Annotated in this window: 71 protein-coding genes, 1 tRNA gene and 1 riboswitch (1 of these 73 only partly in view); of the genes, 46 read left to right on the forward strand and 26 right to left on the reverse strand. The window is 60.5% G+C overall.

Features of this window, described 5'->3' with window-relative positions:
- From FFS45_RS17500 to FFS45_RS17550, 11 genes are all read left to right on the forward strand, one after another.
- Positions 1-561: the 3' portion of a hypothetical protein gene (locus FFS45_RS17500; RefSeq protein ID WP_137955887.1), read on the forward strand. The gene continues 147 nt to the left of window position 1, outside the view; only the last 561 of its 708 coding nucleotides appear in the window; its start codon lies beyond the left edge, outside the window; it ends in the stop codon at positions 559-561.
- A 31-nt stretch (positions 562-592) separates the two neighbouring features.
- Positions 593-1,171, forward strand: a complete 579-nt coding sequence (locus FFS45_RS17505) for a YbjN domain-containing protein (protein ID WP_137955888.1) — start codon at positions 593-595, stop codon at positions 1,169-1,171.
- Entirely contained in the window at positions 1,168-1,689 is a 522-nt protein-coding gene (locus FFS45_RS17510; protein WP_137955889.1) for a hypothetical protein, read from the forward strand. Before FFS45_RS17505 ends, FFS45_RS17510 begins: the two co-directional genes overlap by 4 nt.
- A gap of 79 nt (positions 1,690-1,768) precedes the next feature.
- Complete coding sequence (locus FFS45_RS17515) at positions 1,769-2,650, forward strand: peptidylprolyl isomerase (protein ID WP_249362825.1); 882 nt, start codon at positions 1,769-1,771, stop codon at positions 2,648-2,650.
- An 11-nt stretch (positions 2,651-2,661) separates the two neighbouring features.
- On the forward strand, positions 2,662-3,480 hold the full coding sequence (locus FFS45_RS17520) for a hypothetical protein (RefSeq protein WP_137955890.1): 819 nt from the start codon (positions 2,662-2,664) through the stop codon (positions 3,478-3,480).
- A 31-nt stretch (positions 3,481-3,511) separates the two neighbouring features.
- Positions 3,512-3,874 carry a hypothetical protein gene (locus FFS45_RS17525; protein ID WP_249362826.1) on the forward strand — a complete coding sequence of 121 codons (363 nt, stop codon included), beginning with the start codon at positions 3,512-3,514 and terminating at the stop codon, positions 3,872-3,874.
- Positions 3,875-4,105: 231 nt separating this feature from the next.
- Positions 4,106-5,428: a Do family serine endopeptidase gene (locus tag FFS45_RS17530; RefSeq protein ID WP_249362833.1), complete on the forward strand. Its 1,323-nt coding sequence runs from the start codon at positions 4,106-4,108 to the stop codon at positions 5,426-5,428.
- A 53-nt stretch (positions 5,429-5,481) separates the two neighbouring features.
- On the forward strand, positions 5,482-5,958 hold the full coding sequence (locus FFS45_RS17535; RefSeq protein ID WP_137955892.1) for a YbaB/EbfC family DNA-binding protein: 477 nt from the start codon (positions 5,482-5,484) through the stop codon (positions 5,956-5,958).
- Positions 5,959-6,186: 228 nt separating this feature from the next.
- Positions 6,187-6,918 carry a serine protease gene (locus FFS45_RS17540; RefSeq protein WP_137955893.1) on the forward strand — a complete coding sequence of 244 codons (732 nt, stop codon included), beginning with the start codon at positions 6,187-6,189 and terminating at the stop codon, positions 6,916-6,918.
- Positions 6,919-7,290: 372 nt separating this feature from the next.
- The gene (locus FFS45_RS17545) at positions 7,291-8,646 is read left to right on the forward strand and encodes an integrase family protein (protein WP_137955894.1); all 1,356 of its coding nucleotides are present in this window, start codon (positions 7,291-7,293) and stop codon (positions 8,644-8,646) included.
- Between the two features lie 56 nt (positions 8,647-8,702).
- Positions 8,703-9,410: a hypothetical protein gene (locus FFS45_RS17550; RefSeq protein ID WP_249362827.1), complete on the forward strand. Its 708-nt coding sequence runs from the start codon at positions 8,703-8,705 to the stop codon at positions 9,408-9,410.
- Positions 9,411-9,449: 39 nt separating this feature from the next.
- Here FFS45_RS17550 and FFS45_RS17555 read toward each other — a convergent pair whose 3' ends face one another.
- On the reverse strand, positions 9,450-10,793 hold the full coding sequence (locus tag FFS45_RS17555; RefSeq protein WP_137955896.1) for a hypothetical protein: 1,344 nt from the start codon (positions 10,791-10,793) through the stop codon (positions 9,450-9,452).
- Between the two features lie 379 nt (positions 10,794-11,172).
- Between FFS45_RS17555 and FFS45_RS17560 the strand changes: the two genes are divergently transcribed.
- The gene (locus FFS45_RS17560) at positions 11,173-11,496 is read left to right on the forward strand and encodes a hypothetical protein (RefSeq protein WP_137955897.1); all 324 of its coding nucleotides are present in this window, start codon (positions 11,173-11,175) and stop codon (positions 11,494-11,496) included.
- A gap of 828 nt (positions 11,497-12,324) precedes the next feature.
- On the opposite strand, the gene FFS45_RS17565 is transcribed toward FFS45_RS17560, so the two are convergent.
- From FFS45_RS17565 to FFS45_RS17585, 5 genes are all read right to left on the reverse strand, one after another.
- Positions 12,325-12,855, reverse strand: a complete 531-nt coding sequence (locus tag FFS45_RS17565) for a YqaJ viral recombinase family protein (RefSeq protein ID WP_249362828.1) — start codon at positions 12,853-12,855, stop codon at positions 12,325-12,327.
- Between the two features lie 149 nt (positions 12,856-13,004).
- Positions 13,005-13,202, reverse strand: a complete 198-nt coding sequence (locus FFS45_RS17570; protein ID WP_137955898.1) for a hypothetical protein — start codon at positions 13,200-13,202, stop codon at positions 13,005-13,007.
- Positions 13,202-14,170: a DUF932 domain-containing protein gene (locus FFS45_RS17575; RefSeq protein ID WP_137955899.1), complete on the reverse strand. Its 969-nt coding sequence runs from the start codon at positions 14,168-14,170 to the stop codon at positions 13,202-13,204. The genes FFS45_RS17570 and FFS45_RS17575 overlap by 1 nt, the downstream gene beginning before the upstream one ends.
- A gap of 148 nt (positions 14,171-14,318) precedes the next feature.
- A complete protein-coding gene (locus FFS45_RS17580) occupies positions 14,319-14,687 on the reverse strand; it encodes a hypothetical protein (protein ID WP_137955900.1) in 369 nt (122 codons plus the stop codon).
- Positions 14,688-14,879: 192 nt separating this feature from the next.
- Positions 14,880-15,098: a hypothetical protein gene (locus FFS45_RS17585; protein ID WP_137955901.1), complete on the reverse strand. Its 219-nt coding sequence runs from the start codon at positions 15,096-15,098 to the stop codon at positions 14,880-14,882.
- 1,198 nt (positions 15,099-16,296) lie between these two features.
- On the opposite strand from FFS45_RS17585, the gene FFS45_RS17590 reads away from it, so the two are divergent.
- From FFS45_RS17590 to FFS45_RS17665, 16 genes are all read left to right on the forward strand, one after another.
- Complete coding sequence (locus FFS45_RS17590; RefSeq protein WP_137955902.1) at positions 16,297-16,608, forward strand: hypothetical protein; 312 nt, start codon at positions 16,297-16,299, stop codon at positions 16,606-16,608.
- 509 nt (positions 16,609-17,117) lie between these two features.
- A complete protein-coding gene (locus FFS45_RS42130; protein WP_212745741.1) occupies positions 17,118-18,608 on the forward strand; it encodes a hypothetical protein in 1,491 nt (496 codons plus the stop codon).
- A gap of 13 nt (positions 18,609-18,621) precedes the next feature.
- A complete protein-coding gene (locus FFS45_RS17600) occupies positions 18,622-19,473 on the forward strand; it encodes a hypothetical protein (RefSeq protein ID WP_137955903.1) in 852 nt (283 codons plus the stop codon).
- 29 nt (positions 19,474-19,502) lie between these two features.
- A complete protein-coding gene (locus FFS45_RS17605) occupies positions 19,503-21,158 on the forward strand; it encodes a hypothetical protein (RefSeq protein ID WP_137955904.1) in 1,656 nt (551 codons plus the stop codon).
- 424 nt (positions 21,159-21,582) lie between these two features.
- Positions 21,583-22,326 (forward strand): DUF4261 domain-containing protein, encoded by a 744-nt coding sequence (locus tag FFS45_RS17610; RefSeq protein ID WP_137955905.1) that lies wholly within the window; start codon positions 21,583-21,585, stop codon positions 22,324-22,326.
- A gap of 14 nt (positions 22,327-22,340) precedes the next feature.
- Positions 22,341-23,000 (forward strand): DUF1629 domain-containing protein, encoded by a 660-nt coding sequence (locus FFS45_RS17615; protein ID WP_171029676.1) that lies wholly within the window; start codon positions 22,341-22,343, stop codon positions 22,998-23,000.
- Positions 23,001-23,030: 30 nt separating this feature from the next.
- Positions 23,031-36,059, forward strand: coding sequence for a calcium-binding protein (locus FFS45_RS17620; protein WP_137955907.1), 13,029 nt, complete (start codon positions 23,031-23,033; stop codon positions 36,057-36,059).
- Positions 36,060-36,070: 11 nt separating this feature from the next.
- Positions 36,071-37,468 carry a tetratricopeptide repeat protein gene (locus tag FFS45_RS17625; protein WP_212745742.1) on the forward strand — a complete coding sequence of 466 codons (1,398 nt, stop codon included), beginning with the start codon at positions 36,071-36,073 and terminating at the stop codon, positions 37,466-37,468.
- Between the two features lie 140 nt (positions 37,469-37,608).
- Positions 37,609-38,637, forward strand: a complete 1,029-nt coding sequence (locus FFS45_RS17630; RefSeq protein WP_249362829.1) for a UDP-glucuronic acid decarboxylase family protein — start codon at positions 37,609-37,611, stop codon at positions 38,635-38,637.
- A gap of 2 nt (positions 38,638-38,639) precedes the next feature.
- Positions 38,640-39,524, forward strand: a complete 885-nt coding sequence (locus FFS45_RS17635; protein WP_137955908.1) for a calcium-binding protein — start codon at positions 38,640-38,642, stop codon at positions 39,522-39,524.
- A gap of 42 nt (positions 39,525-39,566) precedes the next feature.
- The gene (locus FFS45_RS17640) at positions 39,567-41,702 is read left to right on the forward strand and encodes a type I secretion system permease/ATPase (RefSeq protein WP_137955909.1); all 2,136 of its coding nucleotides are present in this window, start codon (positions 39,567-39,569) and stop codon (positions 41,700-41,702) included.
- 5 nt (positions 41,703-41,707) lie between these two features.
- Complete coding sequence (locus FFS45_RS17645) at positions 41,708-43,129, forward strand: HlyD family type I secretion periplasmic adaptor subunit (protein ID WP_137955910.1); 1,422 nt, start codon at positions 41,708-41,710, stop codon at positions 43,127-43,129.
- Positions 43,119-44,603: a TolC family protein gene (locus FFS45_RS17650; protein WP_249362830.1), complete on the forward strand. Its 1,485-nt coding sequence runs from the start codon at positions 43,119-43,121 to the stop codon at positions 44,601-44,603. Before FFS45_RS17645 ends, FFS45_RS17650 begins: the two co-directional genes overlap by 11 nt.
- 168 nt (positions 44,604-44,771) lie before the next feature.
- Positions 44,772-46,991 carry a hypothetical protein gene (locus FFS45_RS17655; protein WP_137955911.1) on the forward strand — a complete coding sequence of 740 codons (2,220 nt, stop codon included), beginning with the start codon at positions 44,772-44,774 and terminating at the stop codon, positions 46,989-46,991.
- Positions 46,992-47,413: 422 nt separating this feature from the next.
- Complete coding sequence (locus tag FFS45_RS41755; protein WP_171029677.1) at positions 47,414-47,998, forward strand: hypothetical protein; 585 nt, start codon at positions 47,414-47,416, stop codon at positions 47,996-47,998.
- A 673-nt stretch (positions 47,999-48,671) separates the two neighbouring features.
- A complete protein-coding gene (locus FFS45_RS17665) occupies positions 48,672-48,908 on the forward strand; it encodes a hypothetical protein (RefSeq protein ID WP_249362831.1) in 237 nt (78 codons plus the stop codon).
- Between the two features lie 312 nt (positions 48,909-49,220).
- On the opposite strand, the gene FFS45_RS17670 is transcribed toward FFS45_RS17665, so the two are convergent.
- The 9 genes from FFS45_RS17670 to ydfG form a co-directional block, all read right to left on the reverse strand.
- A tRNA-Lys gene (locus FFS45_RS17670) sits at positions 49,221-49,296 on the reverse strand.
- A gap of 163 nt (positions 49,297-49,459) precedes the next feature.
- A complete protein-coding gene (ybgF, locus tag FFS45_RS17675) occupies positions 49,460-50,209 on the reverse strand; it encodes a tol-pal system protein YbgF (RefSeq protein WP_137955912.1) in 750 nt (249 codons plus the stop codon).
- A 15-nt stretch (positions 50,210-50,224) separates the two neighbouring features.
- Entirely contained in the window at positions 50,225-50,734 is a 510-nt protein-coding gene (gene pal / locus FFS45_RS17680; RefSeq protein WP_137955913.1) for a peptidoglycan-associated lipoprotein Pal, read from the reverse strand.
- A gap of 18 nt (positions 50,735-50,752) precedes the next feature.
- The gene (gene tolB / locus FFS45_RS17685; RefSeq protein ID WP_137955914.1) at positions 50,753-52,045 is read right to left on the reverse strand and encodes a Tol-Pal system beta propeller repeat protein TolB; all 1,293 of its coding nucleotides are present in this window, start codon (positions 52,043-52,045) and stop codon (positions 50,753-50,755) included.
- Between the two features lie 114 nt (positions 52,046-52,159).
- Complete coding sequence (gene tolA / locus FFS45_RS17690) at positions 52,160-53,164, reverse strand: cell envelope integrity protein TolA (protein WP_137955915.1); 1,005 nt, start codon at positions 53,162-53,164, stop codon at positions 52,160-52,162.
- Positions 53,161-53,613 carry a protein TolR gene (tolR, locus tag FFS45_RS17695; protein ID WP_137955916.1) on the reverse strand — a complete coding sequence of 151 codons (453 nt, stop codon included), beginning with the start codon at positions 53,611-53,613 and terminating at the stop codon, positions 53,161-53,163. The genes tolA and tolR overlap by 4 nt, the downstream gene beginning before the upstream one ends.
- Before the next feature lie 10 nt (positions 53,614-53,623).
- Entirely contained in the window at positions 53,624-54,301 is a 678-nt protein-coding gene (tolQ, locus tag FFS45_RS17700; protein ID WP_074265790.1) for a protein TolQ, read from the reverse strand.
- 154 nt (positions 54,302-54,455) lie between these two features.
- A complete protein-coding gene (gene ybgC, locus FFS45_RS17705; protein WP_137955917.1) occupies positions 54,456-54,935 on the reverse strand; it encodes a tol-pal system-associated acyl-CoA thioesterase in 480 nt (159 codons plus the stop codon).
- A gap of 57 nt (positions 54,936-54,992) precedes the next feature.
- A complete protein-coding gene (gene ydfG, locus FFS45_RS17710; RefSeq protein WP_137955918.1) occupies positions 54,993-55,739 on the reverse strand; it encodes a bifunctional NADP-dependent 3-hydroxy acid dehydrogenase/3-hydroxypropionate dehydrogenase YdfG in 747 nt (248 codons plus the stop codon).
- Between the two features lie 415 nt (positions 55,740-56,154).
- Positions 56,155-56,254: riboswitch (ZMP/ZTP riboswitch) on the forward strand.
- 175 nt (positions 56,255-56,429) lie between these two features.
- On the opposite strand from ydfG, the gene glyA reads away from it, so the two are divergent.
- From glyA to FFS45_RS17745, 7 genes are all read left to right on the forward strand, one after another.
- Positions 56,430-57,677: a serine hydroxymethyltransferase gene (gene glyA / locus FFS45_RS17715; RefSeq protein ID WP_137955919.1), complete on the forward strand. Its 1,248-nt coding sequence runs from the start codon at positions 56,430-56,432 to the stop codon at positions 57,675-57,677.
- A 3-nt stretch (positions 57,678-57,680) separates the two neighbouring features.
- Complete coding sequence (gene nrdR / locus FFS45_RS17720; RefSeq protein ID WP_137955920.1) at positions 57,681-58,163, forward strand: transcriptional regulator NrdR; 483 nt, start codon at positions 57,681-57,683, stop codon at positions 58,161-58,163.
- Between the two features lie 156 nt (positions 58,164-58,319).
- On the forward strand, positions 58,320-58,880 hold the full coding sequence (locus FFS45_RS17725; RefSeq protein ID WP_137955921.1) for a GspH/FimT family pseudopilin: 561 nt from the start codon (positions 58,320-58,322) through the stop codon (positions 58,878-58,880).
- Positions 58,877-59,299 carry a hypothetical protein gene (locus tag FFS45_RS17730; RefSeq protein WP_137955922.1) on the forward strand — a complete coding sequence of 141 codons (423 nt, stop codon included), beginning with the start codon at positions 58,877-58,879 and terminating at the stop codon, positions 59,297-59,299. The genes FFS45_RS17725 and FFS45_RS17730 overlap by 4 nt, the downstream gene beginning before the upstream one ends.
- Complete coding sequence (locus FFS45_RS17735) at positions 59,296-60,105, forward strand: PilW family protein (protein ID WP_137955923.1); 810 nt, start codon at positions 59,296-59,298, stop codon at positions 60,103-60,105. The genes FFS45_RS17730 and FFS45_RS17735 overlap by 4 nt, the downstream gene beginning before the upstream one ends.
- Before the next feature lie 125 nt (positions 60,106-60,230).
- Complete coding sequence (locus FFS45_RS17740) at positions 60,231-60,665, forward strand: pilus assembly protein (RefSeq protein ID WP_137955924.1); 435 nt, start codon at positions 60,231-60,233, stop codon at positions 60,663-60,665.
- Positions 60,666-60,677: 12 nt separating this feature from the next.
- Positions 60,678-61,121, forward strand: coding sequence for a type IV pilin protein (locus FFS45_RS17745; protein WP_137955925.1), 444 nt, complete (start codon positions 60,678-60,680; stop codon positions 61,119-61,121).
- A 44-nt stretch (positions 61,122-61,165) separates the two neighbouring features.
- Here the strand turns inward: FFS45_RS17745 and FFS45_RS17750 are convergent, their stop codons facing one another.
- The 3 genes from FFS45_RS17750 to FFS45_RS17760 all read right to left on the reverse strand — a co-directional run bounded on the left by FFS45_RS17750 (position 61,166) and on the right by FFS45_RS17760 (position 62,515).
- Positions 61,166-61,630 carry a DUF3318 domain-containing protein gene (locus FFS45_RS17750; protein WP_137955926.1) on the reverse strand — a complete coding sequence of 155 codons (465 nt, stop codon included), beginning with the start codon at positions 61,628-61,630 and terminating at the stop codon, positions 61,166-61,168.
- An 81-nt stretch (positions 61,631-61,711) separates the two neighbouring features.
- The gene (locus tag FFS45_RS17755; protein ID WP_137955927.1) at positions 61,712-62,098 is read right to left on the reverse strand and encodes a phage holin family protein; all 387 of its coding nucleotides are present in this window, start codon (positions 62,096-62,098) and stop codon (positions 61,712-61,714) included.
- Between the two features lie 114 nt (positions 62,099-62,212).
- Positions 62,213-62,515, reverse strand: a complete 303-nt coding sequence (locus FFS45_RS17760; protein ID WP_008919742.1) for a DUF883 family protein — start codon at positions 62,513-62,515, stop codon at positions 62,213-62,215.
- 338 nt (positions 62,516-62,853) lie between these two features.
- Here FFS45_RS17760 and FFS45_RS17765 point away from each other — a divergent pair, with 338 nt between their 5' ends.
- The gene (locus FFS45_RS17765) at positions 62,854-63,492 is read left to right on the forward strand and encodes a peroxiredoxin (RefSeq protein WP_137955928.1); all 639 of its coding nucleotides are present in this window, start codon (positions 62,854-62,856) and stop codon (positions 63,490-63,492) included.
- A gap of 174 nt (positions 63,493-63,666) precedes the next feature.
- On the opposite strand, the gene FFS45_RS17770 is transcribed toward FFS45_RS17765, so the two are convergent.
- A complete protein-coding gene (locus FFS45_RS17770) occupies positions 63,667-64,857 on the reverse strand; it encodes an acyl-CoA dehydrogenase (RefSeq protein ID WP_137955929.1) in 1,191 nt (396 codons plus the stop codon).
- A 103-nt stretch (positions 64,858-64,960) separates the two neighbouring features.
- Here FFS45_RS17770 and FFS45_RS17775 point away from each other — a divergent pair, with 103 nt between their 5' ends.
- A complete protein-coding gene (locus FFS45_RS17775) occupies positions 64,961-65,746 on the forward strand; it encodes an IclR family transcriptional regulator (RefSeq protein WP_137955957.1) in 786 nt (261 codons plus the stop codon).
- Positions 65,747-65,846: 100 nt separating this feature from the next.
- Here FFS45_RS17775 and FFS45_RS17780 read toward each other — a convergent pair whose 3' ends face one another.
- Positions 65,847-66,671 carry an EAL domain-containing protein gene (locus FFS45_RS17780; protein ID WP_137955930.1) on the reverse strand — a complete coding sequence of 275 codons (825 nt, stop codon included), beginning with the start codon at positions 66,669-66,671 and terminating at the stop codon, positions 65,847-65,849.
- Positions 66,672-66,911: 240 nt separating this feature from the next.
- Here FFS45_RS17780 and FFS45_RS17785 point away from each other — a divergent pair, with 240 nt between their 5' ends.
- The 3 genes from FFS45_RS17785 (at position 66,912) to fahA (ending at position 71,097) form a co-directional block, all read left to right on the forward strand.
- Positions 66,912-68,267, forward strand: coding sequence for an MFS transporter (locus FFS45_RS17785; protein WP_137955931.1), 1,356 nt, complete (start codon positions 66,912-66,914; stop codon positions 68,265-68,267).
- A 140-nt stretch (positions 68,268-68,407) separates the two neighbouring features.
- Positions 68,408-69,790, forward strand: a complete 1,383-nt coding sequence (hmgA, locus tag FFS45_RS17790; protein ID WP_137955932.1) for a homogentisate 1,2-dioxygenase — start codon at positions 68,408-68,410, stop codon at positions 69,788-69,790.
- Positions 69,787-71,097 carry a fumarylacetoacetase gene (gene fahA / locus FFS45_RS17795; RefSeq protein WP_137955933.1) on the forward strand — a complete coding sequence of 437 codons (1,311 nt, stop codon included), beginning with the start codon at positions 69,787-69,789 and terminating at the stop codon, positions 71,095-71,097. Before hmgA ends, fahA begins: the two co-directional genes overlap by 4 nt.
- 64 nt (positions 71,098-71,161) lie before the next feature.
- On the opposite strand, the gene FFS45_RS17800 is transcribed toward fahA, so the two are convergent.
- From FFS45_RS17800 to FFS45_RS17810, 3 genes are all read right to left on the reverse strand, one after another.
- Positions 71,162-72,319: an MFS transporter gene (locus FFS45_RS17800; protein WP_137955934.1), complete on the reverse strand. Its 1,158-nt coding sequence runs from the start codon at positions 72,317-72,319 to the stop codon at positions 71,162-71,164.
- A 95-nt stretch (positions 72,320-72,414) separates the two neighbouring features.
- The gene (locus FFS45_RS17805; protein ID WP_137955935.1) at positions 72,415-73,581 is read right to left on the reverse strand and encodes an MFS transporter; all 1,167 of its coding nucleotides are present in this window, start codon (positions 73,579-73,581) and stop codon (positions 72,415-72,417) included.
- Between the two features lie 208 nt (positions 73,582-73,789).
- Complete coding sequence (locus tag FFS45_RS17810) at positions 73,790-74,614, reverse strand: crotonase/enoyl-CoA hydratase family protein (protein WP_137955936.1); 825 nt, start codon at positions 74,612-74,614, stop codon at positions 73,790-73,792.
- Between the two features lie 174 nt (positions 74,615-74,788).
- Here FFS45_RS17810 and FFS45_RS17815 point away from each other — a divergent pair, with 174 nt between their 5' ends.
- Positions 74,789-75,313, forward strand: coding sequence for a hypothetical protein (locus FFS45_RS17815; RefSeq protein WP_137955937.1), 525 nt, complete (start codon positions 74,789-74,791; stop codon positions 75,311-75,313).
- A 13-nt stretch (positions 75,314-75,326) separates the two neighbouring features.
- Here the strand turns inward: FFS45_RS17815 and FFS45_RS17820 are convergent, their stop codons facing one another.
- A complete protein-coding gene (locus tag FFS45_RS17820; RefSeq protein WP_137955938.1) occupies positions 75,327-76,325 on the reverse strand; it encodes a 2-hydroxyacid dehydrogenase in 999 nt (332 codons plus the stop codon).
- Positions 76,326-76,355: 30 nt separating this feature from the next.
- Positions 76,356-77,351 (reverse strand): LysR family transcriptional regulator, encoded by a 996-nt coding sequence (locus FFS45_RS17825; protein WP_137955939.1) that lies wholly within the window; start codon positions 77,349-77,351, stop codon positions 76,356-76,358.
- A 545-nt stretch (positions 77,352-77,896) separates the two neighbouring features.
- On the opposite strand from FFS45_RS17825, the gene aspT (FFS45_RS17830) reads away from it, so the two are divergent.
- The 5 genes from aspT (FFS45_RS17830) to FFS45_RS17850 all read left to right on the forward strand — a co-directional run bounded on the left by aspT (FFS45_RS17830) (position 77,897) and on the right by FFS45_RS17850 (position 85,263).
- Complete coding sequence (gene aspT, locus FFS45_RS17830; protein ID WP_137955940.1) at positions 77,897-79,579, forward strand: aspartate-alanine antiporter; 1,683 nt, start codon at positions 77,897-77,899, stop codon at positions 79,577-79,579.
- Between the two features lie 88 nt (positions 79,580-79,667).
- Complete coding sequence (gene aspT, locus FFS45_RS17835) at positions 79,668-81,350, forward strand: aspartate-alanine antiporter (RefSeq protein WP_137955941.1); 1,683 nt, start codon at positions 79,668-79,670, stop codon at positions 81,348-81,350.
- A gap of 202 nt (positions 81,351-81,552) precedes the next feature.
- Complete coding sequence (locus FFS45_RS17840) at positions 81,553-83,196, forward strand: bifunctional aspartate transaminase/aspartate 4-decarboxylase (protein ID WP_137955942.1); 1,644 nt, start codon at positions 81,553-81,555, stop codon at positions 83,194-83,196.
- Positions 83,197-83,438: 242 nt separating this feature from the next.
- Positions 83,439-84,671, forward strand: a complete 1,233-nt coding sequence (locus FFS45_RS17845) for an alanine--glyoxylate aminotransferase family protein (protein ID WP_137955958.1) — start codon at positions 83,439-83,441, stop codon at positions 84,669-84,671.
- Between the two features lie 352 nt (positions 84,672-85,023).
- Complete coding sequence (locus FFS45_RS17850; protein ID WP_137955943.1) at positions 85,024-85,263, forward strand: hypothetical protein; 240 nt, start codon at positions 85,024-85,026, stop codon at positions 85,261-85,263.
- 15 nt (positions 85,264-85,278) lie between these two features.
- Here FFS45_RS17850 and FFS45_RS17855 read toward each other — a convergent pair.
- Positions 85,279-86,075: MFS transporter (locus FFS45_RS17855; RefSeq protein ID WP_137955944.1), on the reverse strand; the 797-nt coding region annotated here is incomplete at its 5' end.

Genomic DNA, 86,075 nt, shown 5'->3' on the forward strand with positions numbered 1-86,075 from the left:
AACCAGTCCCAGCTGGAGGCGGACAAAGCCGTGGCTGAGCAGCAGCGCGACAAGGCACTCGCCGACCTGAAGCAGGCGCAGGCGGATCTGGCGGCGACGAAAGGCAAGTCCAGTGCCGAGGTCGAAGCCGAACGCTCGCTGGCGACCGAAAAGGCCAGCCGCGCGCAGGACGACCAGCAGCTTGCGAAATATAAGTCCTCCTACGAAGACCTGCTGACGGTCTCACGTTCGCGTGATACCGAACGCACGCAATTGCAGACGCAGCTTAAAGGGCAGCAGACGCAGCTGCAGACGTGCGAGGCGAAGAACGCGCAGCTCTATCAGGTCGGCCATGAGATTCTCGACGCCTATGAGCACGTCGGAATCGGAACGGTGCTGAAGACACGCGAGCCGTTCGCGCAGAGCGAGCGCGTGAAGTACGACATGATCGCGCAGGAGTATGGCGACAAGCTCTATGCGGGGAAGTACGACCCGAATGCGGTGCCGCCCATGGTTGCGCCGGCGGCGCCGGCCGCAGCCTCTTCCACCGTCGGCTCGTCTGCGCCCGCGGCCTCGAAGTAACCAATACTGAATCTTGCAAAAGGATGGCCTCATGACGACAGCAAAGGGTAGTGAAACGAAGACGGCCGGCGCGCCGGTGAGCGGCCTGGGCATCGCCCCGGTGGACGCGGTGAGCGTGGAACAGCTGGCCGATATATTCAGGTCGGCGGGCTATCGGGTGACGCCCGCCGAGCAGAACGGCCGTGTGCAACTGATGAGCGCAAGCCAGGGCGTAGGCTTCGTGGTGCGCTTCGGCAACCCCGGAGCAGCGGCGGACACGCACATCGACTACACGCTCAGCTGTGCGATCCAGGTGCAGGGCGAGTTGCCGGCCGATCTCGTGCCCAGCTGGAACCGCACGAAGCGCTTTGCACGCCTTGCCGCACACCAGCAGTTCCTGCTGCTGGAGATGGACGTGATGGTGGCGGGCGGCGTCACCGAGCGCTACCTTCGCTCGACGATCGAGCTGTGGGACCGGCTCGTGCAGGAGTTCCTGCTGCACCTGCGCAACCGGCCGGCGATGGCGGTGGAGCAGGCCGCAACGCAGGCGGCAGCGCATACCCCTGTGGACGCCGGCGCCCAGGCGGGTGGGCCGGACGATGCAGACGGCTCAAAGGCCACGCTGCAATGAACCCGGGGAAGTCTGGCCGGTCCGGATCGGCATGGTCGCTCGGCGCGGCGCTGCTGGCGCTGACCGGTAGCGTCTGGGCCGGCGTGCAACCCCAGCCGGTGTCCGCAGATGCCGCCCCGCAGGCGTGGGTGGCCTATGCGCAGCGTGTCTCGGAGCGTCTCCAGTCGGCGCTGTCGGGGGACGCTGAAACGGCACAGCGTTTTGGTGCGTTCTTCGATGAATGGGTTGCCACCGATGCGCACACGGTACCGCCGTCCGCAGTGGTATCAAACGGCGGCCCGGCGTCCGATAGCGATGCCCTGCCTGCCGACGGCGCACTGCCGACGCTGAAGGTCCGGGTCTGGCTCGACCGGACAGGATCGGTCACACGTGTGGAATTCGATGAGGCGGCAATCGGCGACGAGCGCGCGGCGGCAGATTTGCGGGCGTTGCTGCTGCAGCAGTCCGTGGGTGCGCCGCCGCCGCTGGCCATGAAACAGCCAGTGGTGATCCGGCTCGTGCCCGGAGCTCAGCTATAGCACACAACGTCGTACCGGGGCGCTGCCACCGGTGAATCAACCTGTAGTGGGAGTGAAAGTGAGGAAATCCGCAATTGTAGTGAGCAGTATCGTGTTGGGCCTGCCGCTGGCAGGCCATGCGCAGACGGAGCCGGTGGCGCATGTGGCGGTCGGTGCGAGCCAGGTGTCGGTCACCCAGGCGGAGGTGACTGCGCTGCTCAAACCACTGGATTCAAGAGTCCGAAAGACACTGGTTGCGGACCCGGCAAAGCTGGACCAGGTGGTGCGCTCGCGTCTGGCGGCCCAGGCGGTGCTGGCCGAGGCCGGCGCTAAAGGCTGGGACAAGCAGCCGCAGGTGCAGGCCATGATCGACGAGGCGAAGCGCGAGGTGATCCTGCGCAGCTATCTGGCTTCGGTGTCGGCGCCGCCGGCGGACTATCCGTCGGACGCCGAAATCCAGGCCGCGTATGACCACAACCAGGCTGCGTTTGCCGTGCCGCGTGCATGGCGGATTTCCCAGATCTATGTCGCGGTGGCGCCCGGCGCCGATGTTGCGACGCTAGACAAGGCCCGCCAGCGGGCCACGGACCTGTCGCGCCAGGTGCATGCCAAGGGCGTCGATTTCGCGGCGCTCGCGCAGGCGAACTCCGACGACAAGGCGAGTGCGGCGCGCGGCGGAGACATGGGTCTCTTGCCGGATGCCGTGCTGATGCCGGAGATTCGCAAGATCGTCGATACGATGAAGACGGGCGATGTCGCAGGACCGATCCAGACGGCTGCGGGGTTCCATGTCATCAGGCTGACCGACACGCGCGCTGCGGGCGTGGCGCCGCTCGCCGCGGTCAAGGAGCGCATCCGTGCGGAACTGCGGCAGCAGCGCGAGCAGCAGAACGAACAGGCGTATATGGCCAGGCTCGTTGGTCCGGGCGCGGTCAGCATCGACGAAGCCGCGCTGCAGAAAGCGGTGACGGCGGCACAGTAGGATCCGGCGCCATGGCTTACCCATCTACGCATCCGGAGCCGCGTGCGCTGCGCAGCGAGACCGGGAATCGCGACGGGCTCGGCACGGGGCCGGCCGGATGGCCCGAGGCGCTGCCCGCCCAGTACGAAGGCGTGGGGGGATGGGCAAGCTACCGCACGCACTGTCCGGTGTGTCTGGGCAGGCTCGCGCCGGTACCGGACAACGAAACCGTGGCACACCGCTTTCGCCACGCGCTATGGGATGACGAGGCGCGCTGCCCGCTCACGACGCAGTCGTACCAGCCAGACGGGATGACCGTACGCCACATGCGCGACGTTGCGCTCGAGGGGCCGCAGCGCGGTACGTTCATCGGAAACTGGCTGCGTCATTACCGCGTGATGAGACAGCTTGCACCGTCGTTGACGGTGCGGCGCCTGACACTGCTGGTCGACTGCGCGGATGCGGCGAACCTGTGGTCGTATCCGTCGATCGTGCAGCACGACCTGCCGTATGTGCTGCTGGTACTGGCCGGTTTCATCCGTCATCAGGGGCCGGAGGGCGAGACGTTGTGGATGCGCTTCTGCTTCGACGGCAGCGTGTACGATGTTGGGGACATGTGGCGCGATGCCGGCCTCGCGCCGCACCTGTTCCGGATGGTGTACCGCCAACCGGTGGACACGCCGTTTCCGACCTCGCGCGAGCTGATGCACTTCAGGACGGTAGAGCGGGACCGGGGTTTTCTGGATGGGCCGGCCCCGCGGCCATCGTATTCGGATGCCAAGGTGTTCGAGCGCTTGCTGGGCGGGGATGATGCGCCTGAGGCCGCGCAGTCCAATGCGGGAGCGCCATGAGATGAACGGGATATGCAGGGGCCACCGGGTGATGCGTGCAGCAGTACTGATCGCAGCGGCGGTATTTGCCTTCGTACCGGCAGGCCAAGTGCGGGCACAGCCGGTGTCCATCCCTGCTCCTGCGGCCAAGCCATCGAAGCAGGTCTGCGTGAACGCCGAGCTAAATGGCGAAGTGGCGTTGTCGTACGATTGCCTGAGCCAGCAACTGGCCCCCACGCGCACTGCGTCAGCGGCGGGCGGCGCGAGCAATGCGGCCGAAGGACTCGCGACGGCACCGTCAAACCAGGTGGGGACGTTCAATTATTCGGCCGAGAGCATCCGCTTCGGCTCGAACTGGGGCAAGTCGGTCGAGCCGCAGCGGCCGCCTCCGGTGCCGGTGGTGCCGCTGCGGTGAGGGCAAAGCGCGCGATGATTCGCGCTGGATAGCGCTGGTCGTGGCATGGCATGACGTGGCAGAGCGTGCCGGCCTCGCGCGCAGGACCCGCCACGAACAGACAGGATTGCAGGAGAACGGAACCGGTGAAGCGTCGATATGAAGCAGCGTAGCGAAGTGAAGGGAAGGGCGCGCGCGCTCGCGCTGTGCCTCGCGGTATGCGCCGGCATAGGCACACCGGTGTCCGTGGTCATGGCGCAGGAGAGCGCGGCGCCGCAGATGGTGGTGCCGAACTTTGCCGCGCTGGTGAAGCGCTACGGTCCGGCGGTGGTGAACATCAGCGTGACGCACGAGGTCGCCCAGATGGGTATCCAGCTGCCACCGGGCGTGGAGCCGGGCAACCCGCTCGCGCCGTTTCTCGCGCGGCGCGTGATCGGCAACCGCGAGGAGGTGAGCCTCGGCTCCGGCTTCATCGTAAGCGCCGACGGCTACATCCTGACGAACCGGCATGTCGTGGGCGACGCCGCCACGGTCGTCGTGAAGCTCACCGACAAACGCGAATTCACGGGTAAGGTCGTCGGCGCCGATGCGCTCTCCGATGTCGCGCTGGTCAAGATCGACGCGAGCGACCTGCCGGTGGTCGTGACGGGTAATCCGGAGCGCACCGACGTGGGCGACTGGGTGATGGCAATCGGTTCGCCTTACGGGTTTGCCAATACTGTGACCTCGGGCATCGTAAGCGCCAAATCGCGCTCGTTGCCGGGGGAGGCGTACATCCCGTTTATCCAGACCGACGTGCCGATCAATCCGGGTAATTCGGGGGGACCGCTCTTTGACCTGAGCGGCCACGTGATTGCGATCAACTCGATGATCTACTCGAAGACGGGCGGTTATCAGGGGCTCTCGTTTGCGATTCCGATTGACGTGGCGCTGGACGTGAAGGATCAGTTGCTCAGGACCGGCCATGTGAGCCGGGGACGGCTCGGTGTCGCGCTGCAGGAGGTGAGCCAGGCGCTTGCGCGCTCGTTCGGCTTGCCGAAGCCGGACGGGGCGCTCATCAGTGTGGTCGAGCCCGATGGCCCCGGCGCGCAGGCGGGATTACAGCCCGGCGACGTGGTGCTGGCGGTGAATGGCCGCGAGGTGGGGGACACCGCCGATCTGCTGACGACGGTGGCGAAGATCAAGCCGGGTCAGACGGCGGACCTGCTGGTGTGGCGCTCGGGCACGGCTACCCACGTGAGTGTGACGGTCGGCGAACTGGAGAGTAACAGCGGCTCGGCCACCGCAACGCAGACGCCGCCGCGGCTGGGCGTGACGGTGCGCCCGCTCACGCCGCTGGAGCAGCAGAAGGTGGGTGTTGATCACGGCCTGTTGATCCAGCAGGTGACGGGGCGCGCGGCCAGCGTTGGTCTGAAGGCGGGCGATATCGTGCTGTCGGTCAACGGCACGCCTGTTACTACGATCACGCAACTGGCGGACCAGTTGCGGCAGGCACGCGGCAATGCGGCCCTGCTGATCCAGCGCGGCACGACGCGGCAGTACCTGCCGATCGACCTGGGTCCCTCACAGGGGTAAGGGCAGCGGCGCGATCGTCAATGAAAAGCATCGTATAACGTGAGGGTGAGTTCGTGACGAACAACGGGAAGTGGACCGGTCTGCTGGCAGTCCTGATCGGACTGGTGTTGTCTTGCACCACCCTCGCGTGGGGACAGGCGCCCGCCGTACCGCAGCCGTGGATTGCCTATGCGCAACTCACCGGTCGCCAGTTCCAGGCATGGCTGGAAGCCGATGATGATGCTGCGAACCAGCTGCATCAATATCTGGAGGACCGGATTCTGAATGCAAAAGGGGATGCGCCTCCCGCTGCTATCGTGATACGCGCATGGATCGGCGCGGACGGCACGGTCACCAAGGTTGCCTTCGATTCGCTCGGTGATCTGAAGGCCGATGCGATCCTGCGCGGGTTGCTAACCCGGCGCGCGATGAGCGAACCGCCACCCCCCGATATGTTGCAACCGTTGCGCGTGCGGCTGCACCTTGAAGCCAATCCGCAGGCGGATTCTGCATCCGGCACACCGCCGGCTAGTCCGGCAAGTGCGCCATGAACGTGGCGTCCGTGAAAGCCGCTCAACGGTGGGCGATGGCGATGCTGGTGGCGGCCGGGTGTGCGGGTAACGTTGCTGCCGCTCGGGACTTTTGAACTGGATGCCACTAACGCGGTTCGCCGCCGGTGACGTGCATACCGACGGGCCGGTACTGGAGAGTGTCACACCGTGATTCGGGAGAACAGCGCGCTTTTGCTTGTACGTGCCCTCGCGTGCCGGCTGGGCGTCATGACCCTGGCAGCAATACTGGCGCTGAGCAGTGCAGGTGCGCAGACGACTCGCGACCCGGTGATGATCCCACCGTCGAAAGCGCTTGATGCGTTTGCGCTTGAGCCGAACGCGACGGGCTTTTTTGTGAATTACAATGGTGATGTGTTGACCGCGCGCCATGTCGTCAGGACTTGCCAGTCGCTCTTTCTCATCAAGGACGGCGTGGTTGCACGGGCTAGTGTCAAGGCGGTGAGCCCGGATACGGATCTTGCAGTGATCACCAGCAGGATCAGACCGTTTCTCGTGGCGAGCTTTGCAAAGACGTCTGGTGTGGTCAGTGCACAGCCTGTCTTCACGGAGGGCTATGAGGCCCTTCAACACATGCCGGATCGCGCGACCACCATGTACAACGCATTCGCGCGCGACAGGCCGGCCGCATCAGGGGGAGAGTTCACGCTGATATCCTCGGCGAAGAACGGGGCAAGCGGCAGTCCGGTGCTGGATCAGGCAGGACTCGTTGTGGGCGTGGTTACCGACCGGGCAGAGGCGTCCAACGATGACCCACGCGCGTATGTGACCCGCTCCGGCGCCGCCGACTATGTGATTGCGGTCGCGGACGACACGGTGAAGGCTTTTCTGAGCGCGAGCAATATTCCTTTTAACGAAACCGATGCTGCGCAGCTTGAGCCGATGCAGGCACGTGCGCCACGTGCGGCGACTCTTGAGGTGGGGGTGTTGTGTGGGGAGTAGTGGGTGCGGTGTGGGAGGGCGGAGCAGTTCAGTCTTTCGAAGCCGCTGTGTCGGCGGGGTTGATCGGCATGGGTTAGCTTGGCCCCAAAATGCCTGTGCAGCGCCTGCACGAGATCGTAAACGGACAAAGGGTTACAGGCGTAAGGCCTGTAACCCTTCGATTTTCTTGGTAGGCCGTACGGGATTCGAACCTGTGACCAACGGATTAAAAGTCCGAGAAAGTCCAGATTCATTTACGTTGATCGATTTCCATGTACATGCCGAAACACCTGTGTTGAAAGGGCTAGCGCGATGGCGCAAGGAATTCGAGATTGACCGAAATGGATCGAATAGCCTAGGATTTGCCTACATGGTGCCTACACAGATCGATTAATGAAAAAGCAAAGCTTCACGGCGGCACGGGTCGATAGCTTCGAGTGCGAGTCCGGAAAACAGCAAAGCATCTATTGGGATGCTAAGACGGCGGGCTTCGGGTTAAGAGTCACAGCGGCGGGTTCGCGCGCGTACATCTTCGAATCGCGTCTTTTCGGCAAGACGATCCGCGTGACCATCGGGGATGCCAGGGCGTGGGACCTTGGCAAGGCGCGCACTGAGGCGAGCAGGCTCAGAACACTGGTTGACGACGGTAAGGACCCGCGAGAAGTCCGGGCCGAACAGCAGGTCGCTCATGAAGCTCGTCGAGCAGAATCGCGCCGGCAGGACGTGACGTTTGGGGAGGTGTGGGACGAGTATGTGCAAGCGCGCCAACCTTTTTGGAGCGAGCGGCACCATCGCGATCATCTTCAGCATGCAGACCAGGGAGGCATGCCGAAAAAGAGAGCCGAAGGCTTGACCCGACCTGGTCCGCTTGCCGTATTGCGGCCACTCAGATTGCCTGAACTTACCGGTGAGCGCGTCGCTGAATGGCTCACGTCGCAAGCGGCGGATCGTCCTACCATGTCTGCGCTTTCGTTCCGGCTGCTGCGCAGCTTTATTCGCTGGGCAGCCGAAACCCCTGCCTATCGCGGCATTATTCCACCTGACGCATATAAGTCGCGCGACGTGAAGGACGCGACCCCACGCGTGAAAGCAAAGGACGGGGATTCCTTGCAACGCGAACAGTTGGCGGTGTGGTTCGGCGGCGTGCGCCAGATCGGCAATCCTGTCATCAGTGCGTACCTCCAAGGTTTGCTGATCACGGGCGCGCGTCGCGAAGAGCTCGCGGCAGTGCGCTGGGACGACGTTGATTTTCGCTGGCGCAGCCTTGTGCTGGATGACAAGGTAGAAGGTTCCGGGGGACGCACGGTTCCCCTGACGCCCTATCTGGCGAGTCTGCTACTCAATTTGAAGCGGATCAATGAGACGCCGCCGAACAGGCGGCAGGCGGCGCGTCTTGCTCAGCGGGGTGAGCAATGGGCGCCGTCGCCCTGGGTGTTCGCCAGCAAAACTGCCGCTGATGGCAAGATTGCAGAGCCGCGTCTAGCGCATAATCAGGCATTAGCTGCCGGGGACTTGCCTCATGTCACCCTGCACGGTTTGCGCCGTTCATTCGGCACGCTATCGGAATGGGTCGAATGTCCGGTGGGGGTCGTGGCGCAGATTCAGGGTCACAAGCCATCGGCTATCGCCGAAAAGCACTACCGCCGCCGGCCGCTTGATCTCCTTCGCATGTGGCACGATAAGATCGAGGTCTGGATGTTGGAGCAGGCCGGCATCGAATTTACCGACAAGAAAACGGGTGAAGCGTGACGCAATCGAAGACACCGCAGGAGATTATCGATTTCAGCGTGAGGCTACACGAGACTTTGAACCGTTATCTGAACATGGCGACATGGACGCCCGTTCAGGGCGCGATGTTGCTGGCCGGCATTCAGCCTGCGCCAGATTGCAGGGAACTGCCGCCCGGTAACGGCATGGGTCTCGATGGCGTCGAAATTCGCGGAGGCGCAAACCCGCAATTCTACGAGGCGCGCGCGATTCTTCGGCAGTGGAACGACTGGTGCGACGATCAGGGCCATCATCCTACGGAAGTGAAGCCAATCGAATTCATTGATTGGTGCGTCGAGGATGAAATCAAGGAGCGCTTTGCCGTGCACAGTCCTTTTCGCTGGGTGGACATTTTCAAGGATATGGTTGGCTATCCGGGCAGTCATGTGCCGTTCGAAGTAGCGCTCTATGCAGCCAAAACGGCTCAGCCTCTGGAAGTGATACTCGACAAGCTCGACGAAATCGACCGCCGCACGCTCAAGGCGACTCGTCGTGGTGCGGTCACGGTGGTTTCCGTTTCGTCCGAGGGCGACAATCCGCAGTTTGCGACCAATCCCCATCGGCCGTATTTGACGACAGAAGAACTGGCCGCTGCGCTTAACGTCGACCCGCAAACCATTCTGAAAGGACGCTCGAAGAACGGACACTATTGCGGAGTGAGGGCAATTAAACTGCCAAACAGGCTGCTTGCGTGGCCGGTGGATGCGCTCGAGCGCATCATGAGTGGATCTGGGAGCGATGACTGACGGCCGGATATTCCGCTAACGTGACCCTTAATTATTCGTTTATGCGGTGCCCCGTTTTTTTGCTGCTGCGGTTCTCTTTGGTGACTTGGCCCATTTATGTTTTTCAACCTGCCGTTCCCACTGATTCAGCCGGAGTGCGGCGGTCTCAGGAGCGGAATTTTCCTGCAACACCTCCAGAAGGGGATCGCAATTCTTGGCCGCCTTTGCGGCGCTTTTTTTCCTGATCGTGGTCCGTTTCGCAAGTTTTCCTATCGGTGACTGGCTATTCCAGAAACCATGATGTCCGGTCGGTGGGATGACGCGACAGTAAAAATCAAATTCGGTTGCCATCGTCGCCTCTTCAAGCGTTTTTTCATATGCTTCTGAAGCTGGCCACTCGTAGCTGACACACACGGCATGGTCATCGCTAACACGTGTCTGCCAGTAGTGACGAACATGATCCACACTCGCACTTGCCCAGCGCAGCATGTCATCGTCTCTCAGGAAAACGAAGGCGTCTAGCCAAAAACCGATCCGGGCATTATGGCGGAGCCGAATTGAGTACCCAAGATAATTATCCCTCGGTATCTGGGTTTTTATCATGCTGACGAATCTCTTTCGTAGATCGCAGATTTCGTTATGCGACATCACTGGGCGAGGAAAGTAGGAAGGTCGATAAACGGCAAAGTGTGCGATATAGGGTTTGGGCGCCCGACTGATCAGATGCTCCGCATATTGCATGAGACTATACCTCGTCCCCTGTGCAGTACGCTGAAACGATTTGATGACGTCGCGTGATTTTATCGCGTGTTCGTAAATCTCCTTGCAGTGGGCATTTAAACGATCGCGGCAGTCCAGCATTTCTGCATGACTGGAAAATACGTACCTTGGCCGTCTCGGATAGGAAAAGACGTAGCTCGCAGCCAATTCGAAATAACTACGCCCGTCATCAGCCCGGTTTTCACGTGCAGCAATTTCATAAATCCTGAATAACGGATGGAACTGGTGTTGCGGAAAATGCCGGGTTATGGCGGAGAGTTTACTCTGCGGGTCGTCCAGGAATAACTCCAGAAACTTTTTACACTTGGGCAACGCAGAAAGGGCCGGCCTGTCTCGATCGTCCCCAATCACAAAAATCGGATCTGGACGGCGTCGATATTCATCTATGAATTCCGCCGCTACGCTCGCGATGTGACGAATCAGCCCGATCATCTCCGAATCCGGCCAGTACGGCTCCAGCGTCTTCGGGTCCTGGAACGAGGACTGCCAGATCTGATCTATGAGCGCAGCGGAAGGGCGACCAATCCGTAGCTGATCGGCCGGATCGGGCGGCGGTGCCCGCCTGGGTTTCCTGGGCATGGTGGAGGGCATCGGGCGGGCATCGTCGTGGGGAAGGTAACGCATTCTGGCGCTAGGTTTTCTAGCCGTCAACTACCATCCCCAGATAAATGAAGTTAGTACCCTTAGGTTGTTTTAAAAAGGAATACGACACACCATATTCCAGTTCACTGGCGCGTATCCTGATAGTCGGAGGCCTGAAGCGCGGCACGCAGTTTTACCGTCGCTGCGGTGTGGGTCTTCTGGAGCGGAAATGCGGTGCAGAAGTGGTTCGGGCGGGGTAGATGTCTTGCGGGGAACGCGGTCCCGGACGCAGTAGAGTGAGAGGCAGATCCAGTGATCGCAAAACAAATGACAATCGTGGCACAATGCAAGCATCATCAGTGCACTTGTCGTGCACATTGCAGGCATTGTCTGGTCGCATCCAGTGCAAACAGGAGGCAGATTGAATGTGGATTTGAGTGAAAAATTTGGTGTGGCGCCAGCGCTGAAGGACGGCGTTGACTACGCCACGCTGACGAATTCCAGGCTTATGGAACTGCTGAGGGAGCGCGCGCTAGATTGCGGACAGAAATCGATGACGGCCAGGCTCGCCGCAGTAATCGATCTTGTCGAGGTCATGCTGGCCCGTAGTTATGACCGTTCCCAGGTGCGGGATCTGTTGATTGAGATGGGGTGGCGCTTCACGCCGGATAGTTTTGACTCGGCACTATCCCGTGTGCGTCGATGGCGGATGTTGAATCCCAACGGCAGCCCTGGAAAATCGTAGAGGTCAGTATTACTGGAGCGTGCCGATTCTGCTGCCACAATGGCAAATGTGTTTGCCAACCAATCTCATGCGGGAAAGAGATCTTCCTGATCGACGACGCTGGAATGCAAGAATCGCTTCGATCACGATATTTAGGCGATTAAGTAAGCTCGTCGGCACGTCACCGCCGCCATTCAAACAGTTTCCATGATCCATATCGCTCTACGCGGATTCCTCCGCATGAAATGATTCATGCAAAAGAGCGAAAATAATCCCCGAACAATATCCCTACCCACGCCTACTTGTCTCTCGGACCGATCTTCACTCCAGGTCAAAATTCAATCGGCGTGTACAGATGATTTAACGTGCATTGCCGGAAGCCTATATTGCTTGATGGATTTGAACGGCGTTGCCTGGCACATCAGCCCAGGCCGATGCTTATGTACTTTTTTATTGCGTGCGTATGTATGTATATGAGAAGCATGAATGAAACACTGACTTCTCTCGGGTGTCGCTGATTGAATCGATGTAATTATCGTGTTAATCGAATGTGTCCTACTTCTGCTTTATATGGAATAGGAGTATTGAACTATTGGGTGAGGGATATTTAACTACGAATGCAAGTGTGAATTGGAATACTTTCTTGGTTACTTCAGCAGGAAGGAACAATTCATCCGTCATTGAATTAGTAACTCTTCATCTGTTAATTGAGCACGTTACATCGACGGTGAAAATATTTCCTCAATGACATCGAGCATAAATCAATCAGCGACAAGAAAGATCTCCGGTTCATTGGTAGCTGAGTATCGCATGTAGATGGTTCAGCGACACGAAGAACAAGAGACTGAATTAACCACCGTCGCAATACATGCGACGATACATCATTGCACAACCATGTACACACTCACTGAAGACCAGGAAGCGCTGGAGGTAATTGCTCGTCTCGACGATCGACTGAATCTGGAGCAACCCGAAGTAGACGGCAAGAGACCAACCATCGTCACCCACGATCTCGCGATCAAGGTTGGCGAGCATGAAGGAGATCGTCGGATGCCGCAGCACGGCGTTGACCTTGCGCACACGGTTGCCAGTCTGCTGGGTATAGGCTGCGGCGACGATGGGTTCGAGCAGCGTGCCCCAGTAGGTGGGGGACGTTGTGTCGGCGGGGTCCGGCCGGGGCAGTCCGTCACCCCGTCCGGTCTTGTCGAGCCATAGTTCAAGAGCACTCATGTACGGATTCAGGCCGACCGCCGCTGCGGCGTCCGACCCACCAATGCCGGTGCGGCGCACGGCGAGCCAGTCCTCGCGGCTCAGATCCTGGGTGCTGACCAGCCTGAGCGCGGGCGCTCGCGAGCCCGCCGCCGCTTCGAGTGTTTTCATAGGACCTCCAGAAAAAATAAAAGCCCGGCAGGCGAACCTGACCGGGCATGGTGGTGAATTGAGTGGTTGGTTGATGGGGGGATTGGCGAGTGAAGGGTGAGTCAATACGGGAGCAAGAGAAGCCGGGAGCACAGTCAAGGTCAGACCGGCTATGCACGCGTCATCGCGTCCTGCAGCGCATCGAAGGCATAGGTCACGAGCTTGCCGTTTCCAAGGTGCACGGTTGTGCCTTGCGCGCTGATCTGCAGGACGGTGGCGTAACGGCCCCCGAACCGTAACCCTGTCCCACGCGGAATCTGGATCCTTGTGCCGACCATCAGGACCGGCGCGTCGTCGGGGCCGTTCATCACACGACGAGCCGCAGCGCTTCATCCCAGGCTTTCTGCTTGATGGCGGCGCCGGTGCCGAACCACGCGGCATCGCGCCGATGATCGTTGCTGCGCGCGCGGCGCTGATGATCGACAAACTCGGTGATGCTGTTGAGCAGCCCCCACGCCGTGCCCGCAGCAGACGCCATCTCGGCGCCCCTGCCGCGACCGGCAAACAGATCCTGCACGGCCCGGACGGCACTGTCGTTGGTGGCCGGTACAGGGGTGTTGCCTCCCGTCGCCTGATAGGTCAGCACACGACGGAAGAAGGCTTCAGCGGCGGTGTCGTTGACCTTGCATTCGGACAGCGCTTTCATGCGCGCCATAAATCCGTCCCAGCTGGAGATCGCGATGCCGAGCTGGCGTTTCACGGCCTGCGCATCGAACTGGCTACGGTGCGGGACCTTGACCGCGCCGGTGCTGTCACCCAGCGCGATGGCGAGCGTGTTGTTGCAGACCACGCGAACCGACGTGAACTGCGCGGTGGTCGCGAGTGTGCCGTCGCATGCGGTTGCGAGCAGCAGATAGCCGTTGACCCTGTCACGCCCCTTAAGCGTCGCGCTCTGGCCGGTTTTTGCGAGTGCCCACAGTTTCTTGCCATCCTTGAGGACGCCGGCCGTTTCAAGTTCATAGCCGCCCGCTTCGGTGAGGTCCCGATAAAACTCGATGATTTCAGTGGGCTGTACCACCTGGAACCGGCGCGAGACGACGGACAGCGGGGCTTTCGTATCCGAGCGATAAAGTACCTTCTGTTCGGGGAAGGCGTGGATCGAGCCCAGATTGGGGCCGTCACTGCCGGAGACAAAGCGCACTTCGGTTTCTTCGATGCGCCAGTTCATGCCGGCCTGCTGTGCCCAGACTTCGAGCGGTTGATGAGGGGCGAGCTGATTGCCCAGACCGTGCCAGGGCGTTTCGTTGGCGTAGGCCATGGTTTGTACGAGATGCATGAATCACTCCTTTGTGAAAAGACGAGCGCATAAAGCCCGGCCGGGACCGGGCACATGCGCGAGCGGTGAAATCAGGATGAGAGAATACGGAAGAGCCGGAGGGGGCGGACGGAGCCGCCAGGCGAAACGCTTGACGTGGAGTTCGAGTTCAGGCCTTAGCTGGGTGGCGGCTAAACGTGTGGCCGCATGCGAGGCAACGGTAGTTGTCGAGGACGTTGTTGTCGATAACTTCGCCGACGCTGGTGCCTGCCGCGCAGCCTGCGGCTCCGCCGAGGAGTCCGCCAATAACGGCGCCTGCGATCAGCCCGAAGACGGAGCCGACCGGGCCGCCGATCATGCCGGCGGTCGCGCCAATTTCTGCACCCGACATCGCGGCGGTTGCCGTGCCTGCCGCACCGGCGACCGCGCCGATTGCGCCGCCTGTTTTGCGGGCGGTGTTGCGGGTTTCAATGCGCGACGACCGGCACCGGGGACATTCACCCGGGGTGCGATCGGCAAGAGACGTATCCGAGAACATGTGGTTTCCTGGAAGTTAAGATCGTAAATGGATAGAGATCAATCGAGCGATGACCGTTTGTCTGGCTCGTTGTAGTGATATATGTCCGACCGGATTTGGAATCCGGGATCATGTAGCGCAGACGTGGAAAACTCCCCGCCGTCCTGTAGGTAATCCGGATCGGATCAGGTCCTTCGGTCGAACGGAATCAAGTCAGCTGTGCTGCGCGCCGAAGGTGTGACCACATGAGATGCACCAGTTGCTAGCGAGCATGTTCTCGTTAATCACGGCACCGAGCGCGGAGCCAGCCGCATTGCCGGCGGCGCTGCCGGGCAGACCGGCAATCACTGCACTTTTGATACGGCCAAACAACGCGCCGAGCGGCCCACCGATCGCGCCAACTGCTGCGGCTTCGGCACCGGATAGCGCCATGGCGAACCGCCGGTCGCACCCGCGACACTGTCGATCGTGCTGCCGGCCGAACGGGCTACGTTGAAGGTGTCGATGCGGTTGAGCAAATCTTCAATCCGGAGTTTCGCTAGTCGCTTGGGACGAGGCTGTTGCAATGGCCGGGTGTTATTGAAGCGTCTTGTCTTGATGCCGTCGCGAAAAAAGCACGGTTCGCTCCCGTAACTCCCCTCGCATTGACTCTGCGTGCAGTGAGATGGTGTCGATGAACTGGCTGACGACATCGCCTTCGTGGATTCTCCGCTTCCGGGACGACCTGTAGCTCTCGCTGGCAAGACCATCAGGGCGTGAACGCTTCGTAAACCGGTGTCGAGGCCAAGAATCCGTTACGGAAGATGGACTGGCTCACGATGTGTTTCCCGCGTACCCGGGATGGCGACCATCCCGGATGGGGATGAGCCATACGTACAAATTGAATCTGGATTGCGATCACAGGCCATAGACAGAGGAGCAGCGTCGCTCTGGCCTACGGATTGGCGCTTGGCGCGGTGCGCATTGGCGTAGATGGAGGCGTGAGAATCCAAAGAGCATATGTGCGGGTTTCCGTGTTTGGATCCGTCCTGTTTATAGAGGTCCGGTTTTTTACTGGCAGTCGCTCATCCTGCGCTTAATCCCGGTCGTTGTAAGTGAGGAGAATGGTTGCCGGATGGCAGGTCAAAAGCCATGCGGGCGACGTGGTTCCTCATGGCAACAGAGCGGTGTTGGTGACTTTGTCGGCGTGGGGTGCCTGTAGGTCAGGGCTGAAAGCGGGGATTATTGTGCATGTCATTCGGTCTGGGCGAATGTGCCGGCATCGTGGAGTCGAGTTCGCGCCATGCCGGGCTGTGTAAAAAGCTATTGGGTGATATGTGCAGAGTTCATGCACGAATGGTGCGCACAACTGACGCGGGCAGAATGGTCCGTAACATCCGTCAGAAAACGTTCACTGGATGTCATTTTTGGATTCGTCTAACGTCCAAAGTTCGATCTTCAACTGTGTAGTTTCATGTCAAAATTGTAAGTTATCCGAAATTAATTCGTATGTATAAGACTCAGCTTGAGTATGAACTTGGGCATAACTTGATACAGACATCGGGCGAGGTTTGAACGTACATAAACATGCTGCGACGGAAGGTGTGCTGCAGCAAACGAGAGCTGCTCACCCGCAGAACGGGGATCAAGAATGTGGACTTTCAGAGGGCAGAAGTGTTTGCCGCTAACCGACGTTACGCCGCACGGCCAGAGTTGGCAGGCCAGTACCAACAGTTTGCTATGCAGTGCTGCGTTCGCGGATTTCGCGCCGGCCTCGCAGACCGACACGACGTCGACTCCACTGGCCGTGGCGAGCGTCTTCATGAACGATGAGAGGCTGGACCAGTCTGCGCTGACGATGGGAGATGGGTCAGTGCTGTCGACCAATATTGGTAGCCTGTTGACGTCCGTTTCGTCACCTCACGGTGGCGCGGCAGCCGGTAGCAGTCTCGCTGTATCGTGACAGTGAATAGATAGAGGTTGATGATTCAAATGGATAACCTCTTTCCTACTATGCCTTTCGGAATTTCTTATGCGCGTATCTATTGTTGCGTTGGTAGTCTGTTTTACTCTTGCGTCCTGCTACACGCCAGAGCAAGCACAGCTTAGCTCTCTGATCAATGAGAAGGTGACGCTAGGAATGCCGATGTCGTCAGCAATAAAGGCACTTACGAATGAAGGGTTTGCTTGCGTCGGTAACACATCGACTGATTGCTCTCGTGTAAGGCAGCGCTTATTGCCATCCAGTTGTATCGAGCGAGTCCGATTGTACTCCGATAATAATTCTAATTTGGTTGATAGGGTCGATGTTCCACCTATAGACTGCGCGGGGCTTTGACCATTGCAACGTTACTGAAGCTGGCGGATGTGGGTGGGAATATGCCTAAATTCTAATATAAATATTTGTGCCTCTATCTTAAAATTTTCGTTAATTGTGTTTTTTGGGTTAATTTAAAATTATGGGGTCGTGATATGGCGAGCGGTAATTATTCTATATTGGAGGCGCAATTACCTCTCGTTGGCGGTGTTGCTGGACACGATCTATTGGTTTTGGTTGATCCGGATGGTAATGTCATCGGGGAGATCGATGGATTGGCTACTGGATCAAATGGCCAGATCAAGCCAATCGGATATTTGCCTTCCGACAGGTTAATGACATACACTTATTCTCAGGCGATGTATTACTCTCCGAATGAGGCTCAGGTTGTGTTGTCAAGTGGGTCCGAAGATGAAATTATGTCGCAGTGGAATGCCGCTGTGGCTGCGGCGAACGAAATCAATCAGTTAAATTTGCCATATCCGTTTATGGGTCTGGGATCAAATAGTAACTCTGTAGCATCCACACTCATAAATGCGATGGGATTGAGTGAGCCTTCGATGCCCGGAGGAGCGTCTATCTTACCGGGTGCGGGAACAATCCTCCTTTCACAGGCAGTAATACAGAATATCCAGCAAACATACGGCATAAGCAGTATCGTCGGGAGCGCCGGAAGTTTTTTAGAAGGAGTCGAAACGGATAACGGAGTTACGACAGCCACAGTAAAAAATGCTGATGGAAGCTATAGCGTATCTACGTTTTCCATTTCTCCTTCGGGGGACGGTTTGTCGACCCTAACGGGGTACAATGCCCAAAATGTCGTTCAGTTTGTCGAGATAAACGATGTAAGCGCAAGCGGACAGACTAGTGTAAGTGTTAGTGGGCAAGGTGCAGTAGTGGAGCAGAATGGCGCGGCGATCACTATTGCGCCGGGTAGTCAGGCTACCTTGGGCGGGGCGAATGACCTTATCAATCCTGGCGGTACCGATACGTTGACACTGGGTGCTAATAGCGCTTCAACAACTATAAGCATCGACAACTCGGGCAACGTTACAGTCCAAGATACGAGCAGCACAGACGGCGTATCAACTACGATTTCGCTCAACTCCACGGATGGAAGCGGCTCGCTCGCGGTAGGCGGTCAGTCAGTCCTGAATTTCGGTGCGGGTTCGAGCATCAATGTGGACGCGGGCAGTATCACGGTCGGGTCCACGCCGGCGACGGGCTGGACCGAAACCGCACAGTTGAGCCAGAGTGGTGCGCTCACACAGACTTTCGATTCGACTTCGTCTGGCGGCTCGATTGCGCTGACGTTCAGCGACACCCCAGGCAGTATTTCTGATACCGGCCCACAACTAACCGGCGCAACACTTGGCGGTCAGTCGATTGACGTAAGTGGCATTTACTCGGACATCCAGTCGGCGGCGCAAACGGATGCACAAGGCGCTGCAGCGCAAACGGGTTCGTTGCTGACTGCCGATCAAAGCGCAATCCAGACAGCGCTTGCTACCGGTAACGTCTCATCGCTGCCCAGTGATCCGGAAGGCTGGCTGACCGGGCTGTCGTCTTTCCTGCGAAGGTTTCCGTCGCTCAAATTTATCTTGGGCTTCCTGCCCTCGTTAGTTCGAGATCATGGCGCAATTTAAGAAGAAAAGTAAGATGAACGCGATAATTTACCGCATATGGTTTAGGTTGGGCTTCGGTTTGACCTTCGTGCTGTGTTTGGTTTCGTTTGCCTCAGCCACCACAAGTGATTGCTCTCCTGATGCGCCGCGTTACGCACCGCACGCGATAACTGGTGAGACTTGCCCGGACATAGGCAGAATGGGATCGACTAAACTCGCCATTCCCCGGCACTACATATTGGGTCCAGATTTCGCATATGACGGAGTCGACATATGGAATGCGGAGTCTTATAGGAATCGGCCGAAAAAACAGTCATTCGATTTGCAGATAAGGTATTTTTCGATTCGAATTCGTCTGAATAATTTCAAACCCGTTGAGAATGAACGAGATTTGGCAGATTTCGATCAATCGGAAAGGTCTGTAGTGGCTTTGCCACGCAAAGATAATCAGTGGATTTTTGTTCAGTTTAACTATCCATCACTATTCAAAAAAGAGGGCAAGCCGGTTGACATGCGAAGCGCCCTGCGGAGATTCACGCAAAACGAATTCAGCATGGGCAAAGTGACTTTTATTAGGAAGTCGGATGTTGACGGCCTGGCGCATTATATTTCGCCTATTCAGTCGTCCGCCGAAACGATTCAAGGAGAAGTGAACGAGGTATTTTATGATGAGCAATCTAATCGCACGCTAATTACGTGTGAAAATTCGCTCAGACACATCCCTCCCCACGATCCCTTGTCATTTTGTCATCATTACTTCTATACGCCAACCGGTGATGTCTCAATAGAGGTTGGAAATATCCGTGACAAGCAATATTACCTTTCTCGCTGGAAGGAAATTGAGAAGGGAGTTCTATCGGAATTTTATTCATTTATTGTTCAGTGAGAGATAAATATCTATAACTGGGGCTAGATATGCCAAATGCTTTAACTGCAGCGCAACTGCAAGGTTACCTTAGTCAGCTTGCGGAGACGTCGCCTGGGAGCTCGAACTTTGAATCAGTTGTAAACGGGGTTTATTCTCAGCTTTCCCAGCAGGGCTATGGTTATGCCAACCTTGCTGCCGGGTTGGTTACCTGTTCCACCTTGTCCGGCAACGTGGCCCAGAATTTCATGGCCAATTATGCAAGTTCGCAAGGTGTCGCTTTGTCGAGTAGTCAGATTCAGAAGATTGAACTGGATATGGCGAATGCCTATGTGAACACGTTATTGCAAATGGCAAGCGCCCCCAACGGTGATGGTACCGTCAGCACGGATATTACTTATCAACAGGCAGCGCAGTTTCATAGTGCTGTATTTACCAGTGACGGACTGTCCGCAAACGCATGGACACTTTATGCGCCCGGGCAGGTGCTGGATTCGCAAAGCATGCAGGCGTTGTGGGTACAGATCATCAGCCCGGACCCAGCAACTAGCAACCTCGGTTCTGCCGAGCTGTATTCAGCCATGAGTTTCATCGGTGGTGTTGGAACTCCGGATGCGCCGGCAAATCTCTCGGACGATTCCATTACCGCAGCAAACTGGACAAACAACGTTACGGTGGCTGGCCTGACGAGTGTTTTCTCTGGGAGTAATGCTTGCTCCATTGGCTCGATCACCGTAGACGACCAGTATGGAGAAGGGATCACAACGCAGGTTGGTGACGACTCGGGAACAAACGGTAGCTACGCCATTTCAAGCATGGGGAGCAGTGACTATCTCCAAGGTACAGACGCATCGCTAACGCTTTCCAACGCTAGCTTGACGTTGGGAAGCGATACCGGCACTGCCCTGACGGTGAGCAACGTCAGTGGCAGTATCAACGTCGACAACTCGGGTAATGTCACGGTCCAGGATACGGGCAGCACAGACGGCGTATCAACTACGATTTCGCTCAACTCCACGGATGGAAGCGGCTCGCTCGCGGTAGGCGGTCAGTCAGTCCTGAATTTCGGTGCGGGTTCGAGCATCAATGTGGACGCGGGCAGTATCACGGTCAGCTCCGCGCCAGCGACAGGCTGGACCGAAAGCGCACAGTTGAGCCAGAGTGGTGCACTCACGCAGACTTTTGATTCGACTACATCTGGCGGCTCGATTGCGCTGACGTTCAGCGACGACCCAGGCAGTATTTCTGGCGCCGCACCTCAACTGACCAGCGCAACACTTGACGGTCAGGCAATTGATTTAAGCGGCATTTATTCGGACATCCAGTCAAACGCGCAAACCAGTGCGCAGGACGCTGCAACGCAAACGGGTTTGTTGCTCACAAATGATCAGAGCGCGATCCAGACGGCGCTGGCTACGGGTGACTTGTCGTCATTACCTGGTGATCCGGAAGGCTGGCTGACAGGACTTTCGTCGCTTCTGGACAGCGCATCGACGGACATGAGCCAGTCTGGCTCGATCTTCTCAGATCTGGAGATAGACTCGAATACTGGCAATGTCGTCGCATTCGTGCCACCGGCCGGCCAGGATGCCGATCCTCCTCCCGGCTATGACTACGATCCAGGCTTGCTGACTGTTCCCGGCGACTGGAAGATTTCCTCAACAAGTACCTATCTCAAGCGTGGAAAAGACTACACAGTCCTTTAGGGACTAGCGATTGAGAAAACCGCTTAGCGACTACTGAAATTTTCTTGACTCGAAATTCAAGGTATGTCTTCGGCGTATCGATGAAACGTAAGCGATTTGTGGCCATCTCCATGCGTTCGATAAAGGCTCCGGACTGCGTTGTACGTTGGGTACTCTAAGCTTTTGTTTCCGAGCAATTGAGACGAGTCGGCTGCTTCCGAATGTATGGGTGAGGAAACAATGATCGCAACGCGCTTTGGGCAATTTTTTCGATGAAATACCTACCGCACAGGGCCGAGGAGAGGCGACTCCCAAGAGAGATAGTCGTCATCGCGTAGTATGGTTGGGAAATTCGGGTGTACTAGACCGATACCCAAAGTCCGTTACAAAGCTGAGCCGGTTCAAGGTCCAGTTTTGCGGAGGAACGCAGCTTAATGAGGATCTGATGATGAGTAACCCTGTCGTGTCCGTATTGCTCGATAAGCAGACCACTATAGACACGGATCGTGTGGCGGAGCACCTGCACGCAGTGTTTCCAGACGTTTTGAGTACGGCGTCAGCATCAATCATGACAGTTGCAGGCATCATGATCGCGATCTTAAACATGCCGACCCGGCTGCCTGATGGCTGGCAGATACCTACTCGTAGGGCCGAGGCACATTGGCGCGAGGCAAGCGCAGTTTGTGACAGGCATTGCGCGCACCTTACGATATCGGCGATTGGTGAACAGGCGGATCGTCTTAAGGTCGCACAAGTTATCACGGCTGTGGTCGGTGCAGTCGCCGCGATCTATCCATCGGTCAGCGCTGTTTTCTGGGATTCGTCAGTCGTCAATTCGGGTGCCGTATTTGCTCAGCGCAGCCGTTCGGCGTTTGCTGCGTTCCCAAATTATCCCGTAATGCTCTGGATCAGCTTTCATCCATTTAAAGATGCAGATGCCATCGGCGTTATGACGATGGGACTTACGCCGTTCGTCGGACGCGAGATCGAATTCGAAACTCGCAAGGCAGAAATCGTGCCCCTGGTGAATAAAGTTCAAGGATTCATCGTTTATCTGCTTCAGCGGGGCAAAACAATAAATGATGGTGAGATGATCGGCATATCGAAAGATGAACATATTACGGTTCAACATTTCACATCCAGGCGTTTCGGCGGATTGCCAGTTTTTTATGCATACATCGCTGAATGACATCGGAGCATAAAGTGCTACTTGATCAAATGACGCAAAATCATCGTGGGGAGAGTAAGCTAATGATTAAGAATAAGGAGCGGAAATTTTTCAGGGTAAGCCCCAATATTCGTAGCACCAGTGTGCCAGGCATGAAGCTTCTAAATAAAGCAGAGCTTCTGCAAGGGAAAGGCAAGGTTTTGGTGCCGGAAATCGGCCAGCGCGGCTTCCCTGTCTATCCTGAAATGCCACGCTTCCTATTCGGTAAAAATCTGACACAAGCTACCCGAGAAAGGGTGGTGCACGATATCGAAAAATATGGCGCTTATTGGTTGGTTTCTGATCGGCTGAAAGAAATTTTTGAACGTCTTGATCCTTCTGCATTCATCTTTGTGAGATGTGAAATAGAAATGCAGGATAAGAGCGAGCCGCCGGTATACTGGTTGTGTGATGTCGTTCGCGTACTTGATGCGATAGACGAGGTAACCTCAAAAGTGCAGATCAAGCATTATGAAGATGGTCGAAAGTATTATAGTTTTCTCGGTGAAACTTCTCTTAATTTTCGTGAAGACATTGATCTCTCGAATCATATATTTCGCCTGAAATATGCTATGTCAGCCGTTTTCTGCGATGGCGAATTCAAGTCCGATTTTAAGAATTTCGGAATCACGGGAATGGATTTCCTGGCTGTATAAAAATGTGCGCGAAAATTTTCGGGGATTTTTATGGCAACTGCGTTCCAGGATCATCATATCATTCCGCAGAATTTCGCGGAAAATCCGGTTATCGAATTTTTGACCGAAGAAGGTCTTTATAATGTTCAATCGGTCGATAACCGGATTTTTCTGCCTGCCTCCACGGCATTGGGCGGCACATTAGACTTGAGTCCCCATAACGGTGGCCCCCTGTCTTCATATCAGCAGTCTATTGAAACTTTTCTGGACAATCTGGAAAACTCTCCTGTTTTCGCAGAGGCACAAGCCGGCGACGCTACGGCGGCGGCAAGTATCGCTGCGCAGGTGACTACGCTTCAGGACGCGATGAAGGTGGCGTTAATTAATGGCGATTTATTCACAAACACGCCAGCGAATCTTACAACGGCACAAGTCAATCAGATTAACGACGCTTTTTTTAATGATCCAGCGGCCTATGCTGCGGCTAATGCCGACCAGATCACGGCGGTGAATGCCTTACAGGCACAACTAGGTGGAGATGCAGCCAAGTTTGTTTCGTTGAGTACTCCTGCACAGATAGAACAGGCTCTGCAATACACAAAAGAAAACGGTCTGAATCTGTCAGGTGGTACGCCGCTCGCGCCATCCGCAGACGGCGATATTTCGGCCACGGCACCGGCCGAACTGATGCGCTACATGGATGCCACATCAATAACCGTCAACGCCACAGAAGACAGTGCGGATGTTGGAAACATAATCAACAAATTCATCGCGGACGAAACTGGTTCGGTTGTTATTGATGGCAAGGCAGTCCTTGGCGCTGCGGGTATCGTGCTAACAGCAGCCAATGCAGTCGGTACCTACGCCCGCGCTCGCTCGCAAGGTGAATCGGTTCTGTCGGCGGACCTTGAGGCAGGCCAAACGGTCGTTGTTGCTGCCGCAATTGGCGGTCTGATGCTTGCAGCGGGAGAACTGGCGTTACCGGTTCTCGCAACGGTCGGTGCCGCAGTGCTAGTCAAATCTGTCGCTGAAAGCGCATGGACGTATCTGGCAGAACCCGTTGGTAAGCTTGGAAATCTATTGAGTGCAGGCGACCTGTCTGACTCGATCGACGCAGCTTCCGAAGTCTCATCGGCGCTTGTCGAGTGGGCCGAAAATTCTGTCACCCCGTTTCTACAGACGCTTCAGGTCAACGCAGCTTCTTTTGCCGCCAATCCTGCTGGATACCTGCAATCACTTGGGCAGGAAATCTGGAACGGAACCCAAGGTGCGCTCGCCAAGCTGATCGGGAATACATCTCAATTCCTGGGCGAAAACACCAATGCATTGATGAATGTCATCGATCAAGGCATGCAAAATCTGATCCAAGGTGAGTCGCAGCTTGCAACGCAGACACTTGGGTCAACAACTGCGGCGCTTTCTTCAAATATCGATAATTTTACGGCTGGACTTACGCACAATCCGCTACCGACGGTTAGTGGCATCCAGGTCAATCCGGATGGCACGTTGACCGTGAGTTCTCACATAGGTAGCAGTGGATCTGAAAGTCAGGTTAGTTCAGACTCGAGCGGCAACGTAACCGTGTCTACTCAGTCGCAATCGTATTCAATTCCGCAGGCGGCTGTGGACGGATTGAACACTGCACAACAATATATTGCCGGCGCACTTGCCAACCTCAACACATATGCCCAAAACGCGGATCAGACCGGTATTGAAACAGCCGTCAATGATCAGATCAATGACATGTTCAATTCTGGAGTTCGCGTACAGTTCGATGAATCGGATTGGGCAACAATCCAGGCTGGCGGAATAGTCACACTCAACGTCGGTCCCTATCCGATTAGCGTTCAAATGTCGGGGATCGAATCCGATGGGAGCGGCGGAATCACTGGTGAAATGACCGTGACCGGTCCAGGCGGGGGAGCAGCATGGAGTGATTCGATCCATTTGACTCCAGCGGATGTGGCACCGGGTCAATCGAGTCTTTGGCTCAGTACCTCAATCGAAGACACCGGTCAGTCGCTTGGCGTCTCCGTGACCGGCAATGATGCGACGAGTTACTTGACTGGCGTTGGCGATAATCCAATCCCCATCGCTTCGACCGCAGTAAATACCGCGACAAACGATTACACTGTAAGTGGAAATACCAGTGCTGGTCTTAGTTATACGCTTACGATAGGTCCTGGGGGAACTGTTGATGTTCAGGCAGTGACCTCTACTGGTTCGACCGTCAATCTGACCGGCAATACCGATGATATTGCCGCTATCGACACTCAGTCAGGCATTACCATTCAGGATACCAATAGCACAGATGGCATTTCATCGTCTGTCTCAGTCAACGAAAATGGAGGCGGTTCACTTGCCATAGATGGTCAAGTGGTTGTAAATTTCGCAGCGGGTTCGAGCGTCAATGGGGACACGGCTGGCATTATTACGGTCAGCTCCGCGCCAGCGACAGGCTGGACCGAAAGCGCACAGTTGAGCCAGAGTGGTGCACTCACGCAGACTTTTGATTCGACTACATCTGGCGGCTCGATTACGCTGACGTTCAGCGACGACCCAGGCAGTATTTCTGGCGCCGCACCTCAACTGACCAGCGCAACACTTGACGGTCAGGCAATTGATTTAAGCGGCATTTATTCGGACATCCAGTCAAACGCGCAAACCAGTGCGCAGGACGCTGCAACGCAAACGGGTTCGTTGCTCACAAATGATCAGAGCGCGATCCAGACGGCGCTGGCTACGGGTGACTTGTCGTCATTACCTGGTGATCCGGAAGGCTGGCTGACAGGACTTTCGTCGCTTCTGCAAAGCGCCTCAACGGATGCGAGCGTATCCGGTTCGATCATCTCGGATATAAATTCGAATTCAGGTGATGTCGCACTCGTGCCACCGGCCAGCCAGGATGCCGATCCTCCTTCCGGCTACGATTATGATCCTGGGTTGCCTACTGTTCCCGGCAACTGGAGCGGTACGGTAATTATCGATGACGGCGGCAACACAGAGACTATCGCTGGCGGAGATCTGACATCGGTTACGGTCGATGGAGCAACCTGGGATAGCAATACGTTGGACGCCTCAGGCGGCGGAGGAGGAGACGACGGCGGGGATTCGGGCGCTGACGAATACGCTGATCTGATGCAGGCACTGTTCGGCGGCGATTCCGCCAGCGCAATGGCGGATGTCGAATTTCTCGAAGATCAGGGTGTTTTCATTGGTGCGGGTGTAGCTGGTAACCCATACACTTTTGCTTCGTACAGCGACTACACGCCCGCTGATGGTGTACCTGCCGCAGGGAATATCCCAGGCATTGGTGATCCGGCTGATACGAGTGGCCATGATGGTTTTGGTGACGGCGGCGGTACCGATGACGGCGGCACTTTCGTGGCATTCAATGATGATGGTGGGGGCGATGGTGATGGCGATACTTCGCCCATTGTCATCGTTGTCGATCCGCTTGTTCTGAGTACAGATGGCGGATCCATCAACCTGCTTTCAGAGCAGGAATCACAGCAGACCTATGGAACGCAGGGGTTTGGCAGACCAACGGATACCGGCTGGGTCGGCGCGAATACGGGATTCCTGGCGACCGATGTAAGCGGCACCATAACGGTCATCCAGAATTTCACCGATCTGGCCTCTCTCGATGCGAATCATGATGGCGTCATTAACGCGTCCGATCCAGCATGGGCAACCCTGGGCGTCTATGTCTACGCGAGCCAGGATGGTGTCGCCAACGGTGAATATGGATTTGTTTCGCTTTCCGCGCTCGGGATACAGTCCATCAATGTGGTTTCAACCGCTACGAATCAGACAGTTAACGGCAACGTCATTTCTGCGACCGCAACCGTCACCTTCACGAATGGCACGACTGAAGCGATTGATGATGTCAGTTTCGAGGGCACGACAACGCCCCAGATAGCTTCTCAAGGTTTGTCTGGAAATTCAGGGACCGCACTCGGATTCTATTCACGGGTGCTTGAATATCTGCCAGCGAAGGCTGAAGGCACCGCGCAGCAGGTTGCACAGACAACAGGAAGCCTGGCAAGCTGGGCCTCGGCACTCCCAGGTCAGGATAGTGACTACACCAGCACGCTTTCGAGAGGTTCGCTCGAAGATGTCAACGATATAAGCGTTGTCGGTGGCGACACACTTGTCTATAACCAGGCAGACCCGACCTATGGCACCGTCCTCAACCTGGACGATGCCCATATCTACATGCTGACGGCGAACGGCAGCGTCGAATACAACAGTGCGCCGATCTACGCGGATTTTAATGCGGCGGCGAATTCGGTTGCCCAGGAACTGACGGGCATTGGTGCAACGGCGACAGCAGTTCAGGCCGCAGCAACGGCGCAGAGCAACAGTGAGTCTGCCGCGATGGCGGCTGATACCAGCAATGCAGCCATTGGATCAGATCAGGATCAGGGAGCGGCTGCGGACGCTGCTTCCACAGAACAGTCGTGGTTGACCGCGTTTACCTATCTTGCATCGACGCTGAATTCGATTCCGGATGCGACGCAGGTGCTCAGTACTTCGGCTACGGACCTTGAACAGATCGTGCTTCCGTCAGGTGCGCATTATCTGACCGAGGCCGATGCACAGAGCGCGGCGTTTTTGTTGGGAAATCAGAGTAATCTGACAACCGCGCTCGCACAGGGAACTGCAGCGTTCGAAACACTGCTTGCCGCAGTTGCGCAGGCGTGGGACGTAACGAAAATCACGTTTGCAGCGGCTGGATCGAACGTTCAGGCTGCGGGTGGTGACCTTGTGCTGGCAGCAACGGGGGCGGAAACGCTCAGCGATGGAGCAACGCCAAGTACTTATGTGATCCTGCCTGGGGCGCAGGTCCAGATTACGAACTTCCATGCAGGCTACAACGGCAGCCGGCTCGATTTCCTGAGTCCGGGTGAGACAGTGACCATCAGCGAAGTCGCGAACGGCACGCAGATCCAGATGGGCAGCACGTCGGTACTGCTTGTGGGCGTGAATGTGTCCGCACTTTCGTATTTCGATAATTTCGCGGGCGTGTCGGCTGCATCATTTTCGAACCTGAACGGTGCTGAAATCAATCTCGCGTCGAGCGGCAGCGTGATCGAGGACGGCACGACACATATCGACACGCTGACGGTCACAGGCTCCAGCGACACACTGATCGCAAATGACGGCATCGATGTGCTGAGTGCCAATGGTGCATCGGATACGCTGGTCGGCGGCAGTGGTGCAGACATGCTGAACGCAACCGGCTCAACAAATACGCTTGTTGCGGGCGCAGGAACGAATGAACTCGTGGTAAGCGGGGCAGGGTCGGGCAACGTACTCATTGGTGGTACGGGCGTCGACGACATGCTTGCCAATTCGGGCCAGCAGACAAATGACACGTTCACCGGTAGCACCGGTAACGATGTCATGCGTGTAACCGGAAATTCGAACACGCTGATAGCAGGCAGTGGCGTCGATGCCTTGTTTGCAAATGGTAATTCGAACACGCTTGTCAGTGGCAGCGACAATGACCTGCTCGAAGTGGGTACCGGTACTGGCAATCTCCTGGTTGGCGGTTCCGGATCGTCCGAACTGGTTAGCGACGCCAGCGGAAACACGCTGGTCGGAGGAACCGGGCTGACGCAGGCGTTTTACACTGCAGATTCAATGACCGTGAACCTCGCCGCAGGAACCGCTTCGGTGAACGGTAGCGGAGTGGGTGACACACTAATTAATGTTGCGAATGTGGATGTTGTTGGAACTGACGATACGCTGGTTGCCGGAAATTCTGCTGGCATCCTGTGGGGCAGTGGTCAGGACGACACCCTGATTGGCGGCAGCGGAGCTACGACGCTGATCAGCAACATGGCCGGAAATACGCTGGAGGCCGGAGCAGGCGGTGCACAGGTCCGCTATTCATACGATGGCATCGTCATAGACCTTGCCACGGGAGCGGTAACCAATGTCATTGGTGGCGGTACCAGCGATACGCTTATCGGCGTCACACAGGCTGTGGCAACAGGCAACAGCGATACGTTGATCGGGACGGCGAGTGGAAAGGATTTTCTTGCCGGCGAAGGTACTGGCAACACGTTAATTGCAACTGGGACGTCAAACACCCTTACAGGTGGAACGGCCTCGATGCTGGTCTCGAATAACGTGGGAAGTAACACGCTGATTGCCGGCACCGGTGCTGCGTCGGTCGGGTACGATGCCAGCGGCGTTGCAATTGACCTTGCTACAGGCATCGTCGCTGAAGGCGCGGCGAGCGATACGCTTATCGGCACGTTTTCGGTCGCGCAGGCAAATGGAAGTGATGACGCGCTGATTGGCGATAGCGGAGCTACGACCCTGGTAAGCGACGCAGCCGGAAATACGTTAATCGCGGGAACCGGGCAAACGCAGGTGTGGTACGCGAGTTCCAGCGTCACGGTGAATCTCGATGCCGGGACCGCGGGCGTGAACGGCGCGAGCGTTGGCGATACGCTCACTGGCATTGCCGTGGCGACTGTCGCAGGGAACAACGACACGCTGGTCGCGCTGGGTGCAGGCAAGACGCTCGAAAGCGATGGCGGTACAAATACGCTGGTCAGTGACGCAGCCGGAAATACGCTGATATCGCTTGCCGGTCCGACTGTCGCGTCTTTCGGTAACGGCGTGAGTGTGAATCTGGGTACAGGAACCGCCGCGCTGAATGGTACGCACGATACGCTGGTTGGTATCACCCTCGCGCAGGCGACCGGCAGCGATGAAACGCTTGTTGGTGGTAGCGCTGCTTCGACCCTGATCAGCGATGCGGCAGGCAACACGCTCATTGCCGGGACGGCACAAACGGCTGCCGATTACTCGGACAATAACCTCACCATCAACCTGAATGCGGGCAGTGCCGGTGTGAGCGGTGCGGGCACAAGCGATACGCTGGTAGGCATTTCAATCGCCATCGTCGCCGGGAGCGGCAACACGCTTGTCGGCGGCAACGGCGATGTCCTGATTAACGTGAGCGGGAATAGTGACACGCTGATAGCGACTGGAAGCGGCGAAACGCTACAGGGCGGCAGCGGAAATTCGACGCTGATCAGTTCAGCAGTTGGAAACACGTTACAGGGCGGCAGCGGATCGACCACGGCCGACTTTCTCGCAAGCGGGCTGACGATCAATCTGGCAAGCAATTCCGTGACGGGTGGCGGGGCGGCAGGCGTCATCAGCGGCATTCCGGATGTCCTGATAAATGGTAATGAAAACACCGTTCTCGGCAGCAGCCATGACGTGATCGAAGCAAACGGTAACGCGAATACCCTCATCGCTGCGCTTGGAGGGTCCGATTTTCTGGAAGCCTTGAGCGGCAGCGGCAACACGATAGTGGCAGCAGGTAGCCAGAATACGCTGGAGGGTGGGGCAGGCGATACGACGCTGGTCAGTTCGGCAGCAGGAAATACCCTGATCGGGGGCTTAGGTCGCACCGTGGCAGAGTATAGCGGCGCGAACCTCACAGTCAATCTGCAGGCTGGCACGGCGACCGTCAACGGTCTGGGTACGAGCGGTGGCGATACGCTGATCGGAATTACCGCCGCAGAAGTGACCGGTCTCGATGACACATTGATCGGTTCGAACGGTGACGTACTGAGCGACAGCGGCCTGGGTGACACACTGGCGGCCAACGGCGATCATGACATCCTGAAAGCGGGCAGCGGCTTTTCGACGCTCGCCAGCAACGCAGCCGGGAACACGTTGATCGGTGCCCTGGGATCGACTGACGCGTTTTACGGCGGCAATGACGTCACGGTCAATCTTGCTGACGGCATGGCGGAAATCGACGGCTCCAGTACGACCGATACGCTCGTGGGAATCGATATCGCGCAGGCAGGCGGCACGGGCGATACCCTGTTTGGTACTGCCGGTATCTCGACGCTCGCGAGCAACGGTGCAGGAAACACGCTGATTGCAGGCACAACCCGCACGGTCGCGTCTTATGGTGGCTCAGGCGTCACTGTGAATCTTGGCACGGGCACCGCGACTGTCAACGGTACGGGCATAAGCGATACGTTGCTCAATATTCTGGCAGGCAGCGTTACCGGTGCAAACGACACGTTGATTGGAAGCGCTGGCGGAGATGATTTCCTGGTCGCAACCGGAGCCAACGACACGCTGGTTGCATCTGGCAATGGCAACACGTTAGAGGGTGCAAGCGGTAGCGATACGCTCATCACAAATTCGGCAGGCAACACCCTGGTGGGCGGCGTGAGTGGAACGGTCGCGTTTTATACCGGCAACGGACTGACGGTGAACCTGTCGGGTGGTCTGGTGACGGGTGTCACAGACGTGATTGCGACAGGAACAAACGACATCCTGATCGCAGGAAGCGGCAACGATACGCTGACGGCGCAGGGCGCTCACGACATTCTGGAGGGCGGCAGCGGAGTTTCGACGCTGACCGGAAATGGTAACGGAAATTCGCTGATAGCCGGTAGTGGTCTGACCGTTGCCGAATATGGCGGTAGTGGCACGACGATCAACCTCGCCACGCAACGTGTATCGGTCAATGGCACGGGCGGGGATTCACTATCCGGTATCACGGTGGCCGAAGCGGTTGGCAGCGGTCAGACGCTGGTCGGGATCAACGACGCAATGTCGACGCTGGTTGGAAATGCCAGGGGAGACACGCTCGTTGGCGGGGCTATATACGATGCCACGTATGTCAATTCGCAGACGGACATGGAAACCTTTGCCACGTTGCAGACCGTGGCGTACTACGCGGGCAACAACATTTCGGCTACCAATAGCTCCGTGTCCGTGAATGGTTCCGGCATCGCCGACGCTCTGTCGGGCATATCCGACATTGAGATCGTTGGAGACGACGATACATTCTCGGGCAACGGGGGGATCCTCACGGGCGACGAGGATACGATAAATGGTTGGGGGACACTTGTCGGAAGCGACGGTACGCTGATTGGTAGTGGTTACATCTGGGGAAGTGACAATACTGCCGTCGGAAGCGGCTTGATTGCGAGGGCTGGAAACAACAATGTACTTATCTCAGCCGGTACGCGCGCCCAGCTTTTCGGTGGCAGCGGTACAACCACGCTGGTGAGCAACGGGACTGGAAATGCACTTTACGGGGGAACCGGGCCGACCATTGCGGCCTTTACTAGCGACGTCTATGTCGATCTGGGAAACCAGGTCGCCGAACAATGGCCCAACTCGTACGAAGGCTGGTTGCCAGGCAGCGCGCAATATCAGGGCGATTATCTCACCAACATCACCATTGCACAGGCGGCTGGGACTGGCGATATCCTGATCGCGGCGAACAATGACACAATCGGTGGAAATGGTGACGGCAACACCCTGATCTCGCAGTACTATGAGGACACCCAGTCTCCATCCTACGACCATTACGCGGCAAACAACGAGGCATATTTCTATGCCAATAATCTTTCGATAAATGGCGGAGACGATGGCCTTGGCTATGCTGACTCCGCGCAAGGCGAGGATACGATAGTCGGCTGGTTTACGGACTATGAGGTGAGTGGCAATAACGACCATATGTTCGCAATTGGGGCACTTGATGAGGCCAGCGGCAGCAACGATGTGATTAGCGGGGCTTCGACCATGGAGGCAACCGGCAGCAACGACACGCTGATCGGCGGAAACGATCAATCAACACTGCTAGCCTCCGGATATAACGATACATTGATTGCCGGGTGGGTGATGGAGGCTGGTGTCGGAACGTCCGTCCTGATCGGCTGGGCTGATGGGGCGACGCTTGTCGGCAGTACTACGGGCATCGCTATCGCGTCCTATGGGAGTGTGCCGGACGATTCCGTCTACATTCCCGAAGAAACGTCAACGGGGACGCTTTCGACGGTCGGCCTTGTTGTCAATCTCGGAAACGGCACGGTCAGCGGAGGTACGGTCAGCTGGTCGGAATATGACTACGTTAATGGGGCAACTGTCCTGGATCACTCTGTTGTCGCGAATACTGGCGTCGATACGCTTATCGATATTTCTGTTGCACAGGCAGGTGGAGTAGGTGAAACGCTCATCGGTGGAGCAGGACTCACGACGCTTACCAGTGACCTGCAAGGCAATACGCTGATCGCAGGCACAGGACGCACGGTTGGATATTTTGCGCAGAACGGGGTGTATGTCCAGCTTGGGGGGGCAGGCCAGAGTGGTGAGGCAAGCATCAGCGATGATGGAGACGCCAGCCTGACTGGGTCTGCCAAGTTCCCAGGAACCACGCAGGATGTCCTGGTGGGCATCCAGACAGTGGACATTGTCGGCAACAACGGATACGCGGGCGGTTCGTCAGCGGGCGGCAATCTGCTCGAAGCGACTGGCATGGACGACACGCTGGCTGCGCAGGGCACGGGAAACACGCTGCTTGCATCGGGAAGCAATGAAACCCTCTATGGCAGCGGTAGCGACCTGATGCAGATCACGGGCGGTACAGGTGAAAACCTGCTTGTCAGCGGCGGCAACAGCGTGCTTGAAGACCTGGGCGGGAGCGGTACCTATGACACCCTGATGGCGTCCCACAACGATACGCTCATCGACCAGACGGGAAGCGCCGTACTTTACGGCAATCTCGAAAGCAATACGCTCATCGGGACCGGCCAGACGGAAGTGGATTACACCTGGCAACCGAACGAGTTTCCGGGCAGCCTTGTGGTCAATCTTGCGACCGGAATTGCAACGGACGGCAACGGTGACACAGATACGTTGATCGGTATCGGCAGCGTATTTTCCGCAGCGGGTCCGGATACCACACTGATCGGTGCGAACACAGGGGGCAGCTTTCTCTGGGGCGCGGGGCAGGATACGACCGTCATTGCAGCGGGTTCAGATAACACCCTGGAGGGTGGACGCCTCTCGACGCTGGTCAGCAGTTCGATTGGCGGGAACACCCTGATAGGCGGTGCAGTCCTGCGTAGCAGGAACGCGGGCGTGGCTTTCTACAGCGAAAGTTTCATGACCGTCAATCTGGCAACCGGAATCGCTTCCGCGTATGGACGGATGAATGACACGCTCATCAGGATCAATGAAGCGGAAGTGTCCGGACAGGATGAAACCCTCATCGGTGGCACGGGAACGACGACGCTCAGCACGACGCTTGCGAGTGCAATGGTCGGCGGCAGCACGCTGATTGCGGGTACGGGCACGACCGAAGTGCTGTACACCGGAAGTGGCGATGTGGCGAATCTCGCGACTGGTGTGGTGAGCAGTCTGGACAGTGCAGACGATACATTGATTGGTACTTTCGTCATCGGTGGCCTGAGCGGCAAGAATGACGTGATGGTTGGTGGCACGAATACGGAAACTTTCATCGGTTCGGGTTCCAGTGACACATTTATCGGCGGTAGCGGGGCGACTACGTTCAGTGGCAACCTCGGCGGCAATACCATGATTGCGGGATCGGGTCTGTCGGCCCTGGACTACAACGTGACGGATGGTGTCATCGATCTTGCGACAGACACGGTGGAAGGAAGCGCAGGAAGCGATACGCTGATAGGCGTGTTCACCGAAGCCATCACCATGAGCAGTGACAATGTGATCATCGGTTCACTGAAGGGTGGTGATCTTCTGGAAGTCCAGGGTAATGACAGCACGGTCATCGCTTCGGGTACCAGCAATGTGCTTGACGATTACGAAACAGGTACGGCGACGCTGGTCAGCGGGAGCGTGGGCAACAATACGCTAATCGGCAGCGTCGATCCTACGGCAGCAGAATATCTTCTGCCCATTGGCGGGACGGTCGCGGAATATACGGGCGCGAATGTCACAGTGAATCTTGGGACGGATCGCGCGACGGCTGGTGGCGCAACCGATACCTTGCTCGGTATCACCATCGCGGAGGCAGGCGGTGCACACGACATCCTGACCGGCCCGGGTACGCTGATCGGTGGCCTGAACAGTGATACGCTAAGCGGCGGTCTCGCGGAATACGTTGCTGCTGGTGTGACGGTGAACCTTGGTACCCAGACTGCGACAAACGGCACTGCAAGCGATACATTGGTTGGCATCACCACAGCGCTTATCACGGGGACGAACGATATCCTCATCGGTTCGAGCAGTGGCGGTGATACCCTGATCGGGCAGGCCTCCGGAAACGATACGCTCATGGGCGGGCTGCACGGCAATACACTCGAAGACGGGCTGGCGTACTACTCGAATTCGAACCTCGACATTTCTTTCACGCTCACTCCAGTGACTGACTATGTCATCGGCACGGTGACCGCATCCGGTGCAGGGCACGCCGACACGCTGGTGGAAGTCACGGACCTGGAACTCACAGGGAACGACGATACTGTTTCTTCAGGCTTGGCTGTAGGTGAGATCTACGCTGACGGGTTCGGGGACACGCTCATTGGTAACGGCACCATTGGCAGTGACTTTGTCAGCGACGCAGCCGGGAATACGCTGATTGCTGCCGCAGGCACGCAATTGCCGTACGAGATTGCCAGCTACGATGGCAATGGCGTTACAGTCAATCTCGCGGCAGGCACTGCAACGGTCCAGGGTGCGAGCATTAGCGACAAGCTGATTGGATTTACGAGTGCCGATGTGGGAGGCGACCACGATACGCTGTCAGCAGGGAGCGTGGCGAATGCGGTGCTTTCATCCAGTGGCACGAACAACACGCTCATCGCAGGCACGGGCGGCGGTGACCAGATTGAAGATAATGCAAGCGGGTACGATTATTTTGACGTGGGTGTGGGAGACGGGGCGGTCTCCCTCAATAACGGCTATTACGGCGCGACCTCCGCGACGCTGCCAACAGACGAACTTGATTTCGGAAGTGGCATTTCGGATTCGGATCTGTGGTTCTCTAGATCAGGTTATGACCTGCTGGTCAACGTGATGGGCACGAATACCAGCGTCGATATCACTGGCTGGTTTGGTGGCCCCGATGGCGCGAGCGGTGATCCATTGGCAAAGATCACGGCAGGCGGACTGTCCATCACCAGTCAGGTATCGCAGCTTGTCCAGGCGATGGCGACCTACTCGGGTGATAACCCCGGCTTCAATCCTGTTACCGCAACACAGATGCCAGCCAGCACGGCTTTGCAGAGCGTGATTGCCGTCTCATGGCATGCGTGACGGAGGGCGGCATGTCGACAGCAATGACGGACGATGGTGTATTGAACGCCGCAGTTTCCATGACCTCGGCAGACGCATTCCGCCGCGCGAGCGAGCTGCACCACCAGGGCAAGTTTGCTGAAGCGGAAGCCCTGTTGCGCGAAGCAGTTACGCGGGACCCGAACAACAGCGATCTGAGAAACGCACGCGGCGTGATGTTCGCCGCGATGAAACGTTACCTCGACGCCGTGTGGTGCTATCGGGATGCCCTCGCGATCAACCCGAAGGCAGCCGGCGTCTGGACGAATCTCGGCAATGCGCTCACCTGCCTGAAGCATCTCAAGGGGGCGATCTCGTGCCACCAGCGAGCGATTGCACTGGCTCAGGGCGAAACATCGCTGCTTCATCATAACCTCGGCACAGCGCTGGCCGAAGCGGGGCAGCACGGTGAAGCCGTCGCCGCCTTCACGAAGGCGATCGAGCAAAGAAAGCAGTACGACCTGGCGCGATGGGATCGTGGGCGCAGTTATCTGTACCTGGGCAACTACCGGCAGGCATGGCCCGACTACGAGGTGCGGATTGTCACAGGACAGCTACCGAAAAAGGCGCTCCCAGGCCGACAGTGGAACGGCGAACCCTACTCGGGCAAGCGGCTGGTGCTCATCGTGGAGCAGGGCTTTGGCGACACGCTCTGGGTCGCGCGCTATCTGCCGCGCGTCAAGGCGCTCGGTGGAGAACTCGTTATCGAGTGCCAGCAGGAACTCATTCCGCTGATCGCGGCCATGGGTGTGGCGGACCGGCTGATTCCGCGTAACGTCCCGCTGCCGTCTGCCGATTTCTACTGCTATCTGTGCAGCTTGCCGGGTCTGTTCACGGCGGACTTCGCCTCGATTCCGACGGCACCTTATCTCTTCCCACCGTCTGAGCGTCTCGGGAAATTCGAGCCGCTTTTCAGGCAGGCTGCGGGACGTCTGAAGATCGGCATTGTCTGGTCCGGCAGCGTCACCTTCAGGAAGAACCAGGAGCGTGCCCAGCCCCTGATGCGCTTTTTCCAGGCGTTCGCGTTACCCGGTGTGCAGTTGTACAGCCTGCAGAAGGGGCCGCGTACGAAAGAGCTAACGTCCCTGCCCAGGGGCGGCCCGATCATCGATCTTGCGCCCTATCTGGATGATTTCGCGGATACCGCTGCCGCCATCTCGCAGCTCGATCTCGTGATCATGACCGACAGCGCGGTGGCTCACCTGGCCGGCGCGATGGGCAGGCCGGTCTGGGTGCTGCTCGGTTATGTCGCTCACTGGCTGTGGCTGCTCGACCGTACCGACAACCCGTGGTATCCGTCGCTGCGCCTCTTTCGTCCACGGGCTGAGGGCGACTGGGATTACGTGTTTGACTCCGCCTCGGTGGAACTCATGACACTCGCAAAGCTTTAGGGTGCCCGACGCCTTGTCCGGCGTCCCCGCCGGTTTCCTGGGACACCGGATCTTTTTATTCCCTGCCAGATGGATCGCGTCGATCGCGGATTTCCGGACGCGACACGATCCGGACCTGGCATGACCAGATGGCGCATCCAATGAATTATCCCGACAGACCAGATGTAACGAGGCAAACCGCGGCTCCCGCCATGCGACGTGTGCTGGTGACGGGCGGCGCGGGCTTTCTCGGCTCGCATCTGTGCGACCGGTTGATCGGGCAGGGACGTGAAGTGCTGGTGCTCGACAATTTCTCCACGGGCAGCAGGCGCAACGTGGCTCACCTGCTTGACCATCCGGATTTCGAAGTCATCTCCCATGACGTTGCTTTCCCGATCCACGTCGAGGCTGGCGAAATCTACAACCTGGCGTGCCCGGCCTCTCCCGTCCACTATCAGTCCGATCCCGTGCAGACCATCAGGTCAAGCGTGCTGGGCACGGCCAACATGCTCGATCTCGCGCAACGCATGAAAGCGAAAATCCTGCAGGCATCGACCAGCGAAGTGTATGGCGACCCGGAGGTTCACCCCCAGCCGGAAACCTATCGCGGTAACGTCAATCCGGTCGGCCCCCGTGCCTGCTATGACGAGGGCAAGCGCTGCGCCGAAACACTGTGTTTTGATTATCACCGCCAGCACGGCACGCGCATCAGGGTGCCGCGGATCTTCAATACCTACGGGCCGCGCATGCATCACCACGATGGCCGGGTCGTCTCCAACTTCATCGTCCAGGCGCTCAGGGGCGACGACATCACGATCTACGGCGATGGGTCACAGACCCGTGCGTTCTGCTATGTCGATGACCTTATCGATGCCTTCGTGCTGATGATGGACGCAACTGACGAACTCACCGGCCCGGTCAATCTGGGAAACCCCCACGAGATCTCCGTGAGGGATATGGCCGGATACATCATCGACATGACCGGCTCACGCTCGAAACTGGTCTATACGGGCCTGCCCGTTGACGATCCGGTACAACGATGTCCGGATATTTCGCTGGCGCGCAAGGTGCTTGGCTGGGAACCGCGGGTTTCGCTGGAAGACGGACTGCGCAGAACGATTGGCTATTTCGAGGCAACCATGGGCGATTTCTGCATGAGCGACGCACTGGTTGACGGGGGGCTGGCCTGACCATGCGCGTTCTCCTTGTCATGCCGCATTTCTTCGGCGCACCGGTTCCCGACGCCACCAACCGCTCGCGTCTTGCGGGCGCACGCGCGGAACGCCTGCGTGCACTGGTCGCCGCGATCTGCAGTCCCCATCAGGCACTCGGTACCGGTACCTTCGGGCTGGATCACGGCCAGGCCCGGGCCTGGCGCAGCACTTCGCCTGAACCCGACGTGCTCGACCTCGTTGTCTGCACAACAGGTGACGCCCATCTGCTGGATGAGGTGCGAGCACTGCACCCCCTGTTTCGCCACCATGCGACCCAGGCTGAACCCATGATGCTGGGTTTCGAGTGTCACAGGCTGCTGCTTGCTGCGCGGGGGCGGTACGACTACTACGGGTTCGTTGAGGATGATGTCGTGCTGACGGATCCACTTTTTTTCCGCAAACGCAAACTTTTCGATCAGCGCTTCGGACCGGAAGCATTGCTGCAGCCCAACCGGTACGAAGTCTCGCCGACCGGACCGGTGCACAAGCTGTACGTCGATTACCGCCTGAATCCCCGTGTGACCGTGCGTTATCAGGACATCACCGATGTGCCGCATCTGGACATGCCGTTCATGGAAAGTGCCGTGTCGTTCGAGCGGACAACCTATCCTTCAGCCGGATGTTTCTTCCTGAGCGCGGCACAACTGGACCGGTGGGTCGAGAGCCCGAATTTCCTGGACGGAGATACGTCCTATCTGAGTGCACTCGACTCGGCCGTGACGCTTTCGGTCATGAAGACCTTCCGGGTCTACAAACCGGTGTTGCGTGACGCCTGGTTCCTGGAGGTCCTGCATGCGTCGCCCCGCTGGATCGGCTCGGTCACGCGTGTAGCCACACTGGCGGATCTCGTCGATGAGCGGTAACAGTGTGAGGCCGCGCCCGATGCCAGCACGCAGGACACAATCATGGTAACCACCCCCCAGGATCATGCATCGGAGCCTGTGCAGGATGCAGGGCTCGCCGCGCTCGTGCTGGTTGCGCGGTTTCATGGCATTGCAGCGGACGCCGCCCAGCTACGTCACGCGGCGGCGCTCGGAAGTGGGCTGTTTTCCGCGACCGATCTGGTACAGAGCGCCCGGTCCATCGGACTGAAGGCGCGCATCGTGCCGTTGCGCATTGACCGGCTTGCCAGGATTGCGCTTCCTGCACTCGCGTTCGACCGCAACGGCAGCCACTTCATCATTGCGCGCTTGGACGGCGCAAAGATCCTGATCCTCGAACCCTCGCAGCCGTCACCCACCCTCATTACCGGCGACGAACTGGGTGAGCGCGCCAGCGGCAACCTCATTCTCGTGGCGTCGCGCGCCTCGCTCTCGGGCCAGCTCGCGCACTTCGACTTTTCCTGGTTCATCCCGGCAATCGTCAAATACCGGCGCTTGTTGCTTGAAGTGCTGTTCGTGTCGATCGTATTGCAGCTGTTCGGCCTGATATCGCCGTTGATGTTTCAGGTCGTGATGGACAAGGTGCTCGTGAACCGGGCATTCAGCACGCTGAACGTCGTCTGCATCGCTCTACTCGCCTCGGGCCTGTTCGAGGCCCTGCTCACTGGTTTGCGCAACTACGTACTCTCGCATACCACCAACCGTATCGACGTCGAACTGGGCGCGCGTCTGTTTCGCCATCTGCTCGCCTTACCCATTGCGTATTTCAACAGTCGCCGCGTCGGTGAGACCGTGGCGCGCGTGCGCGAACTCGAAAATATCCGCAGTTTCCTGACCGGACAGGCGCTGACCGCGGCGATTGATCTTCTCTTCTCGATCGTCTTCATCGCGGTGATGTGCCTCTACAGCGTCTGGCTGACACTGATCGTGGTGATCTCGCTGCCTGTCTATGGCGCGATCTCGGCGGGGCTGAACCCCGTCCTGCGCGCGCGATTGAACGAGAAGTTCGCCCGGGGAGCCGATAACCAGTCGTTTCTCGTCGAAGCGGTATCGGGTGCCGAGACCGTCAAGTCGATGGCGCTCGAACCGCAGTTCACCCGCCGCTGGGACAGCCAGCTCGCCGCCTATGTCGCCACGAGCTTCCGGGCGAATGCCGTTGGCAACGTCGGGCAGCAACTGATCCAGGTGGTCGGCAAGCTGGTGACGGTCGCGACGCTCTTCTTCGGTGCGAAGCTCGTGATCGAAAGCCGTCTCACGGTGGGGGAACTGATTGCCTTCAACATGATGTCCCAGCGCGTGGCGGCTCCGGTGCTGCGGCTTGCGCAGCTCTGGCAGGATTTCCAGCAGGTGGGGATTTCGATGGGGCGGCTGGGAGACATCCTGAATACGCGTAGCGAAATTCCGGCGAGCCGGCAGGCGGCGCCCGCTGTCAAGGGGGAGATCAGTTTCGAGGACGTACGCTTTCGCTACCGCCCCGATGGCCCGCTGATCCTGGATGGCATCACGCTTCACATCCAGCCGGGCGAAGTGATCGGTATTGTCGGCCGGTCGGGATCGGGCAAGAGCACGCTCACGAAGCTGCTGCAGCGGCTCTATGTACCGGAGCACGGCCGGGTGAAGGTTGACGGCATTGATCTGCTGCTCGCCGATCCTGCGTGGCTGCGCCGGCAGATTGGCGTCGTGCTTCAGGAAAACCTTCTGTTCAACCGTTCGATCCGCGAGAACATCGCGGTAATCGATCCCGGACTGTCGCTGGATGCGGTCATGCACGCGGCCCAACTGGCCGGTGCGCACGAGTTTATTACCGAGCTGGCCGAAGGGTACGACACGATCGTCGGTGAACATGGCTCGACCCTGTCGGGTGGTCAGCGTCAACGGATCGCGATTGCGCGTGCGCTCGTGACCAATCCCCGGATCCTGATCTTCGATGAGGCGACCAGCGCCCTCGACTTCGAGACCGAGCGGGTGATCCAGAACAACATGCGCGCGATGTGCGCTGGACGCACGGTAATCATCATTGCGCATCGGCTCACGGCCGTGCGTCACGCCGATCATATCGTGGCGCTTGACCGGGGGAAGGTAGTCGAGCGGGGCGCGCACGCCGAACTGGTCAGCAAGGGTGGTTACTACGCCCATCTGGTCTCGTTACAGAACGGGTGAGAACCATGTACTCATACCGCCTCCAGGCGTTTGCCGCCCTGTGTTCCCGCTATGCAACCGCATTTCGCTCGGCGTGGGCGATGCGCGCGCAGCTCGATTCGCCCACGCGTCACCGGCACGAACTGCAGTTTCTTCCCGCACAGCTCGAACTGGTTGAAACGCCCGTTCACCCGGCCCCTCAATGGACCATGCGCATCATTGTCGCGCTGGCCCTCACGGTAGTGGCGATGGCGGCCTTCGGCAGGCTTGACATCGTTGCGTCGGCGAAAGGAAAGCTGGCGCCCGATGCGCACGTGAAGGTCATCCAGCCGGCAATCACAGGCGTCGTCAGACGCATTGCCGTCCATGACGGAGAGCGTGTCGTACCCGGGCAATTATTAATGGAACTGGATACCACCCAGGCAGCGGCGGACGCCGACAAGGCCCGTACGTCGAAGATCGACGCCGCCCTCGCGATGGTGCGCGCGCAGACGTTACTGTCAGCGCAGCAGTCCGGTGTGGCCCCTCTGGTCCCGTCCGTGCCGGATGCGTCGGCTGCTGATCAGGAGCAGAACCAGCATTACGCCGACGGACAGTATCGCGAGTACGCGGACAAGCTGCTCAGTGCAAAAAATGAACTGCTCAAGCGCCAGGCTGAACTCGACAGCACGCGACAGGAAATTGCGAAACTGGTAGCGACCGCCCCACTGGCGCGTCAGCAGGCGGATAACTACCGCGCGCTGGTGGCGCAGAAGTACGTTGCCAGCAACGATTACCTCGACAAGGAGCGCACGGCACTCGAACAGGAGCACGAGCTTGCTGCACAGCGCGCGCATGCGAATGAACTCGCCGAAGGTATCGCCGAACAGCGCGCCGATATCGACTCGATCACGTCGCAGTTCCGGCGTGAACAGCTCGATGCGTACGACAAGGCACAGCAGCAGTGGGCGCAGAACCGGGATGACCAGACCAAGGCGGACACCCGGCAGAAGCTGCTTAGCCTGACCGCGCCCGTGGCCGGTACTGTGCAGCAACTGTCGATCCACACCCTGGGCGGGGTCGTGACCACCGCGCAGTCGCTCATGGAAATCGTACCGGATGATACGGTCGAGGTTGAGGCGAACGTCGAGAACAGGGATATTGGTTTTGTGAATGTCGGCCAGACGGCCATCGTCAAGATCGAGGCGTTTCCGTACACACGCTACGGCTATCTGACGGGGCAGGTGATTTCGGTGTCGAACGATGCGACGCAGGACAGGAAACTCGGACTGATGTTTCCGGCGCGTGTACGTCTTGCAACGAACCGGATCCACGTCGAGAACAAGTGGGTCAACCTGACGCCGGGCATGGAGGTGACCGTCGAGATCAGGACCGGAAAGCGCAGTGTGGCGCAGTATTTCCTGGGGCCGCTGGTCCAGACGGCTCAGGAGAGCATGCGTGAACGATAGACGGATTCGAAAGGCCTCCAGTGTCAGTTTGTTCTTCGTGTTGTCGCTGTCTGTTTCGGCATCCTGCCAGGCGTGGGAGTTTGATCCTCTGCTTGCGAACCGGCATGTGCCGGTCACCGCAGCCGCGTCAATGTCCGGCGACGAAAGCTTGCGCATCTGTGTATTCGGTGCGCTTCCCGATCCTTTGCCGCTGGAGGAGGCGGTCGAACGGGCATTGTGCAACAACCCGAAGACGCGGGAATCGTGGGCGAACGTCAAGATCGCGGCGGCCGACGTCGGTGCTGCGCGTGGAGCGTACCTGCCGACGGTTTCCGGAAACTGGCAGGGCGTACGTGATGACACCAGGACCGACGTGATCGGGCACCCGGAATTCAGCTCGAACTACCGCAATAGCGTACTGCGGACCGAAAGCGTGTCATTGAACTGGGTGCTGTATGACTTCGGCGGTCGGGCAGCGGCCCTGGCGAACGCCAATTCCTTGCTCGTAGCGGCAAGGGCGAGCCAGCAGGCAGCGCTGGAAACAGCATTCGCTGCTGTGGCAAAGGACTATTACGCGGCGCAGGCTGCGCAGGGGGCGTACGTCGCGTCGCAGGAGATCGAGCAGACCGCCCATGACAGCTTCAGGGCTGCAACGGGACGCGTGGATAAAGGTGTCGCGCCGATCAGCGACGAACTGCAGGCGCAAACGTCGTGGGCAGAAGCGGTGACCAACCGTACCAAGGCAAATGGGGACTGGCAGACCGCTTTGGGCACCCTCGATTCGGATATGGACCTCGACGCTAGTACCCCTGTCACGCTGCCCGTGGTGGGCGATGGCGTGAAGCCGGATGCGGAGTTCTTGGAATCGGTTGATGAACTGATACAGGAGGCGAAGCGGTCTCACCCCAGTGTGCTCGCCGCGCAGGCCCAGCTTGAGGCAGCCGCGCAGAAAGTAAAAGAGACCCGTGCCGAGGGATTGCCAAGCCTGAGTCTTGTTGCGAAGTACAGCTGGAACAATCAGCCGACGACGCTTGAAGTGGGGATTCCGCAGTTTCCAACAAACGGACGCGAGTGGTACCTGGGATTTCAGGTCACGATTCCGATCTTCGAAGGCTTTACGCGGACGTACCAGATCCATGAGGCCGAAGCGAAGACCGAGCTGCAGCGCGATACGCTCAACGAAGTCGAGCAGCAGGTGGGGCTTGACGTATGGACGAGCTACCAGGCAGTGAAGACGGCGACAGACAATCTGGATAACACCGCGATGCAGCTGGATGTCGCGAGCCGGTCCTATGAGGCGGCCCAACGTCGATACCAGGTGGGCGTGGGCAACATCCTGGAACTGCTCAACGCGCAGTCATCACTTGCTGCAGCGAAGCGGGAACGCATCCAGTCACTGACCGACTGGCGATCGGCGCGGCTTCAGCTCGCGGCGAAGCTTGGCAGGCTGGGAATGTCGAGCATCACCGACGAATTGCCCCTGGATGCGAGATGATGCCATCGGATACGAGTCCCCGCAGCCATCAGGGCCTGCGAGTCCTTGTGTGCCGGAGTTGCCGGTTGATGTACCCGATACTGACCGGTACTTAGCTAGTCCTCTCGGCAGTACAAAATCGATTAATCCGGCCGCCTGCTGGGCAACAATGTCTTCGGGGAACCCAAAATGATGTGGATAGTTGGTGTCGGAACTTATCTGTGTTGCGGCAACCCTCTCAGGAGCGGGCTAAAGGGTTTGGTGCGCCGCGCATTTGGCGTCACTTCGTTACTGCTTTATCTGTCGTTGCAAATCCCCCTGGCACATGCTGCATGCGCTGACACGGAGCAGACCGTGCCATGCGTCGAGGTTCCGCATGATCCGAACGACGAGCGTATCCTCGCCACGTTGCAATTTCCTGGTCGGTGGATGCTCCAATACGGCGTTTCCGCGGACGGTCGTTACGTCTATGCGGTTACCTCCGGTGTGCGGCAAACCGGTGCTGGTGACCGGGACGGGAATACTCGGTTGATTGCTTATGACGTCTCGAACCCTGAGTACCCCCGTCAGACCTCCAGCCTGGATCTGCACGACGCCGGGCTCGACCAGTTCGTCGTCCGAGGTAACGTAGCTTTCGTGATACGGCGCGACGACAGGGTATTGAACCGGAACTCACACTTCGTTGTCATCGACCTTGGGGATCCATCGCAGCCGAAGCTCGCCGTTCGTTACGACTCGCCGCCAGACTCGCCCTTTGCATGGGCGCAGGTATCGGCCGACGGCAATACTGTGGCATTGCATCCCCAATTCGGTCCGGTTAGCGGTGCGACGACGTATGTCGATGTAGCGGACCGCCAGCGACCCGAAGTGCGAACAGATCTACCGGCTGAAATAACATTCTTTGCTTCCAGGACCGCTGCAGGTTTGTCCGATCCGCTGTCAGCGCCGGCCGTGCAGCCGATCGGGCAGGCAGGGGTCTTTATTGCCGGATCGTATACCCAGGCAGACGTCATCGATATTTTTACCACGCGTGCGCCGCCGTTCGATGTCGACCGTCTACGTGCGACCTACAAAGCGATGCTCAAGGAGCAGGACGACTGTCTGTCTGGCAAGCTGGAACCCTTTTGTCTGCGTCACCCAGACCCATCCCAGCTGGAATTCGCAGGTGTTCGCCAGTTACTCAGCGCTTTACCATCTGGTATGGCACAAGCGGAACGCGTTCTTATACTCAACGACTACGGTTTCTGGTTGGCAGCGGCCGTTACCCCACGCACGCAGGAATCCGTATCGGTCCTCGAGCAGGTGGTTCTCCTGGATCCGCAACGTAGTGTCGCATGGTTGAATCTCGGTGATGCGGCGCGCCAGGCATTGCTGGGTGCGAACGATGACGATATCAAGGCACTTTACTGGAGCAAAGCGAATGCGGCTTACCAGCGCTACAAGGTACTGACCGGCAAGCTCCCGGCAGACCGACTCACTCTGACACGCTTCGATCTTCCGGCCGTGAGATCTTCGGCAAGTGATGTCTGCGATTACGTAGCCGAAGCATTCAGCACCGACAACGGCGATGCTATCTCGGCGACGGAGGGTGATTTCCTCCGCAATGGAAACAAGGTGTCGTTTGCGGTGCGCTACAACATGGGTTCGTGCGCAACAAAGTCGATAAAGGTAAAAGGTGAGGAGGATCAGGAGCCGCCGGAACTTCAGATGGATGGATCAGACGGTGGAACGGCTTTTGACGATGTCCGCGTGATTCCTTTCAGGGGAACGGCTTATGCACTATCGGTGATCGATGGTGGGCCGTACGAGGTCGTTTCGCCGTATCACGGTCATGTATGTAGCTTCAGGCGAACGTTCAAACCCCACCTGGCTGAAAACGCATCTCCTGCCTTGTGTCAGGCTTTTCTTGGCGGGAGTGAAATCACAAAGCTGCCCTGGTCGACAGAGCACGCATCAGCGATCCCCAGGGCATTGGTCGACGATCCCGGCATCGTACCGAACGAGGCGGGTTTTGATGGAACCGCGGTCGTCGATCTCGCTGGTGATGGCCAACCACTGCAAGTGGGTCATTTCGATCTGGTATGGACGGGCGGATGCACATGCAGTGAGGGGGGCGTCGCATTGCTGACTGGCAACTCGATGGACAACAGTCAGTCCAACAAAGGACTGCTCGACCTTCAGCACATATACCGGACTACCTGGGGCAAGGGTTGGGCAATGTGTGCTGGCAGCGACTCGGAACTCGTTCGTATTGACGGGCGCGAATATGTACAACAACACAGCGGGAGGTTCGCGCTCGAGGGCCACCCCGCTTCACGGGCGTTACTGGAGCTGAAAAACGGCGCTTTCCAGCGGGTGTGTCGTGTAGAGCAAATTCCGATCTATGTTGCGGACCGTAAGCCCAGGTAGCATCTGCCAGACTAGCGGCGAGCCTACCATTGTCCTCGGTTAGAGAATTCGGAGATGACGGATTTTCGCTATCTGGGGCAAGCGTTTCAGGATCGCTTTTCAAGCTGTGCTCATAACTGACTCGATAATCCACGGTGCCGCCCCAGAGAACTTTTGTTGCACCCGAGAAGCTATCAGTGGCGACGTTGCTCCACCGTACTTCTGGCGTCGTTGGAGCGATGCGCTCGAAAGCCTGGAGCGTTGCATGACGAGACTTCGTGGCTGGTTCCTATCGGTGGAGTGTATTGTCGGTGACGCATTCGGCGGTTGACTGACTGACGATCAGCGAGGCTTCAATTTGCGGCGAAGCATGGCAGGCTGGACATGAGCAGCATGTCTATGGACCGGCAGCGCGAACGCCGGCTATATCCGGGAGATTTCACATGAGCATTTTCACTAACCTGGCAAGGCTTCAGACCATGATGCCCTTCGAGGCACTATTGGACGCAGTCGGCGCAGAATGTCAGCCGTCTGATGGTGGTTGGATTTCGGTCGGTCATCAATTTCTGGCGCGTGTCGATTCGCACGGGGTGCTTGGACGCCTCGAGTTTGATTACAGATTTCCCGCTACGATCTCAGTCTTCGGTTTTCGTATCAGCATGACTCTCGACGAGGTCATGGCCAACGTCCTCGACTTTCGCATGCTCCCCCGGAAGCTGCCCAATACAAATTCGTTTTATGTCGCCAGGACGGCGAGAGGTGACGATATCCTGGTTGAGGTTAATAAAACTGGTCTCGTTCGCCGAGTTACGTTTGAGCGGCCAGGTTTGCTCTATGCTGAGGGGAACAGGTATAAGGCCGAACGTGTCGAGGTGAGAGCGTCAGACTACGCAGATACATCCGAGATGCTGTGGGAGTGGGCAGCAAGACAGACGTTCGAGTCCGATTACCTTTCTATTTTGGTTACGCGAAATGGCTATCTGAGGAAGCAACGCCCGACGACTGGCATCTTGCCGTCCCTCAAGTGAATTGGGGCTTCGGACTCGAACCTCTTCATTGGATCATCAGACGGCCGGATTGTGATAAGGCAACGGCCCTTACGGCTTTCTATCTGACGAGACCCGGGCAGTTTCTGGATGATCATGGCGATCGAAGCAGGGTTGCCACTCATGACCTCGATTCTTTCGATCTTGTAGCTGAGATACGCCATCGTTTTCTGGATGGGTTCTACACTCGGTCCGAGTTCTCGTTTGATGGTGAGAATGCCGTTCGAAACGAGGCATACCTTCCCGATGAGTTTGATGAGGAACAGTTCGATCGCTCGGTGCCCAAGGCAATGCGTCTGACGATCCGGGGCCGTGAGGCCGAAGGCGGGGAAAGCGGCGGATGGGGCAGGGGGGACGCCCGACACGCGTCGACCTTCGAAGCTTGTTCCGCCGGCGATTTCACCTGAAGAAAAAGAGGCGTAGGCAAGGTGTGCAGGACGTGCCCGGGAATCTCTCTCGCGAAGGCCGTTTGGTAAACGGAGAGTCGGTTCGCAGAGGATGATGGCCGAGCCTATATTTACCTGCACAGATACAGACGAATCCTTTCGCACCGGGCGTTTGCCAGGATTTACTGATCCTGCCCGCTTGCATTTTGCCCGTTGACTCACGATGTGTTTCCAAGTAGTTCGACATTTTCGCGCCCGATTACACGACCGTGACAAACGCCGATTACGAAACGACGAAAACAGTGCAGGTGGAGGTCGATGGTGCGATGCACGAGGGACGGTTCCGCGTGATGGGGGGTAATGTCATCGTGTATTTTGAGGATGAAATCAAGTATGCGCTGTACGGTTTGGATAGGCGGGAAACTGTGGCGCGGTGGCTCCTCTCTGATCTGTGTCGATGCCAGAATGCGAAGAAACGCAAACGCGGCACATCCCAGCAGGATTGAGCGGTGTGGTATCTCTTGACCTGCGGTGTTTTGGGGACGCTGAGTTTGGCCCTGCGAAGGCTCTTCCGATTGGCGATCGCTCAGAGGGAGCAGTGACAGGCGCAAGGCGTGTGAAATACGAATTCCTGCAATTGCTGCGGCGAATCTGTGGACCAGCAGAAGGCCTGCGACGTAGTCAAGCTTGAGGAGCGTCCCTTGGCTATGTGGATCGACATGGATTGATGCTGACCCAAAATGCCTACACGGCGCCTACATGAAGCCGTAAACGGACAAAGGGTTACAGGCGTAAGGCCTGCAACCCTTTGATTTCTTTGGTAGGCCGTACGGGATTCGAACCTGTGACCAACGGATTAAAAGTCCGCTGCTCTACCAGCTGAGCTAACGACCCAAAAGAGAAGCGGGATTATAGCGATAGCGCGCCAAGCTTGTCAACCCACCAGGCACCACTCCGCAAAACGAAAAGCCCGAGGCAATGACTGCCCCGGGCTTCCCGGCGAGAGGCGCGCGTGGCGTTTAATCCGACACTACGCGTGATACTGCAACTGCCTGAACTACTTGATTTGCGACAACTTGCTCTGCGCCGACTGCGCGACGTCCGAGCTGCCGTATTGCGCGACGATCTGCTCGAGGGTCTTCTTTGCTGCCGACTTCTGACCCTGCTCGAGCTGATTGTTGGCAATCGCGAGCAGCGCTTCCGGCGCACGCGGATGCTGCGGGTAATTCTTAACGACGCCTTCCCACGTAGCCGTGGAACCCTTGTAGTCGCGCAATGCATATAGCGCGTTGCCGAGCCAGTACTGCGCGGTCGGCTGATAAGGGCTCTGTGGATACTTGGAGATGAAGCTGCGGAACGAGGCCGCCGCGCTCTTGAAGTCGCCGTTGCGGAACTGCTGCGAAGCCGCATTGAACGCGTCCGTCTCGCCCGGCTGGACCGTGCCTTCCACACCATCAACCGTCTGCTGCTGCGGCTCGAACTTCTTCAGCCGCGTGTCGAGATCGGTGTAGTAGTCCTTCTGCTGCTTCTGCAGCGTGGCAAGCTGGTTCGCCATGTCCTCGTTCTGTCCGCGCAGCGTCGCGACCTGCTGGTTGAGCTGGTCGAGGCGGTTGGACTGATCGAGGATGGTCCGCTGGGCGGCCGACAACTGGCTCGACAGGCTATCGGTCTTGGTGCGCAGATCGAGAATCGCCTGACGGGCCTGGTCGTCGTCGAACATGCCGGCGTGAGCCGGCACGGCCGTCAAGGCCGAGCCCGCCACACAGGCGGCTGCAGCAAAGCGCAGCCAGGAGAAACGTTGCGTCATACGGCTCATCACCTATTACTGTTGGTAGACGAGGTCAGCGCGGCGGTTTTGTGCCCACGACGCTTCGTCATGACCGTCGGCCAGCGGCTTTTCCTTGCCCAGGCTCACGGCTTCCATTTGCGAATCCGGCACGCCAAGCAGCGACAGCGCGCGACGCACGGCTTCAGCACGCTTCTGGCCGAGTGCCAGGTTGTACTCGCTCGTGCCGCGTTCGTCGGTGTTGCCCTGGATCAGCACGTGACGTTCCGGGTGTGCCTTCAGGTAACGCGCGTGTTGCCCCAGCAGCGACTGGTATTCGTCCTTGACCGAGTAGCTGTCGAAGTCGAAGTAGACGCTACGCTTGGCGAGCGGGCTGTTCGGATCGTTCAGCTCGTCGACGTTCACCTGTGCGACTGCATTCGGGTTCGGTTGCGTAGCGACCGCGCCACCCTTGTTGGCGTTTTCGTCGAGCTTGACACCCGAATGACATGCTGCGAGTGCGCCGACCAGCAATGCGGCAAATACGATACGAAGTTTGGACATCATTGTTACTCTCCTTGTGTGTTATTGCATAAACGGGCCCCAGGACGGCTCGCGAACGATGCCGCCCTGAACGGACAGGACCTGCCGAGTGCGACCATCGGTCGATACTGCGGCCAACACGCCACGGCCGTTCACCTGTGTGGCGTAAAGAATGTACTGACCATTCGCCGCGAAGCTCGGCGATTCGTCATGTGTTGTGTCGGTCAGGCCGGTTGCCGAGCCGGACTGCAAGTCCTGGATATACAGCTTGAAGGCGCCGCCCACTCGCGAAATGTAGGCGAGTTGCTTGCCGTCCGGGCTTACGCGCGGGCTGGTGTTGTAGCTGCCCGTGAACGTGACGCGCTGGGCCGCGCCCGCGCTTTCGCCCTGTGCCGGCATCTTGTAGATCTGCGGTTGACCGCCACGGTCGCTGGTGAAATAGATCCACTGTCCGTCAGGAGAGTAGTTCGGTTCGGTGTCGATCGAGGTGCCTTGCGTCAGCCGGCGCAGGCCGCTGCCGTCTGCATTGACGGCGAAAATCTGCGTGTTGCCGGTGCGCGAAAGCGCTACTGCGAGCGTGCGTCCATCCGGCGACCATGCCGGCGCACTGTTGTTACCCTTCTGGTCCGATACGATCACACGACGGCCCGTAGGCAGATCGTGGATGTAAACAATCGGCTTCTTCTTTTCGAACGACACGTAAGCGACCTTCGTGCCGTCAGGCGACCACGCCGGCGAGATGATCGGCTCGGGGCTCGACAGCGCGATGTGCGCGTCCTGGCCGTCCGAATCGGAAATCTGCAACTGGTAGCGGTTGCCGGTCTTGATGACATAAGACAGGCGGGTGGCGAACACACCGCGATCGCCGAGCAGCTTGGCGTAGATGTAATCGGCAACCTTATGCGCGCTCATGCGCAGGCCGCTTTCGGGGCTGACGAGCACGAGGCCGCCGAGGCTTTCGCCTTTGACCGTGTCGTAGAGCTTGAAGCGCACTTCGTACTGGCCGTTCGGCAGGCGGTTCACGCTGCCGGCCACGAACGCGTTGGCGCCCTTGGCCTTCCAGCTACCCAGATCGACCGAATCGGTTTCCGAAACGGGCGCGCTGCCGGCGTCGATATTGGTGAATTTGCCGCTGCGCTGCAAGTCCTGGCGCACGATGGTGCTGACCTGCTGCGGCGAGTTCGCTTCATTGGCGAAATTCGCCGTTGCGATGGGGAACTGAGTGGCGCCGACGCCCGTCACGAGGACGTTCAGTTGTGCGTGCGCTGCGCCGCCGGCCGCAATCAGACACGACGCCACCAAAGTCCGCAGGCCTAGCTTGGTCATCAAACTCATGCTGTATGGATTCCCAAAAAATCAGATTTCTAACACTGTATGACAGCAGACAGACCCGGAAACTTTTAATTCGTTCCCGGGGACGCCCCGCTGGGCGGGGCGTTGCGGCTGCTGTCAACCTGCCGGCCGCAAGGTGATCAAGAAGCTCGCCGGCGCTTTGCCATCGGTATCGACCGGCATCGGGTCGGTAAGCTGCACTGCCCGAAGCGCCGCGTCGTCCCACTGCTGGTTGCCGCTGCTGCGTATGATCGTCGCGCTTAGCAACGTACCCGAAGGCGCGCAATGCACCGAAACCACCGTTTCGAGCCCCTGCGTATCGCCTCCCCAAGTGATGTTTCGCCGCACGAGACGCCTGACCTTGTCGGCATAACCCGGCGAGGTGGAGGTCCCACCCGAGCCGCTACCCGTGCCGCTCTTCGCCAGACCGTTGCCCGTCGAGCCTTCGCCGCCCGCCATGCCTTGCATCTGCGCGAGACGCGCCCGGCGTTCCTGGTCGAGCTTCTTCGCCTGCGCCGCGTCGGCTGCCGCTTTGGCGGCCTTGGCCGCTTTCTGGGCGTCGGCCTTCTTCTGCGCATCAGCCAGGGCCTGCTGTTTCTGCTGGTCCTCTTGCTGCTTTAACTGATCCTGCTTTTGCTGATCGGCCAGTTGCTGCTGCTTGAGCTTGTCAGCCTGCTGTTGCTGCTTCAGTTTGGCTGCCGCGGCCTTCTGGGCGGCCAGTTGGGCCGCCTGGTCGGCTGCGAGCTGCTGCTGGCGCTTCGCTTCGGCCTCCTGCTGGGCTTGCAGTTGCTGCAGGCGCTGCTGCTCGGCAAGCTGCGCCTGGCGCTCGGCTTCCTGTTGCTGGCGTTTCTTTTCCTGCAGCGCAATATCGGCCTGTTCGTCAGGCAGAGGCGGGGCAGGGGCCACCGGCACGGGCGGCGGCGTTGGCCGCGGCGTCGTGAGATCGGGTACTTCCGTCCACAGTTCGGCTTCGGCGCCTGCCGGCGTGCTGTTCTGCCATTGAATGCCGTGGTACAGAAAGAATCCGAGCAGCGCGTGCATCACCAGCGCGAGCGCAAAGGCTCGCCAGGTGCCGCGTTCGCGCGGTGGCTGGAGCGGGTAAGCGGAATTCTTGCGGATCATTGCGATTTGACGAGCAAGCCAACGCGCTTGACGCCGCGAGCCTTCAGGTCGGACATCACGTTCATCACGGTTTCGTACTTCACCGTTTTGTCAGCGGCGATCACAACCGGCTGATCCGGGTGCGACTGCTCGCGGTCGGTGACGAAGCTGTTCAGATCTGCCCGTGTCATGTCTTCCTGCTGCATGGCGCCATTGTCGTCCTTGTATTTGACGCTCATGTTGCCATCGGCGCGGATATTGACGACCACGGGCGGCGTTTGCTGTTGCGGGGAGGCCCCGCCGACGGTGGGCAGATTGACGATCGACGGTGCAACGAGCGGCGCGGTCACCATGAAGATCACGAGCAGCACGAGCATCACGTCGATATACGGCACGACGTTGATATCGGCCATCGCACGGCGCGAACGGCCGCCGCGCATACTGGAGGAGCGACTGGAGGAACCGGCCATCGTGGACTCCTTAGTGCGCCTGACGCTGCAGGATGTTCGAGAATTCTTCGATGAAGGTCTCGAAGCGAATCGCCAGACGGTCGATGTCGTGGGCGTAGCGGTTATAGGCCACCACAGCCGGAATCGCGGCGAACAGGCCAATTGCCGTCGCGGTCAACGCCTCGGCGATGCCGGGCGCAACGTTGGCGAGCGTGGCCTGCTGGACGTTGGCGAGACCGCGGAACGCATTCATGATCCCCCAAACGGTGCCGAACAGGCCGATGTACGGGCTGACCGAACCCACCGAGGCGAGGAACGCCAGATTGGCTTCGAGCACGTCCATCTCGCGCTGGAATGCTGCGCGCATGGCGCGGCGGGCGCCGTCGAGGATCAGGCCCGGGTCGTTGAGCCGCTTTTCCTTGCCCTTCAGGAACTCGCGCATGCCGGATTCGAAGATCCGTTCCAGGGCGCCGATCGTGTGGCGGTTGTTTGCGGCGCTTTGATACAGGGCCTGCAGGTCGCCGCCGGACCAGAAATCGCGTTCGAAACGCTCAGTTTGCGCCCGTGCACGGCGGATCGCAAACCACTTGCGGAAGATGAAAGTCCACGACAGCAGCGACAGCAGCAGAAGCAGCGCCATCACTGCCTGGGCCAGCAGGCTCGCATTGAGAACGAGCGAAATGATCGATAGATCTTGTGTAGTGTTCATAAAGGTTCTTTGTAACGTCCCGGATGGGGGCGTCCGGCTGCAAGGTCAGTCGAAGCTCGCCGTGGGGAAACCGGAAGCATCGGCAAACCGCGGGCCGAACCATGCTTTGTGTTGCTTGATCGATACGAGTTCACTGGCCTCGTAACAACGATGTTCAGCCGTTGTCCGTTGACACGCTGGGTGCAGTTACTCCCGGCCCGCGCCGCAAGGCGGCGAGCACCGGCTCCGGAATGGCGGCGGGACGCAGGGCTACCCGGTCGACGCAGCCGACGCGAATGGTCCCGGTAGCAAGCAGCGTGCCCTCACGCCAGGCCTCCTGCGAGAAATCGACCGACGCGCGGCCAATTCGTTCAGGCCGGCTGACGATTTTGACCACATCGTCAAGCCGTGCCGGCGCACGATAGTCCATTGCGGTGCTGCGGACGATAAACAGGGTGCCGGTTTGTTCCGCCAGCCGATCCTGCTCGACGCCGCACGCGCGCAACCACTCGGTGCGCGCCCGCTCGAAGAACTTCAGATAGTTCGCGTAGAACACGATGCCGCCAGCGTCGGTATCTTCGTAGTACACGCGAATCGGCCAGATAAAGCCGTTTTCGGCGCCGGGCTCGCTTGGGGACATATTCATGCGGCGCATTTTACCCGGAACGCACAATCCCACGTTATTTCGCGGGTGCGTCCCGGGTCGCGGGCTTTAGCCGCGATGCACGGAGAGTCCCGCGAAAGACTGCGCGACGGGCATCAGCTCGATCGTATTGACGTTGACGTGCGCCGGCCGGGTCGCGGTCCAGTAGATCGTGTCGGCGATATCCTCGGCCGTGAGCGGCTGCACGTTCTGGTAGACCGTCGCGGCCTTGGCGTCGTCGCCGCGAAAACGCACGTTCGAAAACTCCGTGCCGCCGCACAGCCCGGGCTCGACGTCGGTGACGCGCAGCGGGGTGCCGGCCAGATCCGCGCGCAGGTTCAGGCTGAACTGGCGCACGAAAGCCTTGGTGGCGCCGTACACGTTGCCGCCCGCGTAAGGCCAGTTGGCGGCCGCCGAGCCGAGGTTAAACACGTGCCCGCGCTGGCGCTCGATCATGCCCGGCAGCAGCGTCCGGGTGACCTGCACGAGGCCCGTGCAGTTGGTGTCGATCATGGTTTGCCACTCGTCGAGGCTGGCTCGCTGCGCCGGTTCTAGGCCGAGGGCGAGGCCGGCGTTGTTGACCAGCACGTCGACGGCGGCAAAGGCTTCGGGCAGCGCAGCGGGCACCGCCTCGACGGCGGCGCGGTCGCGCACATCCAGCTCAAACGGCAGGAGGGACTCGCCCAACTCGTCGGCCAGCGCCTGCAAACGGTCTTTGCGGCGCGCGGTGGCGACGACGCGATGGCCGCCCTTGACGAAAGTACGGGCGATGGCGGCGCCGAATCCTGCGGACGCCCCGGTGACGAACACGATCATTGCAGTTTCCTGATGGGGAGGGGAGATAGTCGCCAAGCCTACTTCCAATGCGGCGCTGCGGCAAGAATGACCTTGCCCCCAACGCAGCGTCTGCGGGACTGCCGCGATAACGGGGACAGCCGGGGCGCGGGCGACGGCCGGCTCGGTGCTTCGCCGGGTGAGCCGTTTCGAGCCAGGCCGGACAGTTTTGTCCCCGTTGGATTCGTCCCGGATGGTTTCGTCCCGGATGGTTTCGTCGTTAGCCGCCGGCTGCCCGGCAGCCCCGGGCCGCAGCCAGTTTTCATCAGACGTTTGGCGGAGGATCGGGGCGCTGCTACGAGCCGCGGCCAAGGTGGCCGGCGCGTCGCCCGCCGCCGCAACGGACTGCACGGCGACCCGGTTGCCTATTCCAGGCGCTTCCAATACACTAACGCGCTCATCCCTGCGTGACTGGCGATAGAACCAAACAGGTTCAAGGTGGAGCGACCCACCGTGAAGCGCAGGGTGCCGTTTTGCCGTTCGCCTGGGCAGCCGTGATCCGCGCGCAGTCAATTGCGCCGCCGGTGGCTGTCCTGCCTCGCGTGTGCGGCGCATCTTTACTCGCCACGTCAGGGCTGGCCCAGCCGCCAGCAGCGCTGCGTACCCACTACGCTTTCTGCATGAAATTCGGCGCACGACCCGGTCAACCTGAATACACTCAACGGAACCCGTATGTTTGACAGAGCCCAAAGCACCATCGCCAACGTCGATCCCGAACTCTGGAAGGCGATCGAGCAGGAAAACCGCCGTCAGGAAGACCACATCGAACTGATTGCATCGGAAAACTACACGAGCCCGGCCGTCATGGCGGCGCAAGGCTCGCAGCTCACCAACAAGTACGCCGAAGGCTATCCGGGCAAGCGCTACTACGGCGGCTGCGAATACGTGGACATCGTCGAGCAGCTTGCTATCGACCGCGTGAAGGAACTGTTTGGCGCGGAAGCGGCGAACGTGCAGCCGAATTCGGGTTCGCAGGCCAACCAGGGCGTGTTCTTCGCCATGCTCAAGCCGGGCGACACCATCATGGGCATGAGCCTTGCGCACGGCGGCCACCTTACGCACGGTTCGCCCGTCAACATGTCGGGCAAGTGGTTCAACGTCGTCAGCTACGGCCTGAACGAAGCGGAAGACATCGACTACGACGCGACTGAGAAGCTTGCCCAGGAACACAAGCCGAAGATGATCGTGGCGGGCGCTTCGGCGTTTGCGCTGCGCATCGATTTCGAGCGTCTGTCGCAGATCGCCAAGTCGGTCGGCGCGTACCTGATGGTCGACATGGCGCACTACGCCGGTCTGATCGCCGCGGGTGTCTACCCGAACCCGGTGCCGCACGCAGACTTCGTGACCACCACGACCCACAAGAGCCTGCGCGGCCCGCGCGGCGGCGTGATCCTGATGAAGGCCGAATTCGAGAAGCAGATCAATTCGGCTATCTTCCCGGGCATCCAGGGTGGTCCGCTGATGCACGTCATCGCCGGCAAGGCCGTTGCGTTCAAGGAAGCGCTCTCGCCGGAATTCAAGGAATACCAGCAAAAGGTCGTGGAAAACGCCCGCGTGCTGGCTGAAACGCTCGTGAAGCGCGGTCTGCGCATCGTCTCGGGCCGTACCGAAAGCCACGTGATGCTGGTGGACCTGCGCGCCAAGCACATCACCGGCAAGGCAGCCGAGGCGGCGCTGGGCGCAGCCCATATCACGGTCAACAAGAACGCCATTCCGAACGATCCGGAAAAGCCGTTCGTTACGAGCGGCGTGCGTCTCGGTTCGCCTGCCATGACCACGCGCGGTTTTGGCGCGAAGGAAGCGGAGCAGGTGGGCAACCTGATCGCCGACGTGCTGGACAACCCGGAAGACGCAGCGACTATCGAACGCGTTCGCGCGCAGGTTGCCGATCTGACCAAGCGTTTCCCGGTCTACAAGTAAGCGATGCGCTGCCCCTTCTGCCGGCACGACGATACGCAGGTTGTGGATTCCCGCGTATCCGAAGACGGCGCCGCAATTCGCCGGCGCCGCCGTTGCCCGGCCTGCGACAAACGTTTTACGACGTATGAGCGGGTCGAGCTGGCGTTGCCGTCGGTCGTCAAGAAGGATGGCAGCCGCACCGAATTCGATCGCCGCAAGATCGTCGCGAGCATGCAACTGGCGCTGCGCAAGCGCCCGGTTGCGGCAGACGCGATCGACGCGGCCGTCGCCCGCATCGAATACCAGTTGCTGGGCAGTGGCGAGCGCGAAGTGCGCAGCGAACGCCTCGGCGAACTCGTGATGAACGAGTTGCGTGAGCTCGACACGATTGCCTACGTCCGCTTTGCTTCGGTGTATCGCCGTTTCGAGGACGTATCCGAATTCGAAGACGTCATCGAAGAGTTTCGCCGCGCGGCCACGCCGCCCAAGCCGTCCCGCAAGCGCTGATAGTTCACGCACTAGCATCGTCATTTCTCCCTGTAGCCGTTACGCCGACATTGTTGCGGGTGACGCCGCTCGTCCGCTACCTGGCCGTTCGGCCGATTGTCGACCCGGTTCCGCTTCAGTAAATTGATCGCATTCTTTCGAAGCTAAGGAATGCAGATGAAACACGAGGTTGTTTTGCCGCATGACGGCGGCGGTTTCACGCTGATCGAAACCCTGGTGGTGGTCGCCCTATTGGCGGTGATCGCTGTCATGAGTGCGCCATCGCTGGTTGCGTGGCACGTGCGTGACCAGGTGGATGCACGCGCCAGCGCGCTGCTTTCGACGCTCTCCTACGCGCGCAGTGAAGCGGTCAGGCGCGGGGCGCGCGTGACCGTGTGCCGGGTGGATGCGGCGCGCCGCTGCCTGGCCTCGGGGCAAGCGTGCCGCGCTGGGGTTGCCGACTGGTCGTGCGGTTGGGCGGTGATGGTTGATCGCAGCGGAACGCCCATGGTATTGCGCGCTCAGGCTGAACTCGGGGCGGTCAGTATCGTCGGGACGCAGACGAACCTGACCTTCACGCCGCCGGCAGGGCAGTTGATCGGTAGCTTCCGCAGCTTCGATATCGCGCCGCACTTTCCTTCTCGCGCTACTCAGGGTGAACCGTGGCGCCGTTGTATCCGCATTGCCGCGGGTGGGCGGCCGCGCATCTCCGAAGGCGCCTGCGGGGTGGCGTCATGATAGCCACGAGGTGCGGACAGGCGTGCGGCGCATCGCTGATCGAGGTGATGCTGGCGGTGGCATTGACGGCTGTTACGGCTCTCGGCCTGATGGCAACGCAGTTGTGGATCGCTCGCGAGACGCGCGCCGCGGCGCTGCGCGAACAGGCGGCTTTCCTCGCTGACGCTGTCGCTGAAAGTTCGCGTGCGCCGGGCGGCGATGCCGCTTTACGGCAGTGGAGCGCCCGCGCGGCGAGTCTGTTGCCGCAGGGTGAGGCGTCCGCTAGCGAGCGCGGCGCCGGCGTCTCGTTTGCCCGCGTGTTGTGGTCGGCTGTGAGAAGCCTGCCAGTGCCCGAGCCCGCAACAGCAAAGTCTGACGTGTGCGGCGATCTGCCGGTCGCTGCCGGATTGGCGTGCATTGCTGTGGCGTTTGTCAAATGAACCAGGGCATCACTCGTGCGCGCGGCCATACCCTGGTCGAACTGGTCATTGCCTTGGCGCTGGGGCTTGTCGTGACCGTCGGCACCGTTTCGCTATATCGCGCGCAACGCGCGGCGTTCGGGCGGGACGCAGACACTCTTCAGGTGCGCGAAGCAGGTCTCGCGGCACTCACGCTGATCGGCCAGCAGATCCAGATGACCGGGTTCGTCCCGGCCGACGCGTCTCAGTCGCAGTCAACGCCAACGCTGTTCGGATGTTCGTCCGCGCGGCCCACGGGCGCCGATGAAAACCTCGCATGCGAAACGCTGACAAGCCGCTCGGATGGCATCGCAATCCGCTACGTCGGCGACAACGTTTCGACATGGGCATCGTCCAGCGGCCAGCCGACCGATTGTCTGGGCCAGGCGGTGAGCGCAGGCACTTCAGCGTTCGGCGCGGGAGGTGTGTTGATCGTCAACCGCTACTACGCGAAGCTTAGCGGTTCGACCGGCGAGTCTGAGTTGTACTGCGACGGCAATGGCAAATCCGGCACAGCGCAGCCGCTGGTCGAGGGCGTCGAGCGGTTGCGTGTCAGGTACTGGCTCGCTGGGGCGCAGACCGCGCTCGATGCCTCTGCCGTCGCGGCCAGCCAGTGGGCGAACGTGATCGCGGTGGATCTCTGCGTGCTGGTGCGCGGCGCGCCACAAGGACGGCGCTCGCGTTACGTCGATTGCGACGGCGCGAACCTGACGGCAACGGACATGCGCATGCGGCGGGCATTCTGGCGTCATGTGGCGATCCGGAACAACGAGGCGGATGCGTCATGACGACATGTACTGCGGGACCGAGGAATCTTGCGGCGCGAGTCCCGCGGCCGCCCCCAGTCCGCCGAGCGCCGCGTGCCGGTCTCACCCGAGGCGCGGCCCTGCCAATCGTGCTGCTGATCTCATCCATGATGCTGGTCACCTCGGCTGCCTGGTTCGAAGCCTCACTATCGGCAGCCCGTGCCACGGCGAACGCCCAGGATGCCGTGCAAGCCTTCCATGCCGCCGATTTGGCGCTGACGCTATGCGCCCGCTCGGCCATCGCCGGTACGGCCCCGGCCGTGGCGGGAGTCGCTGCCGAGCCGAGCGGATGGAAACTCGAGCAGACCTTCGCCGCCAACGCCTTTGCGCCGATCGCCCAGTGGCCGGGCTCGGTCGCTGCGCCGCAATGCATGGTGGAGGCATGGCGCTTGAGCACCAGACCTGAGGCGCGGGCCTACCTGCTCACGGCACGAGGATTCGGCCGCACGCAGGAATCGCAGGCGTGGTTGCAACTGGAGCTGGTCGTGGATGGGCAGAAGATCGAGCGGCATTGGCGGCGCGTCGCCGCACGGCCGTTTTAAAGGCGCATCGGCATGAGGTCGCAACGCTCAAAGCCGCGGCTTGCCGCGTTCACGCTCCTTGAGCTGATCATCGCCTTGGCGATCGCCGCAATACTGGTGGTCTACGCGGTGCCGTCTTACCGCGGGCACGTTGCCCGTTCGCATCGGATCGACGCCGCGTCGGCGCTCTATCGTGCTGCGCAATTCATGGAGGCAGGCACTTCGGGAGAGGTCAGTTCGTTGCCGGCCGGACTCGATCAGGCGCCGCCGTTCGGTACGCCGGTCTACCGGCTGCAGGCGCTTCCCGCTGACGAAAAAAACGGCGGTTACGCCGTCGAGGCGCGCCCCTTGGAGACGGGACCGATGCACGACGACCCATGCGGCATCTTCATACTCGACGCCACCGGCTTGCGCACGAATCGCCCCATGGACGGTGCGGCAGCGCCAGACTCAGACCTTTGCTGGAGCACAAAATGAGCAAGTCCACGCCGCGAAGTACGCCGCGAAGCACGCCGAGAGGCTCAGCCTTCGCTATCGTCATCCGCCGCATCGCTCGCCGCGCGGCGCGAATCATTCTTCATCTGCTGCCAGATGCGATACGCCTCCCACGCGGCGAGAGCAAGACTGCCCCACTTCAGCACGGGTTTTGCGCTGGCTGCGACAGTTGCCCGCAGCGGCTTGGCGAGCAGCAGCGAAGCAATCGAGCTGATCAGCGGATATTCCTTGAGCAGCGCGCCAATCCCGGCGCTGGCGGCGCTGGCCTTGCGCCAGCGCATGCCGGCAAGACCCGGCACGATGAACTTGAGCCAGCTGAAGTGCGTGACCGCCTGACGCAATTCGAGGGTGGCCTGCGCAAGTTCCATGCGCTCGACGTCCGCGCGCACCAGCAACAACTCCTTGCGCAAGGCGCGCAGATGCGGCGCGCTGAGGTCTCGCGAAGGAGGGCGCCGGTTGCGAAAAGCGGTATCGGAGTGGCTAGAGCTCATGGTGTGTCAGCGGCAAGGGTGGTCGGGAGGGCGAACGGTGCAGGTGGCCGAAGCGGTCAAAGTGGCCGGAGAGGGCCCGTGTCACCGTTTGTGGAAGATCTCGCGGTCCTTCTCGAATTCGGCAAGCGTTGCTTCGAACACCATGGGTGCGCTGTGCAAACCGCTGCGCGCTTTCAGCCCGCAGATCACCGCGGCGATCGCGTAGACGGCAGTAATGCCGGCCAGCGCCTGCCAGCGATAGGTGTCCCAAAAAGCGATGGCGACCAGCGCCGTGAGTGCGATCAAGGCCATGGTGGCCAGCATCATCGCGGCAAGTCCCAGAAACAGCACGGCCAGCAGGCGTTCTTTTTCCTCGGCCAGCTCAATGCCGAGCAGTTCAAGCCGCGTCTGCAGAATCGAGAACACGGAACTGAGGAGGCGGCGCAAGGGACTGTGTTCCGCGCGTTGCGATTGATTGTCGATCGTCATGGCTTGAGCGCGTTGCGCGTGAAATGCGCCAGAAGAAGCGGACCGGCCAGACAGGCGCCGGTCAACCCGTGTGAGCGGCATGCCGGGCAAAGCCCCCGGCGATACCGGCCATTTTTACTTGCGATTGATCAGCAGGCCGACCAGGACACCCACACCGGCGGCAATGCCGATGGAAGCCCAAGGATGCTCGTGCACGTAGTCATCCGTTGCACGGGCGGCCTTCTTGCCCTTCTCGACCACGACAACCTGCACGTCAGCGGCCTTTTCCTTGGCCTGTTTCAGGCGCGTCAGCGCCGTTTCACGCAGTTCGGAAGCGCGTTCGCCGGTGGCGCTCGCGGCCTGTTTCAGCAGGTCTTCAGCGTCCGCGAGGACGGTTTTGATATCCGACATCAATCTCTCCTTGTTGACTTCCGACATTTACAGCTCCCATCTTGGTATGGCATGCGTGAATCGTAACCAAAGAAACGCCAGGTGGCGAGCGCAGCAGGTATGCTCAAACAAACGCATGAACCATTCCCGGCCGATTCGCGGCTGCCCTGGGGCCCCGCATTGGCCATCACATGGCAAACCCGGATCATGATGGAGTTGATCTGTCCCGCAAAGTTTCCTCCATTCCGACGAAAATTACAAAAACTCATAAAGTTCTGACGCGATGTTCGTTCGTGGTGTACGTGCGCTCCCGTATGCTCTAAATTTGCGGGGTGCCGCAGGGGCGACCCTGAGCGGACCGTCCAAACACACTAAGGAGCTGCATCATGAGTCTACGTCTTGGCGATATCGCACCGGATTTCGAACAGGATTCGAGCGTTGGCCGCATCAAGTTCCATGAATGGCTGGGCGATAGCTGGGGCGTGCTGTTCTCGCATCCGGCGGACTTCACGCCTGTTTGCACCACTGAGCTTGGCCTGACCGCCAAGCTCGCCGGCGAATTCGAGAAGCGCAATGTGAAGACGATCGCCCTGTCGGTGGACAGCACGGAATCGCATAAGGAATGGATCAAGGACATCAACGAGACGCAGGCCGCCAGCGTCGGATTCCCGATCCTCGCCGATGGCGACCGCAAGGTCTCCGAGCTGTACGACATGATCCATCCGAATGCGAGCGAGACGTTCACAGTCCGCTCGCTGTTCGTGATCGATCCGAAGAAGAAGGTGCGCCTGACCATTACGTATCCGGCCAGCACGGGCCGCAACTTCGACGAAGTGCTGCGCGTGATCGACTCGCTCCAGCTTACCGATAACTACCAGGTTGCCACGCCGGGCAACTGGAAGCACGGTGACGACGTGGTGATCGTGCCGTCGCTGAAGGACGAGGAAGTGATCAAGCAGAAATTCCCGAAGGGCTACAAGGCGCTGCGCCCGTATCTGCGTTTGACGCCGCAGCCGAACAAGTAAGCTAAAGCGCTTCAGCAATGCAAAAGGCCAACCGCACGCGGTTGGCCTTTTGCGTTTCATCACCCGAAGAGCGGCCAGGCCGAAGAAGCCGGGCACAAACCGCACCGTGTCTCGACACTCACGGTGGCCGGCCGTTCAGCCGGGACGATCAGCGGGCATAATCAACCGCCACAATCAGAAGAAAGCCTGAATCCCCGTTTGCGCGCGGCCGAGAATCAGCGCGTGAATATCGTGCGTGCCTTCATAGGTGTTCACCACTTCCAGGTTCACCAGATGCCGGGCGATGCCGAATTCATCCGAGATGCCATTGCCGCCGAGCATGTCGCGGGCGAGCCGCGCAATATCGAGCGCCTTGCCGCATGAGTTGCGCTTCATGATCGAGGTGATCTCGACCGCCGCGGTGCCTTCGTCCTTCATGCGGCCGAGGCGCAGCACGCCTTGCAGGCCGAGCGTGATTTCGGTCTGCATGTCGGCAAGCTTCTTCTGGATCAGCTGGTTGGCGGCGAGCGGCCGGCCGAACTGCTTGCGATCCAGCACGTACTGGCGCGCCGTATGCCAGCAAGCCTCAGCCGCGCCCAGCGCGCCCCAGGCGATGCCGTAGCGCGCCGAGTTGAGGCAGGTGAACGGGCCTTTGAGGCCGCTCACCTTGGGCAGCATGTTCTCTTCCGGCACGAACACTTCGTCCAGCACGATTTCGCCGGTGATCGAGGCACGCAGGCCCACCTTGCTGTGAATCGTCGGCGCGGACAGGCCTTTCCAGCCCTTCTCGAGGATGAAGCCGCGAATCGTGTCCTTGCCGTTTTCTTCAAGCTTGGCCCAGACGACGAAGACGTCGGCGATCGGCGAGTTGGTGATCCACATCTTCGCGCCCGACAGCGAGAAGCCGCCGTCCACCTTTTTCGCCCGCGTGACCATGCTGCCCGGATCGGAGCCGTGGTTCGGCTCGGTCAGGCCGAAGCAGCCAATCCATTCGCCGGTGGCGAGCTTCGGCAGGTACTTCGCCTTTTGCGCATCCGAGCCGAATTCGTAGATCGGCACCATCACCAGCGACGACTGCACCGACATCATCGAGCGGTAGCCGGAATCGACGCGCTCCACCTCACGCGCGATCAGCCCGTAGCTGACATAGTTCAGCCCCGGACCGCCGTATTCCTCCGGAATGGTTGGCCCGAGCAGGCCGAGTTCACCCATTTCGCGGAAGATCTCGATGTCGGTCTTCTCATGGCGGAACGCTTCCAGCACGCGCGGCTGCAGCCGGTCTTGCGCATAGGCAGTGGCGGCGTCGCGCACCATGCGCTCTTCTTCGGTGAGTTGCTGATCGAGCAACAGCGGATCTTCCCAGTGAAACTGCGCGGCGTCGGCCATGATGCGTATCTCCTGAATCGAATCTCGTCTGACTTGAAATGCTTGACTTGAATTCCGCTATGCGGAACAATGTTTTGCAAATGAGTCTTGAGTGTACCACCCTATGACGCCTGCATCTACTCCACTCGATCCGCTCGACGAGCGTAAATTTGTGGTCGCGCTCGCTCGCGGCCTTGACCTGCTGCGCGCGTTCCGGCCCGGCGAGACGATGCTCGGCAATCGCGATTTCGTCGAACGCACGGGTTTGCCCAAGGCCACGGTCAACCGCCTGGCTTATACGCTGACGGTGCTGGGGTATCTGCGTCTGGACGAGACGCTAGGCAAATATGCGCTCGACGCGGGGGTGCTGTCACTTGGCTTTGCGCTGCTGTCGGGCACCGACACGCTCGAACTCGCACGGCCGCACATGCGCACGCTCGCACGCGAGGTGGGTGCGGCTGTATCGCTGGGTTGCCGGGACGGGCTCGACATGATGTATCTGGAGACGATCCGCAGCGAGACGGCGCTCACGCTTGGGCTTGCCTCGGGGTCGAAGCTGTCCATGCTCACCAGTTCAATGGGGCGTGCCTATCTGGCGGTGCAAGCGCCCGATATGCGCGCGGCCTTGCTCGCCGAGTTGAAGAAGGCTGCCGGCAAGGAGGGTGGCGTGCTGGTGGCGGATGCAGAAAAGGAGATCGCGGCGTTTGCGCGGGAACGCTGCTGCTATTCGTTCCGTGACTGGCACGACGATGTGAACGCGGTCGCCGTGCCGTTTCGCGAGCCGCGCGAAGGGCGCTGGCTGGTGCTCAGTTGCAGCGGACCGGCGTCGTCGATGGGCGAAGAGGTGTTTCGCGAGAATGTCGGTCCGCGTCTGAAGGCGCTGGCGCGCCGGTTAGGCGACACGGGCTAGGCGGTAGCCACTGCGCTCCTGGGGCCAGGCGGCCCCGGCCAGGCGTGGCTAGCCAAGCGTCCCCAGCCGCGCCCTCGCGGCCAGGCGCTCCCCTAAACCCTCACACCGCCCCATGATGGCTATGCACCGCAAACAGCGGCCCCTGCACGAAGCGCACGTCGTACTGCTGCAGCAAGTCGAACTGCGCCTCGCTCGCCACCCGGTTGAAGATCAACGGAATCCGCAAGCGGTTCGCATAGCCCACTAGCGGCTTGACCATCGCATCGCGCAACGCAAGGCCCGCATCCATCTTGATGAAGTCGAGCCGCGCCATGTCCGACACCGAGAGAATCTGGCCGGCGTTCGGCAGATTGCCCGCCACCTTGAACCCATAGCGTTGATAGCTCTTGGTCAGATAGCCGAGGAAGGTGCGGTGCGCGACCGCGGCGGCCGGCAGTTCAATCACGATCCGCGACGGATTGAGTCCGAACGAAACCAGCACGGTGGAAAAGTGCCGGCCATGATCGTACTTCACGCTCTTCAGCAAGCGCTCATGGACTCGCAGGAACAGCAGTCCGTGACGTTGCGCGCCGAAGAAATTGATCGCATGCAGCGCACGCGACATGCGATCCAGCGCCACCAGTTTCGGGTCGTCTTCGACGCGGTCGAACGGGTCGAAGGGTTCGCCGTCGAGGCGCAGCGTCACGGCCTGGAATCCCAGTTCATCCCCGAACCGCTCGGCGCTGTCCGGCGCCGAAGACAGCGACTGGGCAAGCGCATGCACGCTGATATCGAAGATCGGCTCGTAGGCGCTGGCGAGTTCGAACCCGTCGACGCGGGCGATGGCGCTGTCGTGATGGATACCTTCGCCCAACGTCAGATGTTCGCCGAGAAACGGGTGTTCGGCAGCACGGGCGACGAGTTGGGGAACGGTCTGCGGGATCATGAATGAGTGTCGTGGCGCGTGGTTCGCGCATCGAAGCGCGGCGTGTAGCCGCATCTATCGATGTTAGCAGTCCGCACCGCGCTTACATGAACTAATTGCTGATAACGATATCGGGGTTCGTACGGAGACGCAGGGTTAACGTTAATTTCACTATACGTAATTTGTTTTACTATTCGTAAATCGCAAAGCGGACTGCGATGGCGAATTCGTTCGCGCCGATCAGGACGAGGAGACGACTCGATGAACACCCAACCTGGGTCCGGCAAGGTGATTGAAGTCGAGCGCGTGCTCGGCGAAACGCACCACCCGGCTTTTCAGTTGATGCTGCTATTGCTGTGCGGCCTGTGTCTTGTGATCGACGGCTTTGACGCGCAAGCGATGGGCTATGTCGCACCAAGCGTGATCGGTGAATGGCATGTGTCGAAGGCGGCGCTTGGCCCCGTGTTCAGCGCGAGCCTGTTCGGCATGCTGCTGGGGGCGCTGGGGCTGTCGGTGCTGGCCGACAAGGTTGGCCGGCGCCCGGTGCTGATCGGCGCGACGCTGTTCTTCGCGCTGGCCATGCTGGCAACGCCGTTCGTGACGACGATTCCGGCGCTGCTCACGCTGCGCTTCATCACCGGCCTGGGGCTGGGCTGCATCATGCCGAACGCCATGGCTCTGGTCGGCGAATTCTCGAGCACCGCGCACCGCGTCAAGCGGATGATGCTGGTGTCGTGCGGCTTTACGCTCGGCGCTGCGCTGGGCGGCTTCATTAGCGCGGCGCTGATTCCGTCGTTCGGCTGGCGCGCGGTGTTCTGGGTCGGCGGCACGGTGCCGCTGCTGCTCGCTTTCGCGATGCTGGTGGCGCTGCCGGAATCGCTGCAGTTCCTCGTGCTGAAGGGCCGTCATGAGCGCGCCTTGCGCTGGCTCGGCCGCTTCGACCCGAGCCTGCCGGTCAGCGCCGATACGCGACTTGTCGTGCGCGAGAAGGCGGGCGGCGGGGCGCCGGTTGCGGAACTGTTCCGTGCCGGTCGCACGCCGGTTACGCTGATCCTCTGGGCCATCAGTTTCATGAACCTGATCGACCTGTATTTCCTCTCGAACTGGCTGCCCACCGTCATGCATGAGGCCGGCTATACACCTGCCACGGCGGTGATCGTCGGTACGGTGCTGCAGACCGGCGGCGTAGTGGGCACGCTGCTGCTGGGCTGGTTTATCGAACGCTTTGGCTTTGTGCGCGTGCTGTTCGTGTGCTTCGTGGGCGCTGCCATTACGGTGGGCATGATCGGCACGCTTGCGCACGCACTGCCGTGGCTGCTGGTCGTCGTGTTCGCCGGCGGTTTCTGCGTGGTCGGCGGCCAGCCTGCCGTGAATGCGCTCGCCGGCCATTTCTATCCGACCACGCTGCGCTCGACCGGCATTGGCTGGAGCCTCGGCATCGGCCGGATCGGTTCGGTGATCGGGCCGCTGGTCGGCGGACAACTGATTGCGCTCAACTGGTCGAACGCATCGCTGTTTCATGCGGCGGCGGTCCCGGTGTTGTGCTCGGCGCTGCTGGTGCTGGCGCTGGCAGGTGCGACCCGGCAACGTGACAGCAGATCGGCGCAAACGGTTTGAGAGTTGCCTGAGGACGGCTCAGAAGCGGCCGAAGAGGGGCCAACGAGGGGCCAACGAGGGGCCGGGCAGAGGGCCAAAAGCTGGACAGAATCCGGCCAAAAGCGGCCCAGGCTCGGCCACTGTTTCAACGGAGAATCTGGATGGATACCACCACACGCAAGCCTGCGAATCCCGCAGCGCCGGACCCCGCGGGGCACCCGGTAGCGCACCGCGCACGGCCCGACACCGAGCCCGGCTATCAATCGGGTTTTGCCAACGAGTTCGCCACGGAGGCATTGCCAGGCGCGCTACCGCAGGGCCGCAACTCGCCGCAGCGTGCAGCGTACGGGCTGTACGCCGAGCAACTGTCGGGCACGGCCTTTACCGCGCCGCGCAGTCACAACCGCCGTTCCTGGCTGTACCGGATCAGGCCGGCGGCGGTGCATCAGCCGTTCACCGCGCTGCCCTCGCACCGGCTGGTGGCGAACTTCCACGAGGTGCCGCCGACACCGCCGAACCAGCTACGCTGGGACCCGCTGCCGATGCCCACGGAGCCGACCGATTTCATCGACGGCTGGGTGACCATGGCCGGCAACGGTTCGGCCGAAGCGATGAACGGCTGCGCGATTCATCTGTACGCCGCGAACCGTTCGATGCAGGACCGCTTCTTCTACAGCGCCGACGGCGAGCTGCTGATCGTGCCGCAGGAAGGCCGCCTGCACATCGCAACCGAATTCGGGCTGATCGACGTCGAGCCGTTCGAGATCGCGGTGATCCCGCGCGGCGTGCGCTTCGCCGTTTCGCTGCCCGACGGTACGGCACGCGGCTACATCTGCGAGAACTTCGGCGCGCTGTTGCGTCTGCCGGATCTGGGGCCCATCGGTTCGAACGGCCTTGCCAATCCGCGTGATTTTTTGACGCCGCATGCCGCGTACGAAGATCGCGAGGGCGCCTTCGAACTGGTGGCGAAGCTCAACGGCAACCTGTGGCGCGCGGACATCGGCCATTCGCCGCTCGATGTGGTCGCGTGGCACGGCAACTATGCACCCTACAAGTACGACCTGCGCCGCTTCAATACGATCGGCTCGATCAGCTTCGATCATCCCGATCCGTCGATCTTCCTCGTGCTGCATTCGCCGAGCGACACGCCGGGCGTCGACACGATTGACTTTGTGATCTTCCCGCCGCGCTGGCTGGCCGCCGAGGACACCTTCCGCCCGCCCTGGTTCCACCGCAACGTGGCGAGCGAATTCATGGGTCTCGTGCACGGCGTCTACGATGCCAAGGCCGAGGGCTTTATGCCGGGCGGCGCGAGCCTGCATAACTGCATGACGGGCCATGGCCCGGATGCGGACACCTTCGAGAAAGCCTCGCACAGCGACACCTCGAAGCCGCACAAGGTCGGCGACACGATGGCCTTCATGTTCGAAACCCGCACGCTGATCAGGCCGACCCGCTTCGCGCTCGAAACAGCGCAACTGCAGGCGCATTACTACGAGTGCTGGCAAGGCCTCAAGAAACACTTCAACCCGGAGCAACGATGAACGCATCGAGCGATCTTCAGGCGACGCTCGACGCGTCGCGCAAAAGCTGGATCGAAGCCGCGAACGATCCTGCCTGCGATTTTTCGATCCAGAACCTGCCGTTCGGCATTTTCAGCGACGCACGCCATGCCGCGCCGCGTGTGGGTGTGGCGATAGGCGACTGCATTGCCGATCTGGCGGTTTTGCAGGCCGCCGGTCTGCTGCGCCTCGCCGGCGGGGCGGCCAGCGAGCACGTGTTCTCGCGCGGCACGCTCAACGATTTCATCGCGCTTGGACGCGAAGCCTGGCGTAGCGTGCGCATCCAGTTGAGCAGCCTGCTTGCCCGCGACACCGCCACGCTGCGCGATGACGCCGGCTTGCGCGAACGCGCGCTGGTGCCGCAGGCCGGCGCGACGCTGCACCTGCCGGTGCAGATTCCCGGCTACACGGATTTCTATTCGTCGAAGGAGCACGCGACGAACGTCGGTTCGATGTTCCGTGATCCTAAGAATGCGTTGTTGCCGAACTGGTCCGAAATGCCGATCGGCTACAACGGCCGGGCGTCATCGGTCGTGGTGAGCGGCACACCGGTGCGGCGCCCGAACGGGCAGTTGAAGCTGCCCGATCAGGAACGCCCGGTGTTCGGTGCGTGCCGCAAGCTGGATATCGAACTGGAGACCGGCTTTATCGTCGGACGCGGCAACGCGCTTGGCGAGCCGATTGCGTGCGCCGACGCCGAAGAACACATCTTCGGCATGGTGCTGCTCAACGACTGGAGTGCGCGCGACATCCAGCAATGGGAATATGTGCCGCTCGGGCCGTTCAATTCGAAGGGCTTTGCCACCACCATTTCGCCGTGGATCGTCACGCTCGATGCGCTCGAACCGTTCCGCGTCGCGCAACCGGTGCAGGAGCCGCAGCCGCTTGCGTATCTGCGGCATGACGGCGCGCACGCGTTCGACATTGCGCTCGAAGTCAGACTGCGGCCTCAGCACGCGCAGCAGGCAACCACCATCTCGCGCACCAACTTCCGGCATATGTACTGGACGATGGCACAGCAACTCGCGCACCACACGGTGTCCGGCTGCGACGCGAGAGCGGGCGACCTGATGGGCTCGGGGACAATCAGCGGCCCGGCCGAAGACTCCTACGGCAGCCTGCTGGAACTGACCTGGAACGGCAAGAATCAGCTCGAGTTGAAGGAAGGCGGAACGCGCGCCTTTATTGAGGATGGCGATGAGCTGACGCTTGCCGGATGGTGTCAGGGCGACGGCTATCGGGTCGGCTTTGGCCCATGCGTGGGCGAGATTTTGCCGGCGCACAAGTAAGGCAATGAGGGCGTGGCTGCACAGCCGCGCCCTTTCAGGCACGCATGCTCGCGCACGATCGTGGTCACTGCAACGCCTGCACGACTCCACGCCGCCGCTCCCACCACACCGCCGCCAGAAACGCGAGTGCACTGACCAGCAGCACGCCGATCATCGCATCATTGCCGACGCTCTTCATCAGCGTTCCGGCAATCAGCGGTCCACCGAAGCTCGCGGCGCTCCACGACGCTCCCACCAGCGAACTGGCCGACACCAGCGCCATGCCGCGAAAGCGCTCGCCGCACGCCACCAGTGATAGCGTATAGATCGACCCCGCCGCGGCACCCAGCACGAACAGCAATGACCAGCACAGCCACGGCGACGAGATCGCCCACGGCAGCAGCGGCAACAGCACCACGACGACCAACGCGGCGCCGATATGCACGCGTTCGCGGCCGAGCCGGTCCGCGAGCCAGCCGATCGGAAACTGCATCGTCGTATCGCCGAGCAGCAGCGCGGAGGCGAACAGCACGGCCACCTCGCCGGAGATGCCGTGCGCCATTGCAAAGAGCGGCATCAGCGACAACGCGATGGTGTCGAACAGCGCAAAGAAGCCCGTGCCGATCACGAGCGCGGGCATCAGCGGCAGCACTTGCCGCCAGCCTCCGTGAACCTCTGCCTCATCGGCGGCGGCCGGCGTCGAGCGAATTGCCGCGAGCGCCGGCAGCGCCAACATGAAGAGTGCGCCGCACAGCAGAAAGCGCCACGCGCTGAAATCGGCCACCTGACTGACGAGCACCGGCCCGGCCATCTGGAACAGCGTGAAGTTGGTCGCATAGATAGCGACGACGCGGCCGCGTGTGGCGTCGTCGGCGAGCTGGTTGACCCATGCTTCGCCGATCGTGAACAGCAGCATCAACGCCGCGCCGCATAAGACGCGCAGTACGCCCCAGACGAACAGGCTGGTGCTGAACTGCATCAGCGCCGTGGCAATGCCGACCACCAGCACGGCGCCGACAATCACTTGCCGGCCGCCGAAGCGCGCCGCGATCCAGCCGGCCAGCGGCACCACGAGCAGGCCGCCGCCTGCTTGCGCGGCGGTCAGCAGGCCGACCACATCGGTGCCGTAACCCGCCTGCGTCAGCGCGAGGGCGGTGAGGGGAAGGGTGGCGCCGCTGCCGAGTCCGACTACGGCGACGCTAAGAATGAGTGCGAGAAAATCGCGTGTGAAGATGACTTTCATCGGGCGAGATGCTACACCGCCCATGTGTCATGCGCTGTCATGCGCAGCCTGACATAGCGACGCGGGTCGCGATATCAGCAGCGTGAGAGCCTGGCTTAACCGGGAACCGCAGCGCGCGGCGGACGACGCTCCAGCGATGCCGACCACAGCGTCAAACCCAGCGCACCGATAGCTCCCGCGACACCCACCCACGGCAGCGTGGTCAGCGGCGCCCCCGCGCCGATTGCCATCCCGCCGAGCCACGCACCCGTGGCGTTGCCGAGATTGAAGGCGCCCTGATTGAGCGTCGAGGCCAGATTCGGGGCATGGCTCGCGCGATCGACAATCAGCATTTGCAGCGGCGGCACCACGGCAAAAGCGAGCACGCCCCACACGAAGATGGTGATCATCGCGGGCACTGGCGAGTGCATCGTACCGGCGAAGATCGTCAGGATCACCACGATGGCAAGCAGGAACGCCACCAGCGAAGGCATCAGGCGCCAGTCGGCGAGCTTGCCGCCGAGCGTGCTGCCCACTGTGAGGCCAAGGCCGAACAACAGCAGCACCAGCGTGACCGCATGCGGCGTGAAGCCGGTGACGTCTTCGAGGATCGGCGTGATGTACGTGAAGGTGGAGAAGAGACTGGCCGACGCGAGCACGCTGATGCCGAGCACCATCAGCACCTGCGGGTTCTTCAGCACACTGAATTCGTGGATGAGACTTGCCTTCTGCATCTCGATCTTCGCGGGCAGGCACAGCGCCAGCGCGCCGGCGGCCAGCACGCCGATACCGGTCACCGCCCAGAACGTCGCGCGCCAGCCGACGGCCTGGCCGAGCGCGGTGCCGAGCGGCACGCCGAGCACGTTGGCGAGCGTCAGGCCGGTGAACATCAGGGCGATGGCCTGGGCGCGCCGGTTCGGCGCCACGAGGCCCGCTGCGACCACCGAGCCGATGCCGAAGAACGCGCCATGACAGAACGCCGTCACGATTCGCGCCGCCATCAGCACGGCGTAATTGGGGGCGACGGCGCACAGCAGATTGCCGATGATAAAGACACCGATCAGGCTCATGAGCGCCTTCTTGCGCGGCATGTTGGCGACCGCAATGGCGACAATCGGCGCACCGATCGTCACGCCGAGCGCATAGGCCGACACCAGCATGCCGGCCGCCGGAATCGACACGGCCAGATCGCGCGCGACATCGGGCAGCAAGCCCATGATGACGAATTCAGTGGTACCGATTCCAAACGCGGCAACGGCAAGGGCAAGCAGAGGCAAAGGCATGATGGGGCGATCGGTGCGAAATCCGCGCGGCGCGCGTGGCCGGCGCGCGTTTTCGGAGCGAGAGCGCGGGCGCAGGCAGGGCAAACAAGTAAGGGATTGTACCTAAGCTAAAACGGCGCTGCTGGGGGCGGATCAAGGTGTTGTTTTTCGCCGAATAGCGGCGCCGGACAGCCCGCCGCAGCCGTGCCGGCACCTGGCTGGCGTGGCGTCACGCGTCCGGCGTCAGCGCCTCGCCATGACGGCCGGCGCCGCCTGCAAACCGCAGCGCGCCCGCGACACCTTCTGCAAAAACTGCCTGATAGCCGCCCGCACCTTCGCGGCGCAACGCTTCCGGCAGATCGTCGAGGGCGCTGTTCTCGAGGGCCGAGCGGCGGTCCGCCAGCAGCGCAGCCTGCGGAAACGCGGCGAGTTCCGCGGCGAGCTGCCCGGCCGCGGCCCGTGCGGCGCCGCGCGCCACCACCCGGTTGGCGAGCCCGAATGCCAGGGCTTCCTGAGCATCGAGCGCGCGCCCGGTCAGGATCAGATCCAGTGCGCGCGATAGCCCGATCAGCCGCGGCAAGCGGATCGTCCCGCCGTCGATCAGCGGAATGCCGACTCGCCGGCAAAACACGCCCATCACGGCATCTTCTTCGACCACCCGCAGATCGCACATCGCGGCCAGTTCAAGGCCGCCTGCGACCGCGTAGCCGGCAATCGCGGCAATCACCGGCTTGCTGAACGCCATACGGGTCGGTCCCATCGGGCCAGGGCCGCTGCCGTCGGCGTGCAGTTCGTTGCGGCGGGCTTCGTCGCCGAGTGCGCTCAGGTCGGCACCCGCGCAGAAGGTGCCGCCAGCGCCGAACAGCACCGCGACGCGCCACGCGGGCTCGGCTTCGAAGCGCCGGAATGCGGCGCTCAACGCATCGGCGGTCGGGCGGTCGACGGCATTGCGGCGTGCCGGCCGTTCGAGCACGATCGTGGCGACCGCGCTGCCTGCACTGCTAGCATCGTCCGCTTCGATTCTCACGTGGTCGCCGAAGTGTTCCGAAGTCATTGCCGTCTCCCTGACTGCCAGCATCAGCCGGATTACGCCCGATAGAGTCTTATGCTGGCTGATTAATGCTGGCCGTTGTCACATATACTTCATGGACGAACCGTAGCGTAAGCGCTTTTTTACCAGGGCGGGTGCTGAGGTAAGCGCCTGTCGAGTCTGCACCTGTTATTGCTCATGCTATCGCCCACGCCTATTCCCGAACCTTCCATGGCCGAACCGACATGGATCGTTCCTCTGCACGATCACCCGTGGTACGACCATGTGCGCCTGAAGCGCGTGTTCGTGGCCGATGCGACACGCCATCAGGTGGTGCTGGTCGACGCCCGCAAGCTGCTCGAATGCGCGAACCGCGACAACACAGACTATGTGCTGAAACCTGTTGCCGAGTGGCATGCGGGCAAGGTGCGCGGCATCCGCGAGTTTCTCGATCCGGAGAATCCTCGCATCCCGCAGATGCCGTATGTGACCGTGTCGACGCGTCGCGCTCCCGGTGTAATGGGCTGGCTCAGGCTCGAGCACGAGGGTGTGGTGGCGTTCCGCAACGGCCAGCACCGCGCGCGCTACCTGGCCGAAGCCGGGGCCCGCTGGTTTCCGGTCGAAGTCCACGAGCGCGAGGCGGCCCTGCTGCGTGAGGTCTGCGGCGCAGCCGACGACGCACGCACCGCGATTCGTCAGACCATGGACAGCGAAGGGCGCTAGGCCGCGTGTCGCGCTAGCCGCGCGGCGTCACCAGGTTGCGTGGCGCGCCATCGAGCCAGGCCGCCACATTGCCGAGCGTCGTCTGGGCGATCTCGTTCATCGCCTCGCGGGTGAAGAACGCCTGGTGAGCGGTCACGATCACGTTGGGGAACATCAACAGACGCGCCAGCACGTCGTCTTGCAGCGGCACGTTCGAGTGATCCTCGAAGAACAGGCCGCTTTCTTCCTCGTAGACATCGAGCCCGAGGTTTCCGAGCTGCCCGCTCTTGAGCGCGCCGATCAGCGCATTGCTTTCGACGAGGCCGCCGCGTCCCGTATTGATCAGCATCGCGCCTCGCTTCATCCTGGCGAGTGCCGCTTCGTCGATCAGGTGGTAGGTGGCCGGTACAAGCGGGCAGTGCAGGCTGACGATATCGCTTTGCGCGAGCAGCGTTTCGAGCGGCACGTAGCGTGCGCCAAGAGCCAGCAGGTCGTCTGCCGGCGTGCCGGGATCGTGCGCGAGCACCTGCATGCCGAAGCCCGCCATGATCCGGCCGAACACGCGGCCGATCATCCCGGTGCCTATCACGCCCACGGTCTTGCCGTGCAGATCGAAACCGAGCAATCCGTGCAGCGAAAAGTCACCCTCGCGCGTGCGCGCCGCAGCACGCGGCAGACGGCGATTGAGCGCGAGAATCAGGCCCACCGCATGTTCGGCGACCGCATGCGGCGAATAGGCCGGCACGCGCATCACAGCTATCCCCAGCCGCTGTGCGGCCGCCAGGTCGACGTGATTGAAGCCGGCCGAACGCAGCGCGATCAGGCGCGTGCCCCCCGCGTGCAGACGTTCGAGGACGGCGGCGTCGGCGCAATCGTTGACGAATGGGCAGACTACCTCGAAGCCCTCCGCGAGGACGGCGGTTTCGGCGTCGAGGTGCGATTCCTGAAAGTGCAGCTCGTACCCGTAGGCGGCGTTCGCTTCCTGGAACGTGTCGCAGTCGTACTGGCGGCTGCTGAACAGGATCATGCGCATGAGGCACTCCGTGGACGGGATGCCCCCAGTTTAATCCTCGCGTGCCGCATGCAGGCTGGTTAGCCGTTCTCCGCCCAGGGCGGGCGGCAGGATCTGGGCCGGTGGCGCTGTGTCATCAGCGCCGAATGCGGCCTGCAGGAAATGGGCGAGCGTATGCTCGACGAACGAGCGCGTTTTTGCCGGCAGGAACTGGCGCTTTGGATAGACAATCGACATCTTGACGTCGGGGTCGTCCACCCTGTGATCCGCCATCACGCGTGTCAGGGCGCCGCTTGCGAGGTCGTCGGCCACCATCTGGCGGGGCAGGATCGCAATGCCCATTCCGGCTATCGCGGCGAGCCGCACCATCATCGCGCTGTTGACCGAATACACCGGCTGCAATGCGATTTCTTCGGTGTGCAGCGCCGGTCCCGTGAAGTGCCAGTTGGCGCTGTGCTGCTCAGCCGGCAGTCCGATGAAGCCGTGCTGCGCGAGTTGCCCGGGTACACGCGGCTCACCGTGCTCGGCAAGGTAGGCGGGCGCCGCGCATACCACCAGCGAATGCGTGCCGATCGGCTTCTCGACCAGATCGTGGTTCGGCGCGAGGCAACCGGTGACGATGCCGGCGTCGTAACCCTCTTCGATCAGGTCCACACGCCGGTCGGTCAGCGTGAGCCGCACCTTGACCTTCGGATAGCGCCGGCGGAAGCCTTCCAGCAAGGGAGTCAGCGAAAACAGCGAGAGTGCGCCGGAAGCGACGAGCCGCAGCGTCCCCCCCGGCTCAGCCTGGGTGTCGCCGAGGGCGCTTTCAAGGCGGTCGAGTTCTTCGAGCAGTCCGCGGCAACCTTCGAGGTAGCGTGTGCCTGCTTCGGTCAGCGCGAGATTACGGGTCGTGCGATTGATGAGGCGGGTGTTCAGATGGGCTTCGAGTGTGGCGATCGAGCGCGTGACAAGCGCATTCGAGACGCAAAGTTGCTGGGCTGCGCGGCGGAAGCTCTCAGTCTCCGCCACTCTCACGAATACGCGCATTGCGTGGATCTGGTTCATTGGAATTCGCCTCTTGTGCTTGTTGGAAAGCCGGGTGGTGTTTCACACAGCGGCACAACTGCAAAATCAAGGAATCGTCCTGGCCAGGGATGCTGCGACTTCTGACAAAAATAATATTGACTATTACCTGGAATTACAATATTTATTGAGCAGGCTTGCGAAATTGACGGTATGCGCATTTCGTAAGTTGTCTAACTGCCTGAGAGGGATCAGGAATTGGCCGAATTTACCTGATTCGAGCAGCAATTGACTGGCGGACTGTCCAGATAAGCGTGTTTCCCGGTGGTTGAACCACTTCACGAGGAATCCATGCGCCTTTCCAATCCACCTTGCATTGCCCGCCTTCGCCGCAGCGCCGCATTGGCTGGGCAGATGCCCGGCGCGTCATGATGTTGCAATGATTCGTCAGTTGAATGACCTATGTCACGCCCGCGCGGCGTTTGGCTTGTCGCGTCCATAAAGAATGTCGAGAATCGTTTTTGTAAATTTCAAGGCATTTTTTTTCACATTTGTTATAAATTCACGGTAAAGCGGCGAACCAGAACATGATCGCTGAATTGCTCAGGTCGCAACCGGAGATCGCGCTGTTTGCGAGTCTCGCTCTCGGATATTTGATTGGTTCGCTCAGGATTGGGCCAATTCAGCTCGGTGGTGTCTGTGGCACCTTGATTGTGGCGCTCCTGCTGGGACAGACGGGTGCGCGGCTCGCCCCGGACCTGAAAAACATCGCCTTCGCCCTGTTTATCTTTGCGCTGGGATTTACCGGCGGTCCTCAATTCTTCGCCAATATCGGACGTGGCTGGCGCTACGGACTGTTGTCGATTGTCGAAATCGTCTCGGTGCTGGTGCTCGTGATGATCGCGGTGCTCGCGTTGCGGCTCGATGCGGGCACGGCGGCGGGACTGCTGGCGGGCGCCGCCACCGAGTCGGCCGTAATCGGTACGGCCTCCGAGGCGATCGCGAAGCTGGGCTTTGCCGACGCGGAGACTGCCCGCTTGCAGGCCAACATCGTGACCGCTTACAGCGTCAGCTACCTGTTTGGCCTGATCACCATCGTGCTGTTCACCAGCCAGTTTGCGCCGCTGCTGCTGCGCGTCAATCTGCGCGAGGAAGCCGGGCGCGTGTGGCGCAAGCTGGGCGGTGACGGGGCGCTGGACGAAGGCCGGCGCATGGGGGCGCCTGCGCTGGTCAGCCGGGTGTTCCGTATCGGCCCCGCGGCCGGACTGACCATCAAGGCGCTCGAGCAACGCTACGGCGGCAACCTGACTGTCGAGCAGGTGCAGCGCGCCGGCGCAAGCGTGCCGCTCGAACCGCACCTGCCGCTCGCCGCCGGCGATCTTGCGCTGGTGGCCGGACGGCGCGAGGCACTGGTGACGGCTGCCCAGGCGATCGGCACGGAAGTGATCGACGAACGCTTCGGCGCGCTCTCCATCGAGCGCGTGGACGTGGTCTTGACGCGGCGCGAGGCGCACGGTCTCACCGTTGCCCAGATGCGCGAGCGCGCAGACCCGGAGCGAGGGCGGGGCGTCTACATCGCCGCCGTGACACGGCTCGAGACACGCGTGCCCGCCTTGCCGGGCACCGAGTTGAACCGCGGCGACGTGCTCACGCTGGTCGGCGCCAAGGCCGACGTAGCGCGTGGCGCGCTCGCGCTCGGCTACGTGCTGCCCGCCACGCAGAAAACCGATTTTGTGTATCTCGGGCTGGGTGTCCTGCTCGGCATGGCGATCGGCCATCTGGGCGGCCGCATCGGCGGGGTGTCGGTGGCGCTGGGCACGGGCGGCGGCTGCCTGCTCTCGGGGCTGCTGTTCGGCTGGATCCGTTCGCGCTATCCGCTGGTCGGCTCGCTGCCCTCCGCTGCGGCGCAGATCCTGAAGGATTTCGGGCTGGCCACCTTCATCGCCGCGGTCGGGCTCTCGGCGGGCCCCGATGCGATCAAGCTGGTCCGCGAATACGGCGTTGCGTTGCCGTTCGTCGGGATTCTGATGGTGCTGGTGCCCGGGCTCCTGTCGCTATGGATCGGCCGCATGTTTCTCAAACTCGAAACCCCGATGCTGCTCGGCGCGATTGCGGGGCAGCAGTGCAGCACACCGGCAATCAGCGCGCTGGTCGGCGTGACCGGCAATTCGACACCGGTGATCGGCTACACGATCACCTACGCGCTTTCCAACATCCTGTTGCCGTTGATGGGGCCCGTGGTCGTCGGGCTGGCCGGCAAGTTCGGCTAGGCATCGCAGAGGGCAGCGGACGGGAGTGCCGCGTCGTCCGCCCGCAGGCAAAACAGGCAGTACGCTCAACATTCATAGCGAGGGCACAATGGACTGGCTACATAGCATCTTTCACAAGTCACCTGAGATAGCGCTATTTCTCTCACTGGCGGTCGGCTACTACGTCGGCCAGATCAATTTCGGCAAGTTCCAGCTAGGTGGAGTGGGCGGCTCGCTGCTCGCCGCCGTGGTGATCAGCCAGGCCGGCGTCACCATCGACAACGGCGTGAAGTCGGTGATGTTCGCCGTGTTCATCTACGCGGTCGGCTACGACTCGGGGCCGGGCTTCTTCAACTCGCTTAACCGCAAGACGCTGCGTGAAATCGCCATGGCGATATTTCTTGCCGTGTCCGCGCTGGTGACGGTGGTCGTGTGCGCGAAGCTGTTCCACCTCAACAAGGGGCTTGCGGCGGGCCTTGCGGGCGGTGCGCTGACGCAGTCGGCCATTATCGGCACCGCGGGCGATGCAATTGCGCGTCTCGGCCTGCCTGCTGACCAGATCAAGTCGTTGCAATCCGACGTTGCAATCGCTTATGCGGTGACCTACGTGTTCGGCTCGCTCGGCGCGATCATCGTCTGCGTGAATATCCTGCCCAAGTTCATGGGACAGGGCTTGCGCGAGGCGTCGATCGAGGCAGAGAAGGACCTGGCCGGCGATGCGCCGGCGCGGGCCGCGGGGCAGTTGTCCGCGTTGCCGGAGATGGTGGGGCGTGCCTACAAGATCGATGTCAGCGCCGGGAAAACGGTCAAGTCAGTCGAGACCCAGCATCAGGACATGATGACGATCGAGCGGATCAGGCGTGACGGCAAGAACCTGGAACCGACGCCCGATCTGGCGTTGGAACTCGACGACGAAGTGCTGGTGGTGGGCCGCCGCGAGGCGGTGGTCGAGTTCGGCGCGAACGGCAACGAAATCGCCAATGTCGAGGACATTGGCGTGGTGATGCAGACGCGCCAGGGCGTGTTCACGCGCAAGGGCATGAATCACACGACGATCGCCGAAGTGCGGCGGAACGTGGACCGCGATCTGCGTCACGGCGTGTATATCGAAAGCGCGACGCGTGCCGGTCAGCCATTGCCGATCCTGCCGGAAACCAGGCTCGAGCACGGCGACGTGATCACCTTCTACGGTTCGCCGAAAGACACCAAGCGCGCCGTCGACGCGGCCGGTTACGAGCTGCCGTACAGCAACAAGACCGACTTCATCTACATGGGTGTGGGTCTCGTGCTCGGTTTGCTGATCGGCCTGATCGTGCTGAATGTGGGCGGTATTCCGCTGACGCTCGGTTCGGGCGGCGGCTGCCTGCTGGCGGGGCTGCTGTTCGGCTGGATGCGCGGCAAGCATCCGATGTATGGCGTGTTGCCCTCGGCTGCTTCGCAGTTGCTGAAGGACTTCGGGCTTGCTGCATTTGTCGCGGTAGTGGGTCTGAATTCCGGCCTGCAGGCGGTGGTGACGGTCAAGCAAAGCGGCATGACGATCTTCCTGCTCGGCGTGTTTGTCACGCTGTTCCCGCTGCTGCTGACCATGCTGTTTGGCCGCTATGTGCTCGGTTATAAGAACTCCGCGATTCTCGCCGGCGCGCTGTCCGGTTCGCGCAGTGCGAACCCGGCTTTCGGCGGCGTGCTCGACAAGGCGGAAAGCGCGGTGCCCACCGTGCCGTTCGCCATCACCTATGCGATCGCCAACGTGGCGCTGACCCTGCTCGGGCCGCTCGTCGTGGGTCTCGTGTAGTTATCTGTGCAGTTATCTGCGCGGTTATCTGCGCGGTTATCTGCGCGGTTATCTGCGCGGTTATCTGCGCGGTTATCTGCGCGGTTATCTGCGCGGTTATCTGCGCAGTTATCTGTATTCCTGACCGTATTCCTTCTCGCCGGCGCTGCCGCACGAGTGCGCCCCCGCCGGCGAATTTCACCCTTGCAATGGAGAACGCATCATGGCAAAAGGCAACAGCGAACAGGCGAAGCTCGCCGCACTCAGCCCGTTCGAACTGAAGGACGAGCTCATCAAGGCGGCCGGTGGCGGCGCGGTGGAGCGCGCCGCGAATGCGTCGATGCTCAACGCCGGTCGTGGCAACCCGAACTTCCTCGCGACGGTTCCGCGCCACGGCTTCTGGCAGCTCGGTCTGTTCGCGATGCGCGAATCGGAACGTTCGTTTGCGTTCATGCCTGAAGGGGTGGGCGGCTTCCCGCGCCGCGACGGACTGACCGAGCGCTTCGATCTGTTCCTGCGGGAAAACAAAGGTGTGCCAGGCATCGATTTCCTGCGTGGCGCGGTCTCGTACGTGCGCGATCAGCTGGGCCTGTCGGCCGGCGACTTCCTGTACGAAATGTGTGAAGGCATCCTGGCGTCGAACTACCCGGTGCCGGACCGCATGCTGAAGCTCTCGGAGATCATCGTCGGCCAGTACCTGCGCCGCGAGATGATCGGCAAGCATCCGTTTGTCGGCGAGTTCGATATTTTTGCGGTGGAAGGCGGCACCGCGGCGATGACCTACATCTTCAATACGATGCGCGAAAACCGGCTCATCAAGCCCGGCGACACGATTGCGCTCGGCATGCCGATCTTCACGCCGTACATCGAAATTCCGCGTCTGAACGACTACCAGCTCGATGTCGTGAATCTCGAAGCGTCGGTGGAAAACGGCTGGCAGTATTCGAAGAAGGAACTCGACAAGCTGCGCGACCCGAAGGTGAAGGCGTTCTTCCTCGTCAATCCGAGCAATCCGCCCTCGGTGAAGATCAACGACGAAAGCCTTCAATACATCGCCGAGATCGTCAAGGAACGGCCGGACCTGATCCTTCTGACCGACGACGTGTACGGCACCTTCGCTGACGATTTCGTGTCGTTGTTCGCGCTTGCGCCGAGGAACACGATTCTCGTGTACTCGTATTCGAAGTACTTCGGCGCGACCGGCTGGCGCCTCGGCACGATCGCAACGCATCGCGACAACGTGCTCGACCGGCTGCTCGCCGAATTGCCGAAGGACGTGAAGAAGGAGTTGCACACGCGCTACGAGTCGATCACCACGGAGCCGGACAAGCTGAAGTTTATCGACCGCCTGGTGGCCGACAGCCGCACCGTCGCGCTGAACCACACCGCGGGTTTGTCGACGCCACAGCAGGTGCAGATGGTGCTGTTCTCGCTGTTCTCGTTGATGGATACGCCCGATGCGTACAAGAACGCGCTGAAGCGCCTGATCCGCAGCCGCAAGCAGGCGCTGTACGAAGAGGTGGGCATTTCGTTCGAGGACGACGATCCGAACCAGGTCGACTACTACACGATCCTCGACATCGAGTTTCTCGGCGAACGGATGTTTGGCCGCAAGTTCGTCGAATGGCTGCTCAGGAATACTGAGCCGAGCGAGCTGCTGTTTCGCCTTGCACGCGAGGCGCGGGTGGTGCTTTTGCCGGGCAAGGGCTTCGGCACGCAGCATCCGTCGGGCCGGGTGTCGCTCGCGAATCTCAACGAGTCCGACTATCGCCAGATTGGCCGCGCCATGCGCAAGCTGATCGAGGAGTATGTCGACCGCTACAACCAGGAAACGGGCAGCAAGCTCGACAAGCACGCGGTGAAGTGAGCCTGTGAGGACGTGAGCGCGGGCCGCGAGTCCGCGCGCGAGGGCGTTCAGTGCGGTCAGAAGTGCGGTCAAGCGTGCAGTCGAAAGTACGGTCGAAAGTACAGTCAAGCGCGCTGTCAAAAAACTTGCACAATCGCCCGGATCGGTGAATGATCGTTGTTCAGGATGAAAGCGGCCTCGCCAGCGTCACTGTTGGCGAGGCCGTTTTTACCTTGAGCACCGTCACTTCCTTCGTACCGATCATGCCGACCACATCTTCCACACCCGTACCGTGTCCGGACGTCGAATCGCTCGACGCCATCCTCCCCGAAGAACCCCTGCTGATGATGGGCGCCGGCCCTGTGCCGATTCCTGCCGCCGTCGCCAAGGCCAACACGGTCGTCATCAATCATCTGGGCGGCACGATGGTGAAGGTGATCGGCCAGGTGAAGACGATGGCGCGCTACGTGTTCCAGACCCACTCGAAATGGGTGCTGGGGGTGGCGGGTCCAGGCTCGGCCGCGATGGAAATGGCGATCTCCAACCTGGCCTGGACGGGCACGCGCGTGCTCAGCATCAAGAACGGTTTCTTCAGCGAGCGGATGGCCGAGATGGGGCGGCGCGTGGGCGCCGAGGTGTCGATACTCGACGTCGCGGACCGCACGGTGGCGAGTCTTGACGAGGTCGCCGAAGCGATTCGCCGCGAGCGGCCCGAGATCGTCACCATCGTGCAGGGCGAAACTTCCAATACGGTCGTCAACCATCATCTGAAGGACATCGCCGCGCTGGCGAAAGCGGCGGGCGCGCTGGTGATCGTCGACGCCGTGTGCACCTTGAGCACCATGCCGCTCGAGATGGACGCATGGGGTATCGACGCGGTGATTACCGGCGGCCAGAAGGGGCTCTCGTCGATCCCGGGCGTCTCGTTGATCGCGTTCTCGGACGCCGCCTGGGAGCGCGTGAAAAGCCGCAAGGCGCCGAACGCGCACTGGTGTCTCGATGCCTCGCTCGCGGAAAATTTCTGGCACAACGCCGGCTATCACTACACGGCGCCGGTGTCGGGCGTGCTGGCCTTGCATGAGGCGCTGCGCCTCGTGTGCGCGGAGACCCTGGAGAAGCGCTTTGCGCGCCATCTGAAATGCTCGGTGGCGCTGCAGGAAGGGATCACGGCGCTGGGCCTGCAGCTTTATACGCCGGCGGCATGCCGGCTGAATTCGGTGGTTGGGATCGAGGTGCCGCAAGGCCTGAGCCCCGGCGATATCTGCGGGCATATCTCGCGGCAGCACCAGGTGGAAATCTCCGGATCGTTTGGTTTGCCGATCGTGCGCATCGGCCAGATGGGCGAGCAGTGCCGCGAACACAACCTGTTCCGCACGCTCCACGCGCTGGGGCGGACCGTGCTGGATCTCGGCGTGGCGGTCGATCTGCCGGCCGGGGTGGCCGCGCTCGAGAAGTCGCTTTCGGGTGGCGCACGCGGTGGTGCCGCGCCCCGCTAGTTGTGGCGCTTTGAAGTTTTGATGCCTTGAAGGTTTGCAGGTTTGGGTGGGCCGGTGCATGCCGGCTTGCCGCTGTCTGAGCCGTTTTCAAACCGGTCGCTGGGCCGGCTGGCAGTCCGGTTGTCTTGTCAGATACCCCGCGTTGGCCGCAATTTGCAGAAATTGCTCGTCAGATTGACACAGTTGCAGCCTGTTCCGGAAATATTGAGACCCACTGCGACCCCACGTCACGCGCCAGATCCGTCACTCTTCACTATTATTACAATTGACTGACAACGCAAATCCACCACAACCTGGGCAACAGTGATTTCTCAAGTGAGGTCTCACGCCCCGCCTGCAAAGGGGGTACAAAATGAGCAACACCATCTACGACGAACGCCTCGCGCTTCTGCAGGCGATTTCTACCGAAGTCCTCGGCATCGAGAAACTCGAGCCGACCGGCAAACCGACGGCGGATTTCCGCATCGTCAATATCGAACATCTCACGCGGGCTCTTGAGGCGGCTTACGATGCCGGCCTGGTGGTCGGCCAGCGCGTTGCCCGCGAAGGCAACGGCGGCGCGCAGCCGACCGATGAGGTGTATTTCCCCTAAGCGAACGGACGACGCTCAGGTTGCTGCCGGCGCGTTGGGCACCCGGGCGTTGCGCAGATACAGCATGGCCGAAAGCGCCACTGCCGCCGCCGAGGCCACGGCCGCAAACAGAAACACCGACCCGTAACCGAACGCGCCCGCGATATAGCCGGCGAGCGGCCCGGTAATCCCGAGCGACAGGTCCAGAAACACCGAGTACGCCGACAACGCCGCGCCGCGGCTTGCCGGCGGCACAAGTCCGACCGCTTCGACGCCGAGCGCCGGAAACACCAGCGCAAAGCCGAAACCCGTCAACGCGGCCCCGGCCAGCGCAAAGTGCGGCTCGGGCGCAAGCCACAGCATCAGCAGGCCCACGCATTCAAACGAGAACGACGCAATCGCCACCCGAAAGCCGCCGTACGTCTTGATCGTGCCGGCAAACAGCAGGCGTGCGCCGATAAACAGCGTGCCGAACACCGTCAGCGACAGCGCGGCGTTCGGCCAATGCCGCGCCGCGTAGAACAGCGTGATGAAGGTCGCGATCGAGCCGAAGCCGGCCGAGCCGAGCGCGAGGCCAATCCCATGCGGCAGCACCCGCATGAACACGCTGCGGTACGACATCCGCTCGCCATGCACGATCGGCACAGCCGCGATCGGCCGGGCGAGGTAGTAGCCGAGCGCCGCCAGTGCGATCACCACGATGCCTAGCGCCGTATAGCCCACCGTATGCGCAATCGCCACCCCGAGCGGCGCGCCGATCGCGAGCGCCCCGTAAGTGGCGATACCGTTCCACGAGATCACACGCGCATTGTGCGACACGCCCACCCGCCCGA

The organism is Burkholderia sp. 4M9327F10 (assembly GCF_005503145.1).
Lineage (GTDB): Bacteria > Pseudomonadota > Gammaproteobacteria > Burkholderiales > Burkholderiaceae > Paraburkholderia.

Coding starts and splice junctions, on each gene's coding strand:
- FFS45_RS17505 (WP_137955888.1), top strand. CDS start 593: ATGACGACAGCAAAGGGTAGTGAAACGAAGACGGCCGGCGCGCCGGTG.
- FFS45_RS17510 (WP_137955889.1), top strand. CDS start 1,168: ATGAACCCGGGGAAGTCTGGCCGGTCCGGATCGGCATGGTCGCTCGGC.
- FFS45_RS17520 (WP_137955890.1), top strand. CDS start 2,662: ATGGCTTACCCATCTACGCATCCGGAGCCGCGTGCGCTGCGCAGCGAG.
- FFS45_RS17525 (WP_249362826.1), top strand. CDS start 3,512: ATGCGTGCAGCAGTACTGATCGCAGCGGCGGTATTTGCCTTCGTACCG.
- FFS45_RS17530 (WP_249362833.1), top strand. CDS start 4,106: ATGGCGCAGGAGAGCGCGGCGCCGCAGATGGTGGTGCCGAACTTTGCC.
- FFS45_RS17540 (WP_137955893.1), top strand. CDS start 6,187: ATGACCCTGGCAGCAATACTGGCGCTGAGCAGTGCAGGTGCGCAGACG.
- FFS45_RS17545 (WP_137955894.1), top strand. CDS start 7,291: ATGAAAAAGCAAAGCTTCACGGCGGCACGGGTCGATAGCTTCGAGTGC.
- FFS45_RS17555 (WP_137955896.1), bottom strand. CDS start 10,793: ATGCGTTACCTTCCCCACGACGATGCCCGCCCGATGCCCTCCACCATG.
- FFS45_RS17565 (WP_249362828.1), bottom strand. CDS start 12,855: ATGAAAACACTCGAAGCGGCGGCGGGCTCGCGAGCGCCCGCGCTCAGG.
- FFS45_RS17570 (WP_137955898.1), bottom strand. CDS start 13,202: ATGAACGGCCCCGACGACGCGCCGGTCCTGATGGTCGGCACAAGGATC.
- FFS45_RS17575 (WP_137955899.1), bottom strand. CDS start 14,170: ATGCATCTCGTACAAACCATGGCCTACGCCAACGAAACGCCCTGGCAC.
- FFS45_RS17580 (WP_137955900.1), bottom strand. CDS start 14,687: ATGTTCTCGGATACGTCTCTTGCCGATCGCACCCCGGGTGAATGTCCC.
- FFS45_RS17585 (WP_137955901.1), bottom strand. CDS start 15,098: ATGGCGCTATCCGGTGCCGAAGCCGCAGCAGTTGGCGCGATCGGTGGG.
- FFS45_RS17590 (WP_137955902.1), top strand. CDS start 16,297: ATGTGGACTTTCAGAGGGCAGAAGTGTTTGCCGCTAACCGACGTTACG.
- FFS45_RS42130 (WP_212745741.1), top strand. CDS start 17,118: ATGGCGAGCGGTAATTATTCTATATTGGAGGCGCAATTACCTCTCGTT.
- FFS45_RS17600 (WP_137955903.1), top strand. CDS start 18,622: ATGAACGCGATAATTTACCGCATATGGTTTAGGTTGGGCTTCGGTTTG.
- FFS45_RS17605 (WP_137955904.1), top strand. CDS start 19,503: ATGCCAAATGCTTTAACTGCAGCGCAACTGCAAGGTTACCTTAGTCAG.
- FFS45_RS17610 (WP_137955905.1), top strand. CDS start 21,583: ATGATGAGTAACCCTGTCGTGTCCGTATTGCTCGATAAGCAGACCACT.
- FFS45_RS17620 (WP_137955907.1), top strand. CDS start 23,031: ATGGCAACTGCGTTCCAGGATCATCATATCATTCCGCAGAATTTCGCG.
- FFS45_RS17625 (WP_212745742.1), top strand. CDS start 36,071: ATGTCGACAGCAATGACGGACGATGGTGTATTGAACGCCGCAGTTTCC.
- FFS45_RS17630 (WP_249362829.1), top strand. CDS start 37,609: ATGAATTATCCCGACAGACCAGATGTAACGAGGCAAACCGCGGCTCCC.
- FFS45_RS17635 (WP_137955908.1), top strand. CDS start 38,640: ATGCGCGTTCTCCTTGTCATGCCGCATTTCTTCGGCGCACCGGTTCCC.
- FFS45_RS17640 (WP_137955909.1), top strand. CDS start 39,567: ATGGTAACCACCCCCCAGGATCATGCATCGGAGCCTGTGCAGGATGCA.
- FFS45_RS17645 (WP_137955910.1), top strand. CDS start 41,708: ATGTACTCATACCGCCTCCAGGCGTTTGCCGCCCTGTGTTCCCGCTAT.
- FFS45_RS17655 (WP_137955911.1), top strand. CDS start 44,772: ATGATGTGGATAGTTGGTGTCGGAACTTATCTGTGTTGCGGCAACCCT.
- FFS45_RS41755 (WP_171029677.1), top strand. CDS start 47,414: ATGAGCATTTTCACTAACCTGGCAAGGCTTCAGACCATGATGCCCTTC.
- ybgF (WP_137955912.1), bottom strand. CDS start 50,209: ATGACGCAACGTTTCTCCTGGCTGCGCTTTGCTGCAGCCGCCTGTGTG.
- pal (WP_137955913.1), bottom strand. CDS start 50,734: ATGATGTCCAAACTTCGTATCGTATTTGCCGCATTGCTGGTCGGCGCA.
- tolB (WP_137955914.1), bottom strand. CDS start 52,045: ATGAGTTTGATGACCAAGCTAGGCCTGCGGACTTTGGTGGCGTCGTGT.
- tolA (WP_137955915.1), bottom strand. CDS start 53,164: ATGATCCGCAAGAATTCCGCTTACCCGCTCCAGCCACCGCGCGAACGC.
- tolR (WP_137955916.1), bottom strand. CDS start 53,613: ATGGCCGGTTCCTCCAGTCGCTCCTCCAGTATGCGCGGCGGCCGTTCG.
- tolQ (WP_074265790.1), bottom strand. CDS start 54,301: ATGAACACTACACAAGATCTATCGATCATTTCGCTCGTTCTCAATGCG.
- ybgC (WP_137955917.1), bottom strand. CDS start 54,935: ATGCGCCGCATGAATATGTCCCCAAGCGAGCCCGGCGCCGAAAACGGC.
- ydfG (WP_137955918.1), bottom strand. CDS start 55,739: ATGATCGTGTTCGTCACCGGGGCGTCCGCAGGATTCGGCGCCGCCATC.
- glyA (WP_137955919.1), top strand. CDS start 56,430: ATGTTTGACAGAGCCCAAAGCACCATCGCCAACGTCGATCCCGAACTC.
- nrdR (WP_137955920.1), top strand. CDS start 57,681: ATGCGCTGCCCCTTCTGCCGGCACGACGATACGCAGGTTGTGGATTCC.
- FFS45_RS17725 (WP_137955921.1), top strand. CDS start 58,320: ATGAAACACGAGGTTGTTTTGCCGCATGACGGCGGCGGTTTCACGCTG.
- FFS45_RS17730 (WP_137955922.1), top strand. CDS start 58,877: ATGATAGCCACGAGGTGCGGACAGGCGTGCGGCGCATCGCTGATCGAG.
- FFS45_RS17735 (WP_137955923.1), top strand. CDS start 59,296: ATGAACCAGGGCATCACTCGTGCGCGCGGCCATACCCTGGTCGAACTG.
- FFS45_RS17740 (WP_137955924.1), top strand. CDS start 60,231: ATGATGCTGGTCACCTCGGCTGCCTGGTTCGAAGCCTCACTATCGGCA.
- FFS45_RS17745 (WP_137955925.1), top strand. CDS start 60,678: ATGAGGTCGCAACGCTCAAAGCCGCGGCTTGCCGCGTTCACGCTCCTT.
- FFS45_RS17750 (WP_137955926.1), bottom strand. CDS start 61,630: ATGAGCTCTAGCCACTCCGATACCGCTTTTCGCAACCGGCGCCCTCCT.
- FFS45_RS17755 (WP_137955927.1), bottom strand. CDS start 62,098: ATGACGATCGACAATCAATCGCAACGCGCGGAACACAGTCCCTTGCGC.
- FFS45_RS17760 (WP_008919742.1), bottom strand. CDS start 62,515: ATGTCGGAAGTCAACAAGGAGAGATTGATGTCGGATATCAAAACCGTC.
- FFS45_RS17765 (WP_137955928.1), top strand. CDS start 62,854: ATGAGTCTACGTCTTGGCGATATCGCACCGGATTTCGAACAGGATTCG.
- FFS45_RS17770 (WP_137955929.1), bottom strand. CDS start 64,857: ATGGCCGACGCCGCGCAGTTTCACTGGGAAGATCCGCTGTTGCTCGAT.
- FFS45_RS17775 (WP_137955957.1), top strand. CDS start 64,961: ATGACGCCTGCATCTACTCCACTCGATCCGCTCGACGAGCGTAAATTT.
- FFS45_RS17780 (WP_137955930.1), bottom strand. CDS start 66,671: ATGATCCCGCAGACCGTTCCCCAACTCGTCGCCCGTGCTGCCGAACAC.
- FFS45_RS17785 (WP_137955931.1), top strand. CDS start 66,912: ATGAACACCCAACCTGGGTCCGGCAAGGTGATTGAAGTCGAGCGCGTG.
- hmgA (WP_137955932.1), top strand. CDS start 68,408: ATGGATACCACCACACGCAAGCCTGCGAATCCCGCAGCGCCGGACCCC.
- fahA (WP_137955933.1), top strand. CDS start 69,787: ATGAACGCATCGAGCGATCTTCAGGCGACGCTCGACGCGTCGCGCAAA.
- FFS45_RS17800 (WP_137955934.1), bottom strand. CDS start 72,319: ATGAAAGTCATCTTCACACGCGATTTTCTCGCACTCATTCTTAGCGTC.
- FFS45_RS17805 (WP_137955935.1), bottom strand. CDS start 73,581: ATGCCTTTGCCTCTGCTTGCCCTTGCCGTTGCCGCGTTTGGAATCGGT.
- FFS45_RS17810 (WP_137955936.1), bottom strand. CDS start 74,614: ATGACTTCGGAACACTTCGGCGACCACGTGAGAATCGAAGCGGACGAT.
- FFS45_RS17815 (WP_137955937.1), top strand. CDS start 74,789: ATGCTATCGCCCACGCCTATTCCCGAACCTTCCATGGCCGAACCGACA.
- FFS45_RS17820 (WP_137955938.1), bottom strand. CDS start 76,325: ATGCGCATGATCCTGTTCAGCAGCCGCCAGTACGACTGCGACACGTTC.
- FFS45_RS17825 (WP_137955939.1), bottom strand. CDS start 77,351: ATGAACCAGATCCACGCAATGCGCGTATTCGTGAGAGTGGCGGAGACT.
- aspT (WP_137955940.1), top strand. CDS start 77,897: ATGATCGCTGAATTGCTCAGGTCGCAACCGGAGATCGCGCTGTTTGCG.
- aspT (WP_137955941.1), top strand. CDS start 79,668: ATGGACTGGCTACATAGCATCTTTCACAAGTCACCTGAGATAGCGCTA.
- FFS45_RS17840 (WP_137955942.1), top strand. CDS start 81,553: ATGGCAAAAGGCAACAGCGAACAGGCGAAGCTCGCCGCACTCAGCCCG.
- FFS45_RS17845 (WP_137955958.1), top strand. CDS start 83,439: ATGCCGACCACATCTTCCACACCCGTACCGTGTCCGGACGTCGAATCG.
- FFS45_RS17850 (WP_137955943.1), top strand. CDS start 85,024: ATGAGCAACACCATCTACGACGAACGCCTCGCGCTTCTGCAGGCGATT.